At 59.0% G+C, this 85,686-nt stretch carries 78 protein-coding genes, 1 tRNA gene, 1 rRNA gene and 1 pseudogene; 49 read left to right on the top strand and 32 right to left on the bottom strand.

The genetic code is table 11. From position 1 onward, the window contains the following. Positions 1-89: 89 nt before the first annotated feature. Positions 90-204, top strand: a 5S ribosomal RNA gene (gene rrf / locus GQF02_RS10450). A gap of 143 nt (positions 205-347) precedes the next feature. Further along, complete coding sequence (gene rmuC, locus GQF02_RS16160) at positions 348-2,264, top strand: DNA recombination protein RmuC (protein ID WP_160796920.1); 1,917 nt, start codon at positions 348-350, stop codon at positions 2,262-2,264. Between the two features lie 43 nt (positions 2,265-2,307). Here rmuC and GQF02_RS10440 read toward each other — a convergent pair whose 3' ends face one another. Together GQF02_RS10440 and GQF02_RS10435 are read right to left on the bottom strand one after the other, a co-directional pair. Further along, complete coding sequence (locus GQF02_RS10440; protein ID WP_235930146.1) at positions 2,308-3,234, bottom strand: GlxA family transcriptional regulator; 927 nt, start codon at positions 3,232-3,234, stop codon at positions 2,308-2,310. Positions 3,235-3,393: 159 nt separating this feature from the next. Continuing rightward, positions 3,394-4,197 (bottom strand): transporter substrate-binding domain-containing protein, encoded by an 804-nt coding sequence (locus GQF02_RS10435; protein ID WP_160796918.1) that lies wholly within the window; start codon positions 4,195-4,197, stop codon positions 3,394-3,396. 285 nt (positions 4,198-4,482) lie between these two features. On the opposite strand from GQF02_RS10435, the gene GQF02_RS10430 reads away from it, so the two are divergent. From GQF02_RS10430 to GQF02_RS10410, 5 genes are all read left to right on the top strand, one after another. Continuing rightward, on the top strand, positions 4,483-9,279 hold the full coding sequence (locus GQF02_RS10430) for an NAD-glutamate dehydrogenase (RefSeq protein WP_160796916.1): 4,797 nt from the start codon (positions 4,483-4,485) through the stop codon (positions 9,277-9,279). A 229-nt stretch (positions 9,280-9,508) separates the two neighbouring features. After that, positions 9,509-10,603 carry an ABC transporter ATP-binding protein gene (locus GQF02_RS10425; protein ID WP_160796914.1) on the top strand — a complete coding sequence of 365 codons (1,095 nt, stop codon included), beginning with the start codon at positions 9,509-9,511 and terminating at the stop codon, positions 10,601-10,603. A 49-nt stretch (positions 10,604-10,652) separates the two neighbouring features. Further along, a complete protein-coding gene (locus GQF02_RS10420; RefSeq protein ID WP_124736626.1) occupies positions 10,653-11,687 on the top strand; it encodes an ABC transporter substrate-binding protein in 1,035 nt (344 codons plus the stop codon). Positions 11,688-11,764: 77 nt separating this feature from the next. Further along, positions 11,765-13,027 carry an ABC transporter permease gene (locus GQF02_RS10415; RefSeq protein ID WP_160796912.1) on the top strand — a complete coding sequence of 421 codons (1,263 nt, stop codon included), beginning with the start codon at positions 11,765-11,767 and terminating at the stop codon, positions 13,025-13,027. 3 nt (positions 13,028-13,030) lie between these two features. After that, positions 13,031-13,855 (top strand): ABC transporter permease, encoded by an 825-nt coding sequence (locus GQF02_RS10410; RefSeq protein WP_124736628.1) that lies wholly within the window; start codon positions 13,031-13,033, stop codon positions 13,853-13,855. A gap of 285 nt (positions 13,856-14,140) precedes the next feature. Here GQF02_RS10410 and dut read toward each other — a convergent pair whose 3' ends face one another. Next, on the bottom strand, positions 14,141-14,593 hold the full coding sequence (gene dut / locus GQF02_RS10405) for a dUTP diphosphatase (protein WP_160796910.1): 453 nt from the start codon (positions 14,591-14,593) through the stop codon (positions 14,141-14,143). 10 nt (positions 14,594-14,603) lie between these two features. Further along, a complete protein-coding gene (coaBC, locus tag GQF02_RS10400) occupies positions 14,604-15,794 on the bottom strand; it encodes a bifunctional phosphopantothenoylcysteine decarboxylase/phosphopantothenate--cysteine ligase CoaBC (protein ID WP_124736630.1) in 1,191 nt (396 codons plus the stop codon). Positions 15,795-15,934: 140 nt separating this feature from the next. On the opposite strand from coaBC, the gene radC reads away from it, so the two are divergent. The 12 genes from radC to kdpE all read left to right on the top strand — a co-directional run bounded on the left by radC (position 15,935) and on the right by kdpE (position 30,578). Then, on the top strand, positions 15,935-16,612 hold the full coding sequence (gene radC / locus GQF02_RS10395; RefSeq protein ID WP_160796908.1) for a RadC family protein: 678 nt from the start codon (positions 15,935-15,937) through the stop codon (positions 16,610-16,612). Positions 16,613-16,796: 184 nt separating this feature from the next. Then, positions 16,797-17,690 (top strand): ribokinase, encoded by an 894-nt coding sequence (gene rbsK / locus GQF02_RS10390; protein WP_160796906.1) that lies wholly within the window; start codon positions 16,797-16,799, stop codon positions 17,688-17,690. Beyond that, positions 17,687-18,085 (top strand): D-ribose pyranase, encoded by a 399-nt coding sequence (gene rbsD, locus GQF02_RS10385; RefSeq protein WP_124736633.1) that lies wholly within the window; start codon positions 17,687-17,689, stop codon positions 18,083-18,085. The genes rbsK and rbsD overlap by 4 nt, the downstream gene beginning before the upstream one ends. A gap of 28 nt (positions 18,086-18,113) precedes the next feature. Then, entirely contained in the window at positions 18,114-19,586 is a 1,473-nt protein-coding gene (locus tag GQF02_RS10380) for a sugar ABC transporter ATP-binding protein (protein WP_124736641.1), read from the top strand. Next, the gene (locus GQF02_RS10375) at positions 19,587-20,528 is read left to right on the top strand and encodes an ABC transporter permease (RefSeq protein ID WP_249616089.1); all 942 of its coding nucleotides are present in this window, start codon (positions 19,587-19,589) and stop codon (positions 20,526-20,528) included. A gap of 39 nt (positions 20,529-20,567) precedes the next feature. Next, positions 20,568-21,506 (top strand): ribose ABC transporter substrate-binding protein RbsB, encoded by a 939-nt coding sequence (rbsB, locus tag GQF02_RS10370; protein WP_124736634.1) that lies wholly within the window; start codon positions 20,568-20,570, stop codon positions 21,504-21,506. A gap of 121 nt (positions 21,507-21,627) precedes the next feature. Continuing rightward, positions 21,628-22,002 carry an oxidoreductase gene (locus tag GQF02_RS10365; RefSeq protein ID WP_160796904.1) on the top strand — a complete coding sequence of 125 codons (375 nt, stop codon included), beginning with the start codon at positions 21,628-21,630 and terminating at the stop codon, positions 22,000-22,002. A gap of 685 nt (positions 22,003-22,687) precedes the next feature. Then, the gene (kdpA, locus tag GQF02_RS10360) at positions 22,688-24,376 is read left to right on the top strand and encodes a potassium-transporting ATPase subunit KdpA (RefSeq protein ID WP_160796902.1); all 1,689 of its coding nucleotides are present in this window, start codon (positions 22,688-22,690) and stop codon (positions 24,374-24,376) included. A gap of 11 nt (positions 24,377-24,387) precedes the next feature. Continuing rightward, the gene (gene kdpB / locus GQF02_RS10355; RefSeq protein WP_160796900.1) at positions 24,388-26,514 is read left to right on the top strand and encodes a potassium-transporting ATPase subunit KdpB; all 2,127 of its coding nucleotides are present in this window, start codon (positions 24,388-24,390) and stop codon (positions 26,512-26,514) included. 46 nt (positions 26,515-26,560) lie between these two features. Then, on the top strand, positions 26,561-27,172 hold the full coding sequence (kdpC, locus tag GQF02_RS10350; protein WP_160796897.1) for a potassium-transporting ATPase subunit KdpC: 612 nt from the start codon (positions 26,561-26,563) through the stop codon (positions 27,170-27,172). A 71-nt stretch (positions 27,173-27,243) separates the two neighbouring features. After that, a complete protein-coding gene (locus tag GQF02_RS10345) occupies positions 27,244-29,874 on the top strand; it encodes a DUF4118 domain-containing protein (RefSeq protein ID WP_220789422.1) in 2,631 nt (876 codons plus the stop codon). Beyond that, complete coding sequence (kdpE, locus tag GQF02_RS10340) at positions 29,874-30,578, top strand: two-component system response regulator KdpE (protein WP_160796895.1); 705 nt, start codon at positions 29,874-29,876, stop codon at positions 30,576-30,578. Before GQF02_RS10345 ends, kdpE begins: the two co-directional genes overlap by 1 nt. Positions 30,579-30,743: 165 nt before the next feature. Here the strand turns inward: kdpE and GQF02_RS10335 are convergent, their stop codons facing one another. The 3 genes from GQF02_RS10335 to GQF02_RS10325 all read right to left on the bottom strand — a co-directional run bounded on the left by GQF02_RS10335 (position 30,744) and on the right by GQF02_RS10325 (position 34,071). After that, on the bottom strand, positions 30,744-31,352 hold the full coding sequence (locus tag GQF02_RS10335; protein WP_124736302.1) for a 3'-5' exonuclease: 609 nt from the start codon (positions 31,350-31,352) through the stop codon (positions 30,744-30,746). After that, positions 31,352-33,157, bottom strand: coding sequence for a putative nucleotidyltransferase substrate binding domain-containing protein (locus tag GQF02_RS10330; RefSeq protein ID WP_160796893.1), 1,806 nt, complete (start codon positions 33,155-33,157; stop codon positions 31,352-31,354). Before GQF02_RS10330 ends, GQF02_RS10335 begins: the two co-directional genes overlap by 1 nt. 137 nt (positions 33,158-33,294) lie before the next feature. After that, the gene (locus tag GQF02_RS10325; protein WP_124736300.1) at positions 33,295-34,071 is read right to left on the bottom strand and encodes a class II glutamine amidotransferase; all 777 of its coding nucleotides are present in this window, start codon (positions 34,069-34,071) and stop codon (positions 33,295-33,297) included. A gap of 106 nt (positions 34,072-34,177) precedes the next feature. On the opposite strand from GQF02_RS10325, the gene GQF02_RS10320 reads away from it, so the two are divergent. Genes GQF02_RS10320 through GQF02_RS10295 form a run of 6 tightly spaced genes read left to right on the top strand, consistent with a single transcriptional unit; the run spans position 34,178 to position 39,386 of the window. Next, positions 34,178-34,753, top strand: a complete 576-nt coding sequence (locus GQF02_RS10320; RefSeq protein WP_124736299.1) for an Ntn hydrolase family protein — start codon at positions 34,178-34,180, stop codon at positions 34,751-34,753. Between the two features lie 2 nt (positions 34,754-34,755). Next, the gene (gene hslO, locus GQF02_RS10315) at positions 34,756-35,628 is read left to right on the top strand and encodes an Hsp33 family molecular chaperone HslO (RefSeq protein WP_124736298.1); all 873 of its coding nucleotides are present in this window, start codon (positions 34,756-34,758) and stop codon (positions 35,626-35,628) included. Next, positions 35,628-36,410, top strand: a complete 783-nt coding sequence (locus GQF02_RS10310) for a helix-turn-helix domain-containing protein (RefSeq protein ID WP_160796891.1) — start codon at positions 35,628-35,630, stop codon at positions 36,408-36,410. The genes hslO and GQF02_RS10310 overlap by 1 nt, the downstream gene beginning before the upstream one ends. A gap of 50 nt (positions 36,411-36,460) precedes the next feature. Next, positions 36,461-36,844 (top strand): cupin domain-containing protein, encoded by a 384-nt coding sequence (locus tag GQF02_RS10305; protein WP_160796889.1) that lies wholly within the window; start codon positions 36,461-36,463, stop codon positions 36,842-36,844. Beyond that, the gene (locus GQF02_RS10300) at positions 36,841-38,241 is read left to right on the top strand and encodes an NAD(P)/FAD-dependent oxidoreductase (protein ID WP_160796887.1); all 1,401 of its coding nucleotides are present in this window, start codon (positions 36,841-36,843) and stop codon (positions 38,239-38,241) included. Before GQF02_RS10305 ends, GQF02_RS10300 begins: the two co-directional genes overlap by 4 nt. Before the next feature lie 53 nt (positions 38,242-38,294). Then, positions 38,295-39,386, top strand: coding sequence for a polyamine ABC transporter substrate-binding protein (locus GQF02_RS10295; RefSeq protein WP_160796885.1), 1,092 nt, complete (start codon positions 38,295-38,297; stop codon positions 39,384-39,386). A gap of 72 nt (positions 39,387-39,458) precedes the next feature. Here the strand turns inward: GQF02_RS10295 and GQF02_RS10290 are convergent, their stop codons facing one another. Then, complete coding sequence (locus tag GQF02_RS10290; RefSeq protein WP_160796939.1) at positions 39,459-40,094, bottom strand: TetR/AcrR family transcriptional regulator; 636 nt, start codon at positions 40,092-40,094, stop codon at positions 39,459-39,461. Between the two features lie 223 nt (positions 40,095-40,317). On the opposite strand from GQF02_RS10290, the gene GQF02_RS10285 reads away from it, so the two are divergent. The 6 genes from GQF02_RS10285 to GQF02_RS10260 all read left to right on the top strand — a co-directional run bounded on the left by GQF02_RS10285 (position 40,318) and on the right by GQF02_RS10260 (position 48,218). Then, positions 40,318-42,255 carry an amidohydrolase gene (locus GQF02_RS10285; protein WP_160796883.1) on the top strand — a complete coding sequence of 646 codons (1,938 nt, stop codon included), beginning with the start codon at positions 40,318-40,320 and terminating at the stop codon, positions 42,253-42,255. 156 nt (positions 42,256-42,411) lie between these two features. Continuing rightward, on the top strand, positions 42,412-43,500 hold the full coding sequence (locus tag GQF02_RS10280) for a polyamine ABC transporter substrate-binding protein (RefSeq protein ID WP_124736291.1): 1,089 nt from the start codon (positions 42,412-42,414) through the stop codon (positions 43,498-43,500). 238 nt (positions 43,501-43,738) lie between these two features. Next, positions 43,739-44,830 carry a polyamine ABC transporter substrate-binding protein gene (locus tag GQF02_RS10275; RefSeq protein WP_160796881.1) on the top strand — a complete coding sequence of 364 codons (1,092 nt, stop codon included), beginning with the start codon at positions 43,739-43,741 and terminating at the stop codon, positions 44,828-44,830. Between the two features lie 192 nt (positions 44,831-45,022). Continuing rightward, a complete protein-coding gene (locus GQF02_RS10270; RefSeq protein WP_160796879.1) occupies positions 45,023-45,577 on the top strand; it encodes a DUF1415 domain-containing protein in 555 nt (184 codons plus the stop codon). A 78-nt stretch (positions 45,578-45,655) separates the two neighbouring features. Next, positions 45,656-47,527 (top strand): potassium transporter Kup, encoded by a 1,872-nt coding sequence (locus GQF02_RS10265; RefSeq protein ID WP_160796877.1) that lies wholly within the window; start codon positions 45,656-45,658, stop codon positions 47,525-47,527. 64 nt (positions 47,528-47,591) lie between these two features. Continuing rightward, positions 47,592-48,218, top strand: a complete 627-nt coding sequence (locus tag GQF02_RS10260; RefSeq protein ID WP_124736287.1) for a glutathione binding-like protein — start codon at positions 47,592-47,594, stop codon at positions 48,216-48,218. 8 nt (positions 48,219-48,226) lie between these two features. On the opposite strand, the gene GQF02_RS10255 is transcribed toward GQF02_RS10260, so the two are convergent. Further along, a complete protein-coding gene (locus GQF02_RS10255; RefSeq protein WP_160796875.1) occupies positions 48,227-49,387 on the bottom strand; it encodes a benzoate/H(+) symporter BenE family transporter in 1,161 nt (386 codons plus the stop codon). Positions 49,388-49,521: 134 nt separating this feature from the next. On the opposite strand from GQF02_RS10255, the gene GQF02_RS10250 reads away from it, so the two are divergent. Beyond that, positions 49,522-50,067: a DUF1415 domain-containing protein gene (locus GQF02_RS10250; protein ID WP_160796873.1), complete on the top strand. Its 546-nt coding sequence runs from the start codon at positions 49,522-49,524 to the stop codon at positions 50,065-50,067. A 73-nt stretch (positions 50,068-50,140) separates the two neighbouring features. Here GQF02_RS10250 and gltX read toward each other — a convergent pair whose 3' ends face one another. Both gltX and GQF02_RS10240 read right to left on the bottom strand, forming a co-directional pair. Further along, a complete protein-coding gene (gltX, locus tag GQF02_RS10245) occupies positions 50,141-51,529 on the bottom strand; it encodes a glutamate--tRNA ligase (RefSeq protein ID WP_328698611.1) in 1,389 nt (462 codons plus the stop codon). 121 nt (positions 51,530-51,650) lie between these two features. Further along, a complete protein-coding gene (locus GQF02_RS10240; RefSeq protein WP_124736283.1) occupies positions 51,651-52,289 on the bottom strand; it encodes a LysE family translocator in 639 nt (212 codons plus the stop codon). A gap of 188 nt (positions 52,290-52,477) precedes the next feature. On the opposite strand from GQF02_RS10240, the gene GQF02_RS10235 reads away from it, so the two are divergent. Then, entirely contained in the window at positions 52,478-53,914 is a 1,437-nt protein-coding gene (locus GQF02_RS10235) for an aminotransferase-like domain-containing protein (RefSeq protein ID WP_124736282.1), read from the top strand. A 1-nt stretch (position 53,915) separates the two neighbouring features. Here the strand turns inward: GQF02_RS10235 and GQF02_RS10230 are convergent, their stop codons facing one another. Then, positions 53,916-54,824 (bottom strand): L,D-transpeptidase, encoded by a 909-nt coding sequence (locus GQF02_RS10230; protein WP_160796869.1) that lies wholly within the window; start codon positions 54,822-54,824, stop codon positions 53,916-53,918. A gap of 160 nt (positions 54,825-54,984) precedes the next feature. Between GQF02_RS10230 and rlmD the strand changes: the two genes are divergently transcribed. Further along, entirely contained in the window at positions 54,985-56,574 is a 1,590-nt protein-coding gene (gene rlmD / locus GQF02_RS10225; protein WP_160796867.1) for a 23S rRNA (uracil(1939)-C(5))-methyltransferase RlmD, read from the top strand. A 122-nt stretch (positions 56,575-56,696) separates the two neighbouring features. On the opposite strand, the gene GQF02_RS16155 is transcribed toward rlmD, so the two are convergent. Together GQF02_RS16155 and GQF02_RS10215 are read right to left on the bottom strand one after the other, a co-directional pair. Beyond that, positions 56,697-58,235, bottom strand: coding sequence for a methyl-accepting chemotaxis protein (locus GQF02_RS16155; protein ID WP_160796865.1), 1,539 nt, complete (start codon positions 58,233-58,235; stop codon positions 56,697-56,699). Then, positions 58,232-58,786 carry a PAS domain-containing protein gene (locus GQF02_RS10215; RefSeq protein WP_160796863.1) on the bottom strand — a complete coding sequence of 185 codons (555 nt, stop codon included), beginning with the start codon at positions 58,784-58,786 and terminating at the stop codon, positions 58,232-58,234. The genes GQF02_RS16155 and GQF02_RS10215 overlap by 4 nt, the downstream gene beginning before the upstream one ends. A gap of 296 nt (positions 58,787-59,082) precedes the next feature. On the opposite strand from GQF02_RS10215, the gene GQF02_RS10210 reads away from it, so the two are divergent. Next, the gene (locus GQF02_RS10210; protein WP_124736277.1) at positions 59,083-59,733 is read left to right on the top strand and encodes a UPF0149 family protein; all 651 of its coding nucleotides are present in this window, start codon (positions 59,083-59,085) and stop codon (positions 59,731-59,733) included. A gap of 54 nt (positions 59,734-59,787) precedes the next feature. Here the strand turns inward: GQF02_RS10210 and GQF02_RS10205 are convergent, their stop codons facing one another. The 15 genes from GQF02_RS10205 to GQF02_RS10135 form a co-directional block, all read right to left on the bottom strand. Continuing rightward, positions 59,788-60,675, bottom strand: coding sequence for a DMT family transporter (locus GQF02_RS10205; RefSeq protein ID WP_160796861.1), 888 nt, complete (start codon positions 60,673-60,675; stop codon positions 59,788-59,790). A 47-nt stretch (positions 60,676-60,722) separates the two neighbouring features. Beyond that, positions 60,723-62,177, bottom strand: coding sequence for an NAD(P)H-hydrate dehydratase (locus GQF02_RS10200; protein ID WP_160796859.1), 1,455 nt, complete (start codon positions 62,175-62,177; stop codon positions 60,723-60,725). Beyond that, positions 62,174-62,791 carry a flavin prenyltransferase UbiX gene (locus GQF02_RS10195; protein ID WP_124736274.1) on the bottom strand — a complete coding sequence of 206 codons (618 nt, stop codon included), beginning with the start codon at positions 62,789-62,791 and terminating at the stop codon, positions 62,174-62,176. The genes GQF02_RS10200 and GQF02_RS10195 overlap by 4 nt, the downstream gene beginning before the upstream one ends. Beyond that, positions 62,791-63,327, bottom strand: coding sequence for a Gx transporter family protein (locus GQF02_RS10190; RefSeq protein WP_124736273.1), 537 nt, complete (start codon positions 63,325-63,327; stop codon positions 62,791-62,793). Before GQF02_RS10190 ends, GQF02_RS10195 begins: the two co-directional genes overlap by 1 nt. Next, a complete protein-coding gene (locus GQF02_RS10185) occupies positions 63,308-63,673 on the bottom strand; it encodes a NusG domain II-containing protein (RefSeq protein ID WP_160796857.1) in 366 nt (121 codons plus the stop codon). Before GQF02_RS10185 ends, GQF02_RS10190 begins: the two co-directional genes overlap by 20 nt. Continuing rightward, a complete protein-coding gene (gene rapZ, locus GQF02_RS10180; protein WP_160796855.1) occupies positions 63,664-64,512 on the bottom strand; it encodes an RNase adapter RapZ in 849 nt (282 codons plus the stop codon). The genes GQF02_RS10185 and rapZ overlap by 10 nt, the downstream gene beginning before the upstream one ends. After that, positions 64,493-65,449, bottom strand: coding sequence for an HPr(Ser) kinase/phosphatase (gene hprK, locus GQF02_RS10175; RefSeq protein WP_124736270.1), 957 nt, complete (start codon positions 65,447-65,449; stop codon positions 64,493-64,495). Before hprK ends, rapZ begins: the two co-directional genes overlap by 20 nt. Then, positions 65,442-65,903, bottom strand: coding sequence for a PTS IIA-like nitrogen regulatory protein PtsN (gene ptsN / locus GQF02_RS10170; RefSeq protein WP_160796853.1), 462 nt, complete (start codon positions 65,901-65,903; stop codon positions 65,442-65,444). Before ptsN ends, hprK begins: the two co-directional genes overlap by 8 nt. A 114-nt stretch (positions 65,904-66,017) precedes the next feature. Then, positions 66,018-66,332, bottom strand: a complete 315-nt coding sequence (gene hpf, locus GQF02_RS10165; protein ID WP_124736268.1) for a ribosome hibernation-promoting factor, HPF/YfiA family — start codon at positions 66,330-66,332, stop codon at positions 66,018-66,020. Positions 66,333-66,399: 67 nt separating this feature from the next. Continuing rightward, the gene (locus GQF02_RS10160) at positions 66,400-67,785 is read right to left on the bottom strand and encodes an RNA polymerase factor sigma-54 (RefSeq protein WP_160796851.1); all 1,386 of its coding nucleotides are present in this window, start codon (positions 67,783-67,785) and stop codon (positions 66,400-66,402) included. Positions 67,786-67,791: 6 nt separating this feature from the next. Continuing rightward, entirely contained in the window at positions 67,792-68,520 is a 729-nt protein-coding gene (gene lptB, locus GQF02_RS10155; RefSeq protein WP_124736266.1) for an LPS export ABC transporter ATP-binding protein, read from the bottom strand. Further along, complete coding sequence (gene lptA, locus GQF02_RS10150) at positions 68,517-69,041, bottom strand: lipopolysaccharide transport periplasmic protein LptA (protein ID WP_160796849.1); 525 nt, start codon at positions 69,039-69,041, stop codon at positions 68,517-68,519. Before lptA ends, lptB begins: the two co-directional genes overlap by 4 nt. Then, a complete protein-coding gene (gene lptC, locus GQF02_RS10145; protein WP_124736264.1) occupies positions 69,028-69,591 on the bottom strand; it encodes an LPS export ABC transporter periplasmic protein LptC in 564 nt (187 codons plus the stop codon). The genes lptA and lptC overlap by 14 nt, the downstream gene beginning before the upstream one ends. Next, positions 69,588-70,112, bottom strand: a complete 525-nt coding sequence (locus tag GQF02_RS10140; protein ID WP_160796847.1) for a KdsC family phosphatase — start codon at positions 70,110-70,112, stop codon at positions 69,588-69,590. Before GQF02_RS10140 ends, lptC begins: the two co-directional genes overlap by 4 nt. 8 nt (positions 70,113-70,120) lie before the next feature. After that, entirely contained in the window at positions 70,121-71,101 is a 981-nt protein-coding gene (locus GQF02_RS10135; RefSeq protein WP_160796845.1) for a KpsF/GutQ family sugar-phosphate isomerase, read from the bottom strand. Positions 71,102-71,186: 85 nt separating this feature from the next. On the opposite strand from GQF02_RS10135, the gene GQF02_RS10130 reads away from it, so the two are divergent. Next, positions 71,187-73,163 carry a monovalent cation:proton antiporter family protein gene (locus tag GQF02_RS10130; RefSeq protein WP_160796843.1) on the top strand — a complete coding sequence of 659 codons (1,977 nt, stop codon included), beginning with the start codon at positions 71,187-71,189 and terminating at the stop codon, positions 73,161-73,163. A 57-nt stretch (positions 73,164-73,220) separates the two neighbouring features. Here the strand turns inward: GQF02_RS10130 and GQF02_RS10125 are convergent, their stop codons facing one another. Together GQF02_RS10125 and GQF02_RS10120 are read right to left on the bottom strand one after the other, a co-directional pair. Next, positions 73,221-75,380 (bottom strand): AsmA family protein, encoded by a 2,160-nt coding sequence (locus tag GQF02_RS10125; protein ID WP_160796841.1) that lies wholly within the window; start codon positions 75,378-75,380, stop codon positions 73,221-73,223. 37 nt (positions 75,381-75,417) lie between these two features. After that, positions 75,418-75,491, bottom strand: a tRNA-Gly gene (locus GQF02_RS10120). Positions 75,492-75,972: 481 nt separating this feature from the next. On the opposite strand from GQF02_RS10120, the gene GQF02_RS10115 reads away from it, so the two are divergent. From GQF02_RS10115 to GQF02_RS10070, 10 genes are all read left to right on the top strand, one after another. Continuing rightward, the gene (locus tag GQF02_RS10115; protein WP_160796839.1) at positions 75,973-77,298 is read left to right on the top strand and encodes a sodium-dependent transporter; all 1,326 of its coding nucleotides are present in this window, start codon (positions 75,973-75,975) and stop codon (positions 77,296-77,298) included. A gap of 105 nt (positions 77,299-77,403) precedes the next feature. Then, positions 77,404-78,405 carry an asparaginase gene (locus tag GQF02_RS10110; protein WP_160796837.1) on the top strand — a complete coding sequence of 334 codons (1,002 nt, stop codon included), beginning with the start codon at positions 77,404-77,406 and terminating at the stop codon, positions 78,403-78,405. Positions 78,406-78,649: 244 nt separating this feature from the next. Beyond that, entirely contained in the window at positions 78,650-79,183 is a 534-nt protein-coding gene (locus tag GQF02_RS10105) for an AAA family ATPase (protein WP_124736257.1), read from the top strand. A gap of 222 nt (positions 79,184-79,405) precedes the next feature. Further along, a complete protein-coding gene (locus GQF02_RS10100; protein WP_124736256.1) occupies positions 79,406-79,627 on the top strand; it encodes an RNA-binding S4 domain-containing protein in 222 nt (73 codons plus the stop codon). Next, on the top strand, positions 79,620-79,793 hold the full coding sequence (locus GQF02_RS10095) for an oxidoreductase-like domain-containing protein (protein ID WP_124736255.1): 174 nt from the start codon (positions 79,620-79,622) through the stop codon (positions 79,791-79,793). Before GQF02_RS10100 ends, GQF02_RS10095 begins: the two co-directional genes overlap by 8 nt. Beyond that, on the top strand, positions 79,793-80,635 hold the full coding sequence (locus GQF02_RS10090; protein ID WP_160796835.1) for a 3',5'-nucleoside bisphosphate phosphatase: 843 nt from the start codon (positions 79,793-79,795) through the stop codon (positions 80,633-80,635). Before GQF02_RS10095 ends, GQF02_RS10090 begins: the two co-directional genes overlap by 1 nt. A gap of 22 nt (positions 80,636-80,657) precedes the next feature. Next, complete coding sequence (locus tag GQF02_RS10085) at positions 80,658-81,278, top strand: L-threonylcarbamoyladenylate synthase (protein ID WP_124736253.1); 621 nt, start codon at positions 80,658-80,660, stop codon at positions 81,276-81,278. A gap of 58 nt (positions 81,279-81,336) precedes the next feature. Next, the gene (locus tag GQF02_RS10080) at positions 81,337-81,972 is read left to right on the top strand and encodes a site-2 protease family protein (RefSeq protein WP_407924828.1); all 636 of its coding nucleotides are present in this window, start codon (positions 81,337-81,339) and stop codon (positions 81,970-81,972) included. Between the two features lie 22 nt (positions 81,973-81,994). After that, positions 81,995-83,194 carry a tryptophan--tRNA ligase gene (locus GQF02_RS10075; RefSeq protein ID WP_124736251.1) on the top strand — a complete coding sequence of 400 codons (1,200 nt, stop codon included), beginning with the start codon at positions 81,995-81,997 and terminating at the stop codon, positions 83,192-83,194. 63 nt (positions 83,195-83,257) lie between these two features. Next, positions 83,258-84,076: a segregation and condensation protein A gene (locus GQF02_RS10070; protein ID WP_160796833.1), complete on the top strand. Its 819-nt coding sequence runs from the start codon at positions 83,258-83,260 to the stop codon at positions 84,074-84,076. 3 nt (positions 84,077-84,079) lie between these two features. Here the strand turns inward: GQF02_RS10070 and GQF02_RS10065 are convergent, their stop codons facing one another. Next, positions 84,080-84,496 (bottom strand): hypothetical protein, encoded by a 417-nt coding sequence (locus tag GQF02_RS10065; RefSeq protein ID WP_160796831.1) that lies wholly within the window; start codon positions 84,494-84,496, stop codon positions 84,080-84,082. Here GQF02_RS10065 and GQF02_RS10060 point away from each other — a divergent pair. The 3 genes and pseudogenes from GQF02_RS10060 to GQF02_RS10050 all read left to right on the top strand — a co-directional run. Beyond that, the gene (locus GQF02_RS10060; protein WP_124735705.1) at positions 84,495-84,695 is read left to right on the top strand and encodes a hypothetical protein; all 201 of its coding nucleotides are present in this window, start codon (positions 84,495-84,497) and stop codon (positions 84,693-84,695) included. The two genes, GQF02_RS10065 and GQF02_RS10060, sit on opposite strands and share 2 nt — an antisense overlap. A 27-nt stretch (positions 84,696-84,722) precedes the next feature. Beyond that, entirely contained in the window at positions 84,723-85,346 is a 624-nt protein-coding gene (gene scpB, locus GQF02_RS10055; RefSeq protein WP_124735704.1) for an SMC-Scp complex subunit ScpB, read from the top strand. An 8-nt stretch (positions 85,347-85,354) separates the two neighbouring features. Beyond that, a pseudogene (locus tag GQF02_RS10050) lies at positions 85,355-85,686 on the top strand (hypothetical protein); the annotation flags it as partial.

The following is an 85,686-nucleotide window of genomic DNA, read 5'->3' as shown; positions in this document are numbered from 1 at the left end:
GCAGAGTTGCGAAGCAATACTTCTACCAAGGCATCCAGATATAAGCGCTGGGTGTTTAATTTCGGTTTCTACAATTTGACAAGTTAATGTCTGGTGGCCATAGCGAGGTGGTCCCACGCCTTCCCATCCCGAACAGGACCGTGAAACACCTTAGCGCCGATGATAGTGTGGCATTCGCCATGTGAAAGTAGGACACCGCCAGACGCCCCATTAGAAAACCCCCGACCTTGATTAAAGGTCGGGGGTTTTTGCGTTCTGCTTTGCTGCGTTTTTGGGTCTGCAGAAATGAATGTTTTAATTGCTGTTAAACTGAGCAACTAAATTCGGCTTATCTTTGGGGAGAAATTGTGCAAAGTGCAGTTTTGTTACTGGCCGTATTCCTGGGTTTATTTGCCGGTATTGCGCTCTCCCTGATGCTGGGGCGGAGTAAAATTTCGGCCGCAGTCGAGCAGGCCACGGCCATGTCGGCAACCGAGATGGCATTGCAGGTGCAGCAGATAGCTGCACAACAGGCACAGTTGGCTAAGGCCCAGGATGAGATCGAGCAAGGGCAGTTTGAGCTTGTCCGTGTAACAGGCTTATTGGAAGGGCAACTGCAGGCACGCGTACAGTTCGAGGAGAGGGCGCGCCAAGTGCCTGTCCTGCAGTCGCAGCTATCGGCCTATGAGCAGGCGATGGCGAGTGAGCGCAAGTCTTGCCAGCAGTATGCTGCCGCCTTGTCTGCCGAGCGCGAACGCCATGCCGGAACCTCCGCGAGGCTACAGGCGCTGCAAGAGGCGCAGGAACAGTTGCTGCAGCAACAGGCCGAGGCCGGCCGGCGTCGCGAAGGCCTGGAGTCCGAGCTTGCGACCATGCAACAGGCTTTGTCTGATGCTGGAGCCAGTCAGGCCGCTTTGCAGGGGCGGCTTGAGTCCCTGCTTGAAGTGCCCGCGCAACTGAAGGCGGCTGTGAGTGCGCGTGATGATCTGGCAACACAACAGGCTACGCTGCGTGAAGAATTGGGGCGAGCCAAGGCGATGCTTGCCTCTGCGCAAACCGATAGCCAGGGTCTGGCTGAGCGTCTGGCACTGATGCAAGCGCAGCGGGACAGTGCCGCACTTGCGCGTCATGCGCTGGAAAGCGAGCTGGCTGCATTAAAAACCCAGCTGGATGCGGATCGCGAGAGTGCCGGCAAACAGCTGGCCTTGCTTGCCGAAGCGCGAGAAGCCATGTCTACCCAGTTTGAAAATCTGGCTCAGCAGATTTTTGAAGCCAAAAGTCAGCGTTTTGCCGAGCAGAATCAACAGAACCTCGATACTTTACTCGGCCCGCTTAAGACCCAGATTGACGGGTTCAAGGCCAAGGTCGAGCAGGTCTATGTAGAGGAAGGCAAGGGGCGTAGCGAGCTGAAAAGCCAGGTCGAAATGCTGGCCAGCCTTAACAAGACGTTGAGCCAGGAAGCCAGAAACCTGAGCCGTGCGCTCAAGGGCGACAATAAAGCACAAGGGAACTGGGGCGAACTGATTCTCAAGGATTTGCTCGAGCAATTGGGCTTGAGTGCCGGTGTCGAGTTTTTCGAGCAGGCAAGTTATACGCGTGACGATGGCAGCCGGGCGCAGCCGGACGTGGTGCTGCGCTTGCCCGAAGGGCGGAATCTGGTGATCGATGCCAAGGTGTCGCTGGTCGATTACACCCGTTATGTGGCGGCAGAAACCGATGCCGAGCGTACTATCGCGCTGGCCGCCCACTTAGCCTCGGTGCGCAGCCACCTCAAGGGTCTGTCGTTACGCGAGTACCAGAAGCTGCACGGGCTGGATGCGATTGATTTTGTGTTGATGTTCCTGCCGGTCGAGCCTGCCTTTATGCTGGCGGTGACACAGGACAGGGAGTTGTTCCGCGAGGCCTGGGATAAAAATGTGCTGCTGGTCAGCCCATCCACGCTGATGTCGGTCGTGCGTACCGTGTCCCACCTGTGGCGACAGGAGAAGCGCAACCGCCAGACCGAGGCCATTGTTAAGTGTGGTACCCAGTTGTATGAAAGCGTCTGCGCGTTTGTTGCCGACTTTGACAAGCTGGGTACGCGTTTGCGTCAGGCTCAGGACAGTTTTGAATCGGCTAACCGGCGCCTAAGCCATGGCAACAACAATATGATAGGCAAGGCCGGGCAGCTTAAGGAACTGGGTATTAGCTCGACCAAGCAGATCGAGGGCAGCCATCTGGAGCGCGCCCGTCTGCAGGAAGAACTGACGCTGCCGCAGGATGCGACCGCATTGGGAACCTCCTGAGCGGGCGTCGCGCTTGCTGCGCTGCCCACGCGCATCACAGGCGTCAGGATTGCGCTGCTACATGGTGCAAGGCACGCTGCGAGCGCTCTTCGCGCGGCGTGATATTGAAGTGGCTGCGATAGGTGCTGGAGAAGTGCGGCCCGCTGGAAAAACCGCAAGCAAGACCGATTTGTACGATGGACTTGGAGGTTTGTTGCAGCAATTGCCGGGCACGGTTCAAGCGCAGTTCGAGATAGTACTTGGATGGAACGGTACTCAAGTATTGCTTGAACAGACGTTCAAGCTGGCGGCGCGAAACGCCGACATAAAATGCAATATCATCGGTTGACAGCGGCTCTTCGATATTGGCTTCCATCAGACTGACCGCTTCGGTTAGCTTGGGCTGGCTGCCGCCGATACGGGTGACCAGCGGAATACGCTGGCGTTCGTTGCCCGGACGGATACGTTCCATGCTGAAAAGTTCGGACAGGCGCGAGGCAAACTCGCTGCCCAGCAGTCCGGAAACAAGCGTCACCATAAAATCCAGCGTAGCCGCGCCACCGGCGCAGCTGGCACGGTTGCGGTCGGTTTCATAGAGATTTCCGGACACGATAACATCGGAAAACTCGTCGGTCAGGCGGTTGATTTCTTGCCAGTGTATGGTGGCGCGATAGCCGGACAAGAGCCCGGCGCGAGCCAGCCAGTAGCTGCCGCAGCCGATACCGACAATCAGCATCTTGTCGTTGCCGGGCAGGGCGGCGGCACGCGCCAGTTCTTCTACCGCTATTTCCCCATGTGTATCGCCAGCCAAGACAAACAGGGCATCCAGTCGTGGCGCGTTGAGCAGGGGAAGATCAACCTCCAGCTTTTGGCCGTTGAGCAGCGTTACCGCTGCACCATCGAGCGAGAGAGTCAGATACTCATAACAGCGTTTTTCTGCCAGCTGATTGGCTGCGACCAGTACTTCCGTGGCAATGGCCAGATTAGCCATCGAAGCATTCGGAAGCAGCAGGAAGCCGTAACGTAGCTGTTTATTTGCCTGTGACTTAGGGGAAACCATGAATTCGGGGTAACCGGTGTGAGCATTGGTTAAGGATCAAGCTTGCCTGCTAGTTCAGCCTTGCGACAAGGTAATACGACTATTGTACGTTTAATGTGTTGTTTCCGGTGCGATCACTTTAGCTTGTGGCCTGTCGCCGTAGATATCGAAGCCGAAATATTTGTTTTGTATTTTATGATAGCGCCCGTTTTGTCTGATTTTTTGCAATGCCTGATTCAGTTTGAGCCTTAAGGCATGGTTTCCCTTCTTCACGGCAATGCCGGCTCCCGGGCCAAAGTAGGCCGGATCGGAAAAACTGTCGCCGGTGAAGGCAAAATCGCGTCCATCTTGCGTGCTTAGAAACGCCTGCTCGCCTACTGCACTATCGACAAATACGGCATCAAGCTTGCCTTGCTGCAAGGCAAGGAAGGCATCGCTGATTTCGCTATAGCTGATGATTCTGGCTTGCTGTTTGCCCCAGCGCGCACGGGCAAAGTTTTCCTGAGTCGAGGATTCCAGTACACCGATGCGCTTAGCGCGCCACGTGCCGGCCTCTGTCTGGCCATGTTTGCGGCTGATCAGCCGACTGGGCATGTTGTAATACTTGTCACTGAAGTCAACCTGGCGCATGCGTTCCGGCGTGATCTGCATGGATGACAGGATGGCATCGAATTTTCCTGCCTTGAGTGCCGGGATCAAGCCATCCCAATCCTGAGGGACGATCAGGCAGCGTACTTCAAGCGCCTGACACAGTGCATAGGCGATGTCGATATCGAAACCTTGCGCTTGCCCCTGTTTGTCCTGCCAGGAAAAGGGAGGGTAGTTGAGATCGACACCGAAGCGTAGGACGGGTGCCCCATAGGCGATGGTCGGCAGTAGCCAGAGCCACGCCAGCAGGCCGGAAAAACGTCTCATTCTATCTCCATATTGATCCGGCTTGTGCCATTTGTCTTGAACGGGGCTATTGATTCTGGACAGCTCAGGGGCGGCGATTTTAACGCGTTATTCCCTGTGTGGGTATGTATCACGCTTTGTCGGGCACGAAGTTTCATCGGTCTTTGGCTATGGTTAGCATTCATGCGTACGAATTGCACTTCTGGGTATGTATACATGCGTGTCGCAAAACAAGAATGCGCTTATTGGGGCAGCATCTACAATGCGTCGACACTACCCAGTGACCATACAACAAAGGGAAGCTCCATGTCGTTTAGCAACAAGACCGAACTTGTCCGCCTGATTGCCGATATCCAGGGACTGGCCAGACAGAAGCTCTCTTCTGCCGAGTCCGATCAACTGCTTCCTTTTTTCCCTATCTATTTCGAAGAAACCGAGTATGCCGACCTGTCGCGCCAGAGTGCGCTGGATCTGGTCGGTGTCGCGATGGCGCATTACGAGTTTGCCGGGCAGCGCCAGCCAGGGCAGGTCAAAGTCCGTATTTACAATCCGGATTTCGAGCGTGATGGCTGGCAAAGCACGCATAGCGTGATCGAGATCGTTAACGACGACATGCCTTTCCTGATCGACTCGGTCGCGATGTTCCTGGCGCGCCATAGCCTGAACCTGCATTTGCTGGTACACCCGGTGGTCGCGGTGGCGCGTGATGCCTCAGGCCAGTTGCAAGCGCTTAAGCGCACTGAAGACCGCAGCTTGCCGCTGGAGTCGCTGATTCATGTGCAGATGGATCGCGTCAGCGACGAGACGCGACTGCATGCTTTGCAGCAAGAGTTGACGCAGGTGCTGGCCAGCATCCAGTTGGTGGTGCGCGATGAGCCGGTGATGCGTGAGCGAGTGAGCGCCCTATGCGAAGAGCTGGCCGGGCAAGGCGAGCAGGGGCAGGAGGGACGGGCTTTTCTCGAGTGGATGGCAGCCAATCATTTCCTGTTTATGGGTTACTGCAGCTACGACCTGGTCAAGCGTGACGGCAAGGACAGTCTGAAGATCGTCAAGGATTCGGGCCTGGGCATACTGGAAGACCAGGGTAGCAAGGAGTATTCCGCCAGTTTCGAAGCGCTGCCGCAAGCGCTGCGCGAGCTGGCGCATCTGCCGCAGCGCATCGTGCTGAACAAGTCGCAGTCGCGCTCCATCATCCATCGTCCGGCGTATATGGACTTTGTCGGCATCAAGCGTTTTAACGCCGCCGGTGAAGTGGTGGGCGAATCGCGCTTGCTGGGCTTGTATACCGCCAGCGCCTATCAGGCGCCGCTGCAGGAGATTCCTATCCTGCGCGAGAAGCTGGCCTATGTGACCGAGAGTTGCGACTTTGTCGACAACAGTTACAAGGCCAAGACCCTGGGTTTTGTGCTGGAAACCTATCCGCGTGACGAGTTGTTCGAGATCGAAGCGGAAACCCTGCTGCCGATTGCCGAGGGCATCGTCAATCTGCAGGAGCGTCCGCGCGTGCGCCTGTTTGTGCGCAAGGATAGATACCATCGTTATGTCAGCTGTCTTGTGTATGTGCCGCGTGACAGCTTTAGCACTGAAGTCCGGCTCAAAATCGAGAAAGTATTGCTGGCGGCCTTTAACGGCAATGCGGCCGAGTTCAGCGTGCAAATCGGTGACGGCGTGCTGGCGCGGGTGCATTACATTATCCGTACCCAGGCTGCAGACTTGCCGGCGTATCGCGAGAGCGATGTCGAGCAGGAAATTGCCCGCGTTGTGCGCGGCTGGGTTGACGAGTTGTCGGTGCAACTGACCGAAGCGCATGGCGAAGAGCAGGGTAATGCCTTGTTCGGCCTCTACCAGTCGGCATTCCCGCTGGCTTACCGCGAAGAATTCAGTGTGCGCAGTGCCGTGCATGATATCCAGCATATTACGCAGGTCAGCAGCGAACAGCCGCTGGCGATCAAGCTGTATCGCCCCTTTCATCGTGCTTCCCAGCAGTTCAACCTGAAACTGTTCCGCAGTGGTGCGCCGCTGGGCCTGTCGGCCAGCATGCCCATTCTGGAGAACATGGGCGTCAAGGTGCAGGACGAGCATCCCTACCGTATCGAGCGTGCCGATGGCCGCATGGTGTGGATTTCCGATTTCGGTCTGGAGCTGGGCGCAGCCTATGCGCAGATGGCGGATGAAGACGTCCAGCAGGACTTCCAGCAGCTGCTGGCCGAGGTCTTTGCCGGGCGTTGCGAGAGCGACGGTTTCAACCGTCTGGCACTCTTGGCCGGGCTTAACTGGCGTGAAATTACACTGGTGCGTGCGCTGGCCAAGTATCTGCGCCAGGCCGGCCTGACTTTCAGCCAGGCCTATATCGAACAGTGCGTAGCCAATTACCCGCAGATTACCCGCAAGCTGGTCGAACTGTTCGCAGCCAGACTGGCGCCGGCACAGCAGGATAGCGCGCGGGCCGAGGCATTGTGCAGCGAACTGAAGGGCATGCTGGACAAGGTGTCCAATCTGGACGAGGACCGCATTCTCAACGGTTTCCTGACCGTGATTATGGCGACCCGCCGTACCAATTTCTGGCAGGCGGATGCAGAGGGACAGACCAAGTCCTATGTGTCGTTCAAGCTCGAGTCCGCAGCGATACCGTTCCTGCCGCAGCCGCGCCCGTTGTTCGAGATCTGGGTATACAGTCCGCGTGTCGAGGGCGTACATTTGCGCGGCTCCAAGGTCGCGCGTGGCGGTTTGCGCTGGTCTGACCGTATGGAAGATTTCCGTACCGAGGTACTGGGTCTGGTCAAGGCACAGATGGTGAAGAACTCGGTGATTGTGCCCATGGGCTCCAAGGGTGGCTTCGTCTGCAAGCAATTGCCGGCGGCTTCCGAACGCGAGGCCTTTATGGCCGAGGGCATTGCCTGCTACAAACTGTTCATCTCGGCCTTGCTCGACTTGACCGATAACCTGGTGAGCGGGCAGATCGTGCCGCCACAGCAGGTGGTACGTCTGGATGCGGATGATCCCTATCTGGTGGTGGCTGCCGACAAGGGGACGGCCAGCTTCTCCGATATCGCCAACGGCGTTTCGGCACAGTACGGCTTCTGGCTGGGCGACGCATTTGCCTCCGGCGGCTCGGCCGGTTACGACCACAAGGGCATGGGCATTACCGCACGCGGGGCATGGGAAGCAGTCAAGCGCCACTTCCGCCATCTGGGCAAGGATATCCAGCGTGAAGACTTTAGCGTGATCGGTATTGGCGATATGGCCGGTGATGTCTTCGGCAATGGCATGCTTTTGTCCGAGCATATCTGCCTGAAGGCCGCGTTCAATCATCTGCATATTTTCCTTGATCCGAACCCGGTAGCCAGCATCAGCTTTGCCGAGCGCGCCCGCCTGTTTAATCTGCCGCGTTCGTCGTGGACCGATTACCAGCGCGAGCTGATTTCGGCCGGCGGCGGCATCTTCGAGCGTTCAGCCAAGTCCATCCCGCTGTCGGCCGAAGTGCGTACATGGCTTAAGACCGAGCGCGAGAGCATGGCGCCATCCGAGCTGATCCACGAGATCCTCCAGGCCGAGGCCGACCTGCTTTACAACGGCGGTATCGGTACTTATGTCAAGGCAACGAGCGAGAGCCACGCCGATGTGCGCGACCGTGCGACCGATGCATTGCGCGTCAACGGCAGCGAGCTCAATGTCAAGGTGGTGGGCGAGGGCGGCAATCTGGGGTGTACGCAAAAAGGCCGTATCGAGTTTGCCCTCAAGGGAGGCCTGATCTGCACCGACGCGATCGACAACTCGGCCGGCGTTGACTGCTCCGACCATGAGGTGAATATCAAGATCCTGCTGGGTGGCGTGATGCAGCAGGGCGATATGACCCTTAAGCAGCGGAATGAACTGCTGGCGGAAATGACGGATGAAGTCGGCCATCTGGTATTGCGCAACAACTATCTGCAGACGCAGATTCTGGCGGTCAATCGCCTGAATGCACCGCAGATGCTGGGTGCGCAGACGCGCATGATGCTGGCGATGGAAAAAGCCGGCGAGATCAACCGTGCGCTGGAATATCTGCCGACTGATGCCCAACTGGCCGAGCGTCGCGCCTTGCGATCTGGCCTGACTACGCCGGAAGTGGCAGTCTTGCTGGCCTATAGCAAGATCACGCTGGATCAGGCGCTGCTGGCCTCCGATCTGCCGGACGATGCTGACTTTCTGCCGATTCTGGTCGATTACTTCCCCGGGCCGCTCAAGGTGCGCTTTGGCGAAGCGATGAAGTCGCACTATCTCAAGCGCGAAATCATTGCCAACCAGCTGGCCAACCGTATCGTCAACCGCATGGGTACGACCTTCATGTTCCGCCTGAAGGAAGAAACCCCGCTGCCGGCTTGCGATATCGCGCGCGCCTGGTGGATTGCCAGCCATGTCTTTGACGCCGAGAAGTTGTGGTGTGAAATCGAGGCGCTGGATAACCGCGTACCGGCCGAGTTGCAGGTCGAGATGATGGTGCTGGTGCGTACCCTGATCGAGCGTGTCACGCGCTGGGTGTTGCGTAACCGCCGTCCGTTTGGCGCGGTGAGCGCACAGATCGAACGCTATGCCGACAAGGTGCAGGCCCTGCTGCAAAGCCTGCCGCAGCTGATCGATGCGACGGTTTACCCGCAAGTGGCTGCACTGGAAGCGCGCATGGCGGTAGAGGGTATGCCGCAACAGTTGGCGCAGGTGCTTGCGCGTCTGGCATTTGCCGTGCCGCTGATGGATATCATCGAAATCGGCGAGGGCAGTGACAGGGCGCTGGAAGATCTGGCGGCCGGTTATTTCACGCTGGGACGCGAATTGCAGCTGGACTGGCTGTGTGACGCGATCACCCGCTTGCCGCGCGAAAACCGTTGGCAATCGCTGGCACGTTCGGCCTTGCGCGACGACCTGTACCGCATGCATCGTCGCCTGACGCGCATGGCGCTGGATGCTGGGATTGAAGGCGATTTTGCCCATTGCTGGCTGGAGGCGCGTGCGGTGAATGTCGAGCAGTGTCAGCAGATGTTTGCCGAACTGCAAACCTTCGAATTGCTGGATCTGGCCATGCTTTCGGCCGGCATGCGCGAGCTGAACAACCATTTGCTGAGTTAAGCGAATAAGCCGGGGTGACCCGGCATCAAAGGCAAGGGCCTGCTCGAAAGAGCAGGCCCTTTTTTATTGTCGTGTCTCTGAAGTCGCTGTTTCTGACAATTATGCAACAGTTTTCAGGCATTACTCCCGTAATGGAGTAAAGGCTCTTTACTTGGGGTTGTGCTGGCGGTAGCTTTTATAAAAGTAAAACTAAGTTCCGCCTTGCGGAATAAATAAGACGGGAGACAGCATGGCGGATGAAGTACTGGTCAGTTTTCGTGGCGTACAAAAAAGCTACGACGGCGAATCATTGATTGTCAAAAATCTGGATCTAGACATCCGCCGTGGCGAATTCCTGACTCTGCTCGGCCCCTCCGGTTCGGGCAAAACTACTTGCCTGATGATGCTGGCCGGCTTCGAGACGCCCAGCCACGGCGAAATCCATTTCGATGGCAAGCTGCTCAACCATATCCCGCCACATAAACGCAATATCGGCATGGTGTTCCAGAACTATGCGCTGTTTCCGCATATGACGGTGGCGGAGAACCTTGCCTATCCCTTGACCTTGCGCAAGATGGGCAAGAGCGAGATTGCCGACAGGGTCAAAAACGGGCTGGCCATGGTCAGGCTGGAGAGTCTGGGTCACCGCTACCCGGGGCAACTCTCCGGTGGCCAGCAGCAGCGTGTCGCACTGGCACGGGCGCTGGTGTTCGAGCCCAAGCTGGTATTGATGGATGAGCCCTTGGGTGCGCTGGACAAGCAGTTACGCGAGCATATGCAGCTGGAAATCAAGCATCTGCATGAGCGTCTGGGCGTGACGGTGGTGTATGTCACCCATGACCAGGGCGAGGCGCTGACCATGTCCGACCGCGTCGCCGTATTCAAGGATGGCATTATCCAGCAGATCGACACCGCCAGTACTTTGTACGAGTCGCCGGCCAACTCTTTTGTGGCCAACTTTATCGGCGAAAACAATACCCTGCGTGGTGAAGTGGTAGATCTGGCTGGCGAGCTGTGCGATGTACGCCTGCATGATGGTGCACTGGTCAAGGCGCGGCGTGTGGCCATGCTTGGCTCGGGCGAGGTGACATCGATGTCGGTTCGTCCGGAGCGGGTGCGTCTGAATGCAGCGGCTGCTGGCTGTGAAAACCGGCTGCAAGCCAGGCTGATGGAGTTTATCTATCTGGGCGATCACGTGCGCTTGCGCATGGAGGTGGCCGGGCAGGGCGGCTTTATCGTCAAGGTGCCGGTGGGTGAAGTCGATGCCGCCTGGCAGGTGGGCGACATGATGGATGTAGGCTGGATGGCACGCGATGTGCGGGCGCTGGATGCGCTGGCAGCCTGAGTGGCGGGAAAAAATAAGTACAAAACCAAACAACAGCAAGGAGAGAGCAATGAATATGATCAAGAAAAGTGTGGCACTGGCCGTGATCGCCGGTTTTGCCTTGCCGGCCCTGGCCGGCAAGTCGATTACCGTGATTTCTTTTGGTGGCGCCAACAAGGCGGCACAGGAAGTGGCTTTTTACCAGCCGTTTGAAAAGACCAGCGGCATTGAGGTGACCGCCGGTGATTACAACGGCGAAATGGCCAAGATCAAGGCCATGGTGGATGCTGGCAAGGCGACATGGGATGTGGTCGAAGTCGAGTCACCGGAGCTGTTGCGCGGTTGTGAGGAAGGGCTGTTCGAGAAAATTAACTGGGCCAAGGTGGGTAACAAGGCCGATTTCGTCAAACCGGCGGTGTCCGAGTGCGGCGTGGGTATTTTTGTCTGGTCGACGGCAATGGCCTACAACGCCGACAAGCTCAAGGTGGCACCGACCAGCTGGAAAGATTTCTGGGATGTGAAAAAATTCCCGGGCAAGCGTGGCCTGCGCAAGGGGGCCAAGTACACGCTGGAGTTTGCGCTGATGGCCGATGGCGTGCCGGCCAATCAGGTGTACAAGGTGTTGGGCACCAAGGCCGGTGTTGACCGCGCTTTCAAGATGCTGACCCAGCTCAAGCCGCATATCCAGTGGTGGGAAGCCGGTGCGCAGCCGCCGCAGTTCCTGGCTTCCGGTGATGTGGTGATGAGCTCGGCCTACAACGGCCGCATCGATGCTGCACAAAAAGACGGCAAGAACCTGAAGGTGGTGTGGAACCAGAGCATTTACGACGTTGATTCCTGGGCCATTCCCAAGAGTGCCAAATCGGCCGAGGCGACCCAGTTCATCGCCTTTGCCAGCAAGGCGGAGCAGCAAAAGAACTACGCCAGCCAGATTGCGTACGGCCCGACCAATACCAAGGCTATCAAGCTGTTGCCGGCCAAAGTCGCCGCCAACTTGCCGACTGATCCTGCCAACCTGAAGGGCGCGCTGGCGATTGATGTCGGCTTCTGGGTAGATAACGGCGAGGATCTGGAACAGCGCTTCAACGCTTGGGCTGCGCGTTGATTCAAGGCCGGCCGCAGCATAGGCTGCGGCCGTTTTGGCGGTGTCGTTAAGGCGCCCTGATCCTGTCGGGTATTCCCATGTCTGAAAGCTTTTCCATGAATACGCCGCTTACGGCGGCAGATGGCGTGCCGCTCAAGACGCGCTTGCAGCAACAGCGGCGTATGCGCCAGCTTAAGGCCTTGCTGCTGGTGTTGCCGCTGGCGCTGTTTTTGTTGCTGACCTTTCTGGTGCCGATTGCCACCTTGCTGACACGCAGTGTCGACAACCCGGAGGTAGTCAGCGTGCTGCGCGAAACGACACAGGCTCTGAAGCCCTGGGATGGCAAGAGTCTGCCGGCCGTTGCCGTCTATGATGCGCTATCGCGCGACCTGCAGCGCGCCCAGGCCGAAAAAACGGTTCCCGATGCCGCCAAGCGCCTGAATATGGAGCAGAGCGGTTTCCGCTCCCTGCTGCAGAAGACCGCCCGCAAGATACCGCTTGCGCCCGAGGCCGGGCAAAGCACGCGCGACGCCTTTATTGCGCTGGACGAGCGCTGGGGCGATGTCAGCCACTGGCAAGTGATCGCACGTAACGGCAGCAGCTGGACGCCCTACTATCTGATGAGTTCGCTGGACCTGCGCCAGGGGGCCGACGGCAAGCCCGAGCTGGTGCCGGAAGACGAGCGCGCTTTCCTGTCCATTTTTGGCCGTACCTTGTGGATGAGTTTCTGGGTCACCGTGTGGTGCCTGGCACTGGGCTATCCGCTGGCCTACTGGCTGGCTACCTTGCCGACCCGCAAGAGCAATCTGCTGATGATCCTGGTGTTGCTGCCATTCTGGACTTCGGTGCTGGTGCGGGTGGCTTCGTGGATCGTGCTATTGCAGTCCGAAGGCTTGGTCAACGGTGCCCTGCTCTGGCTGGGCATCGTGGATGCGCCGCTGGAGCTGGCATTCAACCGCACCGGCGTCTACATCGCCATGGTGCATATCCTGCTGCCCTTTGTGATTTTGCCGGCTTATAGCGTGATGAAAAGCATACCGCCCAGTTATATGCGCGCCGCGATCTCGCTGGGCGATCACCCGTTTGCCGCTTTCTGGAAGATCTACTTTCCGCAAACCATTGCCGGGGTGGCCGCCGGTGCCTTGCTGGTCTTTATCATGTGCATAGGCTATTACATCACGCCTGCGCTTTTGGGGAGTCCGCAGGAGCAGATGGTCAGCTATTACGTCGCGTTTTACACCAATGTGACGATCAACTGGGGCATGGCTGCGGCATTGGGGTCTTTGCTGCTGCTGGCTACTTTGCTGCTGTACGGCTTGTATAGCCGGCTGGTCGGCGCTAACCGCTTAAGTCTGGGGTAAACCATGTTGCCAAGTTATGCATCCCCTGTTGAAAGAGTCTGGTTCTACCTGTTTCGCGGCTTCAATATTCTGGTGCTGGTCTTTCTGGTCAGCCCCTTGCTGGCCATCATTCCGCTTTCGTTTTCGGCCGACTCCTTCCTGGTTTATCCGATCAAGGAATTGTCGCTGCGCTGGTACGAGGAGTTTTTCACTAGCGGGGAATGGACGCGGGCGCTGATGAACAGCTTTATTGTGGCGCCAGCGGCCACCCTGATCGCGACCGCGCTGGGTACGCTGGCGGCGGTCGGACTGACCAGCAGCGAGTTTCCCGGCAAGTCGCTGATCATGAGCATCCTGATTTCGCCCATGGTCGTGCCGGTGGTGATTGTCGGTGTGGGGGCGTATCTCTTCATGGCGCCGCTGGGCCTGACCAATAATTACTTCGGCCTGATCCTGGTGCATGCTGCATTGGGCGTGCCGTTCGTGGTCATTACCGTATCGGCAACGCTCAAGGGTTTTAACGTGAATCTGATGAAGGCCAGCGCCAATCTGGGCGCCGGGCCGCTGACCACCTTCCGCCGCGTGGTGATGCCGCTGATTGCGCCGGGGGTGATTTCTGGGGCGCTGTTTGCCTTTGCCACATCGTTTGACGAAGTGGTGGTGACCCTGTTTCTGGCTGGCCCCGAGCAGGTGACCTTGCCGCGGCAGATGTTTAGCGGGATCAAGGAAAACATCAGCCCGGCCATTGCCGCCGCAGCGACGGTGCTGATTCTGTTTTCGATTGCTCTATTGTTGACGCTGGAGTGGCTGCGCGGCCGCGCCGAGCGCATTCGTACTTTGCAGCGCTGAAAACCAAATGGCCGCCCCTGAGGGCGGCCATGGCGGGAGAAGTTACAAGGGATGGCAGATTCTGCCTCAGCTAGGATTGTCAGGGCCTCCGCCCGTACTCCAATTAACTGGTTGAGGGTCCATGTGTGCGCATCCAGATACGGCAACACTTGCAAACAGCACAAGCATTGCGGCCAGCACTACGCGCAACCTGATCACAACAACGCCTTCCTTTCCTATCCGTCACCGCTTAGGCGGCCTAGCCAGTATAGACAGCCCGATCGGGCTGTCAGAATTTTTACCGGCTTAATGTTTACCTGTACTGCCAAAGCCGCCTTCGCCGCGTTCGGAGTCGCCGAATTCTTCAACGATATTGAAGCTGGCCTGCACCACCGGCACGATAATCATCTGGGCGATGCGCTCCAGCGGGGCCAGGCAAAAAGCTTCATGCCCGCGGTTCCATACCGAGACAAACAGTTGCCCTTGATAGTCGGAGTCGATCAGGCCCACCAGATTGCCCAGCACAATACCGTGCTTGTGCCCCAGCCCGGAGCGCGGCAGGATCATGGCGGCAAGGCCGGGGTCGGCGATATGGATTGCCATGCCGGTCGGAATCAGCTGGGTTTCGCCCGGCTGGATATGCAGATCCTGGTCGATGGCGGCTCGCAGGTCCAGGCCGGCGGAGCCAGGGGTGGCGTAAGCTGGCAGATTTTGTTGCAGGCGCGAGTCCAGAATTTTGATGTCGATAACGGATGGCATGGTGTTGTCCTTATTGGTTTTTGGTTTGGGCCAGCAAGCTGGCCAGGTGCTGCACAATGGCGCGGGCGACATCCGCCTTGTCCATGCTGGGTAGCGGATGCTCGCCGGCGTCGTCCAGCAGGGTGACTTCGTTGCTGTCTGCACCCATGGCGTGCTGGGCCAGGTTGGCGACCAGCAAGGGCAGCTTTTTACGCCGGCGCTTGGCATCGGCAAACGCAATCAGGTTCTGGCTTTCGGCGGCAAAGCCTACACAAAACGGCGCGGCGGGCAGGGCGGCGATGGTGGCCAGAATGTCGGGGTTTTCTTCCAGCTCCAGTGCCGGCGCGCCATCACCCTTCTTGATCTTGTGTTCTGCACGGTTTTTGACGCGATAGTCGGCTACCGCAGCTACGCCGATAAAAACATCGCATTGCCCGGCATGCGCCAGTACTGCGTTGTACATTTCGCGAGCGCTTTGTACATCAATGCGGGCCAGTCCCAGCGGCGCAGGCATGCCGGTCGGGCCGGATACCAGTGTCACCTCGGCGCCGGCGTCGCGACAGGCACGCGCCAGTGCATAGCCCATCTTGCCCGAGCTGATATTGGTAATGCCGCGTACGGTGTCTATCGGCTCATAAGTCGGGCCGGCGGTGATCAATACCCGCTGTCCGGCAAGCTGTTTGCGTTCAAACAGCCCCAGCGCCAGCTCGAAAATCTCTTCCGCTTCCAGCATGCGCCCTGCACCGGTTTCGCCGCAGGCTTGCGCCCCCGAGGCCGGCCCTAAGATAGTCACGCCATCGGCTTTGAGCTGGGCGACATTGCGCAGGTTAGGCGCGTTTTCCCACATCTGGCGATTCATGGCCGGCGCGACGGCCAAAGGGCAGGTGCGGGCGGCCGCCAGGGTGGAGAGCAGGTTGTCGCATGCGCCATGCGCCAGTTTGAACAGCGTGTCAGCACTGGCCGGCGCGATCAGGAACAGGTCGGCGCGACGGGAGAGATCGATGTGCGCCATGCCGCCAGCCGGTCTTTCGTCCCATAAGTCGGTGTAGACAGCGTGTCCCGATAGCGCCTGAAAGGTGAGTGGTGTCACAAAGCGGGTGGCGGCCTCGGTCATCACCACTTCTACATGGTGGCCGGCCTTGACGAACAAGCGGGTAAGCTCGGCGGCCTTGTAGGCGGCAACGCCACCGGTCACGCCCAGCAGAATGCGTTTGGCAGTCATGCGTGGTCTGCTTTTTTAGGGAGGTAATGGCCAAGTTTACCGGATTTCGCCATGAAATATGGTGTGGCTTGGGTGCTTGATGACATGAGCTTGGCTGCGCCTGCTACAAATAAACGGTATTGCCTTTGTGGAGCCGCACCATGTCCATCGCCCACTGGCCGGCCGACGACAGGCCGCGGGAAAAATTGCTATTGCGCGGCGCGGCCGCTTTGTCGGACGCCGAACTGTTGGCTATTTTTTTACGCACCGGTATGGCAGGGGTGTCTGCCGTGGCGCTGGCCCAGCGCTTGTTGCTGCATTTCGGTTCCATTTCGGCCTTGTTTGCCGCCAGTGAAAGCGAGTTTGTCCGCCATCCGGGGCTGGGGCAGGCCAAGTATGCGCAACTGATGGCGGTAAAGGAGATGGCGCAACGGGCGCTGGCCGAGTCGCTTGCCAAGTGCGATGCCTTGTCCAGCCCGGCCGATGTACGCAGTTATCTGCGCCTGGCCATAGGCTCGCGCGATATCGAGGTGTTTGTTGTGCTGTTTCTTAATGCACAACATCAGGTGATTGCGATGGAGGAAGTGTTTCGCGGCACGCTGACCGAGACGCGTGTCTATCCGCGCGAGATTGTACGCCGTGCCCTGTTTCATAATGCGGCGGCCCTGATCGTGGCGCATAACCATCCATCCGGTCGTGCAGAGGCTTCGATGGCGGACAGGGCGCTGACGCAAACGCTCAAGTCGGCTCTCGAACTGGTCGATATTGCTTTACTCGACCATTTTGTGGTGACTGCGGCCCATGCAACTTCTTTGGCCGAAGAAGGCGGCTTAGGCTGAGTTGGCGCAGTCAGTCGTGCATTTGGCAGTCTGTTTCTTAAATAGTGTGCGAATACTTGCGTTATATGCCAATCATTGCGTTTAAATGCTGCTTTTTGATTGGCATGAAATTAATAATATCTTAATATTCGACCCTTTAGCTTTTACCCTCAACCCGAACCTATCAGATGAACAGGGAGAGGCTATGCCCAAGCTGGTTGTAGTTGGCAGTATCAATATGGATCTTGTGGCGCTGGCCCCGCGTTTCCCCGCACCGGGTGAGACTTTGAGCGGCGAGCGTTTTGCGACCTTTCCCGGCGGGAAAGGTGCGAATCAGGCCGTGGCGGCCAGCCGCCTGGGAGCCGAAGTGGTGATGGTGGGCTGCGTTGGCTCCGATCTGTTTGGCCGCGACCTTGTCGCCGGGCTGAACAAGGAAGGCGTCGATACGCGCCATGTCCACACCATTGAAGGCGTCGCCAGCGGCGTCGCCTGCATCACGGTCAGTGGTGCCGAAAACAATATTATTGTGATTGCCGGTGCCAACCATGCACTGACGCCCGAGCATGTCGCGGCGGCCGAAGCTGAAATCGCCGCGGCCGATGTGGTGCTGACGCAGCTGGAAGTGCCGCTGGCCGTGGTGGCGGCCACGGCCGCACTGGCGAAAAAACATGGCGTGCCGCTGATCCTGAACCCTGCGCCGGCCGTACATTTGCCGCCGGCCTTGCTGGATGAGGTGAGCTATCTCACCCCCAACGAGCACGAGCTGTCTATCGTGATGGATGCAGGCTCGACGCCATTCCCGGACATGCTGGAGCGTTTGCCGGGCAAGGTGGTGATGACCAAGGGCGAGCATGGCGCCTATCACGTTGCCGCCGACGGCACGTTTGTGCATCAGCCCGGCTTCACCGTTTCGGCGGTGGATACCACCGGTGCGGGGGATACCTTTAATGCCGCCTTGGCAACCTATCTGCCTTTGGGACTGAAGCCTGCCATGCGCATGGCTTGCGCGGCGGCGGCCTTGTCGGTGACCCGTTTGGGTGCTCAGGGCGGCATGCCGCAGCAGGATGAACTCGACGCTTTTCTCAAGGATGTTTCATGAAAAAGACCGGAACCCTGAATGCACAGCTCTCAAGGGTGCTGGCCGAGCTGGGGCATGGTGATGCCGTTGTGATCGCCGATTGCGGCCTGCCTATTCCGGCCGGGGTCGAACGCATCGATCTGGCGCTGACGCAGGGCATACCTTCCTTTACCGATACGCTGGCGGTTGTGCTGTCGGAAATGCAGGTCGAGCATGCGCTGATGGCCAGGGAAATCCGTGAGGCCAACCCGCCTCTGGCTGGCCAGATCGATGCCCTGACCGAGGGCGGTATTCCGGTGCGTCTGGTCAGTCATGCCGACTTCAAGACGCTGACGCGTCAGGCGCGTGCGGTAATTCGCACTGGTGAAGCCAGCCCCTACGCCAATGTGATTCTGTATTCCGGCGTGGTTTTCTGAGGATGATAGTGTGAGCACGCTGGTAGAAATGAGCGGTATTGCCAAGTCTTTCGGGCCGGTAACGGTGCTGAAAGACGTGGCTTTTTCTTTGTCGGCCGGAGAAATTCACGCGCTGATGGGCGAGAACGGCGCCGGCAAGTCCACCCTGATGAAGATTCTGACTGGTCTGTATCAGGCCGATGCCGGCTCCATCCGGGTGGCTGGCGAAGCTGTCGATATCCGCAACCCCAGACAGGCCGAGGCGCTGGGGATTGCCATCATGCATCAGGAGCTGAACCTTATTCCCGAGCTGTCGGTGGCCGAGAACCTGTTTCTCGGGCGCGAACAGACACTGGGGTTTAGCGGCATTCTCAACGCCGGACGCATGCGTGCGCTGGCGAAAGAATATCTGTCGCGTCTGGCGGTGGAGCTGGACCCGGATGCCGAGGTTGGCAGCCTGTCCATCGGTCAGCAGCAGATGGTCGAGATTGCCCGTGCTTTGTCTCTGAACGCGCGCGTGCTGATTATGGACGAGCCGACTGCTGCGTTGTCCGAACGCGAAATCGACGCCTTGTTTGCCGTGATTCGCGAACTGCGCGCCGACGGTGTCGGCATTGTCTATGTGTCGCATCGCATGGAAGAAATCTTTGCCTTGTGCGACCGCATTTCGGTATTGCGTGATGGCGAGTTTGTCGGCACCGAACGTATTGCCGACACCTCGCTTGACCACGTGGTGCAGATGATGGTCGGGCGCGAACTGGGCGAGCGCTTTCCCAAGCGCGAGGTCAGCCATGGCGCCGAGCGCTTGCGGGTAGAAAACCTGTGTGATGAAGGCAATATTGCCGGCATCAATTTTTCCGTGCGCGCAGGCGAAGTGCTGGGGATTGCCGGCTTGATGGGGGCAGGGCGCACCGAGATTGCCCGCACCCTGTTTGGCCTGAATAAGCGCCTGTCCGGCAAGATCTTTGTCGACGGCAAGGAGGCGCGCATCAATAAGCCGGCCGATGCCATCGGCTACGGTGTCGGTTTCGTCACCGAAGACCGCAAGGCGCAGGGTCTGGTACTGGGGTTGTCGGTGCGCGAGAACATCACCTTGTCGGCGGTGCCGACCCATGGCCGTAGCGGCATCGTGTCGCGTAGCGAAGAGAAGAGTCTGGTCGCGCGCTGCATCGATATGCTGAAAATCCGCACCCGCGATGCCGAACTGGAAGTGCAGTCGCTGTCCGGGGGCAATCAGCAAAAAGTGGTGCTGGCCAAGTGGCTCAACCTCAAGCCGCGCGTGCTGATTCTCGACGAGCCGACCCGTGGCGTCGATATCGGCGGCAAGGCCGAGATCTACCATATCATCAACCAGCTCGCCTTCGAGGGCGTGGCGGTGGTGGTGATTTCTTCCGAACTCCCTGAAGTACTGGGGATTTCCGACCGTATCCTGGTGATGCACGAAGGGCGGATGGCAGGCGAGCTTGCCACTGCCGGTGCCAGCCAGGAATCCATCATGCATCTGGCTACCGGAGGGTATTAAGTGGCCGTCAGTCAAACCAAAAAACTGCTGCACAAACTAGGGCCGTTGTTGGGCCTGGTCGGTCTTTGTGTCGTGCTCGCCATTATGAGCGACAACTTCCTCACCGTTGGCAACTTGCTTAATGTCATGCGCCAGGTGTCCATCAATGCGCTGATCGCCTTCGGTATGACTTTTGTCATTCTGTCCGGTGGTATCGATTTGTCGGTGGGGGCCATTCTGGCCTTGTCCGGTGCGGTCACCGCAGGGCTGATGGCATCGGGTACTGACCCGGTGCTGGCGACCTTCGCCGGTCTTGCCTGCGGCGCGCTGATGGGGGCTTTCAACGGTCTGGCCATTACCAAGGGCAAGCTTGCGCCGTTTATCGTGACGCTGGCAACGATGACCATCTTCCGTGGGCTGGCGCTGGTGTATACCGGCGGCCGTCCGGTGACCGGCGTCGACAGCGATTTCTTCTTTATGCTGGGTAACGGCTACCTGGGCGCGCTGGTGCCGATGCCGGTGATCACCATGTTTATCGCCTTTGGCGTGCTGTGGTTCATCCTTAAGCGTACCGCCTTCGGCCGCCATGTGTATGCGGTTGGCGGCAACGAAGAAGCCTCGCGCATTTCCGGCGTCCACGTGGACCGCGTCAAGATCATGATCTATGCGATCTCGGGCTTCTTGTCGGCGCTGGCCGGCCTGATCCTGACTTCGCGCCTGAACTCGGCGCAGCCGACAGCCGGCACCGGCTATGAGCTGGATGCCATTGCGGCGGTGGTCTTGGGGGGCACCAGTCTGGCCGGCGGTCGCGGCTGGATTGTCGGCACCTTGATCGGCGCCTTGCTGATCGGCGTGCTCAACAACGGTTTGAACCTGCTGGAGGTGTCGTCCTTCTACCAGCAGGTGATCAAGGGTGCGGTGATTCTGCTGGCGGTGCTGCTTGACCGTCGTGCGGCGCGCTGACGCAATAAAATCCATACCAAGTCACAAGGAAAATAGAGCATGAATACGCTACTGAAATCGCTGCTGGGTACGGCGCTGGTCGCCATGCTGGCGACCGGCTGCAGCAAGCAGGGACCGGAGGCCAATATGGCAGACGCTTCCGCACCGGCAACCGAGTCGGGCGCGCCTAGCATAGGTCTGGCTGTATCGACCCAGAACAACCCGTTCTTCGTCTCTCTCAAGCATGGCGCCGAAGAAGAAGCCAAGGCGCTGGGCCTGAATCTGGTTGCGGTCGATGCGCAGGATGACCCGGCCAAGCAGATTGCCAGTATCGAAGACCTGATCCAGAAGAAGGTCAAGGTCATCATGATCAACCCGACCGACTCAGCTGCCGTGCTGTCGGCGGTGAAGGCGGCTAACGCTGCGGGCATTCCGGTGATCACGCTGGACCGTTCGATTGATGGCGGCGATGTAGCTGCGCATATCGCGTCCGATAACGTGGCGGGTGGCGAAATGGCTGCCGGGTTCATCAAGGAAAAACTGGCCGGCAAGGGTAATATCGTCGAGCTGGAAGGGATTGCCGGTGCGTCCGCTGCACGCGAGCGCGGCAAGGGCTTCCATAACGTGATCGACAAGGAAACCGGTATCAAGGTGGTGGCCAAACAGCCTGCCGACTTTGACCGCGCCCGCGGCATGAGCGTGATGGAAAACATCCTGCAAAGCCAGAATAATGTTGCCGGTGTGTTCGCACATAACGACGAAATGGCATTGGGTGCGTTGCAGGCGCTGGATTCGTCCGGCCGCAAAGGCGTAGTTGTCGTGGGCTTTGATGCGACCGCCGATGCTGTAGCCGCCGTCAAGGCTGGCCGCATGGCGGCAACCGTGGCGCAGAAGCCTGAGCTGATCGGCAAGATGGGCGTGGAAACGGCCAAGAAGATCATCGATGGCCAAAGCGTGGACAAATATGTACCGGTACCGCTGGAGCTGATCAAGCAATAAGCTTGTTTCTCTCTTTGAAAATAATGGCACCCGCGTGGTGCCATTATTTTTGACTTGGCGCAACATGCGATATGGGTTTTGTGGGCATGCTGCTGCTTTTCCCACAGTGAAGAGCAGTCCGATGAAGAAGATTTCCGTATTGATGATCGGCGCCGGCGAGACCGGTACCCCGCTGCTGCGCCAGCTACTGGATGCACCATTTGTGGAGGTATATGCCGTGGCCGATCTTGATCTCGCTCTGTCGGGCATCGCACTCGCGCGTGAGCGCCAGATTGCAGTAAGTAACGACTTCGAGGCACTGGTTCGTGCCCAGCCTGCTGTTGATGTCATCATCGATGTGACTGGCGCGCCGGTGGTACGCGAGCGTCTGCGTACGCTGATGCAGGAGAGCGGCAATGCACACACGGTTATCGTGCACGAGCGGGTAGCCTTGCTGATGATGTCGCTGGGCGCAGGCCAGCTAGTCCAGAGCATGCACGCCGAAACCGGCTACTAAGCCTTCTCTTTGGCCGGCACATGCCTATCCTTGACGGGCGTCCGGCCGTTGTTTTTCATGTCTGCCTTCCATCAGAAAGCCGCAGCGCTTCGCCCCCGCAGACAAGCCCGATTATCTTTATCTAGCCTGGCGCGGGTTCCGGCCTGGACTTAGGTAATACAACCCTCCCGCTCCTGCCTCCACCTTGACGACTGGAAACGTAAGGCTTTCCCGCTGATCTATTGCCAGCCAAGGCAAGATTGATGACAGCCCGACCGTGATCATGATCAATGCGCTTGTATGCTGGCGATTCACGGTGAACTCGTCGAGCAAGATTGGCCCCTCGCCGCGCGCCTACAGCGCTCGCCAAATCAGCTCAAAGACTGGGCTGGCAACAACGTCCTCTGCAAATATCCATTCTGTTTTTATACAAATTTTACACCTTGCCATTTTCATTTTACATGCCCTTTATACGTCCTTCCCTAGAGTACAGCTGTCGGTAAAACCACTGGGGTGAACATGCAAGACATGATCTGGGTGACAGGTTTGGCGCTACTTTTTTGCGCCGTGTACGGGCTGCTGAAGCTATACGAGAAGCAGTCAGATAAGGGGATGTCATGACTCTGCTGACGATTGTCGCTGCTATTTCGGCGCTGGGGCTGGCGGGCTGGTTGGTGTACGCCCTGCTGCACGCGGAGGATTTGGCATGATGCTGCAATTTTTCTGCCTACAGGGCGTATTTATGCTGCTGCTGACCCTGAGTGCCCATCCCATGGGGGCTTGGCTGGCACCGCTAGCCGCTGGCCGGGTAAGCGGACGCTGGCAACGAGTGGATGCAATGCTGCTGCGCATGGCGGGCATCCGCGACGAAGGCATGGGGTGGCGCCAGTATGCATTGGCGGTATTGGTATTCAACCTGCTAGGCGCGCTGCTGCTGTATGCGCTGCAGCGGTTGCAGGGTTTGTTGCCGTTGAACCCACAGGGCATGGGAGCGGTGGAGGTCGGCTCGGCATTCAATACCGCGATCAGCTTTGTTACCAATACCAACTGGCAGGGTTATGCCGGCGAGAGCACGATGAGCTATCTCACCCAGATGGTGGGTCTGGCGGTGCAGAACTTCCTGTCTGCCGCTACCGGGATCGCCGTGGCCTTTGCGCTGATGCGTGGCTTTACGCGTCGCGAGAGCGCCGACCTGGGCAACTTCTGGGCCGATGTGTTGCGGGTATCGGTCTATGTGCTGCTGCCCCTATCCATCGTACTGGCGCTGGTACTGGTGCAGCAGGGCGTACTGCAGAACCTGTCCGGCTATACCACCTACACCACGCTGGCAGGGCACGCTCAGACGCTGGCGATGGGGCCGGTTGCCTCGCAGGAGGCGATCAAGATGCTGGGAACCAATGGCGGTGGCTTCTTCAATGCCAACTCCGCCCATCCGTTCGAGAACCCTACCGAACTGACCAACCTGCTGCAAATGCTGGCCATTTTCCTGATCCCTGCCGGGCTTACCCATGCCTTCGGCCGCCTTGCCGGTGATCGCCGTCAGGGTTGGGCCATCTACATTGCCATGAGCGTGATCTTTATCGCGTGTGCCGTCGCGGTGATGGCAGCAGAAAGCCAGGGCAACCCGCTACTCACCGCACTGGGGATCGATGGTGGCAGTGGTAACTGGGAAGGCAAGGAAGTGCGCTTTGGTATGGCAGCTAGCAGTCTGTTCATTACCGTGACGACTGCCGCCAGCTGCGGTGCCGTGAATGCCATGCACGACTCCCTGACCGCGCTGGGCGGGATGGTGCCGATGTGGTTGATGCAGCTGGGCGAAGTGGTGTTCGGTGGTGTGGGTTCCGGCCTGTACGGCATGTTGATATTTGCAGTGTTGGCGGTATTTGTGGCCGGCCTGATGGTGGGGCGTACACCGGAATATCTGGGTAAAAAGATCGAAGCCTTTGATATGAAAATGGTCGCACTGGTGATCCTGACCACGCCGGCACTGGTGTTGCTGGGTACAGCTGCCAGCGTGCTGCTTGCCCCAGGTCTTGCCGGTCTGGCCAACCCCGGTATGCACGGTTTTTCCGAGGTGCTGTACGCCTTCAGCTCGGCGGCCAACAACAACGGTAGCGCTTTCGCCGGCCTGTCAGCTAATACCCCGTTTTATAACGCCATGCTGGGCATTGCCATGTGGCTGGGCCGCTTTGCCATCATCGTGCCGGTGCTGGCCATGGCCGGCAATCTGGCAGCCAAGAAAACCCTGGCGACCACCAATGGCAGCATGCCTACCCACGGTGGCCTGTTTATCAGTCTACTGGTTGGCAGCGTATTGCTGGTCGGTGCTTTGACCTACCTGCCTGCATTGGCATTGGGCCCGGTGGCCGAGCATCTGATGATATGGGCGCACTAAGCGAGAAAATCATGACAGAAAAGAAAATAAGCCTGCCACTGTTTGATCCTGCGCTATTAAAACCAGCGCTGCTGGATAGCGTGCGCAAGCTGGCGCTGCGTGAACAGCTAAAAAATCCGGTGATGTTCGTGGTGTACCTGGGCAGCGTGTTGTGCAGCGTGTTGTGGGTGATGGCCTTGCAGGGCCAGGGGGATGCCCCCGCCTGGTTGACCGGCAGCATTGCGGTATGGCTGTGGTTTACCGTGCTGTTTGCCAACTTTGCCGAGGCATTGGCAGAAGGCCGCAGCAAGGCTCAGGCTGCCAGTCTGAAAGGCCTGAAAAAAGCCACTATCGCCAAAAAACTGGCTGCTCCGCATCGCTATGGAGCCGGCTTTACTCTGGTAGACGCCAGCGATCTGCGCAAGGGAGACGTAGTACTGGTGCAGCATGGCGAGTTGATCCCCTGCGATGGCGAGGTTATCGAAGGGATTGCCAGTGTAGACGAGTCTGCGATCACCGGCGAATCCGCACCGGTGATCCGCGAATCGGGGGGGGATTTCAGTTCGGTGACCGGCGGCACCCGCGTCCTGTCAGACTGGATCGTGGTGTGCGCCACGGTCAACCCGGGTGAGACCTTTATCGATCGTATGATCGCCATGGTGGAGGGTGCCAAACGCCGCAAGACACCGAACGAGGTCGCGCTCACCATCCTGTTGTTGGCGTTGACCTTGGTGTTCTTGCTGGTCACGGTGACTTTGCTGCCATTTTCGGTGTACAGCGTGAACAGTGCCGGCAGTGGCACGGTCATTTCGTTGCCGGTACTGCTGGCATTGCTGGTATGCCTGATCCCCACCACCATCGGCGGCCTGCTGTCGGCCATCGGCGTGGCGGGTATGAGCCGGCTGATGGCGGCCAACGTCATCGCCACCAGCGGGCGCGCGGTAGAAGCGGCCGGTGATGTCGACGTGCTGTTGCTGGACAAGACCGGCACCATCACCTTTGGTAACCGCCAGGCCTCGGCGTTTATTGCCGCGGCCGGCCATACCCCGGTGCAACTGGCCGAGGCGGCCTGGCTGGCCTCGCTGGCTGACGACACGCCGGAGGGAAAGAGTATTGTGGTACTGGCGCAGAGGCTAACCCGCAGTCCTGCCGTCCTGCATGAGGGCGAGCAGAGTGGTCATAACACACTGCACGCGCTGCAGCAGGGGCTCACCCCGGCCGGTGTTAGCTTTGTGCCCTTTACCGCACAATCGCGCATGTCCGGCATCAATCTGGGCTCCCGCCAGATTCGCAAGGGTGCGGCTGACGCCATCCGCCGCCATATCCAGCAGCAGGGCGGCAGCTTCAGTACTGTCTTGCAGCAGCAGGTTGACGATATCGCCAGCCGCGGCAGCACACCGCTGGTGGTCGCCGAAGGCGCAGAGGTGTTGGGCGTGGTGGAGCTGAAAGACGTGGTGAAGCCGGGCATCAAGGAGCGCTTTGCCCAGTTGCGCCAGATGGGGATCAAGACGGTGATGGTGACTGGCGACAACCGTCTGACCGCTGCTGCCATTGCGGCCGAAGCCGGTGTGGATGATTTTCTGGCTGAAGCCACGCCGGAAAACAAGCTAGCGCTGATCCGCGATTATCAGAAGCGTGGTCAACTGGTCGCAATGACCGGTGACGGCACCAACGACGCGCCGGCGCTGGCGCAGGCCGACGTGGCGGTCGCGATGAATAGCGGCACCCAGGCAGCGCGCGAGGCCGCCAATATGGTGGATCTGGATTCGAGCCCCACCAAGCTGATTCAGGTGGTGGAAATCGGCAAGCAGATGCTGATGACGCGCGGTGCGCTGACGACTTTTAGTCTGGCCAATGATGTGGCCAAGTATTTCGCCATCATCCCGGCGGCCTTTGCCAGCACCTATCCGCAACTGGCGCTGCTTAACGTGATGGGGTTGACCAGCCCGGCCTCGGCGCTGTTGTCGGCTGTGATTTTCAATGCGCTGATCATTGTGGTGCTGATCCCGTTGGCGCTCAAAGGTGTGCGCTATCGCGCGCTGGGCGCCGAAGCCCTGCTACGCCGCAATCTGCTGGTATACGGCCTGGGCGGCCTGCTGCTGCCGTTTGCCGGCATCAAGCTGATCGACATGCTGCTGGCTGTGCTGGGTTTGGTGTAATTCGCGCGCCGGCAGCCTGGCTGCCGGCAATACTGAAAGGAATATCATGCAATCTATCGTTGCCAATCCGAATCTCGCCAGCCGCGCAGAGCGCGCGCTCTGGTGGCCAGCGACCCGCCTGTTGCTGGGGCTGACTGTACTGTTGGGGCTGATCTATCCGCTGGCCGTGACCGGCCTCGCTCAGGTGTTGCTGCCCGCGCAGGCGAATGGCTCGCTCATCGTGCAAAACGGTCAGGTCGTGGGCTCGGCGCTGATCGGTCAGTCCTTTGGCAAAGCGGACGAATTCTGGGGCCGCCCATCCGCGACCGCCAGCAGTCCGTATAATGGTGCCGCCTCCGGTGGCAGCAACCTGGGACCGGCCAACCCGGCACTGGCAAAAGCCGTCGCCGAGCGCATCGCCGCGCTGAAAGCGGCCGGTCCGGTCGCGCCAGGGCCGGTACCTGCCGATCTGGTCACCGCGTCGGCGAGCGGGCTGGATCCGCATATCAGCCTGGCCGCCGCCTTGTATCAGGTGCCACGCATCGCCAAGGTGCGCCATCTTGATGCCGGCAAGCTGCAACAGCTGGTGCTGCAACAGGCAGAAAACAGCTGGTTTGGTAGCCAGGCGACGGCGCGGGTCAATGTGCTGCGCTTGAATATGGTGCTGCCGCGCGGTTGATTGCACTGCCATTTGCCGGGATTGACCGCAAGCGGTCAATCCCGGCCTGACTTAGACCAGATCGAATGCCCATGCTTGTGTCAGAACACCGTCCCGACCCCGATGCCCTGTTAGCCAGCTTGCCGCGCCCGCGTGGCCGGTTGAAACTGTTTTTTGGTGCCGCCCCTGGCGTCGGCAAGACTTATGCCATGCTGGCCGAGGCGCAGGAAAAACGCGCGCAGGGTCTGAGCGTGCTGGTCGGCTGGGTCGATACGCATGGCCGCGCCGACACCGAAGCCATGTTGTCCGGTTTGGATGTATTGCCGCGGCGCCAGCTGGATCACCGAAGCAAGGTGCTGGCGGCGCTGGATATTGATGCCATCTTGGCGCGTCACCCGGCGCTGGTTGTGATTGACGAATTGCCACACAGCAATGCTGTCGGCAGCCGCCATCCCAAGCGCTGGCAAGATGTGGAAGAGCTGCTGGCCAGCGGCATTGACGTGTACAGCGCGATGAATGTGCAGCATCTGGATAGCCTGCGCGACATCGTCGGCCGCGTGACCGGTGTGGAGATCAGTGAAACCGTGCCGGACCATGTGTTTGACCAAGCCGATGAGGTGAGGCTGGTCGATTTGCCGCCGGACGATTTGCTGCACCGGCTGGCAGCAGGCAAGGTCTATCTGCCCGAGGTGGCCGAGCGTGCCGCCGCCAATTTTTTTCGCAAAGGTAATCTGATCGCACTGCGCGAGCTGGCGCTGCGCCGCATGGCGGATCGCGTCGACGGCCAGATGAAAGCGCAGCGTGCCATTAGCCACAGCGTGCCGGTATGGGCCACCAGTCACAGCATGCTGCTGCTGGTGGATGGACGTCACGGCAGCGACTGCGTACGCCAATGCCTGCGCCTGGCACGGCTATTGGGCGCGCCATGGCATGCCGTCTGGCTGGACAATGGTGGCGCCTCAGCTGATGAGCGCAGCGCTGCACTGGCTGCGTTGCAGCAGGCTGCCGAGCAGGGGGCAACGACCCTGGTGCTCAGCGGCCAGCAGCCAGCACGTCTTGTCGTGGCCTACGCGCGACGCCACAACCTGTCGCTACTGGCAATGCCGGCACCGCTGGCCTCAGCGCAGCTGCAACGAGCCCTGCAGCAGGATGCACCCGACCTGAGTCTGCTGCTATTGAGTAGCCAGAGCAGCGAGAAACAGCCCAAACGTTGGCCGCAGTGGCAGCTGGCACGGCGCGGCTGGCTGGCATCCAGCCTGCTATGCGCGGCCATTACACTATTAGCCTCGCCGCTGCACGGCGTGCTGGAACCCACCAATCTGGTGATGTTTTATCTGTTGGGGGTGCTGTGGTCGGCAGTACGCTATGGCCGTGGCCCGGCAGCGCTCACGGCCGTGCTGTCGGTGGCGCTGTTCGATTTTTTCTTTGTGCAGCCACATTTTTCTTTTGCCGTATCCGACGTGCAGTACCTGATTACCTTTGTGGTGATGCTGATCGTCGGGCTGGTGGCCGGGCAACTGGTGGCGAGTCAACGTCATAGCGCGGCGCAGGCGCGCCAGCGCGAGGCGCACACCCGCACGCTGTACGAAATGGCGCGTGAGCTGGGTGTGGCCCTGCTGCCCGAACAGGTCGGCGAAATCAGTACGCGCTTTTTGCATGCCAGCTTGGGCGGCAGCGTGCGCTTGTGGCTGCCTCCGGATGACGACGGTGCGCTGCTGCCGCAAGAGGGGGCAGATTTGGGCGAAGATAGCGCGATCGTACGTTGGTGTTACGATCGCGCCGAGCCAGCAGGGGTCGGTACTAACACCTTGCCGAATGCACCTTATCTGTATTTGCCGCTAAAAGCGCCCATGCGCACGCGCGGCGTGCTGGTGCTGGCGGTGCCTGACCGTGCATTACTGGCGGAACCGGACAATCGCCGCCTGTGCGAAGCAGTGACTGCGCTGGTGGCCCAAACGCTGGAGCGCTTGCACTACATTGCGGTCGCTCAGCAAACGCTCGTGATTATGGAGTCGGAACGCTTGCGTCACTCGCTATTGGCGGCGTTGTCGCATGACTTGCGTACGCCACTGACGGCGCTCACCGGCCAGGCGGAAACGCTGCAGCGGCAGTTGGCCCGCGACGCTTCCCCTCTGGCGGCGCAGGCCGCCACCTTGCAGGCGCAAAGCCAGCGCATCTCGCGGCTGGTGACCAACTTACTGGAAATGGCACGCTTGCAGGCCGGTGGCGTGACCTTGCGGCGCGACTGGCTGCCACCGTTGGAGCTGATTGGCGGCACCATTGCCGCTCTGGGTAGCGCCACCGCCAGCCACCGCTTGCAGATAGACGTGCCGCAGGACTGCCCCATGCTGTACGCCGACCCGCTTCTGCTCGAGCGCCTGCTGGTCAACCTGCTGGAAAACGCGCTGAAATATAGCCCGGCTGGCAGTACCATCACATTGTCGGCGGACGCCACAAGTTCGCATATCCGCCTAAGTGTTACCGATGAAGGCCGTGGCCTGCCGCCGGGTGACCCTGCCGAGTTGTTTACCATTTTTACCCGGGGCGAGCGTGAGTCCAGTATCAGCGGGGTGGGGCTGGGGTTGGCAATCTGCAAGACCATTGCCCATGTGCACGGCGGTACGATCAGTGCGGCCAATCTGCCGGCAGGTGGTGCCTGCTTTTCCCTGTTGCTTCCGCTGGAGACCCAGCCGGAATTGGACTTTGATCCGGAGAAACTGTAGTGAATAGTGCGGCAAACATATTGGTTGTCGAAGACGAAGAGGTCATCCGCCGCTTTGTCAAAGCCACCCTGGAGGATGACGGGCATCGCGTGCATGAAGCCGAAAATATGACCCGTGGGCTGATCGAGGCAGGTACGCGCAAGCCCGATCTGATCGTGCTCGATCTTGGCCTGCCCGATGGTGACGGCGTCGGTTTTCTGGCGGATTTGCGCAGTTGGAGCAGCGTGCCGGTCATCGTGCTGTCTGCCCGGGTGAGCGAGCTGGATAAAATCAGCGCCCTTGACGCCGGTGCCGACGACTACCTGACCAAGCCATTCGGTTCCGGCGAGCTGCAGGCCAGGGTGCGCGCGCAGCTGCGCCGCCGTGGTAACAGTGCCGCAGGCGAAAGCGAGAAGGTGACACTAGGGGAAGTGGTGGTGGACTTGGGCTTGCGCCGCGTCAGCCGTTCCGGCGAGTTGGTGCATCTGACGCAGCTCGAGTATCGCCTGCTCGTGGCGTTGATTGCCCAGCGCGGCAAAGTGCTGACCCATCGCCAGCTGCTGAAGGAGGTGTGGGGCGCCAACTACGTCGAGCAAAATCACTACTTGCGAATTTATATGGGGCATCTGCGACAAAAGCTCGAACAGGACCCCGCTAGGCCGCATTATCTGTTGACCGAAACGGGGATAGGTTATCGTTTGAGTGCAGAGGCTGAAAATCAATAAGCTCAGTATCGTAATGGGGTCGTCGAGCAGGTGTGAACTCGCGCTGCGAATCTATTCCGCTTGTCAAGTCAGATCAGGGTGGAGGGTGCTTCCAGCGCCTGCTATGCGTCATCTCCAGATCAAGAAAATATAGATGGCTTCTTTTTGCTTGCTAGCCAAGCTGGCTTAGCCAAACCCGCGTCGTTTAAGTGCGAGGTAGAGCATGCCGGCGGTGATGGCATCATTGAGTGCATCATGGCGCGGCAGTGCCGGCACCTTCAAATCGTCGACGAGGGTCTGTAGCCTGAGATCGACATGGCTGTCCGGTTGCTGTCTGAGCTTGTAGTCGTAGTAGCGCCCCGAGATCTCTATCCTGCGGTTAGGCAGGGCACAGCCGATCAGGCCCTTCACGTATTTGTTGAGAATGGCCATGTCGTATTCGAGGTAGTAGCCGACCAGTGGCCGTCCGCCGATAAAGTCCAGCAGCTGAAATACGGCATCGGCCGGCGCCATGCCGTCTCCGACATCGCGCGGGCGCAAGCCGTGTACGCTGACATTGCCCGCATCTGGGCGCTTTTCCGGCCTGACCAGCAGGTAGAGCGACTCGCTGGACAGGATGCGGTTGCCGCGCAGTTTGACCGCGCCGATAGAGAGCAGCTCTGCTTCGGCGATATCGAGGCTGGTGGTTTCGCAGTCTACGCTGACGATTTCGTCCGGGTGCTCGTCGAATAGGCCGGCATAGCGCGGGTCGGTGAGCCGGCCCTTTTGCCAGCGACGGGTGAGGGCGGCCAGCATCAGAAACTCCCCAGCTTGAAGTGGTGGCGCAACATGCTCTTGTAGCGCTTGACCACGGCAAAGGCATCTTTCAGCAGGTCGCGCTCCAGCGTGGACAGGCGATAAGGTGCAATCAGATTATCCGGCTGCCGCCCCTCTTCCAGTGCATCCAGCCCCGAACCCAGCTTGATCCCGATCAGAAAGGTCAGCGCCTCGGCCAGATCGTGCGACAACTCCTGTTCGAGCAGGCCTTTGCTTGTCAGGGCGGCAAGGCGTTCCAGCGTGTTGGTTTCGTGGATGCCAGCCTCCAGTGCCAGTGCGCGCGTACCATGCACGATGGGGAAGATGCCGCCCTTTTTCAGGTCCAGCACGGCCTCACCGTCTGCTTCGCGTGTCAGCAACTGGGCGAACAGCCCGAGTGGGGTGTCGAATTGTTCGATGGCGCGGGCGAAGCGGGCATAGAACGCGGCATCGTCGGCGATGGCCTGCTGCAGCACCTCGTGTGCTTCTCTTAATAAGCCGGCATCGCCGGCGACGGCTTCGGCATCCACAAAGATGGCGAGATTCATCAGCGAAGTGCTGTCCGGCTGGAATGTCCATTGCTGGATACGCGCCTGCATCTCGCTTTGATTCAGCCTCCATGCCGGATTGCTGAGCATGATGCCGCCGGCGCATGGCGGGTAGCCAAAGCGCGCCAGCGCCCCCGAGAAGGCATCGCATATCTCGGCGACGCCATCTTGGGGAAAGCCGTCGCGGATGATCAGCGCGTTATCCTGATCCGTCTTGAGAATCTGCTCGCCACGTCCCTCCGAGCCCATCACAATCAGGCAGCTATTTTCCTGCAGAGCCGGTGGCGCCAGCATCTGCCATGCCCGCTCGAACAGGCGCGCGTTCAGCGTCTGCACCAGTCGCGCGAGCTGCGGCGGTTTGACACCGTGTCCGGACAGGATGCGTACCAGACGCGTGATCTGGCCGGCGGCATCAGCCAGTTCGTCCAGATTCTGCGCGCGTTCGATACGCTGGGCGATCAGGTGGGAATGGTTGGAGAAATAAGACAGCACATCGACCTGGGACAGAATGCCGACCGCTTGGCCGGCTGAGGTGACCACCAGACGGCGGATATTGTTGCGCGTCATCGTCAACAGCGCATTGAACAGGAAGTCGTCGATGTCCACGCTCATCAGCTGGAATTGTCCCAGTTCGCTAAGCGGGGTGTGATAGGGCGTGCCGTTGATGATGACGTCGCGAAAATCGGTGGTGGTGTAGATGCCCAGCCGCGCGCCATCTTGCACCAATAGCGACTTTACCCGCTGCGCTTTCATGGTTTCGGCCGCTTGCTGCAAGGTGGTGCTGCCATCGACCTTGACAGGTTCACGCAGGCGCACATCGCGCACGCGTGCGGTGAGCAGGGTCTGCAGTTCCCGATGGCCGGGGCGTTCCGACAAGGCGGCAAGCTTGTGCGATACGCTGGCGTAGAAGTAGGCACCAAAGCGCAGGTTACGCCCGGTCAGTTCCATCAGTTGCGCGCGCGGGATGGCGTAGAGCAGGGCTTCTTCATGCACGACAAAGCGGTTATGTGTCTCACCGGCGATCAGTGCCCGGGCATCGAAAGTATCGCGCTCGCGATAGACCCCGATCACTTCCTCGCCGGCCATCTCGCGCACGATGCCCTTGATCACCACCCACAGGGTATCGACCGGCTTGCCCGGCCCCATGATTTCGTCGTCGTCGGCAAAAAAGGCAATGTCGGCACAAGCTTCCAGTGACTGTTGTTCGGAGGCGGTCAGGCTGTCAAAGGGCGGGTGGCTGAAGTCGAAGCGGCTCATGCAAGTCTCGGGTCGGGTTTGGCGTATCCTTTTAGCATAAGCTCGTGCCGGCATTAGGGCTACTGCGCTGCAAGACGAGTGTCGGTCGCTTGCAACAGGCAGGCCGGGCGGGATGCCCGGCATGGAGGGGAAGGGGCTTAACTGCGCAGGCTGAATAGCGGTGCGCCGTCACGCAACATCAGCAATTCGCCGGGCGCGAGCGCGGTCCAGACTTCGTTATCGGTCAGCGGCAAGGTCGCGATTACGGCCACGCGATCCTGTGCTGTGGTGAGCGTGGAAAAGTCGACGCTGACATCGTCGTCGACCAGATGCGCGGTGTTGAATGGAGCCTGGCGTACGATATAGTGCAATTGGGTGGCGCAGTGGACGATCAGCCATTCGCCGTTGGACAGCATGAAATTGAATGTACCGTGTGCACGGATTTCGGCGCTCAGGCGTGCCACCTCGTCAAACAGTTGCCCGGGTTCAGGCGCACGGTCCCAGCGCTGGCGCAATTGTTCGAGGATGTGGCAGAAGGCGTGTTCCGAGTCGGTGCTGCCGACTGCCTGATAGTGGCTGCCTTTGGGCGGATTAAATGCCTTGAGATCGCCATTGTGGGCGAAAATCCAGTATTGCCCCCACATCTCGCGCACAAAGGGGTGGCAGTTTTCCAGGCGGACCTCGCCCTGGGTGGCCTTGCGGATATGGGCGATCACGTTTTTCGACTTGATCGGATAACGGCGCACCAGATCGGCGACCGGTGAATCGCTGGAGGGTTTGTCGTCGATAAAGAGACGTACGCCCGCGCCCTCGAAAAAGGCGATACCCCAGCCATCGGCATGGTGGTCGGTCAGTCCGCCGCGGCGGTGAAAGCCTTCGAAGGAAAACAGAATGTCGGTCGGGGTATTGCAGTTCATTCCAAGCAGTTGGCACATAAGGCGGGTTCCGTCTGGCGGGCAGGCGCTTTAAGAAGCGCTTACCCTTGTAATTTGGCGGTTTGGCCTTAATCTTACCGCTTTTGTCGCAGCTTAAGGTGAGCCTATGACCACCATTGTGGTAGTGCGCAAAGGGAATGAGGTCGCGATTGCGGCCGATAGCCAGACCACGTTTGGCGACGACCAGAAACTGCTCGCCGGCTACGACCGTTTTCACGACAAGATTTTCCGTATCGGCGAGCACCATTTCGCCATTGCCGGCTCGGCGGCACATGATCTGGTCTTGCAAAATGCGCTCAGGAGCCTGAAAACGCGCGATCTTAGTTCGCGTGCCGGCATTTTCGAGACCTTCCGCAAGCTTCACCCCAAGCTGAAGGACAATTTTTTCCTCAAGCCGGACGAGGAAGAGGACGACCCGTACGAGTCCAGCCATATGATGCTGCTGCTGGCCAATAGCCACGGTATTTTCGGCGTTTACCCGATGCGCGAGGTGTACGAGTTTTCGCGCTACTGGGCAATAGGCTCGGGCCGGGCTTACGCCATGGGGGCGATGTACAACTGTTATCAGGACGAATTGACTGCGGCGCAGATCGCCGAGCGCGGCATTATGGCCGGCTGCGAGTTTGATCTCTCGTCGGCGCTGCCGATGTCGCTTTACACTTTTACGCTAGGCAAGGAATAACCATGAACCAAACCGATACCCTGCAGCGCTTTATTTTTGACGACGCACCGGTGCGCGGTGCACTGGTCAGGCTGGACGATGCCTGGCAGGCGGTGCTGTCGCGCCGCCACTATCCGGCGCCGGTGCGCGATCTGGTCGGCCAGATGATGGCGGCCTCCGCCTTGCTGGCGGCCAATCTCAAGTTTGACGGCACGCTGATTATGCAGATCCAGGGCAAGGGCGCGCTCAAGCTGGCGGTGGTCGAAAGCAATGCCGACCGTACTTTGCGCGCGACAGCCAAGTGGGACGACGTCAAGGACGGCGCTACGCTGGCCGAACTGGTCGGCGTGGGCGCCCAGTTCGTGATTACGCTGGACCCGAAAGAAGGGCAGCCGTGGCAGGGTATTGTCGCGCTGGAAGGCGACAGCCTGGCCCAGATGCTGGAAAACTATATGCAGCGCTCCGAGCAGCTGGATACCAAGCTGGTACTGGCTGCCGATGCAGGCTCCGCTGCCGGCATGTTGTTGCAGCGCCTGCCGGACGGGCATGGCGATGCCGAGGGTTGGAACCATGTGCAGACGCTGGCCTCCACGCTCAAGGGCGAAGAGTTGCTTGAGCTGCCGGCAACCGAAATCCTGCACCGCCTGTACCACGATGATGCGGTGCGCCTGTTCGACGCCGAGACGCTGGCCTTTGCCTGCAACTGCAGCCAGGAGCGGGTCGGCGATATGCTGAAGATGCTCGGTGGCGAAGAAGTGGCCAATGTGATTCTGGAGCAGGGCAGCATCGAGATTAACTGCGAATTCTGCAACCAGCAGTATGTGTTTGACGAAGACGACGTCAATGCCCTGTTCCAGATGGATGTAGTGCATGCGGTGCGCGAGGCACGCCACTGATGGCAGATGATAGCGCCGTCACGCATGTCGTGGTCGAGCGCTATCACCGCGCGTGGAAGGCGCTGGATGTGGACGCGGTGATGGCTTTGTATCATCCCGAGGTGCGCTACCATGACTTTCACGGTCGCAGCCTGATCACGCTTTGCGGGTTGCGCGACTATGTGCTCGACAGTCTGCCCTCCGGTGCCAACGAGTCGCTGGCACACACCGACCGCATCCGTGTCGACGGCGACTGCGCTTTTTTGCAGTATTGCTATACGGTGAAAAGCCGAATGGTGCGCGGGCGACTGACGCGCTTTCACGGCAGCGAAGTGATCCGGGTGCAAGACGGCCTGATCATCGAGGTGAAAGAGTACTGCGTGGTCGCCGGCAACAGTGCAGCACAAGGGGCAGGCCGCATCGGACTGTCGCCCTTGCGCCTGACTCGGCTGGTGGCCGACCTCGAGGACTATTTCAGCCGTCACCGACCCTATCTTGATCCCGATCTCAATCTGGCGGCGGTGGCCACGGCCAGTGGTTACACCCGCAACCAGATTTCCCATGCGCTCAACCATGTGCTGGGTGTCTCCTTCTATACCTATCTTGCGCGTGCGCGCATAGCCCATCTGCTGGCGCTGCCGGCAAATGCACGTCCAGCGTCTGCCATGGACATGGCGCTATACGCCGGTTTTTCTTCCATTTCCACTTTCTACAAAGCCTTCCGTCAAGCCACCGGCACCACGGTGCAACGCTATTTTGCCGCCGCCGATTTCGAGCGGTCCCGCACGCACGACAAAACATAAAGCCCGCCCTTAGTATTGCCGCACGTTTAAACGACAGCGGGGGGCGGGAGATGTTGCCGGATTTTGTCAGGGTGTTGCACCGGGCTGCGACCAGTGAGGCTGAGCATTACTACGATGCACCGGCACTGGTGTTGGGCGGCAAGCCCGAGTTACGGCTGTGGCCCTTGTTTGGACGTGTGGCCGGTAGTGCCGGCATCTGGGCCTCCGACGACTATAGCAAGCACAAGTCTTTGCCCGATGAATACGAGTTTTGCCTATTGCTCAGCGGGCGGGTACGGATAGGTGATGCGGCTGGGCGTAGCATTGAGTTCGGTGCGGGGGATGCCTTTTTGCTGGAGCCTGGCTTTGAGGGTAGCTGGACGTCGCTTGAGCCGGTGCGCAAGTTTTTTATGATGCTGCCGATGGCGCCACCTCCGCAATGGGAGGGTGCATGAGCCATCTGCCTGCAAGCTGTCTGTGGCAGGGTGCCTTGCCTGCTGTCGCGCCATCTTCCCTGCCGCCCGTCGCGGAGGAGTGCGATGTGGCCATTATCGGGGCCGGCTACACCGGTTTGTGGACGGCCTATTACCTGAAGCGGCAGGACCCGGCGCTGCACGTGCAAGTATTCGAGGCTGCGCATGCCGGCTTTGGCGCCTCCGGCCGCAATGGCGGCTGGCTGATCGGCGGTATTGCCGGGCAGGATGCGTGGCTGGCCAGCCTGGATGAAGATGCAAGAGAAGCCACACGCCAACTTTTGTACGGCATTGTCGATGAGGTGAAAACCGTGTGTGAGCGCGAGGGCATAGGCTGCGATCTGGCCCATGGCGGCGTGTTGTACGCGGCCCGTGGCGTGGCGCAGGCACGGCGTGCCCGCGCCTGGTTGACCGATCTGCAGCGTGCGGGACATACCGCTGCAGATTTTCGCTGGTTGTCCGCAAGCGAACTGGCCGCACAGCTACAAATAGCCGATGGCCTGGGCGCCGTTTTTTCGCCGCATTGCGCCACCTTGCACCCCTTGAAACTGGTGCAGGGCCTGCTGCACACGGTGCGGCGTATGGGCGTGCGTGTGCACGAAGCGTGCCCGGTGGCAGGCTTTGGCAAGGGCCGGGTTCGCCTGCAAGGTGGCGAGGTGCGGGCGCGCTGGATTGTGCCGGCACTGGAGGGCGCCAGTACTACGTTGCCAGAACTTAAAGGGCGGGTGCAGCCGGCGCAAAGTCTGATTGTCGCGACCGAACCTTTGTCTGCGGCGCAATGGGATGCGATTGGCCTGGCCGGTCGTGCGGCTTTTTCCGATCTGTCGCGCGGGGTGACTTATGGCCAGCGTACAGCAGACGGGCGTTTACTGTTTGGTGCCCGTGGCGGCTACCAGTTTGCCGGTCGGCCGCGCTGGGATTTCGATCCGCAAGGCGATGAGTTCTCGCTACGCACCGAACTGATGCGGCAATTCTTTCCGCAACTGCAAGACGTGCGCATCACCCACGCCTGGGGCGGTTCACTGGGGCTGGCGCGAGGCTTTACTCCGTTTGCCCTGCGGGATCGTAGCCGGGGTGTGGCGTGTGCCGGTGGTTACGGTGGCGAAGGGGTGGGAGCCAGCAACCTGATGGGGCGTACGCTGGCCGATCTGATTTGTGAACGTGAAACCTTGTTGACGCGCCAGCGCTGGGTAGAGGGCGAGGCGGGATTGTCCAGTCTGCGCCGCTGGGAGCCCGAGCCGCTGCGTTATCTGGGCTACCACGCCATCCGTTCGGCGTTTGTGCTGGACGATGCGCTCGCTGACCGGCAGGACATTCCTGCCCGCCTGCGCCGGCTGGTCGGAGCCGGTGCCGATGCGCTGGAAGGCTTGATGCATTGAAGTGACAGGTCTGGCAACAGGCGTTTTTCGATTGTTTCTGCAGGAGATAGGGGATGACAGTAAGTAAGTGGTGTGTGTCTGTCTTGGCGCTGGTCGGCAGCATGGCAACGGCGCAGGCGGAGAGCAGGCTCAATGTCTACAACTGGGCCGACTATATCGCAGAGGGTACGGTGCCGGCTTTTCAGAAGGTGACCGGGATCAAGGTGCGTTACGACGTGTACGACAGTAATGAAATGCTGCGCGCCAAATTGATGACTGGCCATACCGGCTACGACATTGTAGTGCCGACCCAGTACACCGTGGATATGGGGATCAAGGCCGGCATGTTCGAGCCTTTGGACCGGAGCAAGCTGCCCAACTGGAAACACCTCGACCCGCAACTGCTAAAGCTGATGGAGCAGTTTGATCCGGGGAACCGTTATGCGGTGCCGTATCTGTGGGGGCTGAATACGGTCGGGATTAATGTGCCCAAGGTGAAGCAGGCGCTGGGTGGTAAGCTGCCGGATGATCCGTGGGATCTGGTATTCAAGCCGGAGGTGGTGGCGAAACTCAAGGGTTGTGGTGTCAGCGTACTGGACTCGGCCGGCGTGTACTTTGCTTCTGCTTTGCATTGGGCAGGAAAGAATCCCAATAGCAATCAAGTCAGCGATTACGAGGCGCTGATGCCGACGCTGAAAGCAGCGCGCAAGTCTTATCGTATGTTCAACTCCTCCAGCTACACCAATGAACTGGCCGATGGTTCGGTATGTGTGGCCATGGGCTATTCGGGCGACCTGAATACTGCGCGCAAGCGTGCAGCCGAGGCTGGCAATGGCGTGCAGTTGATGGTGTTGATGCCAAAGAGTGGGCTCAATATCTGGGTCGACAGCCTGACCATTCCCAAAGGGGCGGTCAATCAGGCGCAAGCCCATCGTTTTATCAATGCGATGCTGGAGCCGAAAACGGCTGCGGCCAATGCCAATTTCGTCAGCTATGCGCCGGGCGTCGCAGCGGCCAAGCCTTACATCGATAAGGTGCTGGTGTCCGAACCTGTGCTGTTTCCACCGGCAGACGCGCTTAAGGGCAGCTTTGTGACAGTGGCACTGCAGCCGGAAACGATACGCAGCTATACCCGCTTGTGGCAGAAGCTGAAGGCCGGCAAGTAGGTTGTTCTGGCCATTGCATGTAATACAAAGCCACGGCTCCATGTCGTGGCTTTTTTGCGTAAAAGCGCAAGGTCAGTTGCCGCTTGCCGACAGCTTTTGCAAGGTGCTTGCCGGGTCAGGTTCGCTGATGGCTGTCGCGATCAGGCGTTCCAGCCATAGCCGGTGCAATAGCCATAACGGGCGGCCACTGTCCCCTGTTTCCTTCGCGCATTGCTTGGCAACATCAAAGCTGCGGTAGAACGAAGTGATCAGGGCGATCAGGTCGGCTTCGGGCCAGCGGCAGCCGAAGTGGCGGAAACGCTCGGTCCAAAAGCGTATTTGCTCGCGCTCGTGGGCAAGTTCAAGTTCCTGCAAGGCCGGGATCAGGTCCATGGCGCGCCATAGCGCGCCATGGCCGACAAAGCGGACATCCAGCGTATCCAGCGCACTGTCTAGCGCTTGCAATGTGGCGGGCCAATCCAGGTCCTGTGTCCTGATGTTCTCCTGCGCTTCACGTACCGCTGACAGCCATGCCGCAGCCAGCCGGCAGATGATGGCTTCTTTATTGGGAAACAAGTGGTAGAGCGACTTGATGCCGACGCCGGCTCGTTCGGCAATCGCGTTGGTGTTCAGTGCGGTAAAACCCTGCTCGGCCAGCAAGCCAAGCGTCGCCTGCTCGATTTTCTGGACAGTCTCCCAAGTGCGCTGCTGCTGCGGTTCGCGGCGCATGCGCAAGTTAGCGGGAAGCCCGGGGATGGGGGGCAGGGTGTCAGGCATAAGGACTCAAGGCCGGCAATGGATGTGGCAACACTATAAGGGGGGGGCTGTGGCGCGGCAACTACACTGCCGTCCGTTTATTGCAGTAATAGCTGCAATTTACAGTAATAGCTGCAATAAAGGAGGTGTGGTGACAATCAGAGCAAATGCCGCAGTCAAATAATGGAGGAGAGATATGTTGAATACCGTAGCAGGTGGCCAGCGGGCCATGATCATGGGGCTGTTATTGCTGGCCGGTTGCAGCAGTTCGGGCGGGAGTAGCCAGCCCAAAGAGGGCACCATTTATATCAATGGCAAGGTGTATACGCAGGACGATAAACAGTCGGTAGCCGACGCCTTTGTGGTGGAGGGGGGGCAGCTAGTGCAGGTGGGAAGCCGGGCCGATGCCGAGGCTTATAAGAATCGTGGCTACCCGGTCGTGGATCTGGGCGGCAAGATGGTGCTGCCCGGCCTGCATGACAACCATATCCATGCCTTGGGAACGGTGGCGCTGGATATGTGCGATATCGACGGCAAGGCGGTGACGCTGGACGAACTGGCCAACAAGGTGAAGACCTGCCTGCCCAAGTACGCGCCCAAGGCAGGGGATTGGCTGGTGGTGAACCAGTGGTCGCCATACGAGGGTAATAATGTCACCGCCAATTACCAGAATGTCAGGCAGGCGCTGGATGCTGCTGCGCCTAACAATCCGGTGATGCTGGCTGGTGTGGACGGGCATGCCAGTGCCTACAACTCGGCAGCGCTGGCCATGGCGCAGGATGAGAAAGGTAACACGGTCGGCTTCAATGCGGCATCGCTGGCTACAGGTGCGGTATTCGAGGCGTTTGCCCCCTATGTCAACCTTGATAGCGGAGTGATCCGCGAGGATGCCCGTGCCGCCATTCCGGTGCCTGACACGGGTGTGTTAAGTGCCCATGGCAAGGAAGCCGAGCAGTTGTACGAGGCCATTTTGCCCAAAGTGTCCGAGATGATGGCGTCGCGCGGTATTACCGGTATTCAGGATGCCTGTGCCAACGATTTCGTTCGCGACCGTTACCTCAGCATGCAAAAGCGCAATTTGCTGAATATGCGCGTGACGGCGGCCACCTGTTTCAATATGGATGATTACGCGGGCGTGGTGGATATCCCGGGTCACCTGAAAAAGGCAAACGAGGCGCGTAGCGCCTTTGCCGCTAATCCGCTGATCAAGGCGGATGCGGTCAAGATTTTTGTCGATGGCGTGCTGGAAGGCGACCCGTTCAGTAATCCGCCGGTCGCCCCGAATGCCGGCATGATCCATAACTACCAAACACCGCATCTTAAGTATGACCCGGCCAGCGACACCACCACGGTTGAGGCAGACAGCGAAGACTCGGGCAATAAGGGCATCGTCAACTACAAGGGCGAGGATCTGGCGAATTATGTGAGCGCGCTGGACAAGGACGGTTTCAGTGTCCACATGCACAGCATTGGTGACCGCAGTACTCGGGTGGCGGTCGATGCGCTGCAAGCGGCGCGGGACCGCAACGGTGACAGCAAGATTCCGCACACTATTGCACACTTGCAGATGGTGGCACCGGAAGATCAGGTCCGCCTCGGCAAGTTGGGGGTATTCCTGACCTTTACCTATGCCTGGACTTCGCCGTCCATCGCTTACGATCTGCTGGTGACACCGTTCATCCAGCCTAGCAAGAAGGGGCAGTCCATCATGGATGTGCTGTATGACCCTATGGGCTATGTGAAGCAGGCCTTTTATCCGGTCGAGTCTGCACGCAAGGCGGGCGCGGTGCTGGTCGCCGGCAGCGATGCACCGGTTGATAGTCGTGATCCGCGTCCGTTCGTTAATATCGCCACCGGCGTGACCCGCTCAAGCGTGGACAATGGCGACAAGGGCTACACCGCAATCGAGCGTACTTCTTTGCAGAACCTGCTGGCGGCCTACACCATCAATGGTGCGCGCGCTGTGCGTCAGGACAAGCTGACCGGTTCGCTGGAGCGTGGCAAGTCGGCCGACTTTATCGTGTTGAACCAGAACCTGTTTGATCTGGTCGCGGCAGGTGAGCCGCAGAAAATTGCCGAAACCGAAGTCGATATGACCGTATTCAAAGGCAAGGTGGTGTACCGCAAGAAATAGGGCCGTTCATGCCATAGTCGTGATAGCTTTGTCATGGCGTTTATGCAGCCGGCCGGGGTGCTAACCGGCCGGCTTTGTTGTTGGAAAGCGTCTGCCTATTCGAATCAATGCGTCCGCTAGAGGCGCTTTAAATTGCAAAGCGACTGGAGAAACAAGATGAAAGCCATTACCACTGCGGTCAGCCTGGGCCTGATGCTGGCGATGCCCTTGGCGCAGGCCGCCGGTACGCTCAATGTTTACAATTGGTCGGATTACATTGCAGAGGGGACGGTGCCTGCATTCGAGAAGGCCAACAAGATCAAGGTGCGCTACGACATTTACGATAGTAACGAGGTGTTACGCGCCAAACTGATGACGGGTAAAACCGGTTACGACATCGTGGTGCCATCGCATAATACGCTGGGGCTGGGCGTCAAGGCCGGCATGTTTTTGCCGCTGGACAAGAACAAGATCCCCAATTACAAAAATCTGGATCCGGCGCTATTGAAGCTGATGACGCAGTTCGACCCGGGTAATGCCTATTCGGTCCCGTACTTTTGGGGCATCAACACGCTGGGCATCAATGTCGACAAGGTGAAGAAGGCGCTGGGCGGCAAGCTGCCTGACAACCCATGGGATCTGGTGTTCAAGCCGGAGCTGGCGGCAAAATTGAAGGGCTGCGGCATTAGCGTCTTTGATTCGCCCAGCGAATTCTTTCCGGCCGCCTTACATTACTACGGCAAAGATCCCAATACCGAAAATCTGGCCGACTATCAGGCCATGATGCCGGCACTCAAACAGCTGCGCCCCAATTACAGCAGATTTTCCTCGTCCGGTTATATCAACGAGCTGGCCGGTGGTTCGGTCTGTGTCGCCATGGGCTTTTCCGGTGATCTGAATATCGCCAAGCGCCGTGCTGCCGAGGCAAAGAACGGGGTGAATATCCAGGTGATGCTGCCCAAGTCCGGGCTGGACGTTTGGGTGGATGTGATGGCCATTCCCAAGGATGCGGTCAATGTCGACAATGCCTACCGTTTTATTAACGCCATGCTGGAACCGAAAACCGCAGCGGCCAATGCCAACGCGGTGACGTACGCGCCCGGTGTGCCGGCAGCGCGCCAATACATGAGTCCGGCTTATGTGAATGACCGTACTATTTTCCCGACAGCAGACGATATGAAGGGCAGCTTTGTCGGTAAAACACTGCCGGCGCATACCATACAGGGCTACACCCGCCTGTGGCAGGGTCTGAAGTCAGGGCGCTGATGTTGTTTTTAGTTTTGTTTAAACAAATCAACACCCTGTCCTTTGCCGGATAGGGTGTTTTGTTTTGGATCCTTTGTTTGCAGGGCTTGCAGCCGATGTGGTTTTTGTTGCTGTGGGTTGGTCATGGTGTGTGTTTAATAAAACATTAGACATGCCGATGCCATCGGGGTTAGCCTCTGCCTGAGAGCCGGCGCAATAGAACCGTCGGCCTTTTGTATCGGCAAAGGAGAAAACCAAGATGACAATCAAACCGCTGAGCACCCTGGCCTTGGGCCTTGCTTTGTTGGCGCCGGCCGTTTACGCCGCAGGTACCTTGAACATCTATAACTGGTCGGACTATATCGCCGAAGATACGGTGCCTAATTTCAAGAAGGCTACCGGTATCAATGTGCGCTACGACGTCTACGACAGTAATGAAGTATTGCGTGCCAAGCTGATGACCGGCAACACCGGTTACGATCTGGTTGTGCCGTCGAGCAATACGCTGGAGCTGGGCATCAAGGCCGGCATGTTCAAGCCGATAGACAAGAGCAAGATCCCCAACTACAAGGATCTTGACCCCGAATTGATGCGCATCATGGCGCAGTTCGATCCGGGCAATCAATACGCGGTGCCTTACTTCTGGGGCTTGAATACACTGGCCATCAATACCGACAAGGTGAAGAAGGCGCTGGGCGGCAGCTTGCCTGCCAACCCGTGGGACATGATTTTCAAGCCCGAGGTGGTCGCCAAGCTCAAGAGTTGCGGTGTCAGCGTGCTGGACTCCCCAACCGAATTTTTCCCGATGGCGTTGCATTACGCCGGCAAAAACCCGAACAGCACCAATGTCGAAGACTACAAAGCCTTGCTGCCGCAGCTGAAGGCGGCACGCAAGTCCTATGCCCGCTTCTCGTCATCCGGCTATATCAATGAGCTGGCCGGTGGTTCTGTGTGTGTGGCCATGGGCTATTCGGGAGACCTGAATATCGCCAAGCGCCGAGCGGCCGAGGCTAAAAACGGGGTGAAGATCGAGGTGCTGATGCCCAAGCAGGGTACCGGTATCTGGGTTGACAGCATGGTGATTCCGAAAGACTCGGCCAATAGCGACAATGCGCTCAAGTTCATCAATTACGCCCTGGACGCCAAGGTCGCCGCGAATAACGCCAATGCCGTTACCTATGCACCAGGCTCGCTGGCCGCGCGCAAGTTCGTCAACAAGGCGTACGTCAGCGACCGCTCCATCTTCCCGAGCAAGGATGATCTTAAGAGCAGCTTTGTGTTGCTGACCATGCCCCCCAAGGTGATTCAGGGCTATACCCGCCTGTGGCAGAACCTGAAAGCCGGACACTAGGCTTTTTGCTTATTCGCCAAATCGACCCCTGTCCTGAAGACAGGGGTTTTTTACGCCCATCTTTTTGCCCTGTACGGGCGGTGCTTTTCATCTGCGTGAGGCTGACGGGGAAGGGGGGCTGATGTATAAGCAGCAACCCGTCACGGAGACATCCCTTTTTCAGCGTACACTGGGCTTTTGCGAGCCTGATACATGAAACAAGAAGAGATTGTTGCCGCCACCCGCATCTGGCTGGAGAAGGCGGTGATCGGGCTGAATCTGTGTCCGTTTGCCAAGTCGGTCTATGTGAAAAACCAGATCCGCATCGTGGTCAGCGAGGCGCCGCATCTGGATGCTTTTCTGGAAGAACTGGATCGCGAACTCGACTTTCTGGCGGCCGCCAGTCCCGATGAGACTGACACGACCTTGCTGGTACATCCCTCGTTATTTCCCGATTTTGACGACTTCAACCAGATGCTGGACATTGCCGATGCGGCTTTGCCCGAGCATGGTCTGGACGGCATCTTGCAGATTGCCCCGTTTCACCCCGACTTTCGTTTCGAGGGCACCGAGGCGGATGAAATCAGCAACTACACCAACCGTTCGCCTTATCCGACCCTGCATCTGATTCGTGAATCGAGTATCGCGCGCGCGGTAGCGGCCATGCCCGACACCGATGCCATCTACCGGCGCAATATTGCCCTGCTGCAGGAAATGGGACCGGCCGCTTGGGCGGATTTGGGTATTCCCATGCCGCAGCGCAAGTAAGCAAGGCGGTGATGGCATCGAACTCGTCTAGGCTAGGCATAGGGAATGAACTGGACAGCATGCTTGGCGGGACGGGAAATGGCACAGCAAACGAGTAACAAAACACCGTGGTTATTGGCTTTGACCGCAATGGGCGTGGTGTACGGCGATATCGGCACCAGCCCGCTATACGCTTTTCGTATGGCTTTTGTCGGGTTGTATGGCCTTACGCCCAGTGAAGCCCATGTGCTGGCGACTTTGTCGGCACTGTTTTGGGCGGTGCTGTTGGTGATTTCGCTCAAATATATGCTACTGGTGCTGCGCTTCGATAACGACGGTGAGGGCGGGGTGCTGGCGCTGGCAGCGGGGGTGCATGCCAAGGCTGCGCAGCACCCGCGTGTGGCCGGTTTTGCCGTTGCGCTGGGTATTTTCGGTGCGGCGCTGTTCTTTGGCGATGCGGTGATTACGCCGGCCATTTCGGTGCTCTCTGCCATCGAGGGGCTGAGTGTGGTGGATCCGGCACTGACCCCGCTGATTTTGCCGTTGACGCTGCTGGTGCTGGGCGGGCTGTTTGGCATCCAGCGCTTTGGCAGCGGCACGGTCGGGCGTCTGTTCGGGCCGGTGATGCTGTTATGGCTGTTGACGCTGGCGGCGCTGGGCACGGCCAGCATTGTGCAGCAGCCATCTGTACTGAAGGCTTTGAGTCCGCTTTACGCCATCCGCTTTGCCATCGAGTCGCCAGGTGCGGCTTTTTTGCTGCTATCGGCGGTATTTCTGGCCATGACCGGCGGCGAAGCACTGTATGCGGATATGGGACATTTCGGCGCACGCCCCATCCGTCTGGCCTGGTTCCGCCTTGTGTGGCCGGCACTGATGCTCAATTATTTCGGTCAGGGGGCGCTGCTGCTGCGCGACCCTTCTGCCGTTAATCATCCCTTTTATGGCCTTGCGCCTGATGCCTTGCAACTGCCTCTGGTTGTGCTGGCTACGCTGGCAACCGTCATTGCGGCACAGGCTACCATCGCCGGCGTATTCTCCATGACGGTGCAAGCCGGCCATCTGGGTTATCTGCCCCCCTTTAATGTCAAACACACCTCGGATGCCGAGCGCGGGCAAGTGTACTTGCCCGGTATCAACTGGCTGATGCTGTTGGCGGTGGTTTTGCTGGTGCTGGGCTTTCGCTCGCCCAATGCCATGGCGGCGGCTTACGGCATCGCCGTGTCCGGCGCGATGAATATCACCACCGTGCTGTGCCTGACGCTGGTGTTCCTGTCGTTCCACGGCACGCAGCGCTTGAAACTGATGGCCTTATTGCTGGGCTTGTGGCTGGTTGAACTGCTGTTTTTTGCATCCAACGCGACCAAGATCATTGCCGGCGGCTGGGTGCCCTTGACGCTGGCACTGGTATTGTTTGCCCTGATGACCAGCTGGAAGCGTGGCACTGCCGCCATTGCCAGCCAGCGTGATGCTTGTGCACAAACGCTGGCTGACTTTATCGCCCGGCCGCCGGATGTGCTACGGGTAGAGGGCATGGCGGTGTATCTGAGCTCGGACCCGACCGGCGTGCCGCTGGCCTTGCAGCAAAACATCAAGCATTACAAAGTGCTGCACCGGCAGATTGTATTGTTGCATGTGGATGCACAGGAGGTGCCGCGCGTGCCTGCAGCCGAGCGCGTTACGGTGCAGATGCGGGTGCCCGATCTGTGGTGCGTGCATCTGCGTTATGGTTTTCGCGAAGAGCCGGATGTGCCGGCGGCGCTGGCTCAGGCAGGTCGTGCGGGGCTGGCGGTTCAGCTGGAAGACACCTCATTTTTTCTCACCCGGGTCAGTGCGCTGGAAACTTTGGCAGATGTGCCGCGCTGGCGGCGCAGCATGTTCCGCTGGCTGGCGCGGCAGGGCGAAAGTGCTGCTGTCTATTACCATCTGCCGCCCGGACGAGTGGTGGAACTGGGGACGCAAGCGGGCGTTTGAGGGGGCTGGCCGCCGCTTCTGCCTTGCTCTATGCTAAGTGAATTAATAGCGAGGAGGCAGAAGCATGATAGAGCTTTACACCTGGGGTACGCCTAACGGCAAGAAAATCTCTGTCGCGCTGGAAGAGCTTGATCTGCCTTACACCGTGTTTCCGGTCGACATCAATCAGGGCGAGCAGTTCGCGCCCGACTTTCTCAAGATCAGCCCGAACAACAAGATTCCGGCCATCGTTGACCCAGACGGCCCGGATGGTACAGCACTGGCGTTATTCGAGTCAGGCGCCATCCTGATTTATCTGGCGGACAAGACCGGCCGCTTGCTGCCGGCAGCGGGGGCGGCGCGTTATCGCGTGCTGCAATGGCTGATGTTCCAGATGGGCGGCTTCGGCCCGATGCTGGGGCAGGCGCATCATTTTTTGCGCTATGCGCCCGAAACCCTGCCGTATGCGCAAAAGCGCTATCACGACGAGACCTTGCGCCTGTATGGCGTGCTGGACCGGCAACTGGCCGATCATCGCTTTGTCGCCGGTAGTGACTACAGCATTGCCGATATTGCACTTTACCCGTGGGTTGCGCGCCATGAATGGCATATGGTCGCGCTGGCTGACTTTCCCCATGTGCAGCGCTGGGCCGACATGATGGCTGCGCGCCCTGCCGTACAGCGCGGCATGGCGGTGCCGCAGTCGTCCTGATTGATGCTTTAGCGTGTCCGTGGCTGTAGCAGCCACAAGGCTAGCGCGCCGCCAACCAGCCCCCAGAATGCCGAGCCTACACCCCACAGGCTCAAGCCTGAAGCGGTGATCAGAAAGGTGATCAGTGCCGGTTCGCGTAAATGCTCGTCGCGCATGGCGGTGGTGAGGCCGCCGGCAATGGTGCCGAACAGGGCAAGGCCGGCAATGGCCAGTACCAGTGTCTGCGGGAAGGCGGCAAGCAGCGCACCGATCGTCGCGCCGAACAGGCCCAGCAGCAGGTAAAACCAGCCGGCCGCCACGCTGGCCAGATAGCGGCGCTTGGGGTCGGCATGGGCATCGCTATTCATGCATAGCGCGGCGGTGATGGCGGCAAGATTCAGGGCAAAGCAACCGAAGGGGGCCAGCAACAGATTGATCAGCCCGGTGCTGGTGATCAGTGGTGAAACCGGTGTCGGGTAGCCATGGGCGCGCAAAGTCGCCACGCCGGGCACATTTTGTGATGCCATGGTCACCACAAATAGCGGCAAGCCGACGCCCAAGAGTACGGCCGGGTTAAACGCCGGCGTTGTCCATACCGGCACTGCCAGCGCAAGGGTCAGCCCCTGCAGTTGCAACTGCCCTTGCGTTGCCGACAATACGATGCCCAGCAGCAGGACGCCGACAATGGCGTAGCGCGGCAAGCTGCGCTTGAGGACGAGATAGGCAATAAACATCGGCAGCACCAGCGTAAGGCTGGCTTGCATGGAGGTGAATACATTCATGCCGAATTTCACCAGAATGCCGGCCAGCATGGCCGAAGCCATGGGCAAGGGAATGCGCCCGATGATGCGCTCGAACAGGCCGCTGACGCCGCTGAGCGTAATCAGTCCTGCCGAAAACACGAAAGCCCCGATGGCCTCGGGCAGCGAGACGCCGGACAGGCTGGTGATCAATAGCGCTGCGCCCGGTGTCGACCAGGCGGTGACGACCGGGACCTTGTAGCGTAGCGACAGACCTATGCAGCTGATGCCCATGGCCAGCCCCAGTGCCATCAGCCAGGAACTGATTTCTGCCGGGTTTGCGCCGGCGCTGCGTGCCGCTTCAAACACGATGGCAGCCGAACTGGTATAGCCGACCAGCACCGTGACAAAACCGGCGACGAGGGCGGGGAGATCCTGACGAGTCAGCATGATGAATACGGGGCTTTGGCAAGCACCTATAATGACTTATGGGTAAAGTGGCTGTCTAGCGTATCTGTCAGGCAAAAAACCTGTCGTTCAGCCTGACGGCCGGCTTACACTGCGCTTTTTGCAAGGAGTTGGCCATGAGCCATGAAGATGTGATCGCCGCCACCCGCTTGTGGCTGGAGAAAGCGGTTATCGGGCTGGATTTGTGTCCGTTTGCGCGCAAGGTGTATCTGGAGAATCGTGTGCGGCTGGTCGTCAGCGACGCGCGCCATCTGGATGGTTTTCTCGAGGATCTGGATAGGGAGCTGGCATTGCTGGCACAAACGCCGGCGAGCGAGATTGATACCACCTTGCTGATCCATCCGACGCTGTTTAGCGACTTTATCGATTTCAACGATGTGCTGCTGCTGGCGGATGAGGCCATCAGCGAGCAGGCGCTGGATGGCGTATTGCAGGTGGCCAACTTCCATCCCGATTTCCAGTTTGACGGTTGCGAGCCTGACGATATGGTCAACTATGTCAACCGCGCCCCGTTTGCCACGCTGCATCTATTGCGTGACGCCAGCGTGGACGCGGCGGTGGCGGAAGAGGCAGGGGCCGATGCCATCGCCGAGCGCAATAGCGCGACGCTGGAAAAGTTGGGCCATGCCGGCTGGCTGGCTTTGGGGCTGGGTAAGCACTGAGCTTGTTGTCGTTTGATAAAAAAAGCCGGCCGCTCCTGATGGAGCGGCCGGCTTTGGCTTGGGGGGGGCAGACTCAGGCGGCCATGCGGCGCAGCACTTCGTCGCGGCCGATCAGGGCCAGTACCGCATCAACCGATGGCGTCTGCGCGGTGCCGCATACCAGTACGCGTAGCGGCATGCCCAGCTGGCCCATTTTGATGCCTTCATCGGCGCAGAACGGTTTGAACAGGCCGTGGATGGATGCGGCGTTCCATTCGCTCAGGGCGGCAAGACGGGTCGCGAAGCGTGCCATGCGTGCCGGCGTATCGCCCGACAGATGCTTCTCTACATCCGCATCCGTTGGGGTGAGCTTCTGGTAGAAATAGTGGCACTCGTCCGCCAGCGTATTCAGATCCTGTACCCGTTCTTTGACCAGTGCCAGCACCTCGGTGAGCGCAGGGCCTTCTTCGAGTGTGATGCCGGATGCGGCCAGGCGCGGCGCGACCAGTGTCGCGAGACGGGTATTGTCGGCCAGCTTGATATGCTGCGCGTTCAGCCACATGAATTTCTCGTGGTTGAAACGGCTGGCAGACGGGCTGACTGCTTCCAGTGTGAACCACTCGACGAACTGGGCCATATCGAACAGTTCGTCGTCACCGTGGCCCCAGCCCAGGCGCGCCAGATAGTTGAGCAAGGCCTCGGGCAGGATGCCGCGCTCGGCGTAATCGACCACGCTGACCGCATCGCGGCGCTTGGACATTTTCTGGCCGTTTTCGTTGAGTATCATCGGCAGGTGGCCGTAGATAGGCAGCGGGGCATTCAGCGCTTTAAGGATGTTGATCTGGCGCGGCGTGTTGTTCACATGGTCATCACCACGGATCACATGGGTGATCTGCATATCCCAGTCATCGACAACCACGCAGAAGTTATAGGTCGGGCTGCCATCGGGGCGGGCGATGATCAGATCATCCAGCTCTTCGTTGGCAAACTCGATACGGCCCTTGACCGCATCGTCCCAGGCCACCACGCCATCCAGTGGCGTCTTGAAACGCACCACAGGTTTGACATCGGCCGGCGGCGCAGGCAATACCTTGCCTGCCTCTGGGCGCCAGCGCCTATCGTAACGTGGCTTCTCGCCGCGCTCTTCTTGCTCGGCGCGCAAGGTATCCAGCTCTTCACGGCTCATATAGCAGTGGTAGGCGTGGCCGCTGGCCAGCAGTTTCTGGATCACTTCCTCGTAACGCTCGAAACGGTGGGTCTGGTAGAACGGGCCTTCATCGTAGTCGAGGCCGACCCAGTGCATGCCGTCAAGGATGGCTTTGACCGATTCGGGCGTCGAGCGCTCAAGATCGGTGTCTTCGATGCGCAGCACGAAAGTGCCGCCGTGCTTTTTGGCAAATGCCCAGGAAAACAGGGCCGTGCGCACGCCACCTATATGCAGGTAGCCGGTCGGGCTGGGGGCGAAACGGGTACGTATCATGATGGGTCAGGCTCGGGTTCGAAGGTAAGCCGGCTATTTTACGCTGCAGCAAAAAAAACCCGCAAACACGATTGGTGTTTGCGGGGAAAATTCCACTCGGGGTTAGGAAAGGAATAGGGGAAAATCAGACCATGGCGCTCATCTGTGCCATGGTGTCGGCCGGCAGCATTTCCACCAGCAGCCAGGCCGCAGTACAGGCCAGCATGCCGCCCATGCTGTAGTTGAACAGGTGCAGGCGGCGCGGCGAATCCAGATAGCGGCGGATATATTCACCGCCCCAGGCCCAGGCTGCGATGCAGGGCAGGGTAATGATAAAAGTCACGACAAAGAACAGGCTGCCCGCCTGCCACACCGGCATGCTGTCAGGCAGGAACACGATGGCGACGTTAAAGCCCATCAGCCATACTTTGGGGTTCAGCCAGTTGAAAAGCACACCGCCGGCAAAGCCCATGGGTTTGCCTTTGCTGGCTTTTCCGTCGGCGCCGGGCTCGGCGGCATGCGCCATATGCCAGGACAGCCAGAACAGGTAGAGGCAGCCGGCCAGCGCCAGCCACAATTTGATGCTCTCCATCAGTGCCATCATGCTGCCTAGCGCCAGTGCCAGTATCGCAACCTGGCTGGACAGACCCAGTGCCATCCCCATGAGCGCCGGCAGGGTGCGTTTCAGACCGAAATTCACGCCGCTGGAGGCCAGAGCCAGATTGTTCGGGCCCGGTGTAATGGCCATGATGGTGAGGTAGGTCACCAGCGCGATGAAGTTCATATCGGTATCCGTCAGAGAGGCTGAATTCTGGCGATATATTAGCGTTGCCCAATAAGTAATTACAGATCCAGAAGTGTTGAATTGAGACCATAACAGTTTGCATTGTGGTCAACTGTTATGGTCTGATTGTGGCTGAACTGTGCTGCCTGGGCCCTGATGGGGCCGGGATGATGGATAAAGGGGCGGGAATGAGTAGCGAAACGCTGTATATGTCTTTGGTGGGCGAGTGGAGCGCGCTGATAGAAAACGGCACGGTCAGGGTCGGTGAGCGCCTGCCCTCGGTGCGCAAGGCTTGCGCCATTCACAAGGTCAGTCCGTCGACCATACTGGCGACCTACCGGGCACTGGAGGATCGCGGCCTGATCGAGGCCCGGCCGCAGTCGGGGTTTTACGTCAAGGGTGTCGCGCGCCTGCCTTTGCCGCTGATGCGCCGCCAGAGCGAAACCCATGCTGGCGAGCAGGGCGAGGCCGATCAGCTGGAGCTGGTGATGAGTGCGCAAACCCGCACCGATGTGATCGATTTATCGCTGGCCAGTCCGCGCGGCAGCGATTTTTATCCGACCACCCGTCTTAAGCAGATCGTCAGCAAGCTGGTGCGCCAGCATCCCGAGCTGACCACCGACTACCCGTTTCCGCCGGGCTCCGAGCGGCTGCGCCGCCAGATTGCCCAGCGGGCACTGGGGAGTGGCTGTGTATTAAGCCCGGACGATATCGTGGTGACCAATGGTTGTTCGGAGGCGCTGCAACTGGCGCTGCATGCGGTGTGCAAACCCGGCGACACCGTGGGGCTGGAGTCGCCGACCTACTTTGGCCTGATTCCGCTTGCCAAGAGTCTGGGTCTGTCGGTGATAGAAATTCCGACCCATCCGGCAAGCGGCCTGTCGCTGGATGCACTGGAGTTGTTGCTGTCGGAAAAGCGCCTGTCGGCTTTGGTGGTGCAGCCTACGGTACAGAACCCGCTGGGCGCCAGCATGCCCTTGGCTGCGCGCCAGCGTCTGGCGGCGCTGGTTAGCGAGTACCGTATTCCGCTCATCGAAGACACCCCGCATGCCGACCTGTTTTACGGTGCGGCGCCGCCGGATTCGGTCAAATCCTGCGACAAGGAAGGCTGGGTCTTACTGTGTTCCAGCTTCAGCAAGACGCTGGCGCCGGGCTTTCGCATAGGCTGGATAGCGCCGGGGCGCTTCTTGCACGAGGTGATGCGCCTCAAGATTGCGGGGTCCCTGGGCCAGCCCCGTTTGCTGGAGGAGGCGCTGGCGGAATATCTGGAAAGCGGTGGCTTCGACCACCATCTGCGCTTTATCCGCCGCCAGTTTATGGCGCAGATGGAAAAGCTGCGCGCGGCCGTGGCCAGCCATTTTCCGGCTGGTACCCGTGCGACCTCGCCATCCGGTGGCTGCTTGCTGTGGGTAGAACTGCCCAAGGGCGTGGATACGCTGGCGCTATTTCAGCGCGCGCTGGCCGAGGGCATTACTGTCGCGCCGGGCGCGCTGTATTCGGCGCGCGGGCGTTTCAATAACTGTGTACGCCTGTCGTGCTGCTATCCGTGGACGCCGGCTTACGAACGTGCACTTTTGCGTTTTGCCGCACTTGCCTGCGAGGCTGCCGCAACGCCCGCGCCTTGATTTAGCCCGGTTGCGTGGCCGGTTGTACCGCTTTGCGTTTGGCTGCCGGCCAGGCGCCGGAGGCATCTTCCGGTGCCGGCTCCATCACAGGCTCTGCTGCTGGCTCGGGCTGGATCTGGGCCGGTTCCTGATTGGATAGCCAGGGTATGGCGCTAAGCGTGCCGCTGATGCGTGCCTCGGCCGGTTTTTTGCAGGTCAGGCAGAGCGGCTTGCCCTTGCGCTCGTTGAGCGCCTGATTGACCCGTTGACCGAACACGGGCACTTGGTTCTCATCCTGCCAGCGCAGCAGGGCATCGGCCAGTTGCGGCATGGCGACATTCTTGTTCTGGTAGCGGTCGCGAAATGCGGTCAGCCACAATTCCCCGGCCTGATCCTGCGACAGCAGGACGGTCTGGTAAGTGACCGAAACCGCAGCCCCCTTGGGGACGATATTGGACAGTTGCAGTGCCTGTTCGCTTTTCATGCGTACGCAACCATGGCTGCGAAACCCCGGTACGCTGGATGGCGCATTGGTGCCGTGTATGCCTAAGCCCAGTTTGGCTTCGCCGAAGCGGATAAATACCGGCCCCAGCGGATTGTCCGGCCCCGGCGGCACCACGGTCTCGACCGGCTTGCCTTTTTTGCGCATTTCTTCCTGGATGGAGCGGGGAACGTGCCAGCTCGGATTACGGTAAATGCCGGTCACCGCATATTCGCCCACCGGCGTGCGCGTCAGCATCTTGCCGACGGCGACCGGAAAGCTGTCTTTTAGCTCGCCATCCTGAAACAGGAATAAGCGTGTCTGCGGCAGATTGATCACCACATGGGTGCCGCTCGGCTGAATCGCCACATCGGGCTGCGGAATGGCCGCAGCCGTCGCCGAGAGCGATAGCAGCAGGAAAAAAGCAGACAGGCCGGACAGTGGTTTCATGGTTAGGCTTCGGCAAATAATTAGGCTGGGAACAGTTCCGGATTTTAGCAGAAGCGCTGCTTTGCGAGGCCAGCTTTGCTGCTTAAGGGATAGCGGGCGTGCGTTTGTGGCGTGTTTCTGAGAAAATCGCCGCCTTCGCTTTGATTTGATTACCAAAATAATGTCTGATACCCCGGCCTTGGCCCAGATTGAGTCGCTCGACTATGAAGGTCGCGGCGTCGCCCATGTAAATGGCAAGACCCTGTTTATCGATGGTGCTTTGCCGTATGAAACCGTCGAGTACCGCAGCTACCGCAGCAAAAGCAGTTACGAGAATGCCGAAACCGTACGCGTGCTGAAAGAAAGCTTTATGCGCACCACACCGCGTTGCCCCAGCTTCGGGGTATGCGGTGGCTGCTCGATGCAGCATATGGAGTTCACCGCCCAGGTTGCCATCAAGCAGCGCGTGCTGGAAGACAATCTGGCGCGCATCGGCAAAGTGACGCCCGAGCGCGTGCTGACACCGATTGCCGGCCAGAGCTGGGGCTACCGTCACCGTGCCCGCCTGTCGGCACGCTGGGTCGAGAAAAAGGGCGAGGTGCTGATCGGTTTCCATGAAAAACGCTCGCGCTTTATCGTCGATATGGCCGAGTGCCATGTGCTGCCGCCACATATTTCCGCTTTGCTGCTACCGCTGCGCACGCTGGTGGGCAAGCTGTCGATACGCGACCGCATGCCGCAGATTGAATACGCCGGCGGCGTTGATGTGGATGTGCTGGTGTTCCGCAATATGGACGCGATCAACGCGGCCGACGAGGCACTGTTTACCGCCTTTGCCGATGCGCATGGCATCGCGCGTCCGCTACAGATCTGGCTGCAACCCAAGGGGCCGGAAACCTGCTATCCGCTCTATCCCAAGGATGCGCCGCGCCTGAGCTATCGCCTCGACGATTTCGGCGTTGAAATGCCGTACTACCCGACTGAGTTTACCCAGGTCAACCCGGGCATCAATAATGTGATGGTCAGCCGTGCCTTGCGCCTGCTGGATGCGCAGCCGGGCGAGCGCATTGCCGATATGTTCTGTGGTATCGGCAACTTCACCTTGCCGATTGCGCGTTCGGGCGCAACCGTGCATGGCATGGAAGGCAGCGAGGCGCTGGTCAAGCGTGCCGTGGAAAATGCCACGCATAACGGTCTGGAAACGCAGGTCAGCTATGAAATGGCTAACTTGTTCGATGTGACCGAAGAGAGCTTTGCCGCACTGGGGCATTTCGACAAGATGCTGATCGATCCGCCGCGCGACGGCGCTGTGCAGCTATGCCAGGCGCTGACCGACGAGAGTGCGCCCAAGCGCATCGTTTATGTGTCGTGCAGCCCGTCCACGCTGGCGCGTGACGCCGGCGTGCTGGTCAATACCAAGGGCTATACGCTCAAGGCAGCCGGCATCATCAATATGTTCCCGCATACCGCGCACGTAGAAAGCGTGGCCTGGTTTGAAAAAACCGGCCCGTGTAAAACCCGCGAAGAGCTGGCCGCGATGGCCGCGGCCGAAGCGGCCGAGCGCGAGGCCGCCAGGGCCGCATCGATGGCGGCACGCGCCGAGCGCGAAGCGATAGAGGCCGAGCTCAATGCGGCGGAGAATGCGCGTCTGGCCGCCGAGCGCGCCGAACGCCTGGCCGCCAAAGAAGCCCGCCGCGCCTATTACTTTGCCGAAAAAGCACGGCGCGAAGCCGAAGCTGCTGCGGCAGGCGAGGCACCGGCACAAGACTGAGCCTGTCCATCAGGACGGGTCAGCCGGCATCTTTAAAAGAAACGCCCCTTTGCGAAAAGGGGCGTTTTTGTGTCCGCATGCTCTGCCTAAGATGTCGCGCCGGTTTGGCCGGCGTATCCGCTTCAGGCGGGGACGCCGTCAGGGCGCTTGTCCACGGATGAACGGGCCTGCTTCTGGCGATTGAAAATCCGCCCGACCTGTTCGATGACCTGGTTGCTGCCTATTTCTGCTTCATGCATATGCGCGATGATCTGCTGGAGTACCTTGGCGTCGTGCAGCCAGTCGCCCTTGACCGTCTGCATGGCGCGTTGCACGGCACCATGTACCTGGGCGTGTGGTTTCTCGAGTGCCTGATAGCCAGGAAGGTGGCTGTAATCGCTCTTGCCTGCCCCCTCGTAATACCAGTTGCCCAGACGGCACTGGGTATGACCGATATTGGTGGCCTGAGCCTCGCTGCCTTCGCCATTTTGCTCAAGTGCGATATAGCTGTTCTGCATGTAGATGATGTGGTCGAGCTTGACCAGTGACGAGAACGTCATGTCCTTGGCGCAGGCCAGACTGTCTATGGTCGACTGTGCAGACTCGGCTACATGCTCGAACTGGGTGCGAAAGCCGGAAACGCGCTGGCTGACCGAGCTGCTTTGCGCTTCGAGCGCCAGCGTTTGCGCCACCATGGTTTCAACGCGCTGGTGCAGGCTATTGATCACCTTGCCGATTTCCAGTGTGGCTGCATGCGTGCGGTCGGCCAGCTTGCGTACTTCGTCAGCCACCACGGCAAAGCCGCGGCCGACCTCTCCGGCGCGTGCCGCCTCGATCGCGGCATTCAGCGCCAGCAAATTGGTCTGCTCGGTGATCTCGGTAATGATGCGTACCGTATCGACAATGCGGGTGCTGGCTTCCCCCAGATGGCGGGCGCTACCGGAAAGCGTCTGCATATTGCCTGTGATTTGTTCGAATTCGCTGTCGAGCTCTTCCACTGTCTGCCGGCTGCGCTGCGCGCCATCCAGGTTCTGTTCGGCCATGCCCTGCATGCCGGCCATTTCCTGAGTGGCCCTTAGCAAGTCCTGCTGGTTGCCTTTGAGGTTGCGTAGCAAATTGCCGGTATTCAGGGCATGCAGCTGGCTGGAGAGGCGGTTCTTGGCATCAAATTCGGCGGCCTCCTGCATCGAGCGCAGGGCAACATTGATGTTTTCCATAGACTGGGCGAACTCGCCCGGCAAGCCTGAACTGAGTGCCGGGCGGCTGTAGTCGCCTTGTCCCGCCCGCTCGAAGCAGGTGGCGATGTCTTTGGAGTGCGCTTCGATAATGTCCAGCAGATCATTCAGGCTCCAGGCGACCTTGCCGACTTCGCCTAGCCCCTTGGTGCGGGTGAGTCGGACATGGGTCTCGCCCTGAGCGGCCAGACGCAGCACATATTCGATTTCTGCCAGTACGGCCAGCGGGCGGCGCTGATGCCAGTAGGCATAGCAGGCAAAGCCGACGGCCATCAGCGGTACGCTGATGTTGGAGAAGCCAGCGCCGCGCTGGTAGATGCTGATGCCGGCCACGATCCACACCAGGCAGACAAAGACGATGCAGCTCAGGATGAATTTCTGTTCCAAAAAAAGCGTGCGACGGCTGGCCTTGCTGGTCGCGCTCAGTAGTTCCAGATCCTTGCTCATATTGCCATCTCTCCCGTGCGGTTTGTTGCCTGCCGGTACAAATCAAGCACGAATTTTTCGTACGTCACGCCCTGTTGCAGAAGTTGTGCCTGCAGCCATTGCAAGGAGGCCTCGGGACCGTTAGCTGCACCCGCAGTCTGTTCGATTTCGTTCATCTTGTGGTAAAGCGTGCTGACGGCATCGATTGCATTTTGTGGTGCCTGACGGCGCACCGAGAAGTAGCCGACCGGCTGCTTATTGCGCTGGTCGATAGTGATATTGGCAAATACCCAGTAATAGTGTCCATCCGCAGTCATATTCTTGACGATGCCGAAAAACTCATGCCCCGACTTGAGCGTATCCCACATCAGGCGGAACACGCCGCGTGGCATGTCGGGGTGGCGTACGATATTGTGCTGCACCCCGAGCAGGGCGTCTTCCGCATAGTTGCAGACTTGCATAAAGACACGGTTGACGTAGGTGATGCGCCCGGAAAGATCGGTTTTGCTGATGATCAACTCGTCTGCCTGAAAGCGGACTTGTTGTTGGGTAGGGGTGATCCTGGGTTTCATGGTCTTGTGCTTGCTATGTATGCGGTCAATCGGGGCCGGGCTTGTTGTTTGCCATTGGCAGGCAGATGCCTGTTATGCCAGGAAAATGGCCGGCTTAGTTGTACCTGTCTAGCTGGTGCTATTTGCGAGGGCATATTTTATGCCAAGGGTTTTTTATTTGCATGTTTTTATATATATGGTTTTAAATTTGCAGCCGACTGCGACTGCGTCACCCTGACGAGAATTGCCATCAGCCCTGTCCGGGCGCTCGGCTATGGCGGATAATGGCGTTTTGCATCCGCTACGGACCCGCCACCATGAGCCATCAAGCCTTGAGCGACAGCGATTACGAACGCCTGTCCGCCACCCTGTCCGCCTTTCACGCGCAAGGCGCGATGAGTCTGGAGACGCTGGACGGCTTTTTCGCCGCCTTAATTGCCGGGCCCGAGGTGATACGTCCGGCCGAGTATTTGCCGCTGATTCTGGGCGCTGCATTTGAGGATGAAACCTCGTTTGCCAGCACCAAGGCATTTGATGCCTTTATGCATCTGGTCAGCGGACACTGGCTGGATATCGCGCGTACGCTGGAAGCTGGCGAAGAGTTTCATCCGTGGCTGGAGGCCGATGGCGAGGGCAAGGTGTCGGGAAATGACTGGGCCGAAGGCTTCGAGCGCGGCATGGCCTTGCTGCCGGGCGACTGGCAACTGGCTTTCGATGACAGCGAAGCCGGTGCTGCGCTGGCGCCCATCATGATGCTGGCGCTGGAGCGCGACCCCGATCCTGCTGTGCGTACTGTGGTTGAGCAGCGTGAAGAATTGCTGGGGCAGATCACGCCGGCAATCGCGACACTATATGCCTTCTATACGGGCTTGCGCGCACGCATGGATGCGGCACTGGCGGCCGCCGAAAACGACAAGACTTTGTTTGACGAGCCGGTCAAGCCGGCCAAAACGAATAAGCGCCGTTAAATAAGGTGCGTGTCAAGCCAGCTCCTGCCGATGGCCGGGGCTGGCTTTTTTGCGTCAGGCCTCGCGCTTGAGTGGCCACTTTTGCAGCAGCAAACCGCCCAGAATCAGCGCAAGGCCGATCAGGGTGGAGGCAAGGATGGGTTCGCCGATAAAAAAGTGAATCAACCACAGCGAGATAATGGGTGACAGGAAAATCAGGTTGGCGATGCGCGCCGTACTTTGGGTGAGCTTCATTGCCGTCAGCCACAGCACGAAGGTGTAGCCCATTTCGATGGCGCCTACATAAGCCGCCCCCGCCAAGCCCTGCCACGCAACCGGCACCAATTCGCCGCTTAGTGCACACCAGAGCATAATCAGTGGCAGTGCCATGATGAAGTTCAGCGTCAGCCCCAGTACCGGCTCGCGCGTGTCGCGGGTGTTGAAAATCCAGTAACTGGCCCACAGCAGAGTGGACGCCAGCGCAAACAGCATGCCGTTCATATTGGAAAAAGAGAGCGCCAGCACATCGCCCCGCGTACCGATGATGAGTACGCCGATATAGCACACCAGCGCTGCTGCCAGATCGAGCTTGCGCAGGCTATGGCCCAATAGCGGCACTGACAGCAGGGTCATGCTGAGCGCCCAAGTGTAGTTGATGGCTTGCGCTTCCTGCGCCGGCAGCAAGGCATAGGCCTGAAACAGGATCAGATAGTAGGCAAAGGGGTTGACCGCGCCCAAAAGCAGCGAGCGGCGCCAGTAAAGCCGCAGAGCCGGCATAAGCTCGCCCAGACGGCGCTGTACGGCGAGGATGGATAACAGCGCGAGCAAGCTGGCAGTGCAGGCATATAGCAGCAACTGCGCCGGTGACAGATAGCTGAGACTGATCTTGAAAGCGGTGGCGACGGTTGACCAGGCGAGAACTGCGGCGAGGCCGAACAAGGTGGCACGGGTTTGCTGGTTCATATCCTTGGCAATAGAGAGTGGTGAGTAGGGGGCTGCATGTTCCGTTATTAGCCGGGGTTTTGGACGCACAAAAGCGCGTTGATTAAGCCGGAAAGCGCCGTAGCCGTGGCAGAGGCGGTCAGGCCGACAGGGCCGCCAGTGGCATTCACATACAGGTCGGCGACCAGACCATGCAGGTGGACGGCGAGGCTGGCGGCATCAAAAGGTGAGAGTTGCTGTGCCAGCAGCGCCGCGATGGCACCGGTCAGCACATCGCCTTGTCCCGCCACAGCCAGCGCTGCATTGCCGCTGGCGTTGATGCGGTAAAAACCATCGGGACGGACGATCAGGCTGCCGGCTCCCTTGAGTACCACCACTTTGTTTAGGCGCGCAGCCAGGGTGCGCGCCGCAGCGAGGCGGTCAGCCTGTACCGCTGCGCTGCTGATGCCTAATAGCCGCGCGGCCTCCGCCGGATGCGGCGTCAGGATGGCAGGCACCTGTCTTGTTGCCAGTGTGGCGAAAAGTCCCGCATCGTGAGCCAGCAGATTAAGCGCATCGGCGTCTATCACCAGGGGCGTGTCGCCTGCCAGCACCGCCGACAGTGCCGCTTGCGCCGCCGTGCTTGTGCCAAGGCCCGGACCGATGGCGCAGATGCTGTGCGGCGCGAGCGGCAAGGAAAGCGGCGAAATCATCAGTTCGGGCTGTGTGGTATCGACCGCCAGACGGCTGTCCAGCGTGGCAAGCAAGACCTTGCCGGCGCCACCGGCCAGCGCGGCGCGTCCTGCCAGAAGCGCCGCGCCCAGCATGCCGGGCGCACCGCCGACGATACACACGGTCCCAAAGCTGCCCTTGTGGCTATTGGCATGGCGTTTGAGCGCCGTAACGCCGGGGCGGTTCAGTTCGCCTTCCGGCGTTGGCAGTAGCGTCGCGGGTACATCCAGTGTCGCCAGATGAACTTCTCCGGCCAGTTCGCTGCCGTCTGCTGTCAGCAGGCCGGGCTTGAAGCAAAGAAAGGTCAGCGTATGTGCCGCGCGAATGGCTGCATTGGGTGCGTGGCCGCTCATGGCATCCAGCCCGCTTGGCGTGTCCAGCGCCAGCACAGGTACGCCACGGGCGTTGACCTGTGCGATCAGCGCGTCCCAAGGTGAGGCAAGCGGCCGGCTCAAGCCTATGCCGAACAAACCGTCAACGATCAGGTCGGTATGGGCCGCAGACAGGCTGGTGTATGTCGCCATGGCGCAAGCATCCCAGCGCGCGCGCGCCGCTTGCGCTTCGGCCGAGCTTTGTTTTTGCGGGCTGATGACGGTCACGGCATAGCCTGCGTTAAGCAGTTCGCAAGCCAGGTGTAGCGCGTCGCCGCCATTGTTTCCGGGGCCGGCCAGTACCGTGATGGCGGCACTTGCCGGATAGCGCGCCATGATCCAGTGTGCGGCGGCGCAGGCGGCGCGGCGCATCAGGCCCAGTGCTGCGGCGCTTTGTTCCAGTTGCCTTTGGGATTGCAAGGAAAAAAGTGCCGCGCTCATGCCGTATCGCCCCAGCGCGGCACCAGTTGGTGGGGCACGCCTATCTGGTCGAGAATGCGCGCCACGATGAAATCGACCATGTCGTCTATGCTCTGCGGGTGGGTGTAAAAGCCGGGTGAGGGGGGCAGGATCACCACGCCCAGACGTGCAAGCTTGAGCATATTCTCCAGATGAATGGCGGAAAACGGCGTTTCGCGCGGTACCAGCACTAGCTTTTTCTGCTCCTTGATGCTGACATCGGCCGCGCGTTCGATCAGATTGTCGCTGCTGCCCATGGCGATGGCGGCCAGTGTGCCCATCGAGCATGGGCACACTACCATGGCATCCGCGGGGTTGGAGCCGGATGCCACCGGCGCAAACCACTCCTCGCGGCCAAAAGCCTTAAGCTGTCCCGCCGCCGCCGCGTATTCCTGGCTCAGCCACTGCTCCAGATCGGCGGCGCGCGCAGGCAGCGTCAGCCCCATTTCCTGTTTGGCGACGATATGGGCCGCTTGTGAACACAGTACCCAGACGCGGCAGCCGGCCTTGACCAGTTCGCGTATCAGCGCCAGGCCATAAGGCAGACCGGAAGCGCCGGTCAGGGCAACGGTCACGGTTTTGCTGTAAGAGTTCATCAGGCATCCTGTTGCGGTGTAGGGGCGAGCAAGCGTGCCGCGATGATGCCGTTGACAAGACCGGTCACCAGCGCGGCCAGCGCGAAAGGCGGAACAAAATAAAGTATGCCGTCGCTGGGAATCAGCCATAGCCGGGCCAGCAGCAGTTGCCCGGCAATATGGCTGAAGGCGGCGACAATGCTGAGCGAAACCGGGCCGAACCATGTGCCGGGCAAGCGAAAGGCCAGCGCCAGCGCGGCAAGGCTGGCCAGTGCGCCGGCCAGCGACAGGAAAAACCCCGGTGTCAGCAGGCTGCCCAGCAATAATCCGGCGCCGAGAATGCGTAACAGGCTGACCCAGAGTGCGGCGCGCCAGCCCAGGTGATATAGCGCCAGCAAGGTGACAATATTGGCAAGGCCGGGCTTGATCCCGGGGAGCGGCGAGGGCAGGCCCGCATCGATCAGCGCGAGGACAATGGCGATGGCTGCCAGCGCGGCAATACGCTGATCGTCTGCACCGACACGCAGGCTCAGATGTTCAGAAACTGAGGCTGTCATAGTGTGCTGCGCCGTTGCCAAGCTCGATGCTGGTCTGATTCGGCAGGCAGATGGCGCTTTGCCCAGCCTTGTCCAGCCAGCCTTGCTTGACGCAGTACTGGCGCGCGCCCGGGTCGCTGCCGATACGGGCGCGGCCGTTATGCACTTCGATGCGGGTCAGCCCCAAAGGACCGGGCACATCCAGAATCTGGTTGTGCAGCAAGCTGACTTCCCGCCACAGTTTGCCTTTGCTGCGTATCGTGAGCGTGCGTGCCGTCTCACCGGCCCATAACTGCCAGAACAGGGTGAGGCATAGCGCACCGGCCAGCATCATCACCAGATAGTCGCCCGGACGTATCAGTCGCATCCCGCTCTTTGTAACTGGCGGTGGCGCAGCAGTACTTGTTCGTGCGCAAAGCGGCGGGCCAATGTTTCGGCGATAAATACCGAGCGATGCTGGCCGCCGGTGCAGCCGATAGCCACGGTCAGATAGCTGCGGTTTTCCTGCCTGAATTCGGGCAGCCATTTTTCCAGCATGGTCTGGATGTCGGCAATCATCTCGGCGACTTTGGGTTCGCCGGCAAAGTAGTCGATGATGGCCTGATCCTTGCCGGTAAGCGGGCGCAGTTCGGGGATGTAGTGCGGATTGGGCAGACAGCGCACATCGAATACGAAATCGGCATCCAGCGGTACGCCATGTTTGAAACCGAAGGACTGGAACATCAGGGTCAGACGGCTGCTGTCACTCTCGACCAGCTGGCGTACCCAGCTTTTCAGGGTGTTGGCCGACAGTTCGGACGTGTCCATGCGGATACCCTGCTCGGCAACGGGCGCCAGGAGTTCCATCTCCATTTCTATGCATTCTTCCAGCGACAAGCCCATGCCGGACAAAGGATGGCTGCGCCGGGTTTCGGAGAAGCGCTTGACCAGAACCGGCTGTTTGGCTTCGAAGAAAATCAGCCTGATATCGATACCGGCTGCGCGCAGCTTGTCCATTTCCTGCGGCAAGGCGCCCAGCGTCTGGTGGCTGCGCGTGTCGACGCTGATGGCAATATGGCTGTAGCCGTAGTCATGGTAGAGCGCGACCGCCTCCGGCAGCATGGTGGCCGGCAGATTGTCGACGCAGAAAAAGCCGGCATCCTCCAGGCTGCGCAAGGCGACTGATTTGCCCGAGCCTGACAGCCCGCTAATCAGAATCAGCTGCATGTTCCTGGTCCCGCAAGAAATTGGTGTGGCGCTCGACAAATTCGCGCGTGCTGTCGATGCCGCGCAGTTGCAGGATGTAGTTGCGTACGGCCGCTTCCACCAAAACGGCAAGGTTGCGTCCGGCGGCGACCGGCAGGATAACCTTGCGCACGGTGACGCCGAGGATATCCTGCGTTTCGGACTGGATATTGAGCCGGTCCAGCGCCTGCATTGCCTGATCATTGGCCTTGATCAGATGGATGATGAGTTTGAGTACTTTTTTCGGGCGTACCGCAGTTTCGCCGAATACGGTGCGGATATTCAAAATGCCCAGACCGCGTACTTCGAGAAAGTCGCGCAAGAGTGCCGGGCAGCGGCCTTCCAGTGTATCCGGGCCGATGCGGTAGTATTCGACCGCGTCATCGGCGACCAGACCGTGGCCGCGCGAGATCAGCTCCAGCGCCAGTTCGCTCTTGCCCATGGCCGAGTCGCCCATGATCAGCACGCCGATCTCGAGCACATCGAGAAACACACCATGCAGCACGGTGGAGACCGCCAGTGCCCGTGCCAGATAGATGCGCAGTACATCCATCAGATAGGGGCTTTCCAGCGTGGTCGTCATCAGCGGGACATTGTGGGTATGGCAGTAGTCGCGCAGCAGAGCAGGTACCACCTGGGCATTGGCGACGATTACCACCGACATCGACTTGTAAAACAGCTGATCCAGCGCGGTTTTTGCGGCCGATTTTTCCAACCGGCTCAGATAGTCAACTTCGGCAAGGCCGAGCACCTGCACCCGGTTGGGGTGGATGAAGTTGAGATGGCCGACCAGCGACAGCGTTGGGCGCTGATCGTCGTTACCGATCAGGTTATCCGAGCCAGAGCGTCCTGCAACCCAGGTCAGGTTGAGCTTTTGCTGGTTATCCTGGTAAAGCTTGCGGACGCTGACGCTAGGCATGACTACTCCATCCGGTCAAAAGCCGGAACAATTCTTCGCTGTCTGCGGCTTGCTCCAGTTGTTCACGCAAGCTGCGGCTGGAGAAAAGCTGGGCCAGTTCGGACAGCACCTGCAGGTGCAGGTCGGTTGCCTGTTCTGGCACCAGTAATACGAACAGCAGCCGGACCGGTTTGCCGTCGGGGGCGTCAAACGGAATGGCCTGCTTCAGGCGGATAAACACGCCCATCGCTTCTTTCAGGCCACGGGCGCGGCCATGCGGGATGGCGACGCCTTGGCCCAGTCCGGTCGAACCCAGTTTTTCACGCGCAAACAGACTGTCGAACACTTCGCTGCGGGCAATATTGCCGGTGTTTTCCGCGAGCAGACCGACCTGCTCGAACACCCGCTTTTTGCTGGCAACATCAAGGTCGACCAGAACATGATCACGGGAGAGTATTTTGCCTATCAGGGACATAAAAACTCGTACAGGATGAAATCGGCGTTCATTCTACGCTGGCGCGTGACATTGAAATAGCCCTGTTATCAAAGCAAAACGGGAACCATAAGGTTCCCGTTTTTAATCAAGGTGTTACTCTGCGGCCGGTTGCGGGATGGCGCGGTGTTCCGACAGTTTTTCCTTGTGCTTGATTACCTGGCGGTCCAGTTTGTCGATCAGCGCATCGATGGCGGCATACATATCATCGGCGGTCGCTTCGGCGTGAATATCCTTGCCGGCCAGATGGACATTGACCTCGGCTTTTTGCACCAGCTTGTCAACCGAAAGCGTGACGCCGGTGTCGATCACATTGTCTACATGGCGAATCACTCGGCCGAGTTTTTCTTCGACATAGTCGCGCAGTGGTTGGGTTACTTCAAGGTGGAGACCAGTGATCTTGAGGTTCATACCCTAACTCCTTCTGTTAATCGACCTGGAACAGTCCGGGTCCATGGGGATGCTGTTAAGTGGAAGTCTAGAGTGCTTTGCGCTGGCTGGCTGGCGCAATCTGCATGGCTTCGCGATATTTGGCGACAGTGCGTCTTGCAACCTGTATGCCCAGTTTGGCTAATTGTTCGGCCAGTGCATTATCCGACCAGGGCTTCTTGTTATTTTCGTCGACGATAAGCCGGCGTATATGTGCCTTGATTGCGGTAGAAGAGCATTCGATGCCGCTGTCGGTGTCCAGCGCACTGCCAAAGAAATATTTGAGCTCGAACAGACCGCGGCTACACAGCAGATATTTTTGTGTGGTGACGCGGGAAATGGTGGATTCGTGCAGACCCAGTTCATCGGCAATATCGCGCAGGATAAGGGGACGCATTGCGACTTCGCCTTGTTCAAAGAACTGTTGTTGCCTGTCAACGATAGCTTCCGATACTTTCAGGATGGTGTCAAATCGCTGCTGGATGTTTTTGACCAGCCAGCGGGCCTCTTGTAACTGCCCGGAGAGATTATTGCCGCTATCCCTTTGTTGTTGCAGGAGATTGGCGTAAATGTTGTTTACACGTAATTTTGGCTGGGCTTGTCCGTTGATGGTCGCGATCCAGCGACCGCGGAATTTGCGTACCACCACATCGGGCATCACATAACGGGTATCTTCACCATCAAAGCCTCCGGCCGGTCGCGGGCGTAGTTGGGCAATCAAGGCCTGTGCTGCGCGGATCTCGTCTTCGCTGGCATCCAAAAGCTTGCGCAGCTTGCTGTAGTCGCGGTTGCCTAGCAAAGTGAGATGGGTCTGGATGATGGTGCGGGCCAGGGTTTTGGCCGGGAGGGTCTCTGGAAACTTGTTTAGCTGGAGGGTCAAAAATTCGCTCAGGTTGTAGCTGCCTATTCCAGGCGGCTCCATCTGGCGCAAGAGCTGGCGCAGATATTCCAGCTCTTCAGTTTCTACCTCCAGCTCCTCTGGCAGGCTCTGGCAGATTTCATCAATGTGGGTGCTCAGATAGCCGTCGTCATCGATTTCTTCTATCAGCAGAGTCAGCAGGGCGCGTTCGCGACTCGAGAGTGTCAGCTCGCCCATCTGTGCCATCAAGAGTGCGCGCATGCCCGGCTTTTCCGGCGTATTGAGTATGGGGTCGAACTCGCTATCGTCGCCGCTATGGCTAGGTTTACTGCCGCTTCCCCATTCCTCGTATGCTTCGCTACCCTCGCGCGGCGGTGCCTCATGCGGTTCGTCAGGCGAGGACTCGTGCGCAACGTCGCTGTCCTCGCTGCGTTCCAGTAACGGATTTTCCTGCAGATAACGCTCCAACTCCGTACCGAATTCCAATGTGGACATCTGCAGTAATTTGATCGATTGCTGCAGCTGCGGAGTCAGAGTGAGCTGCTGGCTGACTTTGAGTTGGAGTGTTTGTTTCATAGCGCCTTACAGATGGAAGTGCTCGCCCAGATAAACCTTGCGTACCTGCTCGTTATTCACCAGTTCGTCCGGCAGGCCGTAGGCCAGCACCTTGCCGTCGTTGATGATATAGGCGCGGTCGCAAATGCGTAGCGTTTCGCGCACATTATGGTCGGTGATCAGCACGCCGATGCCGCGCTCCTTGAGGAAGGCGATGATTTTCTGGATATCGATCACGGCAATCGGGTCGACACCGGCAAAGGGCTCGTCCAGCAGGATAAAGCGTGGACGGGAGGCCAGTACACGTGCAATTTCGACCCGGCGTCGCTCGCCGCCGGACAGCGCCATGGCGTTGGTGTCGGCCAGATGGGCGATATTCAGATCGTCCATCAACAGTGCCAGCTCGTTTTCCATCTGCTCGCCCTTGACGCCGGAAATTTCCAGCACCGCGCAGATGTTCTCCCTGACCGTCATGCGACGGAAAATGGAGGCTTCTTGCGGCAAATAGCCCAGTCCCATGCGCGCGCGTTTATGTATGGGCAAATGGGTGATGGTGATATCGTCCAGAACGATTTCACCCGCTTCGGCCGCAATCAGCCCGACGATCATGTAAAAACTTGTAGTCTTGCCTGCGCCGTTTGGCCCCAGCAAACCTATCACTTCGCCACTGGCAATTTCCAGCGATACATCTTTGACGACCGTACGTTTCTTGAAGCTTTTCTTGATATGGGCAACGCTCAGCCGGCTGACGGTCATTTCTTTTCCTCTGTCTTGGGCTGCAGGATTACGGTAACCCGCCCTTTGGCCGCACCGGTTGTTTGTGGATTGCTGCCGCTGACTTGATACAGTTCGGTCTGGGTGTTGTAGGTAATCACATTGCCGGCAACCGAATCCTGTCCGCGTTTAACAAAGGCATTGCCGGTCAGCACAGCGATGCCGCTCTGGCTGTCGTAGTCGATGCGGTTGCCCTTGCCGTCGATATATTCATTCTTGCCTTCGACTTTCTGGCGGAAGGTGGCCGGCTTGCCGGTGGCGAGCAGAGTTTGCTGGCCGTTGGCATTGCGGGTCACGACCACATGGTCTGCTTTGAGCTGCAGCGTGCCCTGATTGACGACAACGCTGCCATCCCACACTGTCACGCCGTTGTTCTGGTCCAGCGTGCCCCTGTCGGCAGACAGTTCTATCGGCTTGCTGCTGTCAGCGATTTCGGCATGAACAGCGTGCATGGAAAATAGCGAGGCGCACAGGGCCAGTGCCGGAAATTTAAGGTTGTGCATAGCTGATCCTGACTTTCGACAACAGGGAGATCAGGCCCTGCTTTTGTGCATAAGTAAAACCGATGGCATTGGCGACCGAGTCGCCCTGATAGACTGTGACGGCGGCCGGGCTTTGGGCCGTCGAGGTGTTGAGGTTTACCGTCAGTGCGCGCGTATCTATCTTGACGTCACCCTTGCCTGGCTCTGCCTTGTCTATCAGCTGCACCTTGCGGTCAAACCATGCCATGCCGGTGCTGTTGTTGTAGCGCCCGACTTCGCCTTCGACCGTGTAATTGATCCGGCCCTGTTGGTAGCTAGTGAGGAAAGGGTGCTCGAACTCGATATCCTTTGCATCGGGGAACTGCCACATCCTGCGCGCCTGCAACCGGTCGCTGGGCAGGCCCTGAGCATCAAAGCGGGTCGCGGTAAAGTCTTCGACCGTGTACTCGGGCTGGTCACGGTCGATCACGCTTTGCACGCTGCTTTGGCGCGTGACGCGGTCAAGCAGCATGGTCAGCACCGACAGCATCAGTACCAGCAATAGCGGAAACAGGCGGGGAAAGCGTTTCATAGCAGATATTTCGCGATGGCAGTGTCAAATGTGCCTTGCGCCTGCATGATCAGTTCGCACACCTCGCGCACTGCACCTTGTCCGCCGCTGGCGCCGGTAATATAGCGTGCATATTGCTGCACGCGATCCGGCGCTGCCGGAACCACGACCGGAAAGGCGACGCGGCGCAAGACCGGCAGGTCAATGATGTCGTCGCCGACAAAGGCACAGTCGTCCGGACTCAGGCCGCTTTGTGCCATCAATTCGTCAAGGGCCAGTTGCTTGTTGCTGACGCCGGCAAAATAATAGTCAAAGCCCAGCGCGCGGGCGCGGTGCTCGACGCAGGCATCGGCACGGCCGGAAATAATGGCGAGTTTGACGCCGGTGCTTTGCAATAGCTTCAGGCCAAGGCCGTCCTGTACATAGAAGGATTTGGACTCTTCGCCTTGGGCGTTGTAGTAGATGCGCCCATCGGTCATGACGCCATCGACGTCCAGTATCAGTAGCTTGACCCTGCGGGCGTATTCTTGTGGTGTATGCATGCTGTCTTTCAGACGATGCCTGCGCGCATCAAATCGTGCAGATTGAGTGCGCCTATGGCATGGCCGGCCTCATCGGTGACGATCAGGCCATTGATCTTGTATGTTTCCATCAGCTTGACTGCCTCGGCGGCCAGTCGCGTCGCGGCGATGGTACGCGGCGAGCGGTTCATGACTTCATCTATCACCAGGCCAGCCAGATTTTCACTTTTATCCAGCGTTCTGCGCAGGTCGCCATCGGTATAGATGCCGGCCAGTCGCTGTGTCTCATCCAGTACCGCCGTCATGCCCAGCCCCTTGCGTGACATCTCCAGCAAGGCGTGCTTGAGCGGGGTGCCGGCTTTAACTGCAGGGAAGTCATCCCCCGCGTGCATGATGTCGGCAACGTGAACCAGCAGGCGCCGCCCCAGGCTGCCGCCCGGATGGGACAGGGCAAAGTCTTCCTGCCGGAAGTTGCGCGCGTCCAGCAAGGTCACGGCCAGCGCGTCGCCCAGTGCCAATGCTGCCGTGGTGCTGGCAGTCGGCGCCAGCCCAAGCGGGCAGGCTTCTTTTTCTACCGTGGCATCCAGGTGGATATCGGCCTCGCGTGCCAGTGTCGAGCCTGGGCGGCCGGTAATGGCAATCAGCGCGACCCCTTTGCGCTTGAGCGCAGGCAAAAGCGCGATCACTTCATCGCTTTCGCCCGAGTTGGACAGGGCGATCAGCACGTCTTTATCGGTAATCATGCCCAAGTCGCCATGTGCCGCTTCGGCCGGATGGACAAAGAAGGCGGGCGTGCCGGTGCTGGCCATGGTGGCTGCAATTTTGCCGGCAATATGGCCGGACTTGCCGATACCGGTAATGACGACGCGGCCACTGCAGGCGAGCAAGATGTCGATGGCCGCCATAAACTCGCCATTGAGGCGATCTGCCAGCTTAAGTATGGCATCGGCTTCTATGCGAAGGACGTCGCGTGCCAGTTCCAGACGGTTTTGTATGTGCGCTTGTTCCATAGTCGCGCAGTATATCAGCTTATAATCGGCCTTCCTGCACCTGTCTGTACGGATTTCAAACCCTGAACTAGGAAATTATTGCCTGATGCATTCTCTTGCTCCTATCGTGCTGGTTCTTCTCTGTGCCGTGCTGGCCGTCACCTTGTGCCGTAGCGTCAAGGTGCCACCCATGCTGGGCTATCTGGTGGTTGGTTTTATTGCCGGCCCCAGTGTGCTGGCGCTGGTGCCGGATGGGGAGGAAACCCAGTTTCTGGGTGAGATAGGCATTGTATTCATGATGTTTTCCATCGGGCTGGAGTTCTCCTTGCCCAAGCTCAATGCCATGCGCCGGCTGGTGTTCGGTGTCGGTTTGGCGCAGGTGGTGGTGACGTTGTTGCTGATTATGGGCGGGGTGTGGGTCCTGAGCGATAACCCACTGGCCGGTTTCGCTATCGGCGGGGCGCTAGCCATGTCGTCAACGGCAATCGTCAGCAAGCTGCTGACCGAGCGACTTGAGCTGAATCAGGCGCATGGCCAGCTGGCGATGGGCGTGTTGCTGTTTCAGGATATTGCCGTCGTGCCACTCTTGATTCTGCTGCCGGCTTTTGCCGGCGGCTCGGATACGCTGCTGATGGATCTGGCGCTGGCCGGCGTCAAGGTGGTGGTGGTGATGTCCTTGCTGTTTTTCTTTGGTCCGCGCCTGCTGCGGCCATGGTTTCATGTTGTTGCCCGCCAGCGTTCGGGTGAGCTGTTTATGATTAATGTGCTGCTGGTGACGCTGGGCATTGCCTGGCTGACCGAGCTGTCCGGCCTGTCGCTGGCGCTGGGCGCTTTTGTTGCCGGCATGCTGATTTCGGAAACCAAATACCGCTTTCAGGTGGAAGAGGATATCCGTCCGTTTCGCGACATCTTGCTAGGATTCTTTTTTATCACCGTCGGCATGAAGCTGGAGTTGCCGGTGCTGTTCCAGCGCTGGGATGAAGTGCTGGTGATGCTGTGCCTGCTGCTGCCTTTGAAGCTGGCGATTGTGTTTGCTATCGGTCGTGCTTTTGGCCTGCGCAGCAATGATGCACTTAAAGGCGCACTGGCACTGGCGCAGGGCGGTGAATTCGGTTTTGTCTTGTTGGCGCTGGCCAGTAATCTGGCGCTGGTGCCGCTGGTTTCCGTGCAGGCGGCATTGGCGGCCATTATTCTCTCGATGCTGATTGCGCCTTTTTTGATCCAGTACGCCGACGCGATTACCCGGCGCTTGATCCGCAACGACTGGATGCTGCAGTCGCTGGATCTGCACCAGGTCTTTGTGCAGAGCATGAGCAAGTCCGAGCATGTGCTGATTTGCGGCTATGGCCGCAGTGGTCAGGCGCTGGCACGCCTGCTTGAGGCCGAGGATGTGCCGTTTTTTGCGCTGGATCTGGATCCTGAGCGGGTACAGGAAGCCAGTGCCGCCGGAGACCCTGTGGTGTTTGGTGATGCCGCCCGTAAGGAGGTGCTGGGCGCTGCCGGTATTCAGCGCGCCCGTGTGGTGGTGATTACCTTTGCCGACACGCATGCCGCCGAGCGCATTATCGAAACCGTGCAGCAGCTCAAGCCCAATTTGCCGGTTATTGTGCGCACCATAGATGATAGCGATATCGAGCGCTTGCGCGCCGCTGGTGCCGATGAGGTGGTGGCCGAGGTGATGGAGGGTAGCCTGATGCTGGCATCCCAGGCCTTGATGGTCATGGGCGTGCCGGTGAGCCGGGTGTTGCGCCGTATCCGCACCGTGCGTGAAGCGCGCTACGGCCTGTTTCGCGGCTTTTTTCGCGGGCTGGGGGATGAGGTTGCGGTCGGGGATGAGGGCCAGCAGTTGCGGCTGGAAAGTGTCCGTTTGGTGGCGGATGCCTATGCGGTGGGGAAGCGTCTGGGGGAGCTGAATCTGGTGGCGCTTGGGGTCGAGGTTAAGACGGTACGGCGTCGTCAATTCAAACGCTCTGATCTGAGTAATGATTTTGTGCTGGAAGAGGATGATGTGGTTGTGCTGTTGGGGCGCTCTGATCAGCTGGCTTCGGCCGAGAGCTTTTTGCTGCAAGGAGATGCAGACTAGGCCAGCGCAAGCGTAGGGCCGGAAAGCGGGAGGAGTTTACCCGCTTTCCTGTTTGTGTCACGGCAGGATGGTCGTGATCTGTTTTTTCAATTCCTGCTTCAGTGCCTGCTGTTTTTCGCCGGGGCTTGTTTTTCCCTTGACCATGGCATTGAAGTCCAGCGCATAGATGGGCGCGTTGATCTGGCCGGTAATTTTCAGCGGCACATTGACTCCGCCTAGCTGTTTGAACGAGCGCGGGTTGGCTTTGACATCCAGCGTATAGTCAATAATGCTTTGCGGTAAATCGAGCTTGCCGTTGCCATGCACATTAACCAGCTGTGAAGCCAGTTGCAGATCCTGATTGCGCGCAATGCCGTTGTCCAGATCGAAGCTGGCCGACAAAGACTGGAAGGTGGTTTTCTGTTTCTGATCGGTAGCCAGCGAGGTGGCGCTCCAGTCCTTGAGTTCTGCCGGCAGGTTTTTCAGCGCTGCGACCAGATCAATGCCGGTCAGAGCGCCTTGTGCCAGTTTGACGCTGGCTTGCCCGGTGAGTGTGTCGCGCAGTCCGGCCAGTGACTTGCCGTGGGCGACCAGGTTGACTTCGCCGCTGCCCTTGCCTTCGATGCGGCTGAAGTTGAACAGGTCAAGCAATAGCGGGCGGATATGCATGCCGTGCAGCTGCTGCTTGAGCGAGAGCGTGGCATCCTTGCCGCGTTGCAGTCTGGCGCTGCCACTGAGTTTGCCTTCGTAAATGCTGGCCGACAGATTGTCGACGGCAAAAGCGTTGCGGTCGGCCTCTACATGGGCATTGATGTCGCGTACGCGAAAACGCCCCATATTGAGTTCGCCGATATCCACCTTGCCTTTCAGGTGCAAAAAGTCCATCCAGTCCAGTTGCAGCGGTGCCGTGTTCTGGAATAGGGCGACAGCCTGCTCGGGTTTGGTTTCAGGCAGGTAGCGGTTCAGGTCAAGCTGGTCGATAGAGAGGGCTGCCTCGTGGTGTGGATCAAGAAAACCGGTCTGGTCCAGCGCAAGGGCCAGACGAGTGCCATCCAGCTTGCCGGCGACCCGTAGCGTGAGCCGGCTACTGTCCAGTTCGCCACTCAGTGTGCCATCCAGTGCGGCGAAAAGCTGGCCGCGCGGCAAGACTGGTGTAATTAGGCGGGCATCCAGCTTTAATGGATCCATGCGCAAGGTGTTGAGTCCTGCCAGCTGCAGTGGTGCCGACAGCTTGATCTTGATGGAGTGTGGGCCCTGCGAGGAAATCAGCTCGCTACTGATTTGTGTCGCATAAAGTCCGGCCGGGGTGAGTTTGAGCTGATCTAGCACGCTATTGAAGCGGTAACGGGTTTGGGCATAGCTGAACTCGCCCGCGCCGGTGGCATGTGGAATGAGGACTTCTGCCGGGTTGGCGCTGGCGTGAGGAATGCTGGCCTCGAGTTGTAGCTTGGGTTGAGTGCTGTCCAGCTTGATTTGCAGTGCCTTGGCTGTGGTTTGCAAGGTGGCGGTATTGATATCCAGATTGCCTGTGACCCTGAGCGATGTGCCGGTATTGCGCCCGCTGCCGGTGAGTATGGCGCTGATGTCGTGTGACGTTATTTTGTTACTGCTAATGCGGTAGGGCGCAGACAGGGCAAGTTTGAATTCGCGCTTGCCCTCAAACAGTTTGCCGTCCAGTTGCAGGTGGGCAGCGGATGTCATGTCGACCAGTTCAAGCTGAGTATCCCTGAGCGCCGCTGTATGGCCGCTGATTTCATCCTGGAAGTCGATATTGGTATTACGTAGCGCAAAGCGATCAAGCTGAAGCTTGAGCGAGGTCGTCTGGTTTTTTTGTAGCAATCCGGCGATGTTGAGCCTGCCATCGCTTTGCTGCCTCAGCTTGAGTGTCATGCCATCGGCGGCGAGGCGGCGTAATTCATATTGCTTTTGCAGCAGAGGCCACCACGCCAGATCAATGTCGAGCTTGTCCAGCGTGAGTAAAGCACTGCGCGTGCCGGCGGGGTAAACGGCAATGCGTTCTATATCCAGGCCAGGGTAGGGGAAAAAATGGGGGGAAATGCTGCCGTTTATTTCGGCATCGAAGCCACGCTGGGCGAATTCATGGACGATATTGTGCCGCACCGACTGCGCATCAAAGCGCTGATAAAACAGGATGAGGGCGCATGCAGACAGAACACACAGCGTGAATGCACCGTAGACAAATGTTTTTAGCCAGAGCCGGCCAGAGTTTAACTTCATGCTGAGTCGGTCTAGATAGGCGCGGAAGAAAATATGCTGGAGCGGGTGAAGGGAATCGAACCCTCGTCGTAAGCTTGGGAAGCTTCTGCTCTACCATTGAGCTACACCCGCACTGCGAAGTGAGCATTGTATGAAAAATGGCCGTCTTTCGCAAGAAAGTGGCAATGTTTTTTTAAATGGAGCAGTTTTGTACGGTTGCGCGCAATATGCTATAAGGATTTATTTTTTTTGCGGCAGTTAAGGCTAATAATTTTCCAATTTCAATCGATAAATGCCCTTCCCCTCTTGACCTCGCGCTTGGACGTGGTAATTTGTAATCATGTATATCGTATACAAAGCGGGGCATGCTGGTAGTCATCATCTGGCTCGCATGTTTAATCCTTGCGCCATACCCGGTGGCAAGCTTATTTCCCGATGGACTCTGACCCGGCTGTTTTAGCCGGCTCAAGATGTCTCCTTCACGTGGTCGACCATGTCAGACGCAATCCGTCTGCCGGCACCTGCCTCGATGTTCTGCATTTGCAAACAGCCTGGTCCATGCAGATTTTTGCGTGGAAGTCGTTATTGTCCGAATAATTAAAGAGAATTGATCATGGCCAGATCACAATGGGGCTCCCGCCTCGGATTCATACTTGCTGCTGCCGGTTCGGCGATTGGCCTGGGTGCCATCTGGAAGTTTCCTTACGTCGCTTCGCAAAACGGTGGCGGGGCATTCCTGCTGATTTTTATCGGTTTCGTGTTTACGCTGGGCATCGTGATGATGATGGCGGAGATGGCGCTAGGTCGCGCCGCCCATTCAAGCGCAGTCGGGGCTTTTCGCAAGATGGGCGGCAAGCACTGGGCGCTGGTCGGTTATATGGGGGTGCTGGTCGGCTTTCTGATCTTGTCGTTCTATAGTGTGGTCGGTGGCTGGACGATAGCCTATATCGCCAAATCCATAGGCGGCGAGATTATCAGTAGTGATGCCAAAGTGCTGGGCGGGATTTTTACTGGCTTTATTTCCAGCCCGAGTGAGCCCCTGTTCTATCACGCAGCCTTTATGGCCTTGACTGTCGGTGTGGTGTTGGGCGGCGTGCAAAAGGGTATCGAAAACCTGTCCAAATTCCTGATGCCGGCCCTGTTCGTGATGATGCTGGTGTTGATTGTGCGTGGCTTGTTTTTGCCGGGTGCCCTGGATGGCGTGGCTTATTTCCTTGATCCCGATTTTTCCAAAGTCAGTGCCAAAACGATTATCGATGCGCTGGGGTTGGCTTTCTTCTCGTTGTCGCTGGGTATGGGGGCGATGATTACCTATGGCTCTTACGTAGAAAAAGACACCTCGATTCCGGGTTCTGCAGCTTGGGTGGTTTTGCTGACGACCGTGGTGTGCCTGCTGGCGGGCTTGATGGTGCTGCCAGCCGTATTTGCCTTCGGTTTTGACCCTTCGGCGGGCCCCGGTTTGACCTTTATCACCATGCCGGCGGTGTTTGCCAAGATGGTAGGCGGGCAACTGTTTGCGGTGGTGTTCTTCGTGCTGCTGCTGGTAGCCGCTCTGACCTCGGCGGTGTCGCTGATGGAGGTGGTGACCAGCTTTATGATCGACGAGTTCCATATGCGCCGTGTACAGGCGGCCTTGCTGATGGCTTCGCTGATGTTTGTGTTGGGGGTGCCTGCTTCTTTGTCGCTGGGCATCTGGAGCGAGTACACCCTGTTTGGTAAAGGTGTGTTCGATTTGCTGGATTATGCCACCTCCAATGTGCTGATGCCGCTGGGCGGTGTGCTGCTGGCCTTGCTGGCTGGCTGGAAAATCTGGCCTCAGATTGAGGTCCAACTGGCGGTGGGAACCCGTAGCAGCGCTTTATGGCTGCCGGCGATGAAGCTGACTTGCCGTTATATTGCGCCGGCCCTGATCGGTTTTGTACTGGTTAATGGCTTGTAAAGGCGGCTGAGGCCAAGGCTTTGGCGTGCGCGGACAAGGCGTCCCCTTCGGTGGGGGCGCCTTTTGTTTTAAGATTTTGCCTGTTCATCACTTCTGGAAAACACCATGTCCAAACGCATCCTTGTCCTCTACAGCGGTGGCACCATCGGCATGGATCACACGCCCGCGGGTCTTGCGCCTGTGCCGGGGCTGTTGCCACGCCTGCTGGAGCGCTTTCGTAGCGAGCAAATGGATTTCGAGCTGATCGAGTATCCGCAACTGATAGACTCGTCGGCGATCACGCTGGCTAACTGGAACCGCCTGATCGGCGATATTGCTTGCCATTACCATGCTTACGATGGTTTTGTGATTATCCATGGCACCGACACCATGGCTTACACCGCCAGCGTACTGGCCTTTGCCTTGCAGGGGCTGGCCAAACCGGTGGTGATTACCGGCTCGCAATTGCCCTTGGTGCATGCCCGAAGCGATGGCTGGGGCAATCTGGCCGATGCTTTTGAGGCTGCTTGTCAGGAGGGGTTGCATGAGGTCGTGCTGGCATTTGATCGTGTGCTGCTACGCGGTTGCCGGGCGCGCAAGGTCGATGCGGCCAGCTTTGCCGGCTTTGCCAGCCCGAATGCCGCGCCGCTGGCGCACTTCGGTATTCATGTTCAGTGGCAGCGTGCGCTGTGGCGTCAGGTACAGGGCGATTTTCATGCGCAGCCTCTGGATGAGCGGGTCAACATCCTGCCGCTGATGCTGATGCCGGGTGCGGCAGCCGCCGGTTTTGGCGTCTTGCTGCAAGGCGAGCATCATGGCGCGATATTGATGAGCTACGGTAATGGCAATGCACCGGCAGATGCCGCGTTGCTGGCCGGCGTCGCTTCGGCGAGCGCGCGCGGTTTGCCGGTGCTGAACCTGACTCAGGTACAAAAAGGATCGGTAGAAATTGGCGCGTATGCTGCCAGTCAGCCATTGGCACAGGCCGGTGCCTTGCCGGGGCTGGATATGACGCCGGAGGCTGCGCTGGCCAAATTGACGGTATTGGCCTCCATGCCTTTGACGGCTGAGCAGCGGCGGGCCTATTTGCAGCAGGACTGGGTGGGGGAGATGACCGTTCCTGCCTAAAAAACGGGCGCGTGAAGATTTCCATTTTTATTCATGTATTTATTGCATTTGTCCACAGTGTGCGCACAGGGTTTTTCTGTGCGCATGTGGGCAACTCAGGTTTGTCCGTGTGGCTGACAAGCCTGTGCTTTGCTTCTGTTATTCACGGTTTGTACGCCGCTTCGGCTCCCGTCTTTGCGAGAAACTGCCCGATGCCAGGCTGTGCGCCGTATAATCTTCTCCCTTTACCGCTTTTGTTGATGCCATGCCGCTTTCTTTGCGCGTTGCCGTATTGGGGCCGGAGTCCAGTGGCAAGAGCACGCTGGTGCAGGCGCTGGCAGGCAGGCTTGGCTGCGCCGGCATGCGTGTGGCGTGTGTTGACGAGTATGCGCGCAGTTATTACGCCAACCGTCCCTACCTTCCGTCCCTGGCCGATGTCGAGGCGATTGCCTTGGCCCAGTGTCGCAATGAGGATATGGCTGCACAGCAGGCTGATATCGTGTTGTGCGACACGACTGCGCTGACCTGCCGTATCTGGGCTGACGTGGCTTTTGGTGGCGCCAGCGGGACGATAAACCGTTTGTGCCGTGACTACCGTTATGGTTTGACGCTGCTCGCCCGTCCGGATATTCCATGGCAGGCTGATCCTTTGCGCAGCCATCCGCATGAGCGCGAATGGTTGCTGGGTTTGTACCGCCAGGCGTTGGCAACACAGCCAGAAAGGGTGGTCGAGGTCTATGGTGTGCTGGAACAGCGACTGGAGCAGGCTCTGTCTGCACTGGATGATGTGCTGCCGTAAGGGCGTGTGCCTCAAATTTAGGCAATGCAGCTTCTGCTAATAAAATCAGTGTGTTGCCTGTCTTGTCCACAAGCCGTTCACAGTACTGTCCCGTCGCTGCGTGGACAAACAGAGGATGGGTTGCCTAAAAAACAGGCTTGCCCAGATAAGTTAATAAATTCAATGCTTTGTGTCGCTTGTTAACAGGGTCTGCACAGGGCTGTCCAAGATGGGTGTGAAGAAATGGATGAAGTGTTTGAGCTACGCAATGAATATATTGCCTTGTGCGATCTGCTGAAAACCTGTGGTATTGCCGAGTCCGGTGGAATGGGCAAGCAGATGGTGGCCGAGGGTGTGGTCTGTGTCGATGGTGCGGTCGAATTGCGCAAGACCTGCAAAATCCGCCCCGGACAGGTGGTGAGCGGTGAGGGCTTCACCATACGCGTGATAGCGGCCCATGCTTGAAACCGGCGACGATTTCGATCCGCAACCGGATGCGCCGCAGGCACCCAGTGACGATATGTGCTGCGGTAGCGGCTGCGAGCCTTGTGTCTGGGATAGCTACCAAATAGAGCTGGCGGATTACCGCGTGCGCCTGGCTGCGTGGCAAGCGCGGCAGGAGCGTGTGTGATGGCCAGCATAGACCTGCATTTTCACTCCAGTATTTCCGATGGCGCTTTGAGCCCCGCCGAAGTCGTGACGCGTGCGGCCGGTCGCGGCGCGACATTGCTGGCACTGACCGATCACGACTGCACGCGCGGCTATGCCGAGGCAGCCGCTGCGGCCGGCGAGCTGGGTATCGCCCTGCTCGGTGGCGTCGAAATCTCGGTCAGCTGGGGTAAACATACCATCCATATTGTCGGGCTCGGTATTACGCCGGGCGAGCCTGTGCTTGAGGCGGGCCTGGCTTCAATCCGCCATGGCCGCATCGAACGGGCGCATGCCATGGCGCATGCGCTGGACAAGGCCGGCATGCCCGGTACTTTTGATGGTGCGATGGCGCTGGCCGCCAACCCGGAAATGATAGGGCGTGCGCATTTTGCCCGCTATATGGTCAATGCTGGATATATAAAAGATGTAAGGGCCGTATTTCGCAAGTTTCTGGCCGCCGGCAAAACCGGCTATGTGCCGCACCAATGGGCCAGTCTTGCCGATGCCGTGAGCTGGATCAGAGCGGCAGGGGGCGTGGCGGTGATTGCCCATCCGGGGCGCTATGATTTCGGCAGGACACTGACCGAAAGGCTGATACTCGACTTTAAGGACGCCGGCGGCGAGGCGATAGAAGTCGCCAGCGGCAGCCATAGTCTGGACGATATGCACAAATACACCCTGCTGGCCGACCGTTTTGGTCTGCTGGCTAGCGCCGGTAGCGATTTTCATGCGCCAGGCGAGGGTGGGCGCGACGTGGGGCTGACGGCTGAATTGCCGCCTTTATGCCGCCCTGTATGGCGGGAAAAGGGCTGGGGCGCTTGAAGTCCCGGGCGAGGAGATAGATATGGCACAATTTTTTACCATCCATCCGGAGAACCCGCAGGCGCGGCTGATACGCGAAGCGGCCAAGATCGTCGAAGCGGGCGGGGTGATCGTCTATCCGACCGATTCCTGTTATGCGCTGGGTTGCGCTTTGGGCAACAAGCGGGCGATGGAGCGCATTCTGGAAATACGCCAGATCGACCTTAAGCACCACCTGACGCTGGTGTGCGCCGATTTGTCCGCGCTGGCCAATTATGCCCGCGTGGACAATAGCCAGTACCGCCTGCTTAAAAGTGCCACGCCGGGTAGCTACACCTTTATCCTGCAGGCAACCAAGGAGGTTCCGCGCCGCACTCTGCATCCCAAGCGCTCGACCATAGGCTTGCGCGTGCCGGATCACCAGGTGGCGCTTGCCTTGCTGGAGGCGCTGCACGAGCCGATTTTGTCGTGTACGCTGATGCTGCCGGGAGAGGACGAGCCCTTGGTTGACCCGTACGAGATTCGCGAGCTGCTGGAAAACCGGGTTGATCTGGTGATTGATGGCGGCTGGTGCGGCACCGAGCCGACGACGGTGATAGACATGACCGATGGCGTATCGCTGGTTCGCCAGGGCAAGGGTGAGGTTGCACCATTCGGGCTGTAGCCTGACACATAATAGAATTCGGGCCGCGCGATGCGGCCATTTGCTGAACTAGGGGGGAATTTTGGACGATATTATCCAGAAAATTGCGATTTATGCGCTGCCGGTCATTCTGGCCATTACCTTGCACGAGGCGGCGCACGCCTATGTCGCCAAGCGTTTTGGCGACGCCACGGCCTTTATGATGGGGCGGATGACCCTGAATCCGCTCAAGCATATCGACCCGATCGGCACGGTTTTGCTGCCGCTGGTCGGACTGATTGCCGGCGGCTTCATTTTTGGCTGGGCCAAACCGGTGCCGGTCAATTTCGGCAACCTCAAGCCGGTGCGTAGCGGCATGCGCTGGGTCGCAGCGGCGGGGCCCTTGTCCAATCTGGCCATGGCGGTGGGCTGGGTTTTGCTGTTCAAGCTGGCAATCAGTACCGACTCCATGTACAGCGAGCCGCTGATGCTGATGAGTCAGGCCGGCATCAATATCAATGTGGTGCTGATGGTGCTGAACCTGATGCCGCTATTGCCGCTGGATGGCGGGCGCATCGTCGAGAGCTTTTTGCCGCCGGGCATGGCTTACAAATACTCGCGTATCGAGCCTTACGGTATCTGGATTTTGCTGGGCCTGGTATTTACCGGTCTGCTCTCGCCCATACTCAGGCCATTCATGAATATCGTGTATGATCTTCTCAATCTGATTTTGTAATTTTATTTTTCCAGGATTGTTCATGTTCGCAGATCGCGTTCTCTCCGGCATGCGCCCAACCGGAAGGCTACACCTTGGGCATTATCACGGCGTTATCAAGAACTGGGTGCAGCTGCAAAGCGAGCACGAATGTCTGTTTATGGTGGCCGACTGGCATGCGCTGACTACCAATTACGACGATGTCGGCGTGATTGAAAGCAGCCTGTGGGATATGGTGATCGACTGGCTGGCTGCCGGTGTCGATCCGGCGCAGGCGACCATTTTTATCCAGTCCAAGGTGCCGGAGCATGCCGAACTGCATCTGGCGCTGTCCATGATTTGTCCGTTGGGCTGGCTGGAGCGGGTGCCGACCTATAAGGACCAGATCGAGAAGCTGAGCCACAAGGATCTGGCGACTTACGGTTTCCTAGGCTACCCGCTGCTGCAGGCGGCCGACATTCTGGTGTACAAGGCTAACCGCGTGCCGGTGGGCGAAGACCAGGTGCCGCATGTCGAACTGACGCGTGAAATGGCGCGCCGCTTTAACCATCTGTATGGCCGCGAGCCGGGCTTTGAAGACAAGGCCATCGCCTCTATCAAAAAACTGGGCAGCAAGAAGAGCAAGCTGTACCAGCAGATGCGTACCCGTTACCAGCAAGAAGGCGACGACGAGGCACTGGATGCCGCACGCGCCTTGCTGGCCGATACGCAAAACCTGTCCATCGGTGATCGCGAGCGTCTGTTTGCCTTCCTCGAGAATAAAGGCCGCGTCATCCTGCCCGAGCCGGATGCCTTGCTGACGGCGGCCAGCCGTATGCCGGGTCTGGACGGCAACAAGATGTCCAAGTCGTACGGCAACACCATCGCCCTGCGCGAGGCGCCGGAGTCTGTATCCAAGAAGGTGCGCGCCATGCCGACCGATCCGGCCCGTGTGCGCCGTACCGACCCGGGTGACCCGGCCAAGTGCCCGGTGTGGCAGCTGCATCAGGTGTATTCGGATGAAGCCACCCGCGAGTGGGTGGTCAAGGGCTGTACCAGCGCCGGTATCGGCTGTCTCGATTGCAAACAGCCGGTAATCGAAGGCGTGCTCAAGGAGCAGCAGCCTATGTTCGAGCGTGCGCAAAAATATCTGGATGATCCGACGCTGGTGAAGGCCATTGTCGCCGACGGGTGCGAGCGTGCGCGCAAGATTGCAAACGACACCATGAAGGACGTACGCGAGGCGATGGGGCTGGGCTATTGAGTCACGCCGCTTTTTCGCGACAGCCCCGCGTATGGTCGCGGGGCTTTTCATTGATGGGGCCGCATGACTGAGCACAGCTTATCACCTGACGCAGCGGGGACTGTCGCCGGCACGCCCTTGGCGCATGTTTTCGGCCAGCCGGTGCTGGAAATGCCGGCCGACCTGTTTATCCCGCCAGATGCGCTCAAGATCATTCTCGAGAGTTTCGAAGGCCCGCTGGACTTGCTCTTGTACCTGATCCGCAAGCAGAACCTGAATATTCTCGATATTCCGATGGCGCCGATTACTGCGCAGTACATGCGCTATATCGATGCAATGCGCGCCGAGCGGCTGGAGCTGGCGGCCGAGTATCTGCTAATGGCGGCCTTGCTGATCGAGATCAAGTCGCGCTTATTGTTGCCGCGCCCGCAAGTGGACGAGGCCGGCGAAGTGAGTGATCCGCGTGCCGAACTGGCGCGGCGGCTGCTGGAGTACGAGCAGATGAAGCTGGCCGGGTTGGCTTTGGACAAATTGCCGCAAGCCGAGCGCGATTTTGCCTGGCTGGCAGTCTTGATCGAGCAGGGCGCCGAGCAGCGCCTGCCTGAGGTCAGTCCGCTGGATTTGCGCCAGGCCTGGCTGACCATTCTGTCGCGTGCCAAAAACCAGCGCAGTCATCAGGTAGCGCAGGATGAACTGTCGGTGCGTGAACAGATGAGCTGGATTTTGCGCTATCTGGACGGGCGCGATTATGTTGCGTTCGAAGAGTTATTTGATCCGGGCAAGGGTGTTGCACACCTGGTGGTCAATTTTATTGCCCTGCTGGAGCTGGTCAAGGAGGGCATGGTGCGGGTGAATCAGGACGCCGCCTATGCTCCCATCTATGTCCGTATTGCCGTGGTGTAATGTCTACCAGGCCAGCTTGTATCTGAGGCGGATGCTGCCGTTGCCGTTTACGCTCAGCGCCAGTCTTGATGACTTGTCTTGATACAGGTTGAAAGAGGGGCGGCTGCCACCATCCAGCGATAGCCAGGCCCAGAGCGGATTGTTTTCCTTTAGCCTGAGCGCTGTGTTTGATGGTAAAGGGGCGAGGGCTGGCGCGCCGATGACGGATAACGCCGTAGTAGAAGTGATAGGTTGTTTGGTATTTTCGCCCTCCATAGCGATGGTAGGGGGAAGACTGAAGTCTGTTGCCGGGCCCATAGTTGGCATGCTGCTCGCGGGTTCTTGAGCCTGCGCCATGTTGGTCGCCACATAAGCCGCCAGTTGTACGAACAAGGACAGGGTGAGTAATGCTTTACCGTGTTGTCTGGCTGTGTGTGGCATGGACTTGCTCCTGTCCCGAATTTTTGCCTGGCTGGTGTGGCGGCTGGCGCATTTGCTGTTGTTCACCATAGATGAAGCCATGGTGAATTTTGGGATATCAGCACCAGACAGGGCTGATGGGGGCGCAAGACAGGTAAAAACAGGGTATCTTAGTGCGACGCAGGATAAAAAATCGTGTAAAATCCGCGCCTTCCTGTGATTTTGTCCAAAATCTGATCTGGTTTCGATGCCTCTTTTTACCGATCTCAAGTATCTGAAGACCGTTCTTGAAACGGCGCTGCTGACAGCGCAAGAGCCGCTATCGGTATCCATGCTTAAACGTTTGTTTACCGAGGATATCAAGGCGGCGTTGATCAACCAGATTCTGGAAGAAATACAGCAGGACTGGCGTGGCCGCGGGGTGGAGCTGATCAAGCTCTCGTCCGGCTGGCGCTTTCGGGCGCGCGCCGAATTTACCCCCTATCTTTCCCGGCTGAACCCGGAAAAGCCACCGCGCTACTCGCGCGCGGTGATGGAAACGCTGGCGATTATTGCCTACAAACAACCGGTGACCCGTGGCGATGTTGAAGCCATACGCGGTGTCACGGTGTCGACCAGCGTGGTGCAGACCCTGCTTGAGCGGGGCTGGATCGAAGTAATCGGGCACAAGGATGTGCCCGGACGGCCCGGTCTGTATGCAACGACCCGCAAGTTTCTCGATGATCTCGGCTTTCATTCGCTGCGTGATTTGCCGCCTTTGGCGGACTTGGGAAATCTGGTGGTGCCGGATGCCGGGCCGGTTGAAGCCTCTGGCGAGATGCCAGAAGGCGAAGTCCCCCTCGTTGATGAGGCGGAAAATCTAGTTGATTAGGAAAAAGCATGTCTAAAGGACAACGCAATCAGGCGCGCCAACCGGTGTCGCAAGCCAAGGGCCGCGAAACGTCGCAGCCACGCACCGGCGGTAGCTTTATCAAGCCGCGCAATGCACAAGACAACAAGCCTGCACCATCGCGCCAGGAGGGCTACGGCCAGCGCGACCGCAGCGAACAGCCACGTGGCAACTATGGCGACAAGAAGCCGTTCGTGCGCCGCGAGGGCGACGCCCCGCGTGAAGGTGGCTACGGTCAGCGCGACCGCAGCGAACAGCCACGCGGGAACTACGGCGACAAGAAGCCGTTCGTGCGCCGCGATGGCGACGCCCCGCGTGAAGG

The sequence above is a fragment of the Craterilacuibacter sinensis genome, assembly GCF_009831765.1.
Taxonomy (GTDB): domain Bacteria; phylum Pseudomonadota; class Gammaproteobacteria; order Burkholderiales; family Chromobacteriaceae; genus Craterilacuibacter; species Craterilacuibacter sinensis.
The sequence above is the reverse complement of the archived record's forward strand: the minus strand, read 5'-3'. Positions and strand labels throughout refer to the sequence as shown.

Excerpts from the sequence above, each read along its gene's own strand:
- GQF02_RS10440 (WP_235930146.1), bottom strand. The coding sequence starts at position 3,234 with ATGGCTAATCTGGCCATTGCCACGGAAGTACTGGTCGCAGCCAATCAG.
- GQF02_RS10435 (WP_160796918.1), bottom strand. The coding sequence starts at position 4,197 with ATGAGACGTTTTTCCGGCCTGCTGGCGTGGCTCTGGCTACTGCCGACC.
- GQF02_RS10430 (WP_160796916.1), top strand. The coding sequence starts at position 4,483 with ATGTCGTTTAGCAACAAGACCGAACTTGTCCGCCTGATTGCCGATATC.
- GQF02_RS10425 (WP_160796914.1), top strand. The coding sequence starts at position 9,509 with ATGGCGGATGAAGTACTGGTCAGTTTTCGTGGCGTACAAAAAAGCTAC.
- GQF02_RS10420 (WP_124736626.1), top strand. The coding sequence starts at position 10,653 with ATGAATATGATCAAGAAAAGTGTGGCACTGGCCGTGATCGCCGGTTTT.
- GQF02_RS10415 (WP_160796912.1), top strand. The coding sequence starts at position 11,765 with ATGTCTGAAAGCTTTTCCATGAATACGCCGCTTACGGCGGCAGATGGC.
- GQF02_RS10410 (WP_124736628.1), top strand. The coding sequence starts at position 13,031 with ATGTTGCCAAGTTATGCATCCCCTGTTGAAAGAGTCTGGTTCTACCTG.
- dut (WP_160796910.1), bottom strand. The coding sequence starts at position 14,593 with ATGCCATCCGTTATCGACATCAAAATTCTGGACTCGCGCCTGCAACAA.
- coaBC (WP_124736630.1), bottom strand. The coding sequence starts at position 15,794 with ATGACTGCCAAACGCATTCTGCTGGGCGTGACCGGTGGCGTTGCCGCC.
- radC (WP_160796908.1), top strand. The coding sequence starts at position 15,935 with ATGTCCATCGCCCACTGGCCGGCCGACGACAGGCCGCGGGAAAAATTG.
- rbsK (WP_160796906.1), top strand. The coding sequence starts at position 16,797 with ATGCCCAAGCTGGTTGTAGTTGGCAGTATCAATATGGATCTTGTGGCG.
- rbsD (WP_124736633.1), top strand. The coding sequence starts at position 17,687 with ATGAAAAAGACCGGAACCCTGAATGCACAGCTCTCAAGGGTGCTGGCC.
- GQF02_RS10380 (WP_124736641.1), top strand. The coding sequence starts at position 18,114 with ATGAGCGGTATTGCCAAGTCTTTCGGGCCGGTAACGGTGCTGAAAGAC.
- rbsB (WP_124736634.1), top strand. The coding sequence starts at position 20,568 with ATGAATACGCTACTGAAATCGCTGCTGGGTACGGCGCTGGTCGCCATG.
- GQF02_RS10365 (WP_160796904.1), top strand. The coding sequence starts at position 21,628 with ATGAAGAAGATTTCCGTATTGATGATCGGCGCCGGCGAGACCGGTACC.
- kdpA (WP_160796902.1), top strand. The coding sequence starts at position 22,688 with ATGATGCTGCAATTTTTCTGCCTACAGGGCGTATTTATGCTGCTGCTG.
- kdpB (WP_160796900.1), top strand. The coding sequence starts at position 24,388 with ATGACAGAAAAGAAAATAAGCCTGCCACTGTTTGATCCTGCGCTATTA.
- kdpC (WP_160796897.1), top strand. The coding sequence starts at position 26,561 with ATGCAATCTATCGTTGCCAATCCGAATCTCGCCAGCCGCGCAGAGCGC.
- GQF02_RS10345 (WP_220789422.1), top strand. The coding sequence starts at position 27,244 with ATGCTTGTGTCAGAACACCGTCCCGACCCCGATGCCCTGTTAGCCAGC.
- GQF02_RS10335 (WP_124736302.1), bottom strand. The coding sequence starts at position 31,352 with ATGCTGGCCGCCCTCACCCGTCGCTGGCAAAAGGGCCGGCTCACCGAC.
- GQF02_RS10330 (WP_160796893.1), bottom strand. The coding sequence starts at position 33,157 with ATGAGCCGCTTCGACTTCAGCCACCCGCCCTTTGACAGCCTGACCGCC.
- GQF02_RS10325 (WP_124736300.1), bottom strand. The coding sequence starts at position 34,071 with ATGTGCCAACTGCTTGGAATGAACTGCAATACCCCGACCGACATTCTG.
- GQF02_RS10320 (WP_124736299.1), top strand. The coding sequence starts at position 34,178 with ATGACCACCATTGTGGTAGTGCGCAAAGGGAATGAGGTCGCGATTGCG.
- hslO (WP_124736298.1), top strand. The coding sequence starts at position 34,756 with ATGAACCAAACCGATACCCTGCAGCGCTTTATTTTTGACGACGCACCG.
- GQF02_RS10310 (WP_160796891.1), top strand. The coding sequence starts at position 35,628 with ATGGCAGATGATAGCGCCGTCACGCATGTCGTGGTCGAGCGCTATCAC.
- GQF02_RS10305 (WP_160796889.1), top strand. The coding sequence starts at position 36,461 with ATGTTGCCGGATTTTGTCAGGGTGTTGCACCGGGCTGCGACCAGTGAG.
- GQF02_RS10300 (WP_160796887.1), top strand. The coding sequence starts at position 36,841 with ATGAGCCATCTGCCTGCAAGCTGTCTGTGGCAGGGTGCCTTGCCTGCT.
- GQF02_RS10295 (WP_160796885.1), top strand. The coding sequence starts at position 38,295 with ATGACAGTAAGTAAGTGGTGTGTGTCTGTCTTGGCGCTGGTCGGCAGC.
- GQF02_RS10290 (WP_160796939.1), bottom strand. The coding sequence starts at position 40,094 with ATGCGCCGCGAACCGCAGCAGCAGCGCACTTGGGAGACTGTCCAGAAA.
- GQF02_RS10285 (WP_160796883.1), top strand. The coding sequence starts at position 40,318 with ATGTTGAATACCGTAGCAGGTGGCCAGCGGGCCATGATCATGGGGCTG.
- GQF02_RS10280 (WP_124736291.1), top strand. The coding sequence starts at position 42,412 with ATGAAAGCCATTACCACTGCGGTCAGCCTGGGCCTGATGCTGGCGATG.
- GQF02_RS10275 (WP_160796881.1), top strand. The coding sequence starts at position 43,739 with ATGACAATCAAACCGCTGAGCACCCTGGCCTTGGGCCTTGCTTTGTTG.
- GQF02_RS10270 (WP_160796879.1), top strand. The coding sequence starts at position 45,023 with ATGAAACAAGAAGAGATTGTTGCCGCCACCCGCATCTGGCTGGAGAAG.
- GQF02_RS10265 (WP_160796877.1), top strand. The coding sequence starts at position 45,656 with ATGGCACAGCAAACGAGTAACAAAACACCGTGGTTATTGGCTTTGACC.
- GQF02_RS10260 (WP_124736287.1), top strand. The coding sequence starts at position 47,592 with ATGATAGAGCTTTACACCTGGGGTACGCCTAACGGCAAGAAAATCTCT.
- GQF02_RS10255 (WP_160796875.1), bottom strand. The coding sequence starts at position 49,387 with ATGCTGACTCGTCAGGATCTCCCCGCCCTCGTCGCCGGTTTTGTCACG.
- GQF02_RS10250 (WP_160796873.1), top strand. The coding sequence starts at position 49,522 with ATGAGCCATGAAGATGTGATCGCCGCCACCCGCTTGTGGCTGGAGAAA.
- GQF02_RS10240 (WP_124736283.1), bottom strand. The coding sequence starts at position 52,289 with ATGAACTTCATCGCGCTGGTGACCTACCTCACCATCATGGCCATTACA.
- GQF02_RS10235 (WP_124736282.1), top strand. The coding sequence starts at position 52,478 with ATGAGTAGCGAAACGCTGTATATGTCTTTGGTGGGCGAGTGGAGCGCG.
- GQF02_RS10230 (WP_160796869.1), bottom strand. The coding sequence starts at position 54,824 with ATGAAACCACTGTCCGGCCTGTCTGCTTTTTTCCTGCTGCTATCGCTC.
- rlmD (WP_160796867.1), top strand. The coding sequence starts at position 54,985 with ATGTCTGATACCCCGGCCTTGGCCCAGATTGAGTCGCTCGACTATGAA.
- GQF02_RS16155 (WP_160796865.1), bottom strand. The coding sequence starts at position 58,235 with ATGAGCAAGGATCTGGAACTACTGAGCGCGACCAGCAAGGCCAGCCGT.
- GQF02_RS10215 (WP_160796863.1), bottom strand. The coding sequence starts at position 58,786 with ATGAAACCCAGGATCACCCCTACCCAACAACAAGTCCGCTTTCAGGCA.
- GQF02_RS10210 (WP_124736277.1), top strand. The coding sequence starts at position 59,083 with ATGAGCCATCAAGCCTTGAGCGACAGCGATTACGAACGCCTGTCCGCC.
- GQF02_RS10205 (WP_160796861.1), bottom strand. The coding sequence starts at position 60,675 with ATGAACCAGCAAACCCGTGCCACCTTGTTCGGCCTCGCCGCAGTTCTC.
- GQF02_RS10200 (WP_160796859.1), bottom strand. The coding sequence starts at position 62,177 with ATGAGCGCGGCACTTTTTTCCTTGCAATCCCAAAGGCAACTGGAACAA.
- GQF02_RS10195 (WP_124736274.1), bottom strand. The coding sequence starts at position 62,791 with ATGAACTCTTACAGCAAAACCGTGACCGTTGCCCTGACCGGCGCTTCC.
- GQF02_RS10190 (WP_124736273.1), bottom strand. The coding sequence starts at position 63,327 with ATGACAGCCTCAGTTTCTGAACATCTGAGCCTGCGTGTCGGTGCAGAC.
- GQF02_RS10185 (WP_160796857.1), bottom strand. The coding sequence starts at position 63,673 with ATGCGACTGATACGTCCGGGCGACTATCTGGTGATGATGCTGGCCGGT.
- rapZ (WP_160796855.1), bottom strand. The coding sequence starts at position 64,512 with ATGCAGCTGATTCTGATTAGCGGGCTGTCAGGCTCGGGCAAATCAGTC.
- hprK (WP_124736270.1), bottom strand. The coding sequence starts at position 65,449 with ATGCCTAGCGTCAGCGTCCGCAAGCTTTACCAGGATAACCAGCAAAAG.
- ptsN (WP_160796853.1), bottom strand. The coding sequence starts at position 65,903 with ATGTCCCTGATAGGCAAAATACTCTCCCGTGATCATGTTCTGGTCGAC.
- hpf (WP_124736268.1), bottom strand. The coding sequence starts at position 66,332 with ATGAACCTCAAGATCACTGGTCTCCACCTTGAAGTAACCCAACCACTG.
- GQF02_RS10160 (WP_160796851.1), bottom strand. The coding sequence starts at position 67,785 with ATGAAACAAACACTCCAACTCAAAGTCAGCCAGCAGCTCACTCTGACT.
- lptB (WP_124736266.1), bottom strand. The coding sequence starts at position 68,520 with ATGACCGTCAGCCGGCTGAGCGTTGCCCATATCAAGAAAAGCTTCAAG.
- lptA (WP_160796849.1), bottom strand. The coding sequence starts at position 69,041 with ATGCACAACCTTAAATTTCCGGCACTGGCCCTGTGCGCCTCGCTATTT.
- lptC (WP_124736264.1), bottom strand. The coding sequence starts at position 69,591 with ATGAAACGCTTTCCCCGCCTGTTTCCGCTATTGCTGGTACTGATGCTG.
- GQF02_RS10140 (WP_160796847.1), bottom strand. The coding sequence starts at position 70,112 with ATGCATACACCACAAGAATACGCCCGCAGGGTCAAGCTACTGATACTG.
- GQF02_RS10135 (WP_160796845.1), bottom strand. The coding sequence starts at position 71,101 with ATGGAACAAGCGCACATACAAAACCGTCTGGAACTGGCACGCGACGTC.
- GQF02_RS10130 (WP_160796843.1), top strand. The coding sequence starts at position 71,187 with ATGCATTCTCTTGCTCCTATCGTGCTGGTTCTTCTCTGTGCCGTGCTG.
- GQF02_RS10125 (WP_160796841.1), bottom strand. The coding sequence starts at position 75,380 with ATGAAGTTAAACTCTGGCCGGCTCTGGCTAAAAACATTTGTCTACGGT.
- GQF02_RS10115 (WP_160796839.1), top strand. The coding sequence starts at position 75,973 with ATGGCCAGATCACAATGGGGCTCCCGCCTCGGATTCATACTTGCTGCT.
- GQF02_RS10110 (WP_160796837.1), top strand. The coding sequence starts at position 77,404 with ATGTCCAAACGCATCCTTGTCCTCTACAGCGGTGGCACCATCGGCATG.
- GQF02_RS10105 (WP_124736257.1), top strand. The coding sequence starts at position 78,650 with ATGCCGCTTTCTTTGCGCGTTGCCGTATTGGGGCCGGAGTCCAGTGGC.
- GQF02_RS10100 (WP_124736256.1), top strand. The coding sequence starts at position 79,406 with ATGGATGAAGTGTTTGAGCTACGCAATGAATATATTGCCTTGTGCGAT.
- GQF02_RS10095 (WP_124736255.1), top strand. The coding sequence starts at position 79,620 with ATGCTTGAAACCGGCGACGATTTCGATCCGCAACCGGATGCGCCGCAG.
- GQF02_RS10090 (WP_160796835.1), top strand. The coding sequence starts at position 79,793 with ATGGCCAGCATAGACCTGCATTTTCACTCCAGTATTTCCGATGGCGCT.
- GQF02_RS10085 (WP_124736253.1), top strand. The coding sequence starts at position 80,658 with ATGGCACAATTTTTTACCATCCATCCGGAGAACCCGCAGGCGCGGCTG.
- GQF02_RS10075 (WP_124736251.1), top strand. The coding sequence starts at position 81,995 with ATGTTCGCAGATCGCGTTCTCTCCGGCATGCGCCCAACCGGAAGGCTA.
- GQF02_RS10070 (WP_160796833.1), top strand. The coding sequence starts at position 83,258 with ATGACTGAGCACAGCTTATCACCTGACGCAGCGGGGACTGTCGCCGGC.
- GQF02_RS10060 (WP_124735705.1), top strand. The coding sequence starts at position 84,495 with ATGGACTTGCTCCTGTCCCGAATTTTTGCCTGGCTGGTGTGGCGGCTG.
- GQF02_RS10065 (WP_160796831.1), bottom strand. The coding sequence starts at position 84,496 with ATGCCACACACAGCCAGACAACACGGTAAAGCATTACTCACCCTGTCC.
- scpB (WP_124735704.1), top strand. The coding sequence starts at position 84,723 with ATGCCTCTTTTTACCGATCTCAAGTATCTGAAGACCGTTCTTGAAACG.